This is a genomic window from Gaetbulibacter aquiaggeris (genome assembly GCF_044003965.1).
Taxonomy (GTDB): Bacteria; Bacteroidota; Bacteroidia; order Flavobacteriales; family Flavobacteriaceae; genus Yeosuana; species Yeosuana aquiaggeris.
In genome coordinates, this window is the sequence record NZ_JBAWKC010000006.1 from 57,672 (window position 1) to 173,014 (window position 115,343).

General features: G+C 32.1%; 110 protein-coding genes and 1 pseudogene (2 of these 111 cut by a window edge). 58 read left to right on the top strand and 53 right to left on the bottom strand.

Annotation, left to right across the window (positions count from 1 at the left end; translation table 11 throughout):
- The 6 genes from clpB to V8G56_RS15225 form a co-directional block, all read left to right on the top strand.
- A protein-coding gene (gene clpB, locus V8G56_RS15200) for an ATP-dependent chaperone ClpB (protein ID WP_395439317.1) crosses the window boundary here: on the top strand, positions 1 to 1,027 show its 3' portion. Its footprint begins 1,583 nt before the window's first position; only the last 1,027 of its 2,610 coding nucleotides appear in the window; the start codon falls outside the window, past its left edge; the stop codon is at positions 1,025 to 1,027.
- A gap of 277 nt (positions 1,028 to 1,304) precedes the next feature.
- Complete coding sequence (gene deoC, locus V8G56_RS15205) at positions 1,305 to 1,985, top strand: deoxyribose-phosphate aldolase (RefSeq protein WP_395439318.1); 681 nt, start codon at positions 1,305 to 1,307, stop codon at positions 1,983 to 1,985.
- A gap of 105 nt (positions 1,986 to 2,090) precedes the next feature.
- The gene (deoC, locus tag V8G56_RS15210; protein WP_395439319.1) at positions 2,091 to 2,753 is read left to right on the top strand and encodes a deoxyribose-phosphate aldolase; all 663 of its coding nucleotides are present in this window, start codon (positions 2,091 to 2,093) and stop codon (positions 2,751 to 2,753) included.
- A 25-nt stretch (positions 2,754 to 2,778) separates the two neighbouring features.
- Positions 2,779 to 3,477 carry a purine-nucleoside phosphorylase gene (gene deoD, locus V8G56_RS15215; RefSeq protein WP_395439320.1) on the top strand — a complete coding sequence of 233 codons (699 nt, stop codon included), beginning with the start codon at positions 2,779 to 2,781 and terminating at the stop codon, positions 3,475 to 3,477.
- A 5-nt stretch (positions 3,478 to 3,482) separates the two neighbouring features.
- Complete coding sequence (locus V8G56_RS15220) at positions 3,483 to 4,025, top strand: GNAT family N-acetyltransferase (RefSeq protein WP_395439321.1); 543 nt, start codon at positions 3,483 to 3,485, stop codon at positions 4,023 to 4,025.
- Between the two features lie 55 nt (positions 4,026 to 4,080).
- A complete protein-coding gene (locus tag V8G56_RS15225; RefSeq protein WP_395439322.1) occupies positions 4,081 to 4,608 on the top strand; it encodes a SixA phosphatase family protein in 528 nt (175 codons plus the stop codon).
- Here V8G56_RS15225 and V8G56_RS15230 read toward each other — a convergent pair whose 3' ends face one another.
- Genes V8G56_RS15230 through V8G56_RS15255 form a run of 6 tightly spaced genes read right to left on the bottom strand, consistent with a single transcriptional unit; the run spans position 4,609 to position 10,869 of the window.
- Positions 4,609 to 5,466: a 5-oxoprolinase subunit C family protein gene (locus tag V8G56_RS15230; protein WP_395439432.1), complete on the bottom strand. Its 858-nt coding sequence runs from the start codon at positions 5,464 to 5,466 to the stop codon at positions 4,609 to 4,611.
- On the bottom strand, positions 5,459 to 6,190 hold the full coding sequence (gene pxpB / locus V8G56_RS15235) for a 5-oxoprolinase subunit PxpB (protein ID WP_395439323.1): 732 nt from the start codon (positions 6,188 to 6,190) through the stop codon (positions 5,459 to 5,461). Before pxpB ends, V8G56_RS15230 begins: the two co-directional genes overlap by 8 nt.
- A 3-nt stretch (positions 6,191 to 6,193) precedes the next feature.
- Positions 6,194 to 6,934, bottom strand: coding sequence for a 5-oxoprolinase subunit PxpA (gene pxpA, locus V8G56_RS15240; RefSeq protein WP_395439324.1), 741 nt, complete (start codon positions 6,932 to 6,934; stop codon positions 6,194 to 6,196).
- Complete coding sequence (locus V8G56_RS15245) at positions 6,934 to 8,157, bottom strand: Nramp family divalent metal transporter (protein ID WP_395439325.1); 1,224 nt, start codon at positions 8,155 to 8,157, stop codon at positions 6,934 to 6,936. The genes pxpA and V8G56_RS15245 overlap by 1 nt, the downstream gene beginning before the upstream one ends.
- A 43-nt stretch (positions 8,158 to 8,200) precedes the next feature.
- Positions 8,201 to 9,313 carry a DUF2891 domain-containing protein gene (locus V8G56_RS15250; RefSeq protein ID WP_395439326.1) on the bottom strand — a complete coding sequence of 371 codons (1,113 nt, stop codon included), beginning with the start codon at positions 9,311 to 9,313 and terminating at the stop codon, positions 8,201 to 8,203.
- A gap of 20 nt (positions 9,314 to 9,333) precedes the next feature.
- Positions 9,334 to 10,869, bottom strand: coding sequence for a YifB family Mg chelatase-like AAA ATPase (locus tag V8G56_RS15255; protein ID WP_395439327.1), 1,536 nt, complete (start codon positions 10,867 to 10,869; stop codon positions 9,334 to 9,336).
- Between the two features lie 131 nt (positions 10,870 to 11,000).
- Between V8G56_RS15255 and V8G56_RS15260 the strand changes: the two genes are divergently transcribed.
- On the top strand, positions 11,001 to 13,136 hold the full coding sequence (locus tag V8G56_RS15260) for a S9 family peptidase (protein ID WP_395439328.1): 2,136 nt from the start codon (positions 11,001 to 11,003) through the stop codon (positions 13,134 to 13,136).
- A gap of 55 nt (positions 13,137 to 13,191) precedes the next feature.
- Here the strand turns inward: V8G56_RS15260 and V8G56_RS15265 are convergent, their stop codons facing one another.
- The 7 genes from V8G56_RS15265 to tilS form a co-directional block, all read right to left on the bottom strand.
- Positions 13,192 to 13,788: a nucleotidyltransferase family protein gene (locus tag V8G56_RS15265; protein WP_395439329.1), complete on the bottom strand. Its 597-nt coding sequence runs from the start codon at positions 13,786 to 13,788 to the stop codon at positions 13,192 to 13,194.
- A 14-nt stretch (positions 13,789 to 13,802) separates the two neighbouring features.
- The gene (locus V8G56_RS15270; RefSeq protein ID WP_395439330.1) at positions 13,803 to 14,813 is read right to left on the bottom strand and encodes an XdhC family protein; all 1,011 of its coding nucleotides are present in this window, start codon (positions 14,811 to 14,813) and stop codon (positions 13,803 to 13,805) included.
- Between the two features lie 23 nt (positions 14,814 to 14,836).
- Positions 14,837 to 17,038, bottom strand: a complete 2,202-nt coding sequence (locus V8G56_RS15275; protein ID WP_395439331.1) for a xanthine dehydrogenase family protein molybdopterin-binding subunit — start codon at positions 17,036 to 17,038, stop codon at positions 14,837 to 14,839.
- Positions 17,039 to 17,049: 11 nt separating this feature from the next.
- Positions 17,050 to 17,505 (bottom strand): (2Fe-2S)-binding protein, encoded by a 456-nt coding sequence (locus V8G56_RS15280; RefSeq protein ID WP_395439332.1) that lies wholly within the window; start codon positions 17,503 to 17,505, stop codon positions 17,050 to 17,052.
- A 97-nt stretch (positions 17,506 to 17,602) separates the two neighbouring features.
- Complete coding sequence (locus V8G56_RS15285; RefSeq protein ID WP_395439333.1) at positions 17,603 to 18,565, bottom strand: YheT family hydrolase; 963 nt, start codon at positions 18,563 to 18,565, stop codon at positions 17,603 to 17,605.
- A gap of 4 nt (positions 18,566 to 18,569) precedes the next feature.
- Positions 18,570 to 20,189 carry an adenine deaminase gene (gene ade, locus V8G56_RS15290; RefSeq protein ID WP_395439334.1) on the bottom strand — a complete coding sequence of 540 codons (1,620 nt, stop codon included), beginning with the start codon at positions 20,187 to 20,189 and terminating at the stop codon, positions 18,570 to 18,572.
- Complete coding sequence (tilS, locus tag V8G56_RS15295) at positions 20,190 to 21,503, bottom strand: tRNA lysidine(34) synthetase TilS (protein ID WP_395439335.1); 1,314 nt, start codon at positions 21,501 to 21,503, stop codon at positions 20,190 to 20,192.
- 124 nt (positions 21,504 to 21,627) lie between these two features.
- Here tilS and V8G56_RS15300 point away from each other — a divergent pair, with 124 nt between their 5' ends.
- Positions 21,628 to 22,320 carry a hypothetical protein gene (locus tag V8G56_RS15300; protein ID WP_395439336.1) on the top strand — a complete coding sequence of 231 codons (693 nt, stop codon included), beginning with the start codon at positions 21,628 to 21,630 and terminating at the stop codon, positions 22,318 to 22,320.
- Here the strand turns inward: V8G56_RS15300 and V8G56_RS15305 are convergent.
- On the bottom strand, positions 22,317 to 23,609 hold the full coding sequence (locus V8G56_RS15305; protein ID WP_395439337.1) for an anthranilate synthase component I family protein: 1,293 nt from the start codon (positions 23,607 to 23,609) through the stop codon (positions 22,317 to 22,319). The genes V8G56_RS15300 and V8G56_RS15305 overlap by 4 nt on opposite strands.
- Positions 23,610 to 23,689: 80 nt before the next feature.
- Between V8G56_RS15305 and V8G56_RS15310 the strand changes: the two genes are divergently transcribed.
- From V8G56_RS15310 to V8G56_RS15330, 5 genes are all read left to right on the top strand, one after another.
- The gene (locus V8G56_RS15310) at positions 23,690 to 24,580 is read left to right on the top strand and encodes an aldose 1-epimerase family protein (protein ID WP_395439338.1); all 891 of its coding nucleotides are present in this window, start codon (positions 23,690 to 23,692) and stop codon (positions 24,578 to 24,580) included.
- 41 nt (positions 24,581 to 24,621) lie between these two features.
- Positions 24,622 to 25,968 carry a DEAD/DEAH box helicase gene (locus V8G56_RS15315; protein ID WP_395439339.1) on the top strand — a complete coding sequence of 449 codons (1,347 nt, stop codon included), beginning with the start codon at positions 24,622 to 24,624 and terminating at the stop codon, positions 25,966 to 25,968.
- Positions 25,969 to 26,146: 178 nt separating this feature from the next.
- Positions 26,147 to 26,914 (top strand): threonine/serine exporter family protein, encoded by a 768-nt coding sequence (locus tag V8G56_RS15320; protein WP_395439340.1) that lies wholly within the window; start codon positions 26,147 to 26,149, stop codon positions 26,912 to 26,914.
- Position 26,915: 1 nt separating this feature from the next.
- The gene (locus V8G56_RS15325) at positions 26,916 to 27,404 is read left to right on the top strand and encodes a threonine/serine exporter family protein (RefSeq protein ID WP_395439341.1); all 489 of its coding nucleotides are present in this window, start codon (positions 26,916 to 26,918) and stop codon (positions 27,402 to 27,404) included.
- Between the two features lie 42 nt (positions 27,405 to 27,446).
- Positions 27,447 to 28,226 carry a S1/P1 nuclease gene (locus V8G56_RS15330; protein WP_395439342.1) on the top strand — a complete coding sequence of 260 codons (780 nt, stop codon included), beginning with the start codon at positions 27,447 to 27,449 and terminating at the stop codon, positions 28,224 to 28,226.
- A gap of 47 nt (positions 28,227 to 28,273) precedes the next feature.
- On the opposite strand, the gene lpdA is transcribed toward V8G56_RS15330, so the two are convergent.
- Complete coding sequence (lpdA, locus tag V8G56_RS15335) at positions 28,274 to 29,674, bottom strand: dihydrolipoyl dehydrogenase (RefSeq protein ID WP_395439343.1); 1,401 nt, start codon at positions 29,672 to 29,674, stop codon at positions 28,274 to 28,276.
- A 170-nt stretch (positions 29,675 to 29,844) separates the two neighbouring features.
- Between lpdA and smpB the strand changes: the two genes are divergently transcribed.
- Positions 29,845 to 30,303, top strand: a complete 459-nt coding sequence (gene smpB, locus V8G56_RS15340; RefSeq protein ID WP_395439344.1) for an SsrA-binding protein SmpB — start codon at positions 29,845 to 29,847, stop codon at positions 30,301 to 30,303.
- Between the two features lie 27 nt (positions 30,304 to 30,330).
- A complete protein-coding gene (locus V8G56_RS15345; protein WP_395439345.1) occupies positions 30,331 to 30,885 on the top strand; it encodes a hypothetical protein in 555 nt (184 codons plus the stop codon).
- A gap of 27 nt (positions 30,886 to 30,912) precedes the next feature.
- On the opposite strand, the gene V8G56_RS15350 is transcribed toward V8G56_RS15345, so the two are convergent.
- Positions 30,913 to 31,554: a protein-L-isoaspartate(D-aspartate) O-methyltransferase gene (locus tag V8G56_RS15350; protein WP_395439346.1), complete on the bottom strand. Its 642-nt coding sequence runs from the start codon at positions 31,552 to 31,554 to the stop codon at positions 30,913 to 30,915.
- A gap of 156 nt (positions 31,555 to 31,710) precedes the next feature.
- On the opposite strand from V8G56_RS15350, the gene V8G56_RS15355 reads away from it, so the two are divergent.
- From V8G56_RS15355 to V8G56_RS15410, 12 genes are all read left to right on the top strand, one after another.
- Positions 31,711 to 32,673: a Gfo/Idh/MocA family protein gene (locus tag V8G56_RS15355; RefSeq protein ID WP_395439347.1), complete on the top strand. Its 963-nt coding sequence runs from the start codon at positions 31,711 to 31,713 to the stop codon at positions 32,671 to 32,673.
- A 10-nt stretch (positions 32,674 to 32,683) separates the two neighbouring features.
- Entirely contained in the window at positions 32,684 to 33,571 is an 888-nt protein-coding gene (locus V8G56_RS15360) for a 3-hydroxyacyl-CoA dehydrogenase family protein (protein ID WP_395439348.1), read from the top strand.
- Between the two features lie 66 nt (positions 33,572 to 33,637).
- Positions 33,638 to 34,876, top strand: coding sequence for a DUF1015 domain-containing protein (locus tag V8G56_RS15365; protein WP_395439349.1), 1,239 nt, complete (start codon positions 33,638 to 33,640; stop codon positions 34,874 to 34,876).
- A gap of 60 nt (positions 34,877 to 34,936) precedes the next feature.
- On the top strand, positions 34,937 to 35,608 hold the full coding sequence (locus V8G56_RS15370; RefSeq protein WP_395439350.1) for a YggS family pyridoxal phosphate-dependent enzyme: 672 nt from the start codon (positions 34,937 to 34,939) through the stop codon (positions 35,606 to 35,608).
- Between the two features lie 20 nt (positions 35,609 to 35,628).
- Complete coding sequence (locus V8G56_RS15375) at positions 35,629 to 37,002, top strand: 3'-5' exonuclease family protein (RefSeq protein ID WP_395439351.1); 1,374 nt, start codon at positions 35,629 to 35,631, stop codon at positions 37,000 to 37,002.
- 27 nt (positions 37,003 to 37,029) lie between these two features.
- Positions 37,030 to 37,875, top strand: coding sequence for an ion transporter (locus V8G56_RS15380; protein WP_395439352.1), 846 nt, complete (start codon positions 37,030 to 37,032; stop codon positions 37,873 to 37,875).
- A complete protein-coding gene (miaA, locus tag V8G56_RS15385; RefSeq protein WP_395439353.1) occupies positions 37,868 to 38,779 on the top strand; it encodes a tRNA (adenosine(37)-N6)-dimethylallyltransferase MiaA in 912 nt (303 codons plus the stop codon). Before V8G56_RS15380 ends, miaA begins: the two co-directional genes overlap by 8 nt.
- 70 nt (positions 38,780 to 38,849) lie before the next feature.
- The gene (locus tag V8G56_RS15390; RefSeq protein WP_395439354.1) at positions 38,850 to 39,641 is read left to right on the top strand and encodes a TerC family protein; all 792 of its coding nucleotides are present in this window, start codon (positions 38,850 to 38,852) and stop codon (positions 39,639 to 39,641) included.
- Positions 39,642 to 40,128: 487 nt separating this feature from the next.
- Complete coding sequence (locus V8G56_RS15395; RefSeq protein ID WP_395439355.1) at positions 40,129 to 40,257, top strand: hypothetical protein; 129 nt, start codon at positions 40,129 to 40,131, stop codon at positions 40,255 to 40,257.
- 94 nt (positions 40,258 to 40,351) lie between these two features.
- Positions 40,352 to 41,614, top strand: coding sequence for an efflux RND transporter periplasmic adaptor subunit (locus tag V8G56_RS15400; RefSeq protein ID WP_395439356.1), 1,263 nt, complete (start codon positions 40,352 to 40,354; stop codon positions 41,612 to 41,614).
- Between the two features lie 12 nt (positions 41,615 to 41,626).
- Positions 41,627 to 42,322: an ABC transporter ATP-binding protein gene (locus tag V8G56_RS15405; protein WP_395439357.1), complete on the top strand. Its 696-nt coding sequence runs from the start codon at positions 41,627 to 41,629 to the stop codon at positions 42,320 to 42,322.
- Between the two features lie 17 nt (positions 42,323 to 42,339).
- Complete coding sequence (locus tag V8G56_RS15410) at positions 42,340 to 44,745, top strand: ABC transporter permease (protein ID WP_395439358.1); 2,406 nt, start codon at positions 42,340 to 42,342, stop codon at positions 44,743 to 44,745.
- 165 nt (positions 44,746 to 44,910) lie between these two features.
- Here the strand turns inward: V8G56_RS15410 and V8G56_RS15415 are convergent, their stop codons facing one another.
- The 4 genes from V8G56_RS15415 to ychF form a co-directional block, all read right to left on the bottom strand.
- Entirely contained in the window at positions 44,911 to 47,559 is a 2,649-nt protein-coding gene (locus tag V8G56_RS15415; RefSeq protein WP_395439359.1) for a DNA gyrase/topoisomerase IV subunit A, read from the bottom strand.
- A gap of 61 nt (positions 47,560 to 47,620) precedes the next feature.
- Positions 47,621 to 49,480, bottom strand: a complete 1,860-nt coding sequence (locus tag V8G56_RS15420; protein WP_395439360.1) for a DNA topoisomerase IV subunit B — start codon at positions 49,478 to 49,480, stop codon at positions 47,621 to 47,623.
- A 143-nt stretch (positions 49,481 to 49,623) separates the two neighbouring features.
- Positions 49,624 to 50,523 (bottom strand): DMT family transporter, encoded by a 900-nt coding sequence (locus V8G56_RS15425; protein WP_395439361.1) that lies wholly within the window; start codon positions 50,521 to 50,523, stop codon positions 49,624 to 49,626.
- A 58-nt stretch (positions 50,524 to 50,581) separates the two neighbouring features.
- The gene (ychF, locus tag V8G56_RS15430; RefSeq protein ID WP_395439362.1) at positions 50,582 to 51,676 is read right to left on the bottom strand and encodes a redox-regulated ATPase YchF; all 1,095 of its coding nucleotides are present in this window, start codon (positions 51,674 to 51,676) and stop codon (positions 50,582 to 50,584) included.
- 133 nt (positions 51,677 to 51,809) lie between these two features.
- On the opposite strand from ychF, the gene V8G56_RS15435 reads away from it, so the two are divergent.
- Positions 51,810 to 53,282, top strand: a complete 1,473-nt coding sequence (locus V8G56_RS15435) for a carboxypeptidase-like regulatory domain-containing protein (protein ID WP_395439363.1) — start codon at positions 51,810 to 51,812, stop codon at positions 53,280 to 53,282.
- A gap of 183 nt (positions 53,283 to 53,465) precedes the next feature.
- Entirely contained in the window at positions 53,466 to 56,189 is a 2,724-nt protein-coding gene (locus V8G56_RS15440) for a TonB-dependent receptor (protein ID WP_395439364.1), read from the top strand.
- A 114-nt stretch (positions 56,190 to 56,303) separates the two neighbouring features.
- Here V8G56_RS15440 and V8G56_RS15445 read toward each other — a convergent pair whose 3' ends face one another.
- Positions 56,304 to 57,260, bottom strand: coding sequence for an L-threonylcarbamoyladenylate synthase (locus tag V8G56_RS15445; protein WP_395439365.1), 957 nt, complete (start codon positions 57,258 to 57,260; stop codon positions 56,304 to 56,306).
- Positions 57,261 to 57,328: 68 nt separating this feature from the next.
- Entirely contained in the window at positions 57,329 to 57,682 is a 354-nt protein-coding gene (locus tag V8G56_RS15450) for a 4Fe-4S dicluster domain-containing protein (protein WP_395439366.1), read from the bottom strand.
- A gap of 67 nt (positions 57,683 to 57,749) precedes the next feature.
- On the opposite strand from V8G56_RS15450, the gene V8G56_RS15455 reads away from it, so the two are divergent.
- The 7 genes from V8G56_RS15455 (at position 57,750) to V8G56_RS15485 (ending at position 65,200) form a co-directional block, all read left to right on the top strand.
- Positions 57,750 to 58,808 carry an acyl-CoA reductase gene (locus tag V8G56_RS15455; protein ID WP_395439433.1) on the top strand — a complete coding sequence of 353 codons (1,059 nt, stop codon included), beginning with the start codon at positions 57,750 to 57,752 and terminating at the stop codon, positions 58,806 to 58,808.
- Between the two features lie 75 nt (positions 58,809 to 58,883).
- The gene (serC, locus tag V8G56_RS15460; protein ID WP_395439367.1) at positions 58,884 to 59,948 is read left to right on the top strand and encodes a 3-phosphoserine/phosphohydroxythreonine transaminase; all 1,065 of its coding nucleotides are present in this window, start codon (positions 58,884 to 58,886) and stop codon (positions 59,946 to 59,948) included.
- A gap of 78 nt (positions 59,949 to 60,026) precedes the next feature.
- On the top strand, positions 60,027 to 60,977 hold the full coding sequence (locus V8G56_RS15465) for a D-2-hydroxyacid dehydrogenase (RefSeq protein WP_395439368.1): 951 nt from the start codon (positions 60,027 to 60,029) through the stop codon (positions 60,975 to 60,977).
- 227 nt (positions 60,978 to 61,204) lie between these two features.
- Entirely contained in the window at positions 61,205 to 61,276 is a 72-nt protein-coding gene (locus V8G56_RS15470) for a hypothetical protein (protein ID WP_395439434.1), read from the top strand.
- Between the two features lie 289 nt (positions 61,277 to 61,565).
- Complete coding sequence (locus V8G56_RS15475; protein WP_395439369.1) at positions 61,566 to 62,000, top strand: DUF6146 family protein; 435 nt, start codon at positions 61,566 to 61,568, stop codon at positions 61,998 to 62,000.
- 36 nt (positions 62,001 to 62,036) lie between these two features.
- Complete coding sequence (locus V8G56_RS15480) at positions 62,037 to 62,531, top strand: DUF6787 family protein (RefSeq protein WP_395439370.1); 495 nt, start codon at positions 62,037 to 62,039, stop codon at positions 62,529 to 62,531.
- A gap of 455 nt (positions 62,532 to 62,986) precedes the next feature.
- Complete coding sequence (locus tag V8G56_RS15485; protein WP_395439371.1) at positions 62,987 to 65,200, top strand: TonB-dependent receptor; 2,214 nt, start codon at positions 62,987 to 62,989, stop codon at positions 65,198 to 65,200.
- 40 nt (positions 65,201 to 65,240) lie between these two features.
- Here the strand turns inward: V8G56_RS15485 and V8G56_RS15490 are convergent, their stop codons facing one another.
- From V8G56_RS15490 to msrA, 3 genes are read right to left on the bottom strand one after another with little or no spacing between them, the layout of a single operon-like run.
- Complete coding sequence (locus tag V8G56_RS15490) at positions 65,241 to 65,504, bottom strand: hypothetical protein (RefSeq protein ID WP_395439372.1); 264 nt, start codon at positions 65,502 to 65,504, stop codon at positions 65,241 to 65,243.
- Positions 65,505 to 65,549: 45 nt separating this feature from the next.
- Positions 65,550 to 66,137 carry a GTP cyclohydrolase I FolE gene (gene folE / locus V8G56_RS15495; RefSeq protein ID WP_395439373.1) on the bottom strand — a complete coding sequence of 196 codons (588 nt, stop codon included), beginning with the start codon at positions 66,135 to 66,137 and terminating at the stop codon, positions 65,550 to 65,552.
- 9 nt (positions 66,138 to 66,146) lie between these two features.
- Positions 66,147 to 66,689 (bottom strand): peptide-methionine (S)-S-oxide reductase MsrA, encoded by a 543-nt coding sequence (msrA, locus tag V8G56_RS15500; protein ID WP_395439374.1) that lies wholly within the window; start codon positions 66,687 to 66,689, stop codon positions 66,147 to 66,149.
- 162 nt (positions 66,690 to 66,851) lie between these two features.
- On the opposite strand from msrA, the gene V8G56_RS15505 reads away from it, so the two are divergent.
- Entirely contained in the window at positions 66,852 to 69,287 is a 2,436-nt protein-coding gene (locus V8G56_RS15505; RefSeq protein ID WP_395439375.1) for a DUF5916 domain-containing protein, read from the top strand.
- Positions 69,288 to 69,337: 50 nt separating this feature from the next.
- Positions 69,338 to 70,006, top strand: coding sequence for an ABC transporter ATP-binding protein (locus V8G56_RS15510; protein WP_395439376.1), 669 nt, complete (start codon positions 69,338 to 69,340; stop codon positions 70,004 to 70,006).
- Between the two features lie 104 nt (positions 70,007 to 70,110).
- Here the strand turns inward: V8G56_RS15510 and V8G56_RS15515 are convergent, their stop codons facing one another.
- Positions 70,111 to 70,914 (bottom strand): hypothetical protein, encoded by an 804-nt coding sequence (locus V8G56_RS15515; RefSeq protein WP_395439377.1) that lies wholly within the window; start codon positions 70,912 to 70,914, stop codon positions 70,111 to 70,113.
- Between the two features lie 211 nt (positions 70,915 to 71,125).
- Between V8G56_RS15515 and V8G56_RS15520 the strand changes: the two genes are divergently transcribed.
- The 4 genes from V8G56_RS15520 (at position 71,126) to V8G56_RS15535 (ending at position 74,971) form a co-directional block, all read left to right on the top strand.
- The gene (locus V8G56_RS15520; RefSeq protein ID WP_395439435.1) at positions 71,126 to 71,890 is read left to right on the top strand and encodes a TIGR02757 family protein; all 765 of its coding nucleotides are present in this window, start codon (positions 71,126 to 71,128) and stop codon (positions 71,888 to 71,890) included.
- 289 nt (positions 71,891 to 72,179) lie between these two features.
- Complete coding sequence (locus tag V8G56_RS15525; protein ID WP_395439378.1) at positions 72,180 to 72,419, top strand: hypothetical protein; 240 nt, start codon at positions 72,180 to 72,182, stop codon at positions 72,417 to 72,419.
- Positions 72,420 to 72,423: 4 nt separating this feature from the next.
- Positions 72,424 to 72,810 carry a hypothetical protein gene (locus tag V8G56_RS15530; RefSeq protein WP_395439379.1) on the top strand — a complete coding sequence of 129 codons (387 nt, stop codon included), beginning with the start codon at positions 72,424 to 72,426 and terminating at the stop codon, positions 72,808 to 72,810.
- A gap of 169 nt (positions 72,811 to 72,979) precedes the next feature.
- A complete protein-coding gene (locus tag V8G56_RS15535; RefSeq protein ID WP_395439380.1) occupies positions 72,980 to 74,971 on the top strand; it encodes a S9 family peptidase in 1,992 nt (663 codons plus the stop codon).
- A 142-nt stretch (positions 74,972 to 75,113) separates the two neighbouring features.
- On the opposite strand, the gene V8G56_RS15540 is transcribed toward V8G56_RS15535, so the two are convergent.
- Positions 75,114 to 76,181 carry a fatty acid desaturase family protein gene (locus tag V8G56_RS15540; RefSeq protein WP_395439381.1) on the bottom strand — a complete coding sequence of 356 codons (1,068 nt, stop codon included), beginning with the start codon at positions 76,179 to 76,181 and terminating at the stop codon, positions 75,114 to 75,116.
- A gap of 354 nt (positions 76,182 to 76,535) precedes the next feature.
- Between V8G56_RS15540 and V8G56_RS15545 the strand changes: the two genes are divergently transcribed.
- The 3 genes and pseudogenes from V8G56_RS15545 (at position 76,536) to V8G56_RS15555 (ending at position 79,005) form a co-directional block, all read left to right on the top strand.
- Positions 76,536 to 76,922 carry a hypothetical protein gene (locus V8G56_RS15545; RefSeq protein ID WP_395439382.1) on the top strand — a complete coding sequence of 129 codons (387 nt, stop codon included), beginning with the start codon at positions 76,536 to 76,538 and terminating at the stop codon, positions 76,920 to 76,922.
- 279 nt (positions 76,923 to 77,201) lie between these two features.
- Positions 77,202 to 77,465, top strand: a pseudogene (locus V8G56_RS15550) (DUF2400 family protein); the annotation flags it as partial.
- Positions 77,466 to 77,520: 55 nt separating this feature from the next.
- Complete coding sequence (locus tag V8G56_RS15555; protein ID WP_395439383.1) at positions 77,521 to 79,005, top strand: S10 family peptidase; 1,485 nt, start codon at positions 77,521 to 77,523, stop codon at positions 79,003 to 79,005.
- A gap of 62 nt (positions 79,006 to 79,067) precedes the next feature.
- Here V8G56_RS15555 and V8G56_RS15560 read toward each other — a convergent pair whose 3' ends face one another.
- Entirely contained in the window at positions 79,068 to 80,960 is a 1,893-nt protein-coding gene (locus tag V8G56_RS15560) for a M61 family metallopeptidase (protein WP_395439384.1), read from the bottom strand.
- A 277-nt stretch (positions 80,961 to 81,237) separates the two neighbouring features.
- Between V8G56_RS15560 and V8G56_RS15565 the strand changes: the two genes are divergently transcribed.
- The 5 genes from V8G56_RS15565 to V8G56_RS15585 all read left to right on the top strand — a co-directional run bounded on the left by V8G56_RS15565 (position 81,238) and on the right by V8G56_RS15585 (position 85,946).
- Positions 81,238 to 83,160 carry a vWA domain-containing protein gene (locus V8G56_RS15565; RefSeq protein ID WP_395439385.1) on the top strand — a complete coding sequence of 641 codons (1,923 nt, stop codon included), beginning with the start codon at positions 81,238 to 81,240 and terminating at the stop codon, positions 83,158 to 83,160.
- A complete protein-coding gene (locus V8G56_RS15570) occupies positions 83,157 to 84,410 on the top strand; it encodes a dihydroorotase (RefSeq protein ID WP_395439386.1) in 1,254 nt (417 codons plus the stop codon). The genes V8G56_RS15565 and V8G56_RS15570 overlap by 4 nt, the downstream gene beginning before the upstream one ends.
- Positions 84,411 to 84,415: 5 nt before the next feature.
- Positions 84,416 to 84,748 carry a hypothetical protein gene (locus V8G56_RS15575; RefSeq protein WP_395439387.1) on the top strand — a complete coding sequence of 111 codons (333 nt, stop codon included), beginning with the start codon at positions 84,416 to 84,418 and terminating at the stop codon, positions 84,746 to 84,748.
- On the top strand, positions 84,749 to 85,405 hold the full coding sequence (locus V8G56_RS15580) for an alpha/beta hydrolase (RefSeq protein ID WP_395439388.1): 657 nt from the start codon (positions 84,749 to 84,751) through the stop codon (positions 85,403 to 85,405).
- A 379-nt stretch (positions 85,406 to 85,784) separates the two neighbouring features.
- A complete protein-coding gene (locus V8G56_RS15585; RefSeq protein ID WP_395439389.1) occupies positions 85,785 to 85,946 on the top strand; it encodes a hypothetical protein in 162 nt (53 codons plus the stop codon).
- Between the two features lie 136 nt (positions 85,947 to 86,082).
- Here V8G56_RS15585 and V8G56_RS15590 read toward each other — a convergent pair whose 3' ends face one another.
- From V8G56_RS15590 to V8G56_RS15655, 14 genes are all read right to left on the bottom strand, one after another.
- The gene (locus tag V8G56_RS15590; RefSeq protein ID WP_395439390.1) at positions 86,083 to 86,787 is read right to left on the bottom strand and encodes a response regulator transcription factor; all 705 of its coding nucleotides are present in this window, start codon (positions 86,785 to 86,787) and stop codon (positions 86,083 to 86,085) included.
- A 2-nt stretch (positions 86,788 to 86,789) separates the two neighbouring features.
- Entirely contained in the window at positions 86,790 to 88,361 is a 1,572-nt protein-coding gene (locus V8G56_RS15595; RefSeq protein ID WP_395439391.1) for a sensor histidine kinase, read from the bottom strand.
- 80 nt (positions 88,362 to 88,441) lie between these two features.
- Positions 88,442 to 89,026 carry a dephospho-CoA kinase gene (coaE, locus tag V8G56_RS15600; RefSeq protein WP_395439392.1) on the bottom strand — a complete coding sequence of 195 codons (585 nt, stop codon included), beginning with the start codon at positions 89,024 to 89,026 and terminating at the stop codon, positions 88,442 to 88,444.
- Positions 89,023 to 89,988: a CdaR family protein gene (locus V8G56_RS15605; protein ID WP_395439393.1), complete on the bottom strand. Its 966-nt coding sequence runs from the start codon at positions 89,986 to 89,988 to the stop codon at positions 89,023 to 89,025. Before V8G56_RS15605 ends, coaE begins: the two co-directional genes overlap by 4 nt.
- A complete protein-coding gene (locus V8G56_RS15610) occupies positions 89,985 to 90,989 on the bottom strand; it encodes a glycosyltransferase (RefSeq protein WP_395439394.1) in 1,005 nt (334 codons plus the stop codon). Before V8G56_RS15610 ends, V8G56_RS15605 begins: the two co-directional genes overlap by 4 nt.
- Positions 90,990 to 91,063: 74 nt before the next feature.
- Positions 91,064 to 91,879, bottom strand: coding sequence for an enoyl-ACP reductase FabI (locus V8G56_RS15615; protein WP_395439395.1), 816 nt, complete (start codon positions 91,877 to 91,879; stop codon positions 91,064 to 91,066).
- A gap of 61 nt (positions 91,880 to 91,940) precedes the next feature.
- Positions 91,941 to 93,593, bottom strand: a complete 1,653-nt coding sequence (gene recN / locus V8G56_RS15620; RefSeq protein ID WP_395439396.1) for a DNA repair protein RecN — start codon at positions 93,591 to 93,593, stop codon at positions 91,941 to 91,943.
- A 61-nt stretch (positions 93,594 to 93,654) separates the two neighbouring features.
- Positions 93,655 to 94,542, bottom strand: a complete 888-nt coding sequence (gene porD / locus V8G56_RS15625; RefSeq protein WP_395439397.1) for a type IX secretion system protein PorD — start codon at positions 94,540 to 94,542, stop codon at positions 93,655 to 93,657.
- On the bottom strand, positions 94,535 to 95,746 hold the full coding sequence (gene coaBC, locus V8G56_RS15630) for a bifunctional phosphopantothenoylcysteine decarboxylase/phosphopantothenate--cysteine ligase CoaBC (protein WP_395439398.1): 1,212 nt from the start codon (positions 95,744 to 95,746) through the stop codon (positions 94,535 to 94,537). The genes porD and coaBC overlap by 8 nt, the downstream gene beginning before the upstream one ends.
- A gap of 8 nt (positions 95,747 to 95,754) precedes the next feature.
- Positions 95,755 to 96,084, bottom strand: a complete 330-nt coding sequence (locus V8G56_RS15635; RefSeq protein WP_331633863.1) for a DNA-directed RNA polymerase subunit omega — start codon at positions 96,082 to 96,084, stop codon at positions 95,755 to 95,757.
- A 5-nt stretch (positions 96,085 to 96,089) separates the two neighbouring features.
- Complete coding sequence (locus V8G56_RS15640) at positions 96,090 to 96,896, bottom strand: outer membrane protein assembly factor BamD (protein WP_395439399.1); 807 nt, start codon at positions 96,894 to 96,896, stop codon at positions 96,090 to 96,092.
- Between the two features lie 109 nt (positions 96,897 to 97,005).
- Complete coding sequence (locus tag V8G56_RS15645) at positions 97,006 to 97,929, bottom strand: ion channel (RefSeq protein ID WP_395439400.1); 924 nt, start codon at positions 97,927 to 97,929, stop codon at positions 97,006 to 97,008.
- Position 97,930: 1 nt separating this feature from the next.
- Positions 97,931 to 98,809 (bottom strand): 4-hydroxy-tetrahydrodipicolinate synthase, encoded by an 879-nt coding sequence (gene dapA / locus V8G56_RS15650; RefSeq protein WP_395439401.1) that lies wholly within the window; start codon positions 98,807 to 98,809, stop codon positions 97,931 to 97,933.
- Positions 98,802 to 99,329: a DUF6913 domain-containing protein gene (locus tag V8G56_RS15655; RefSeq protein ID WP_395439402.1), complete on the bottom strand. Its 528-nt coding sequence runs from the start codon at positions 99,327 to 99,329 to the stop codon at positions 98,802 to 98,804. The genes dapA and V8G56_RS15655 overlap by 8 nt, the downstream gene beginning before the upstream one ends.
- A 71-nt stretch (positions 99,330 to 99,400) precedes the next feature.
- On the opposite strand from V8G56_RS15655, the gene V8G56_RS15660 reads away from it, so the two are divergent.
- Both V8G56_RS15660 and V8G56_RS15665 read left to right on the top strand, forming a co-directional pair.
- Positions 99,401 to 100,159, top strand: a complete 759-nt coding sequence (locus V8G56_RS15660) for a 5'-nucleotidase C-terminal domain-containing protein (protein ID WP_395439403.1) — start codon at positions 99,401 to 99,403, stop codon at positions 100,157 to 100,159.
- A gap of 11 nt (positions 100,160 to 100,170) precedes the next feature.
- On the top strand, positions 100,171 to 101,088 hold the full coding sequence (locus tag V8G56_RS15665) for a bifunctional metallophosphatase/5'-nucleotidase (RefSeq protein WP_395439404.1): 918 nt from the start codon (positions 100,171 to 100,173) through the stop codon (positions 101,086 to 101,088).
- Here the strand turns inward: V8G56_RS15665 and V8G56_RS15670 are convergent.
- From V8G56_RS15670 to V8G56_RS15690, 5 genes are all read right to left on the bottom strand, one after another.
- A complete protein-coding gene (locus V8G56_RS15670) occupies positions 101,085 to 101,834 on the bottom strand; it encodes a hypothetical protein (protein WP_395439405.1) in 750 nt (249 codons plus the stop codon). The genes V8G56_RS15665 and V8G56_RS15670 overlap by 4 nt on opposite strands.
- 230 nt (positions 101,835 to 102,064) lie before the next feature.
- The gene (locus V8G56_RS15675; RefSeq protein WP_395439406.1) at positions 102,065 to 102,769 is read right to left on the bottom strand and encodes a hypothetical protein; all 705 of its coding nucleotides are present in this window, start codon (positions 102,767 to 102,769) and stop codon (positions 102,065 to 102,067) included.
- Between the two features lie 88 nt (positions 102,770 to 102,857).
- Entirely contained in the window at positions 102,858 to 104,852 is a 1,995-nt protein-coding gene (gene ligA / locus V8G56_RS15680; protein ID WP_395439407.1) for an NAD-dependent DNA ligase LigA, read from the bottom strand.
- On the bottom strand, positions 104,849 to 105,724 hold the full coding sequence (gene prmC / locus V8G56_RS15685) for a peptide chain release factor N(5)-glutamine methyltransferase (protein ID WP_395439408.1): 876 nt from the start codon (positions 105,722 to 105,724) through the stop codon (positions 104,849 to 104,851). Before prmC ends, ligA begins: the two co-directional genes overlap by 4 nt.
- On the bottom strand, positions 105,721 to 106,215 hold the full coding sequence (locus V8G56_RS15690) for a GNAT family N-acetyltransferase (protein ID WP_395439409.1): 495 nt from the start codon (positions 106,213 to 106,215) through the stop codon (positions 105,721 to 105,723). The genes prmC and V8G56_RS15690 overlap by 4 nt, the downstream gene beginning before the upstream one ends.
- Before the next feature lie 22 nt (positions 106,216 to 106,237).
- On the opposite strand from V8G56_RS15690, the gene ribD reads away from it, so the two are divergent.
- From ribD to V8G56_RS15705, 3 genes are read left to right on the top strand one after another with little or no spacing between them, the layout of a single operon-like run.
- Positions 106,238 to 107,245 (top strand): bifunctional diaminohydroxyphosphoribosylaminopyrimidine deaminase/5-amino-6-(5-phosphoribosylamino)uracil reductase RibD, encoded by a 1,008-nt coding sequence (ribD, locus tag V8G56_RS15695; protein ID WP_395439410.1) that lies wholly within the window; start codon positions 106,238 to 106,240, stop codon positions 107,243 to 107,245.
- The gene (locus V8G56_RS15700; RefSeq protein ID WP_395439411.1) at positions 107,238 to 107,849 is read left to right on the top strand and encodes an HAD family hydrolase; all 612 of its coding nucleotides are present in this window, start codon (positions 107,238 to 107,240) and stop codon (positions 107,847 to 107,849) included. The genes ribD and V8G56_RS15700 overlap by 8 nt, the downstream gene beginning before the upstream one ends.
- 3 nt (positions 107,850 to 107,852) lie before the next feature.
- Positions 107,853 to 108,461, top strand: coding sequence for an IMPACT family protein (locus tag V8G56_RS15705; protein ID WP_395439412.1), 609 nt, complete (start codon positions 107,853 to 107,855; stop codon positions 108,459 to 108,461).
- A 1-nt stretch (position 108,462) separates the two neighbouring features.
- On the opposite strand, the gene V8G56_RS15710 is transcribed toward V8G56_RS15705, so the two are convergent.
- On the bottom strand, positions 108,463 to 108,873 hold the full coding sequence (locus tag V8G56_RS15710) for an acyl-CoA thioesterase (protein WP_395439413.1): 411 nt from the start codon (positions 108,871 to 108,873) through the stop codon (positions 108,463 to 108,465).
- Between the two features lie 196 nt (positions 108,874 to 109,069).
- On the opposite strand from V8G56_RS15710, the gene dnaA reads away from it, so the two are divergent.
- The 3 genes from dnaA to V8G56_RS15725 are packed head-to-tail and all read left to right on the top strand — an operon-like array spanning position 109,070 to position 111,739.
- Positions 109,070 to 110,497 carry a chromosomal replication initiator protein DnaA gene (gene dnaA / locus V8G56_RS15715; protein ID WP_331633953.1) on the top strand — a complete coding sequence of 476 codons (1,428 nt, stop codon included), beginning with the start codon at positions 109,070 to 109,072 and terminating at the stop codon, positions 110,495 to 110,497.
- A gap of 12 nt (positions 110,498 to 110,509) precedes the next feature.
- Complete coding sequence (locus V8G56_RS15720; protein ID WP_395439414.1) at positions 110,510 to 110,962, top strand: low molecular weight protein-tyrosine-phosphatase; 453 nt, start codon at positions 110,510 to 110,512, stop codon at positions 110,960 to 110,962.
- Positions 110,963 to 111,022: 60 nt separating this feature from the next.
- Complete coding sequence (locus tag V8G56_RS15725) at positions 111,023 to 111,739, top strand: SAM-dependent methyltransferase (RefSeq protein WP_395439415.1); 717 nt, start codon at positions 111,023 to 111,025, stop codon at positions 111,737 to 111,739.
- 11 nt (positions 111,740 to 111,750) lie between these two features.
- Here V8G56_RS15725 and V8G56_RS15730 read toward each other — a convergent pair whose 3' ends face one another.
- From V8G56_RS15730 to dapF, 5 genes are all read right to left on the bottom strand, one after another.
- Complete coding sequence (locus V8G56_RS15730) at positions 111,751 to 112,416, bottom strand: peptidoglycan-binding protein LysM (RefSeq protein ID WP_395439416.1); 666 nt, start codon at positions 112,414 to 112,416, stop codon at positions 111,751 to 111,753.
- Between the two features lie 111 nt (positions 112,417 to 112,527).
- A complete protein-coding gene (locus V8G56_RS15735) occupies positions 112,528 to 113,436 on the bottom strand; it encodes a DUF2279 domain-containing protein (protein WP_395439417.1) in 909 nt (302 codons plus the stop codon).
- A gap of 2 nt (positions 113,437 to 113,438) precedes the next feature.
- Entirely contained in the window at positions 113,439 to 114,482 is a 1,044-nt protein-coding gene (mltG, locus tag V8G56_RS15740) for an endolytic transglycosylase MltG (RefSeq protein WP_395439418.1), read from the bottom strand.
- Entirely contained in the window at positions 114,483 to 115,007 is a 525-nt protein-coding gene (locus tag V8G56_RS15745; RefSeq protein WP_395439419.1) for a GNAT family N-acetyltransferase, read from the bottom strand.
- Positions 115,004 to 115,343, bottom strand: the final stretch of a protein-coding gene (gene dapF / locus V8G56_RS15750; protein ID WP_395439420.1) for a diaminopimelate epimerase. Its footprint extends 434 nt past the window's final position; the window shows 340 of its 774 coding nt (coding positions 435-774); its start codon lies beyond the right edge, outside the window — the gene reads right to left on this strand; it ends in the stop codon at positions 115,004 to 115,006. Before dapF ends, V8G56_RS15745 begins: the two co-directional genes overlap by 4 nt.

Genomic DNA, 115,343 nt, shown 5'->3' on the forward strand with positions numbered 1-115,343 from the left:
AGTTACCTATGATGATATTGCAGAAGTAGTTGCTAAATGGACCGGTATTCCTGTAGTCAAAATGCTTCAAAGTGAACGAGAAAAATTATTAAAGCTTGAAGACGAATTACATAAACGTGTCATTGGCCAGGATGAAGCCATCATAGCTGTTAGTGATGCGGTAAGAAGAAGCAGGGCTGGCTTACAAAACCCTCAAAAACCAATAGGAACCTTCCTGTTTTTGGGAACTACAGGCGTTGGTAAAACGGAGTTAGCAAAAGCATTAGCCGAGTATTTGTTTGACGATGAAAATGCCATGACCAGAATTGATATGAGTGAATATCAAGAACGTCATGCGGTAAGCAGATTAGTAGGTGCGCCTCCAGGATATATTGGATATGAAGAAGGTGGTCAATTAACAGAAGCCGTTAGAAGAAAACCATATTCCGTTATTCTATTGGATGAAATTGAAAAAGCACACCCTGATACGTTTAATATTTTATTGCAGGTTTTAGATGAAGGCAGATTAACAGATAACAAAGGAAGAGTCGCTGATTTTAAAAACACTATCATTATTATGACCTCCAATTTAGGAAGTCATTTGATACAGGAACGATTTGAATCTACGAAAAATCTGGATTCCGCTATTGAAGCTGCAAAAATTGATGTTTTAGGTTTATTGAAACAAACCGTAAGACCTGAGTTTTTAAATAGAATAGATGATACCATTATGTTTACTCCTCTAACAAAAGAAAACATTGTTGAAATTGTAGGCTTACAGATAAAAGGCATTACAAAAATGATTGCAAAGCAAGGCATTACATTTGATGCCACACCTGAAGCTATTAAATATTTAGCAACTAAGGGATACAATCCGGAGTATGGTGCACGACCTGTAAAACGTGTTATTCAAAAAGAAGTTTTGAATGCCTTGAGTAAAGAAATTTTATCAGGAAAAGTAACTACAGATAGTATCATACTATTAGATGCCTTTGATGATAATTTAGTTTTTAGAAATCAAGGAAACCTTGTTACCGAAGAATTCTAAAAATTGTAACAAAAGCGGTAATTAACCGTCTTTATATTGGTTGGTTAGTTAAAAAGCAATGTGAATCGATTCTTTAGTAAAATTTAAAGAGATGAACATTGCTTTTTTTAATTTATATTTTTTAAGGAAATAAATAAAAAAACATTTTTTTCAAGCTCTATATCGATTATTTTATTAAATTTGTTTTGTCGATTAAATCGCCCCTTTCATCGAATAATTAATTTGACAAATCCCTCTTAAATTTTATCGTTTTTATTAAATTTTAAAAAACCTACTTATGACGGATATCAATGCATTCCTTGATTTTACACAATTAAATTCATTTACAACTCATCATGATATTGTAAACTTGTGCAATGAAGCACTTCAAAATAATTATCATGCTATTTGTGTTAACAGTTGTTATGTGCCGCTAGCCAAACAATTATTAAATAAAACCTCTGTAAAAATCTGTTCAACGGTTAGTTTCCCATTAGGAGCCATGTCAACACAAGCCAAAGCTTTTGAAGCTAGGAAAGCAATAGAACAAGGTGCCGACGAAATTGAAATGGTTTTAAATATTGGTTCATTAAAAAGCAAAAGTTATTTATCACTTTTGAAGGACATTATTGATGTGAAATTGGCCATAAATGGAAAAACTTTAAAAGTTATCATTGAAATTAGCCAACTCAATAAGAATGAAATTATTAAAGCCTGCGAAATTTGTATGGATGCAAAAGTTGATTATATCAAAACTTCAACTGGATTTTCAAATAGCGGAGCCACATTCACAGCTGTAAAAATCATTAAAAAAACAGTGAAAGATCATGTGAAGATTGTTGCATCTGGTGGTATACAAGATTATGAAACGGCTTTAAAATATCTGCAAATAGGTGCTGACAGAATTGGCGCATCACAAGAAATTAAAATGACCAAAGCCCAGTTTTCTGCAGATCTTTATTCAAAAATGGAACGCTAGACCAGAAAATTCTTTTGTAATAAAATAATTCCTCGTTCAAATTATTAATTTAAGCTATTGTTGTATCTTTATAGCCCTGTTTTATATATAAAAACACCAAGCTAAATGCATCTTAATAACTATATTGACCATACACTTCTTAAACCAACCGCCAGCAAAAATGAGATTATAAAACTTTGTGATGAGGCCATTGCGTATGAGTTCTTTTCTGTTTGTGTTAATAGTTGTTATGTCTCTTTAGCAAAGCAACATTTAAAAAATACCAAGGTAAAGGTTTGCAGTGTCATTGGTTTTCCATTAGGTGCCATGTCCACTCAAGCTAAAGTAAATGAAGCAAAAAAAGCTTTAGATGACGGTGCTGATGAAATTGACATGGTGATGAATCTTGGTTATTTTAAAAGTCAAGATTTTGACAATGTCTGGAAAGATATAGAAGCCGTTAAGCATATCATGCCTAATAATATTTTAAAAGTTATTTTAGAAACTTGTTATCTTGAAGAAGATGAAGTTTTGAAAGCTAGTGAACTCGCTATAAAAGGTGGAGCTGATTTTATAAAAACATCTACTGGTTTTGGAACCAGAGGCGCCTCATTTGAGGACATTAAACTCATGAAGCGTGTTGCTAAAGATGTAACAAAAATAAAAGCTTCTGGCGGCATTAAAGATGCCAAAACAGCCATAGACTATATCAATTTAGGAGTTCAAAGACTAGGAACTTCTTCTGGAATTGCTATCCTTAAAGGCAGCATTTCTAAGTCAAATTATTAATCAAATAAAATTTTATAATAATCTAATGAGTGTACATATAGAGGCTAAAAAAGGCGAGATAGCTGAAACCATTTTACTTCCTGGTGATCCGTTAAGAGCTAAATGGATTGCTGAAACATTTTTGGAAAATCCTGTTTGTTTTAATAAAATCAGAGGCATGTTGGGCTATACAGGAACTTACAATGATAAACGTGTTTCTGTCATGGGTACAGGCATGGGCGTGCCGAGCATTTCAATTTATGCCCATGAACTGATTACAGAATATGGGGTCAAAAACTTAATTCGTGTAGGAAGTGCCGGCTCTTATCAAGCACATGTAAAAATAAGAGATATTGTATTAGCTATGGCTGCTTCATCAAATTCAGGTATTAACGAACTTAGATTTGGAGGCGCTGACTTTGCACCAACGGCAGACTTTGAGTTGTTTGAAAAAGCGATTCATGCAGCTAAAGCAAAAAATATTCAAATTAAAGCCGGTAATATTTTTACTTCTGATGAATTTTATGCTGATGATTTTGAGTCCTATAAAAAATGGTCCAAATTTGGGGTTCTTTGTGTAGAAATGGAAAGTGCTGGTTTATATACCGTTGCGGCTAAACATAATGTGCGTGCTTTAAGTATTTTAACCATTTCAGATTCTTTGGTAACAGGAGAACGCACTTCCAGTAGTGATAGGGAGACCACTTTTAAAGATATGATTAAAATTGCCCTGGAATTGGCCTAATTTTAATGATTGCCATTTCAGAGAATATTCAGCTAGTTGAAATAACCATTAATGATCATAAAAAATTAATGGCTCTTGCCTGTAAAATATACCCTCCAGAATACCTACATCTTTGGGATAATAATGATTGCAACTGGTATTTAAACAGATCTTATGGTCTTGAAAATTTTAAAGAAGAACTTTCTGAAGTGCATTCCAATTACTATTTCGTACTATATAATTTAAAAACTGAAGGACTTATCAGGTTTGTTTACAATAAACCTCTTAATCAGTTTTCAGATACATCTGGAACTTATTTACATAGACTTTATTTAAATCAAGAATCTCAAGGAAAGGGTATTGCTCAACAATTATTGCGTTGGATTGAGCAAAAATCCAAAGAAAATGGAATGGGATATATTTGGCTTGAAGCCATGGATACTAAAGAAAAGGCCATTCAGTTTTACAAAAAAACGGGATTTAAAACTTTATCAACGAGACGGTTGAATTTTGAATTAATGCTTCACCAATATAGAGGAATGTATATTATGCATAAAAATATATCATAATTTTCCTTACATTCATATCATAAACCAAACTGTATTTAAATAATCATCTATTTTTATGAAATATCTTTCTATAATTATTCTTTCGACGATCATCCTTGCCTCTTGTGAAAATAAAGAAAAGCCAACTGAAAGTAATGTAAGTAAAAAGGTCTCAACTTATTATTTTATTAGGCATGCAGAAAAAGACAGAAGTGATCCTACAAATGAAAATCCACACCTTACAGACATTGGAAATCAAAGAGCTCAACATTGGAATGAGGTATTTAAAAATATTAATTTTGATGTGGTATATTCAACTAATTATAACAGAACAAAAGAAACAGCACAGCCTACTGCTTCAAAAAACAACCTCGACCTTGTATTATATGACCCAAAAACCATTGATATTTCAAAATTTTTAAAAGTTACTGAAGGAAAAACCATTTTAGTGGTTGGTCACAGTAATACGACTCCTGATCTTGTAAATAGAATTTTAGGAAACAAAAAATATGATGATATTGATGATTCAAACAATTCCAATTTATACGTAGTAACTGTTTCTGGAGACCATATTTCAGATAATCTTTTATATATCAACCCATAATTATTTTAAGGTTATTAATTGGAACTTTATTTTCTGTCCCAAATATTTTTGAGCTAATATATTTATAGATTTTTCTTCAAGTTGAAATATTCTCGGGTAACCACCGGTAGTTTGACAATCTCTCATAAGAATAATAAGATTTCCGTCGGGTGTTAGTTGAACAGTTCCCGGCATTACTAAAGAGGTTAGAATGGGTTCTAATTTATTTTCAACTTTTTCTTCCAGTTGATAAGCCATTCTGTTATTGTTTTTTGAAACAGTCAAATCACTTGAAAACAGTTGCTCTATTTGAGTGTCAAAAAGTTGATCAAACTCAGGTCCTTCAAAAACATTTATTATTTTAGTTTTGAAAAAAGTATCGTCCCATTTAATTGAAGCATGTTTCTGAATAAATTCTAGCGAGGGCTCAGCAACAATATCCAATTTATCATTCTTATGTATTTTAAACTGCTTTGTAATCCTTTGATACATACTTCTGCTATGCATTACACTTTCAGTCTTAAAGCCTCCTAAAACGGACAAATAACTCCTTAAGCCATACTTAAGTTTTCCAAAAGCTAAAGTATCTCCTTTAACAATTTTTTGAACAACATTTATTTTAACCGGAGTTCCATTTAAACTTGGCGATATATCTGCACCGGTAATACAAATAGCGGTATTACAATGAAACTTCAGTATTGGTCCTGTCATAGTAATTTCCATAACAGCATCATTAAAATCATTTCCCAATAAATTATTAGCTTTTAAAGCAGAGAAAACATCCATAACACCAGAAGTCGGGACGCCATATTGCTGATAACCCACACGCCCTAAATCTTGAATAGAATCATAAAAACCGACTTTTAAAACTTCAAGCATCAATCACCTCACTTTCCATTTGATAAACACCCGTATCTACAAGTATTTTGATGTTTTCATGGTCTTTTAGTGTTATAGGATAAAAAATAATTTGATCACCAGGCTTCGAGAAACAAGGTGTTTTTTTAGAAACATCAAAAAAAGAAACAGGAGAGTTGCCTATAATATTCCATCCACCTGGACTTTCATTTGGATAGACCCCAGTCTGATTTCCGCCTATAGCAACAGAACCCTGTTCCACTTTTAATCGAGGTGTTGCTTTTCTAGGAACAAATAAGCTTTTGTTTAAGCCGCCTAAATATAAAAACCCAGGTAAAAATCCTATAAAATAAACAGTGTAAGTTGATTGAGAATGACGCTTAATTATTTCATCAATAGAAAGTTCTTTCTCCATTGAAATAGCTTCCAAATCAATCCCAAAAACAGCATCATAACAAACAGGAATTTTCCATAGTTTTGACACAATGTCATGTCGTAAATCTAACGATTCATACAACTTTTTTAATAATTTCACCTCATTTTCAAAATTCCTACAAATAGAATCATAAATAATTAATAACGAGTTATATGCTAATTTTAATTCAACTATTTGTTTAATCTTTTTTTTATAAATTTGATCTTTGAAATGAATAATATCCTTTAGAATATTTTTATCTATTATGGCGGGCCATTCTATTAAAATAGCACGTTCTCCAAACCGTTTATAAGAAAGATTATAAGCCATGAATTACTTTATTTGGATACCCTTTTCTAGCAGCCTTTTAATTAAATCTTGTATCAAATCGATCGCTTTTGGATTATCTCCATGAATACAAAATGTATCAGCTAGAATTTTAATTTCTGAACCAATAATTGTTTTAACTTTTTGAGAACTAATCATTCTATAAACATGGTTGAACATTTGCTCAGACTCATGTATCAAAGCATTGTTTTCATTTCTTGAAACCAAACTGCCATCCTCATTATAATTTCTATCAGCAAAGGCTTCATACCTTATTGGAATATTATTTTCAATAGCCATTTTTTCAATGACTGAATTAAAAGGCACAAATAGTTTCACAGGTAAGATGAAATTTTTCATAACCTCTATTATAACAAAGGCCTTTTTATGATCTATTGCAGCCATATTATATAAAGCCCCATGTGGTTTCACATGATTCAACCTAGTATTTTCCTCTTTCAAAATAATCATTAAATCATCTATCTGCGCTTTTATAGAGGTGTATAAAGCGGCACAAGAGATATCCATTGGTTTACGTCCAAAATTTGCTTTATCCGGAAAAGAGGGGTGTGCTCCTATTTTAACATTATTCGCTGCAGCAAGTTTCACAACCTTTCGCATCGTTTCTGTATCACCTGCATGTCCGCCACAAGCAATATTGCATGAAGAAATTATAGGCATTAAAATGGATTCATTTCCTATACCTTCCCCAACATCCACATTAATATCGATAAATCCAGTTCCCATTATAATAAATTAAATACACCCAAAATACTTTTAGCCCCTAAAAATAAAGTAACCGCAAGAATTAATAAACCTATAATATTTTTAATTTTAGTGTTTTTATTAAGGCCAAGAATAGAAGAATTATTCATGATCCAAATTAAAATCCCGGCTATTAAAGGTAATAAAAGTCCGTTAGCAATCTGGGCAAACTTAATAATTTCAATGGATTTAAAGCCAATAGAAGAAAACAAAACACCTAAGCCTAAAATAAATATCCACACAAATCTAAACTTATACGAACGCAACCCAGTATTCCATCCCAAACATCCATTGGCAACATAAGCCGCGGCTAAAGGTGCTGTAATGGCACTTGTAATACCTGCAGCGAACAAACCTATCCCTAAAAAATATTTTGAGTAAGTTCCAAATAAAGGCTCAAGAGCCTGTGCTAAATCTAAAGCACTATTAATTTCCTTTGATTGTATGGCTGCCGCAGAAATAATTATGCTCATTGAAACAATACCGCCCAAAACAACAGCAATATAGGTATCCCTGACTGCAAATTTTAAATCCGCTTTTTCCTGCCACTTTTCTTTAACTAAGTAAGAATGCAGGAATAAATTATAAGGCACAACTGTAGTCCCAATTAATCCAATAATAGTTAATAAACTTCCTTTTGGTGCTTCAAAATTAAACAGACCTTTTAACACCGCCATGACATCTGGTTTAGTAACGATTGCCGTAATCAAAAATGAAAAACTCATAATGATCACCAAGCCAACAAGTGTTTTTTCAAGTACCTTGTAATTTCCAATGTATAGTAAAACAAAGGCAATGAAACCAATTATCAGACTATAACTATTTATAAAAAAATTACCTAGTTTTAACTTTGGGCTTCCAAAAACAGTTTCCAAACCTAATACGCCTCCACTAATATTGCCAGCTTCATAGGCAGCATTACCTACTACTATTGCAGACAAGATTAATATAACAATAAGACTTTTTAAAAAGGGATTTTTTATTTCTTCCCTAATGGTTTCTGCAAGCCCTTTTTGAGTAATGATTCCTAATCGAGCCGACATTTCTTGCAATACAATAGTTGCAATTATGGAAAATAACATGGCCCACAATAAAGTAAAGCCAAAACCTGCACCTGCGAGTGCGCACACAGTCACAGTTCCTGGTCCAATAAATGCCGCAGCAACTAATGGCCCCGGGCCGATATTTTTAAACCATGATATCACCTAGTTTTTATAGTTGTTTTAATAAGGTTAAAAGTATAGCCTATTAATTATCAATAGAGCTTAATGCATAAATAGCAAAACTTCCTAACCAATGCCCCCCTTCATAACTATCTCCAACAATACTTGGTAATGAGTAATTAATATGCTGATTCGCGATATTTTTCAAATGATGATATTCCGGAAGTCCATCAGCAATTTTATTCAAGCTCCATGCCCTTGAAAAATTAACCCCATCAAGATGCACCAATTGTCCATCTGTTCTATCTGAAACCAGACCGACCTCTAATTTATAATTAGTGTTTTTTAATTCTGGTAAAAAAATATTCAACCAAGATTTGAATTCTTCCATTGGCAATAGACGCTTCATTAAAGCGGCTTCCTCTAAACAAGGTGATAAAAAATCACTTCCACTAGGCTCCCAGGACATGGGACAATCTTTGTCATTTATAAAGAAATATTTGGCTCGTTCTATTATAACATTTTTAAGCACTTCATTATTAACCGTTTGTGCATAATCGTAAGCAAATGACAATCCAAATGCGGTATTAGGATGTGTTCCAACCCGCAATGGATAGTTTAATTTTGGTAAAAATTCAATGTATTTTTCAATTATAAAGTTGGTTAATGGTTGCAAATTATTTTCCAGTTCCCTAGCGATTGGAGAATCCCAATTATGCAATTCCTCTGCTAATTTCAATAACCAGGCCCAACCATAAGTGCGCTCAAAAGTCTTATTATGTTCGCCTTGAAAAAAAGTCATTTCAGTAAGTATATTTTCTTTAGAAATACTTTCGAGAAGTTTTTCTTCTAAAGATTGCGCATTTTCCAGTTCTGGAAACATCTTTAATAAACGCACCAAACTCCAATGCCCATGTACTGATGAATGCCAGTCAAAACAACCATAAAAGGCCGGATGCAAGGTTTTAGGAGATTTTAAGTCGGCATGACTTCCTAAGGTTTGACCTAATTTGTTGGGGTATTCTGTATCCAAGCAATGCAAGGGCAATAGTGCCAATCGGTTAGCTTGTTCTATATTTAAGACTGGTTTTTCAACAATTTCGGGTTCAGGTAAGTCCACAACTTCTTTTTTTTCTTCTTTGGATTGATTACAACTCATCACTAAAACAACTAATACTATTAAATAATACCTCATCATAAATTCTGTTTACTATTTTTTTATCCTAACCAACCTTCTCTATCTAAACTTCTATATTGAATCGCTTCACTAATATGTGAACCATTTACTTCTGCTGTACCTTCTAAATCAGCAATGGTGCGTGAAACTTTTAAAATACGGTCATACGCTCTGGCTGAAAGATTTAAACGTTCCATGGCAGTTTTCAACAATTGCTTTGACGCCTCATCCAAAACACAATATTTACGGATTTGCTTAGTATTCATTTGAGCATTATAGTGGACAGCATCAGAGGCTTCAAATCTTTTGGTTTGAATTTCTCTGGCTTTAGTGACTCTCTTTCTTATGTCAACGGATGACTCACTTTTTCTTTCTTCTGATAATTTTTCAAACGGTACAGGAGTTACTTCAATATGAATATCTATTCTATCTAAAAGTGGACCTGAAATTTTACTTAAATAGCGTTGCATTTCCGCAGGACTTGAAGTTACTGGCGCCCCTGGATCATTGAAATAGCCACCAGGACTTGGGTTCATGCTGGCAACCAACATAAAACTGCTGGGGTAGGTTACCGTAAACTTTGCTCTAGAAATAGTCACTTCTCTGTCTTCTAATGGTTGCCTGAGTACTTCCAAAACACTGCGTTTAAATTCTGGTAATTCATCTAAAAACAAAACACCATTATGTGATAAGGAGATTTCTCCAGGTTGCGGAAAGGTGCCTCCACCAACTAAGGCGACATCACTAATAGTATGATGCGGGCTTCTGAATGGTCGCTGTGATATAAGTCCCATGTCTTTTACTTTACCAACAACAGAATGTATTTTAGTAGTCTCTAGAGCTTCATGCAAGGTCATAGGTGGTAAAATACTTGGTAATCGTTTTGCCAACATAGTTTTCCCAGCGCCTGGCGGACCAATTAAGATAATATTATGTCCTCCGGCAGCAGCAATTTCCATACACCTTTTAATACTCTCCTGGCCTTTTACGTCGCTAAAATCAAACTCAGGAAAATCCAAATTTTTATAAAATTCTTCTCGTGTATTAATAATGGTTTGCTGCAATGCTACACCTTTATCAAAATAATCAATAACCTGTTTGATATTATCAACTCCATAAACTTCTAAGTTATCAACTATAGCTGCCTCTTTCGCATTTTGACTGGGTAATATAAATTTTTTAAATCCTTCTTCTCGCGCTTTCACCGCTATTGGTAAAGCGCCTTTTATGGGTTGTAAACTTCCATCGAGAGATAGTTCTCCCATAATAATATACTGTTCTAAATCTTCTGATTGAATTTGTTTTGAGGCCGCTAAAATGCCTACAGCCAAAGTTAAATCATAGGCACTTCCCTCCTTGCGCAAATCTGCTGGTGCCATGTTAATAGTGATTTTTTTTCCTGGAATTTTATAACCATTATTTTGTAGAGCAGCAGCAATACGATAATTACTTTCTTTGATAGCATTATCAGGTAATCCAACCAAATGATATCCTATGCCACTATCAACATTAACTTCTACAGTAATGGTAGTTGCTTCTACTCCAAAAACCGCACTTCCAAAAACTTTTTTAAGCATACATTTTCTTTAATATTTAAAAATAAGAAAAGTATTATAATTCATATCTTAAAATTATCTAATAAACTAATACTTTATAAACTGAAACGTATTTAATTCATTAAATTTGAGTATCGATTTAAAAGCTCTTTATGAAAAAATTAGTTACTGCAGTTTTATTTTTGTTTGCCACTTTAATTACTGCTCAAGAATCAAAGCACCTTACTTTAGAAAGTGCTGTTTTAGATGGTTACAAACTACTTCCTGAACAAAAGCCTATGCAATGGATTCAAGACTCTGATAACTTTGCTTATAACGAAAATAGCAGTTTATTTGTTGAGTCCGCTTCTGTTTCGGGTAAAATAATAAAAACACCGGCTCTTCAATTAGAAGACCTTCAAAATGTCTTACCAGATTTAAAAAGACTTCCAAACACTTTTTCAAAAATCACCAAGCAAGATGTTACATTTACCAATGGTCACTCCATTATAACTTATAACTACAAAATAAAAACCATTTCAGAAACCATTACTTATCCAAATGAATCTGAAAATATGGATTATAGCAACAAAGCTAATGCAGTTGCATATACCATTGAAAACAACTTGTTTGTGGCGAATTCCAGCAACCCGAAAATTGTAGTTACAAATTATGATAATAAAAATATTGTTTCGGGGCAAGCCATTGCACGCTCAGAATTTGGCATTACGAAAGGCACCTTTTGGAGTCCGAATGGAACATCGCTAGCATTTTATCAAAAAGATGAAACCAAGGTAACTGACTATCCTTTGGTTGACATTAACACTACACCGGCTGTGTTAAATAATATTAAATACCCAATGAATGGTATGAACAGCGAAATTGCTAAAGTTGGTATTTATAATTTAAGTACTAACTATGTTACCTATCTTGATATTGACACGTCAGACGAACATTACTTAACTAATTTATCATGGTCACCTGATGAAGCTTTTGTGTTTTTAGCTGAATTGAATCGCGATCAAAACCATATGTGGTTTAACATGTATGATGTTACTACTGGGAAAAAAGTTAAAACTTTATTTGAAGAAAAAAACGATAAATGGGTAGAACCCGAACATGATGCTGTTTTTATACCTAATAGCATTTCAAAATTTTTATGGTTGAGCGAGCATGATGGTTTTATGAATTTATATCTCTATGATATCAACAAAGGTTTAGAAAAACAACTCACAAACTATAAATGGGTTATTAAAAATATTATTGGTTTTGACAGTGCTAACAAAAATGTTATTATTTCTGGAACAGGAAATGACGCTCGTGACAATAAAGTATTTAAAGTTTCACTTAAAAATGGTAAAACTGAAGTCCTAACACCTGAAAGTGGTGTGCATCAAGTTAGTTTAAGTTCAGATGGGAATTACCTGATTGACTCTTATTCAAGTCTTTATATTCCTAGGATTACAAAGATAAAAGCAGTAAACAATTCTAAAGAGCGTAACGTTCATGCAGCAGACAATCCTTTGAATGATTACCAATTGGGTACTACCGAGTTTATTACTTTAAAGGATAAGAACGGAACTGATTTATATGGAAGAATTATTAAGCCTGCAAATTTTGATACCTCAAGAAAATATCCTGTTTTAATATATGTCTACGGTGGACCACATGCTCAAATGATTACAAATTCATGGCTAGGTGGCTCTAACTTATGGATGCAGTGGATGGCGGCTGAAAAGGATTATATACTGTTTACCTTAGATAATCATGGTTCTGAATCTCGTGGATTTGATTTTGAAAGTATTATTCATAGGCGCTTAGGTGACAAGGAAATGGAAGACCAATTAATTGGTGTAGAGTATTTAAAATCGTTACCTTTTGTGGATGGTAATAGATTGGCTATCCACGGTTGGAGCTATGGCGGATTTATGACAAATTCACTTATGCTTCGTCATCCAGGTGTTTTTACAACTGCCGTTGCTGGTGGACCTGTAACTGATTGGAAATTTTATGAAATTATGTATGGAGAACGTTACATGGACCGATGGCAAGAAAATGAAGCAGGCTTCAAATCCTCACAATTACAAAATTATGTAAATAACCTTGACGGTAAACTCCTGGAAATTATTGGAAGTATAGACCCTGTTGTGGTTCCACAACATACCATGACCTTACTGGATGCCTTTATTAAAAACAATAAACAAGTTGATCTTTTTATCTATCCTATGCACCCGCACAATGTTAGAGGTTTAGATAGAGCACACTTGATGCGGAAAATTTTAGATTATGTTGTTGAAAACAATAAATAATTTTTTACCATTATTATTATTTATCAAGACATCTAATTTAGTTACGTATTGAAGGCTAATGATGCTCTCTATAGAGTATTTCATAGTCTTCAATCGTATCTATATCTGAAATTAAATTTTCTCCATCAACAGATAGTATCCTATCAGAATACTTTTGTAATATATTTTTTGCGCCCATATCGTTATTTAGTTGCAGTAATTCTTCAAAAAATGAGTTATTAAAAATAGCCGGAACCCCTAATTTTTCATTTTGATATAAAGTACAAATTATTTTATTCTGATAAAGCTTTTGAGTTTCTATCATTTGATTTAAAAAGTCGGCATTAATAAGTGGTTGGTCCGCTAACATTATTAGAACATTATCAATATGTGGTAGAGAATTATTAATGTAATTGATTCCAAATGAGATAGTGCTTCCTAGCCCTTTTTGCCAATTTTTATTACATAAAATATGCGTATTTTTATCTTCAATTTGAGATCTAATTTTTGAATAGTTAGCTCCTAGTACCACAATATTTTCTGAATTGACTTCATTAACCGTATTAATAGTATGTTGCAACAGATTAGTGTATTTCCATTTAAGTAATTGCTTCGAAACACCCATTCTTGAGGAATTACCTGCTGCAAGTATTAAGACGGCTAATTTTGACAATGAAAATTTTTTATTTATATGTGAATTCTACCCGATTTCTCTCTTAAAGACATTGGCACTTGACTTCTAACCACCGATAAAATCTCTGAAATAATAGATATAGCTATTTCCTGCGGAGTCTCAGCTCCAATGTTTAATCCAGCAGGTCCGTGAATATTTTCAATAAAATATTCCTCTGTATCCGGGCAATATTCTAAAAATTGAGATAATAATTTTTCCCTGCGTTTTGATGGCCCTAACATACCTAAATATGCAGGTTTGGTTTTTCTTAATTCCAATAAATATTTTAAGTCATTTGAGAAATTATGCGACATCAAAACAATCGCAGTTTGATCATCAATTGACTGAAGCTCCAAGTCATCAGGAGACACAGAATAAAACCCAGTGGCACCAGGAAAATCATTAATTGTTTTAGATTCTAAAGGTCCAGAAATGACGGTCACTTCCCAACCGTTATAATGTGCCAATTTACATAATTGAACGGCATCATGTTCTGCTCCAAAAATCATTAACTTAAAACTCGGTTTTAAGGATTCTTTAAAAATCGATACACTCTGATTCTCTTCTAACTTTTTTGATATGGGATAAACCTCTTTGTCAAAATAAACCATAGAACCTATATCATTAGATTCTCCTGTCTCTTTTGTAAAATAAGACTTAATAAGAAATGATTTTCTATTCTTTAACACTTCTTGAAAATGAGCTAAAAATATTGAATCTGGAAGAAAGGGTTCTATTAATATATAAAGTACGCCTTCACAACCTAATCGATATCTACCATCGTAAGTCATCATTTTAGGCGTTCCTGATTTAAAAACTGTATCGGATTGCCGAAGAATATCTTTTTCAACACAACCTCCGCTTACGGCACCAATCATTTTCCGATTCTCCAGAATTAACATGCGCACGCCCGGTTTTCTATAAGAAGAACCTTCCAAATGAACCACCGTGGCTAAAACAGCTTTGAGTCCTTGTTTTTTAGCTAACAGATAATTTTCAACAATCCTTTTGAATTCGTGTGTCATGTAATGAAGCTTTTTACTAAAAATTAGCCCACTAACTTTTTAACTTTAATATGATTTACAAAAGGTAGCTCAGTTAATCGCTGTCCCGTAGCTTTATAAAGAGCATTTGCAAGTGCCCCAACTACAGGTGGTAAACCAGGCTCACCTAAACCAGTTGGTGCAATCTCATTTTTAACAAAGAAAACCTCAATTTCTTCTGGCGCCTGTGAATGACGCATCAATTGATATCTATCAAAATTTGTTTCATTAGGAGCCCCATTTTCAAATGTTAACTGACTGTACATCGCGTGACCTATTCCATCTATCACACCTCCTTGAACCATGTTTATAGCGGCATCAGTATTTACTACAATACCACAGTCAACAGCACACCAAACTTTTTTGACTTTTGGCTGCCCATTTTCTATGGATAAATCAACAACTTCTGCCACATAAGAAGAATGACAAAAGTAAGCGGAAACACCCCTATAAATACCTGGTTTTGATTCTCCCCAATTAGATTTTTCTTTAACCAGTTTCAAAACTCCCGCATAGCGTTCAGCTTCATATTCATGTTTTTCACCTACTGGATTATTAATGGCACGATCAAACAATTCTAAACGAAAATCAATAGGATCTTTTCCTGCTAATTCAGCTACTTCATCAAGAAATGATTGCTCAGCACCTGCCGTAAAATGAGATCTGGGTGCGCGCCATGCTCCGGTCGTTATATTTGTTTTTCCACTAACTCTTTCCGCAGAATAATGATCAACGGCTCCGGCCGGAAAACGATCTGGAAATATTGGACTTTCAGGTAAACCTGCGCCCTTAACTGTAAAAGCAATTAAATTATTGTTTTCATCAAGACCTGCTTTGTATTTAGCCTGATAGGCTGGCCTGTAAGTCCCTTGACTCATGTCATCTTCTCTGGTATAAACAAGTTTTACCGGTTTACCTATTTTTTTTGAAATAGCGGCTGCTTCAACACCGAAATGCACATAGAGTCTTCTACCAAAACCGCCACCCATTCGTGTCATATTAACGGTAATATTCTCTATTGGCATGTTCAGTAATTTAGAAACCGATTTTTCAAGTGCTTCAGGTGTTTGAGTTGGACCTATCAGCTCTGCTGAATTTTCAGTAACATGGGCGAAGAAATTCATCGGCTCCATGGTGTTATGTGGAAGAAACGGTGACGTATACGTTTTTTCAATCACCTTGACTGCCTTTTTAAATGCATCCTCGGGATCGCCATCTACTCTACTTTCTTGAACCTCTCCAGTTTCCATTGCTTCCTCAAGCTTCTGCACGTGCATGCGAGAATTTTCCAATTCACTTACCATTTCCCAATTGGCTTTAAGCGCCTTTTTTGCCTTCATCAATTGCCAGGTAGAATCTCCCACAATAGCAATAAGTTGCAGAAAACCTTTTTCATCAGACCAGTCTGGACTTTCAACAGTCGTATCAATCATAAAACAATCTGTTACACCAGTCATGCTTTTTATCTCTTCTTCATTAAAGCCTTTAAGTTTCATGCCAAAAGCCGGCGGATGCTGAATCATAGCCAATTGCATGCCTTCTCGGTTAAAATCTAATCCAAATAAAGGTTTACCTGTTACAATTTTCTTGCCGTCTACATTTTTTTTACTAGTACCTATTAGTTTAAAGTCTTTCAAATCTTTAAGTTCAACTTCTTCAGGAATTTCAATTCCAACAGCCTTAGAAGCTATCTCACCATAAGTAATCGTTCTTGTACCATTTTTTTCTTTTATAATTCCTTGTGATGTGCTTAAATCTGAAACTGGAACGCTCCATTCTTTTGCGGTGGCCTCCAATAACATTCTTCTTCCTGTTGCGCCTGCCATTCTTAGGGCATCCCAACTCAATCGAATAGAAAGGCTACCTCCAGCAAATTGATTTTGATAAAATCCTGTATTTAGAGGGGCTTGTTCAACTACCACATGTTCCCAATTGACATCTAGCTCTTCAGCTACAATCATGGGCATGGAAGTCTTTACATTTTGGCCAATTTCAGGATTTGGTGAATAGATAGTAATCATGCCTGTATCACCAATTTTAATATAGCCATTAATGTCGAACCACTCATTTGGGATCTCAACAGTTTCTGTTTTCGAATCTGAAATACAACCTGTTAACCAACTAAAACCTATAAGCATTCCGCCTCCAGCGGCTGCTGAAATTTTTATAAAGGAGCGACGATTGAATTGTGTTTTTATTTTTGTCATAATTTCAGATTTTAAAGCTTAGAAGCCGTTTTAATAGCTTCTTTAATTCTTACATACGTACCACATCTACAAATATTCCCGTTCATGGCTGCATCTATTTCCCTATCTGAAGGATTGGGATTGTTCTTCAATAACGCTGCAGCAGTCATAATCTGTCCACTTTGGCAATATCCACATTGAGGCACATCATGTTCCAGCCAAGCTTTTTGTACAGGATGATCACCTTCGGCAGAAAGACCTTCAATGGTTGTAATGTTCATCCCTACTACTTGTGATACTTGAAGCATGCAACTGCGCACGGCATTACCTTCTACATGAACCGTACATGAACCGCATTGGCCAATACCGCATCCGTATTTTGTCCCAACAAGATTTATATGATCTCGCAGAACCCAAAGTAATGGTGTATCAGAATCAACTTCAACTGTATGTGTCTGATTATTAATTGTTAAATTGTAAGTTGGCATGATAAAAAAAATTAATTAGAAAATAAATGATAGAGAAAAAAGCGCTTACTTTTTTTTAAATATAAGAAAAATTTTAATACGCCTTTTTTATAAATAATTAAAAAATATTTAAAACAAATTCAAGCGCTCTTCTTTCATTATAATAAATGTTCTTCTTATCAACAAAGCCAGCATGTCCCCCATGCTTTGGCATTTCTAAAAACAGATTTGAATTTTGCTTTGCTTCCTTTACCGGATAGCAATCTGAAGACAGAAAAGAATCATTTAAAGCATTGATTATAAGTGCTGGTATTTTAATATTTGGCAAAAATTGCAGACAACTGCATTGTTTATAGTAATCTGCTCCATCTTTAAAACCATGTGCTTTTGCAGTATAAACATTATCAAAATCATAAAGGGTCTTTATAGAATTTAAATCCTTTAAACTCAACATATCTGAGAAACGTTGTTGCTTTATTTTTAACCTGTTCACTAAATGCTTTTTAAACCGGTCATGATACAATTTATTCTCAAAGGTATGTAATTGTTTGGCTGAACCTCCTAAAGAACAAGGGACAGAAATGGCTATAACTGCTTTTAGTTGCTTAGGAACCTCGGCACGTTCACCTAAATATTTCAACACCATATTCCCCCCCAGACTAATACCTTTAATGTAAATTTCTTTATACTCCTTATTATTAATCAGGTGCTCAATGACGGCTTCCAAATCTTCAGTCGCACCAGAATGATAGGACCTGAATTTTAAATTATCATGACCACTACAACCCCTAAAATTAACGCATACCACATCAAAGTTGTTGTTGTTGAATAGTTTTGCTGTACCCGTCATATAGGGTCTTTGGGCATCACCTTCCAACCCATGTAACATGATTAGAAGCTTTTCTGTTTTCTCTTGGGAAAAACTCCAGTCTAAATCAAGAAAATCACCATCTGGTAAGGTGATGCGTTCACGGGTTTGCAATACGCCTTTAACCGTTCTTATTAATCCAGAAAACGCAGTAGAAATATGACCATTTCTAAAAAAATAAGGTGTTTTATAATGACTATCTAAAACTGGCATATAACTAAACTTCTAATGAGGTAAACTTAAAGGTAGAGCCATTAAATAAACCTTTATCACTTAACTTTAAAGAAGGAATCACTAAAAGGGCCATAAAAGATAAGGTCATATAAGGTGCATTTAACGAACTGCCCAGTTGCTTTGCCATTTTATCTAATTGGGCATATTTTACACCAACGGTCTCGCCATCATCGTCACTCATAATTCCTGCCACTGATAAAGGAATTATTTTTTTCTCAGTATTGGATACCGCACAAATACCGCCTTTATTTTCAATGATTAAATTGACGGCCTCACAGATAGCTTCATCTGAAACACCTACTGCTATAATATTATGAGAATCGTGGCCTACTGAGGATGCAATTGCCCCTTCCTTTAGTCCAAAATTCTTTATAAAGGCAATGGCTGGTTTTTGATTCTGATACCGATTAACCACCGTCATTTTTAAAATGTCCTGTTTAATATTTGAAACCAAGTTGTTATTTTCAATCAAACTATCGGCCAGAATTTCATTAGTTACTAACTGTCCTTCCAGAGCTTCAATCACCCTTATTTGCTTTGCATTAGATTCAAATCTAAAATCTGAAACTTGTTTTTTATCCGTTTTAAAATTATTGAGAGCCTTAAATGACACAGGCTTTATATGTGAAATGCCTTGATCAAAAACCAAGGCTCCATTTATATACGTCTGAAGTGTTTTAAAATCAATTAAATCTTCAACGATAATAAAATCCGCAAAATCACCTTCATTAAGTAAACCTACATCCAAATTATAATGCTTCACCGGATTGATACAGGCCACCTGTAAAACTTTAAAAATATCGATGTTTTTCGCAACCGCTCTTGCACATAATGCATTAATATGATTTAACAATAAATCATCGGGATGCTTATCATCACTGCAAAACATCATATTTTCAAAATATGTTGGCAATAAATCAATGAGCGCTTCAAAGTTTTTAGCGGCACTACCTTCTCTTATCAAAACCTTCATGCCTTTTTGAAGTTTTTCCAAACCTTCTTCAAAAGTGAAACATTCATGATCAGTTGATATGCCAGCATGGATATATTTAGTAAGATCATCGCCTCTTAATCCTGGCGCATGACCATCCACAGGTTTGTTATAATTTTTAGCCCAGGCTATTTTTTTCATGACCTCATCATCATCAAACAAAACACCTGGATAATTCATCATTTCGGTTAAGTATTTAATATCCGCATTTTGAAGCAACTTTTTAACAGCTTCTGAATCTATGATGGCTCCTGCTGATTCAAAACTAGTTGCAGGTACGCATGACGGTGCACCAAAATTGAATTTAAAAGGTACTTTTTTACCATTTTCAATCATGAATTCCACCCCTTCAACCCCGAGCACATTTGCAATTTCATGCGGATCTGACACGGTTGCTACGGTTCCATGTTTAACAGCCAAACGTGCAAATTCACTGGGCACCAACATGGAACTTTCTATATGAATATGAGCATCCACAAAACCAGGAAGTATATAATGGCTCACATTATGGTTTTTCTCTACTATTTCAGCAATCCTTCCATCTAAAATTGTGATTTCACCCTTATAAATACGCTTATTAATTATATCAACTATTTGCCCTTGCAGCTTCATTTATTTTATTTCAAATTTTAAAATCTGTTTTGTGTTTTCTGTCACTTTAAACCTATCATCAGCACGTTTTCCAATTACCCAAATAATGGAGTCTTCTGAACATAGCAACCATGTATTTTCTTTATCAATTAAAGACAACTTTTCATCTTTAAAGTATTTACTCAATTTCTTTTTACCCTTCATTCCTAACGGGAAAAAATAATCTCCTTCTTGCCATTTTCTAACCGAAAGCGGAAATTTTATTTGACTTTCATCAACATAAATAATATTTGAATGTGTGTTTTCTATTTTAGAAACCTCTTCAAAACACAAAGCACCTATCGGCAGCGACATTTTTGCATCCTTTTTTGATATTAAAAAGAACAGGTTATCGTCTTCTGAAATTAATTCGCTTAAAATTATAATATCTCTATCCTTTACTAATCTGTAAGAAGATGAAAATACTTGCTTGCCTGATTGCGCATCTAGTAAATTGAGTACATCATGCCATTCCGAAAACCCATAATCTTTTAAAAATTCATGGAGATAGGCTCTAGGGTTGTTGAGTTTTTTAAATTCCGCAATTTTAAATCGAATTTCTGAATTATCAATGGATATAATGGCTCTTTTTAAAACCGCATTAAGGCTTTCTTCCACAATATCTGCGGTATCATTCAAATTATCTAGCGTGGTTTGAAAATTTTGAAGCAAATTTTTATTGATGTCTTTTAAAACGGGAATGACATCATGACGTAATTTATTTCGCAAGTATTTGGTTGACGCATTACTGCTATCGTCCCGCCATTTTAATTCATTGGCTATAGCATATGCTTCCATAGTTTGTCTTGAAAACGTCAATAAAGGTCGTACTATATTATCATTAATTTCTGGAATTCCTGTTAGTCCGTCAAGACCTGTCCCCCGTGTTAAATTGATTAAAAAGGTTTCTAAATTATCATCCGCATGATGCGCTGTTACTATATATTCAAAATGAAGTTGCTCTGAAAGTTCCTGGAACCAATTGTAACGCAATTCACGCGCTGCCATTTGGATTGATTGTTTATGTTCATAAGCATAAACCGTTGTGTCAAAACTTTCAACAAAAACTTCCAAATCTAATGTCTCAGCAAGTTGCAAAACAAACTCTTCATCTGCGTCACTTTCACTGCCCCTTAAATTAAAATTGCAATGTGCTAAAGCAAAATTCAAATTTAACTGATGGCATAAATTTGCAAGTACCACACTATCCATTCCACCAGAAATAGCCACTAGAACTCTACTGGTCTCTAAAAAAGAAAACTTGTTTTGTATGTGATTTTGAAATAGCTCAAGCATATTTCAAATATACAACTTTGATTAAAGAAATAAACACCAAGTTCTTTTTATAAAATGATTTTAATCATGTATTATCTTTTAAAAAAGAAGTACCTTAAAAAGGTGAATTTTAAATACAATTACCATGTGTTCAATAGAGAATATTAACGATAAAGCCACAAAACTAGCATTTGATAAACGAGTAATTTCTGCAACACAACAGATACATCCCTACGTAAAGCACAGACTTTATATAGCGGAATCCATGGGTATTATTCCTAGAAATATGTATTCTTCAAATGGTGTTATCGATGAAAGTATTGCCCAATTTTATGAAAATGGATTTAATATTGACAGTGACGTCTCTACAATAAGAATTAAACTCTTTAAAATTGTTAGTTCTTACTTGGATTCCATTTTTAAAAAAGAAGCATTTCATAAAAATACTATAAGTACAAGGGATATTTTAGAAGAAGAACTTGATGATCTAGAAGAACATTACACAATAGATGCCGACTTGGATTTTATTATGAATGAAGAATTAAATGACATTTCTTATAAACAAGACCACAAGCATAAGCACTTGTTTTTATATGATGATCATGAAAATTCAGTATTAAACGCCTTTGAATTGGACGAAATAAATTCCAACAAGTCTAGTCAGCTTTTAGGTAGCTTGTACAGTTGGTTACCTTTAAATGTGTCTAACATTATAGACTTACTTATTTTTGGAAAATTAAGTTTTGAAGAGATTTCAAAAGTTAAAAATATTGAATTAAAACGCGTAGAACATATTTATGAAGAAGTAAAAAATAAGTTTAAAGATCATTTAGACTAATTTTCCAAAACCTCGCGCATAGCTTTGGCTTTAACCAAGCATTCTTCGTATTCTTTAAGCGGATCACTTTTGGCAGTAATGGCACCGCCAACAGAATAAGAGACGTATCTATTAGTTTCATTATATAAAATACTGCGGATTACGACATTGAAATCAAAATCACCTTCTGGAGTAAAATAGCCAACGGCTCCTGAATATAAACCCCGTTTTGTTTCTTCAAGTTCTTCAATGATTTTCATTGCAGAAATTTTTGGCGCTCCCGTCATACTCCCCATAGGAAAGGTACTTTTAACCACGTCAACCGGATGCACATTTTTATCTACTTGAGAGGTGACTGTAGATATCATTTGATGCACTTGATTAAAGGTGTAAACCTTACATAATTCTTCAACACGCACACTCCCTTTAATGGCTGTTTTAGATAAATCATTACGCATCAAATCCAAAATCATTATATTCTCACTTCTTTCCTTTTCATCATTAAATAAGGCCGATTTTAGAGATTCATCTTCTTCTAAATCTAAAGATCGTCTTGATGTTCCTTTGATAGGTTGAGCTATAATATTTAAATCGTACTTCTTCAGATAGCGCTCGGGTGAGGCTGACAATAAAAATAAATCGTTCAATTTCAAAAAACAGGCAAAAGGCGGTCGGGAAATGGCATTCAGTTTAAAATATGTTTCTAAAGGGTTGATAACGGTATTTACTGCATAAAATTCCTGACAAAAATTTGTCTCATAAATATCACCTCTATGGATATGTTCCAAAATGTTATTCACTTTTTTAAAATAATCATCCTTGTGAATTCGCAATTTAATTTTAATAGCTTCTTCAGATTGGGCAAGAGGTTTTAAAGTGAGTTGTTCTATCGTTTCAATATCATTTTTAATATCCTCTTTATAAGCCTTTAAATATAACAGTGCAACTTCATTGCCTCTGAATAAAAATATTTTTTTTGGTTGAAAAAAATAGAGTTCAGGAAACTGTAAGCCATCAAAATTATTGGATTCTAAACTTTCAACATCATTTTTTAAATCATATGATAAATAGCCAAAAATCCAATCCTTACAATTGGATTGGTAATGCTTAAGCGTATTAAAAGCTTTATGATAATCCGTTTGAATACTATTGACTCCATCAACAGCAAGAACAGCATCAAAACTGGAATAATTTTGTTGGTAATTATTTGAATCTAAAAAGATTACTTCATTAAATTGTTGACTCCAAAGCAGCAATTTTTGTTTGAATAGTTCTGGATCATCGACGGTATGGAGATACTTTGTTCTCAATCATAGAAATTATAGGGTAAAGTTAGTTAGATTCCTTAAAAAATTACAAATTTTGTACATTACTTTGAATATTAAAATCTATGTATACATTAGAAAACAACAAGCTTAAAATTGGAATTAAAAAAATTGGTGCTGAATTATCTCAGATATCCTCAGTTAAAAATATAAATGAATTTATGTGGGATGCCAACCCGGCTATTTGGGCCAATCATGCCCCGAATTTATTTCCAATCATTGGCGCTTTAAAAGAGAATTCTTATTGTTTTAAAAATAAAAAGTATGTAATGAGAAAGCACGGCTTCATTCGAAATAATAAAGACATTGCTTTACATGAAAAAACCAATGATAGTCTCACATTTAAATTAAGTCACAATGAAACTACACTAAAATCATATCCTTTTAAATTTAAATTTTTCATCACCTATAAATTAACCGACAACAAAATTGAAGTCATTCACACCATTAAAAATTACGATCAACAACCCCTGTATTTTTCATTAGGCGGCCATCCTGCTTTTAAATGTCCGGTTTACGAAAATGAAAACTATGAAGATTATGTTTTAGAATTTGAACATGAAGAAAATTCAGTTAGACATCTTATTAATATGGCAACAGGTCTCATTTCTTACAAAACCAAACCGGTTTTCAATAACTCCAATAAAATACAATTAACGCATGATTTATTTAATGAAGACGCACTTATTTTTAAGGATTTAAAATCAAGAAAAGTAATTTTAAAAAGTGACACTTACGGAGCCATTCTTTCTGTAAGTTATAAGGATTTTCCTTATTTAGGTATTTGGGCTAAGCCTAATGGAAATTACGTCTGTATTGAACCGTGGCTGGGAATTGCTGATCATGAAGACACGAATCAGGAATTAAAAACAAAAGAAGGCATCTTATCATTAGAAGCAAACAAATCCTTCACGGCGAGCTATACTATTGAAATTCACAACAATCATCTGGTTTAAATACGAATAATAGCCTTAACTTTGCCAGCTAAATAAATGCTGTGACTTTTCAAGATTTAAATTTAAATACCCCATTATATAATGCCCTAGATGATTTAGGCTTTACTGTACCTACTCCTATTCAGGCTGAGGCTTTTAATGTTGTAAGCTCGGGTAAAGATATGGTTGGCATCGCTCAAACAGGTACAGGTAAAACTTTTGCCTACATGCTGCCAATCTTAAAAAATCTAAAGTTTTCAACACAAGAAACCCCGCGAATTCTAATTTTAGTGCCTACTCGTGAATTAGTGGTGCAAGTTGTTGAAGAAATTGAAAAGCTTGCAAAATATATTAATGTGCGGGTATTAGGCGTTTATGGCGGTACCAATATTAATACACAAAAACAAGCCATTGCTGATGGATTGGATATTATGGTAGCAACTCCAGGCCGTTTTTATGATTTAGCTTTAAGCCGTGTTTTACAGCTTAAAAACATTCAACGTTTAGTGATTGATGAAGTAGACGTCATGCTGGATCTAGGTTTCAGACACCAATTGATTAATATTTTTGACATTTTACCTGAGCGTAGACAAAACATCATGTTTTCCGCAACCATGACCCATGATGTAGATGAGATGATTTCAGAATTTTTCAAGAGTCCTGAACGCGTCTCTATTGCTGTTTCCGGGACCCCTTTAGAAAATATTTTACAAAGTCGTTATAATGTTCCTAATTTTTACACTAAAGTTAATTTACTGAGTCATTTATTAAAAGACACCGATACTTTTAATAAAGTATTGATTTTTATAGGCTATAAAAAACTGGCTGATTTACTTTTTGAAAACTTAGAAAAGCATTTTCATGATGAATGTTGTGTGATTCACTCTAATAAAACACAGAATTACCGACTTAGAAGTATTGAGCAATTCAGAAATGGGGATAATCGTGTTTTAGTGGCAACCGATGTCATGGCCCGTGGTTTAGATATTGATAATATTAGTCACGTTATTAATTTTGACACACCCGATTATCCTGAAAACTACATGCACAGAATTGGTAGAACTGGCCGGGCGGAACGCGAAGGATCTTCTATTTTGTTTTCAACAGATAAAGAGTTAGAATCTTTAGAAAAGATTGAAAACTTAATGAATATGACCATTCCAGTCATTCCATTTCCTGAAGATGTTAATATCTCAGATGAATTAATAGAAGAAGAACGCCTAGTTATAAAAGAACGCAATAATCCCATAAAAAAGGATGAAACAATTGGTCCAGCCTATCATGAAAAGAAAGACAAAAACAAAAAAGAAAATTTAGGAGGTTCTTATAAGTTTAAAATTGCCGAAAAATACAAGAAACCAAAAACACGTGGTGATAAAAATTATAATAAACGCAATAAAAAGAAGTAGTTCCTTATTTGTAATTCCTTTAAAAATTTGTTTTTATCAACAAAGTAAAATCAATTAACATTTTAATTGATTTTTTCATAAAAATAGTCCCTAAAATTTACAAATTATAACCCCGTTTTCATGGGTTATAAATGAATGAAAGTCTTAAATTTGCACTTTCATATGTATTTATTTTATTATGAATGATTCTTCAAAATTAATAAAAACAGCTAATTTATTATTAGATATTTCATCTCTTTTAATGGTTTCAGGTGCCAATACCAATAGAGCCAATTTAAGTATTGATAGATTTGCATCTGTTATGAATTGTAAAGCTTACAGTCTTATCAGTCATAAAACTATTATCATGACTTTAACCGACGAAGAAACCGATCAAAGTTGCACCAGAGTTCAAAATATCCCACCATATATTATTAATTTCATGATCATTTCAGCTATTAGTAAAGCCAGTTGGAATGCTATCAGTGAAAATTGGACCTTGGAGCAAATTGAAGTTGAAATTGAGCGGATAAAATCATTAAATCGGTATCCGCGCCTTCTGGTTCTTTTTGCAGTAAGTTTAGCAGGAGCAGGATTTTGCAATATTTTTAATGGAGATTATTTGAACATGATGGTTGCCTTTGTTAGTACTTTTATGGGGCTATTTATTTTCCAGCAAACACATAAATTAAAATACAATTTATATTTGAGACTATTTTTGGGCTCCTTTATTGCCTCGGTTACGGCATTCGTAGGTATCTATTTTAATATTGGGGCAAATCCTCAAACCGCATTGGCAACCTCAATTTTATTTTTAGTTCCTGGAGTTGCTTTAATAAACTCATTTACAGATTTACTTGATAATAATATTTTAAATGGGATGGTAAGATTTACAACCGGCTTGATGACGGTTTTGGCCATGGCCATTGGATTATTTGTTGCTATGTACCTGTTTCAATTAAATTAATATGTTAGAAATTATTTTAAAATTATTGGAAGTTTCCTTGTGGTCCGGAATCGCAGCCGTTGGATTTGGTATTTTATTCAACGTACCTAAAAGTGCCGTTATTACTATTTTTGTCTTGGGTTTTGGGGCCGGCTTTATAAAATTTTTACTTATGTATTTGAATGTTCATGTGGTACTTGGCAGCTTTTTAGCAGCATTTTTTGTTGGTATCATTAGCCTTCCAATGGCGCATAAAATTCATCAGCCACCCGTAGTGTTTTCTATTCCACCTGTTATACCCATGATACCAGGCTATTTCGCTTATGAGACGATTCTTTCAATAATGAATTTTATTTTTACAGAAGGTGATGCCAGTAAAAGAATTTCGTTAATTGATGCCATTTTTACCAATGGCTTTACCATGTTTTTTGTGTTAATTTCTCTTACAGTTGGTGTATCTTTACCCATGCTGCTGCTTAAAAAAAGTACTGTTAAAAAATTAGACTCATAAACCTATTTTAAAAAACTAAATCTACCCCTATATCTTTTTAAGATGAAACAATTAATAACATTAATTCTTGCACTAACATTTCTAACTTCCTTTCAATTATATGCTAGTGATGATTGGAGCGCCACTGGGCACCGTGTTGTTGGAAAAATTGCCAATCAGTATTTAACATCAAAAACGAAAAGAAAAATTAAAAAATTACTTAACAATCATTCATTAGATTTTGTTTCAACTTTTGCTGACGATATAAAATCTGATAAGCGTTTTAATGAATTTTATACTTGGCATTATATTAATATGCCTTTAGATCAAAATTATGAGGATTCTAAAAAAAGTAGCAGTGGCGATTTAGTTTCGGGCATTAATTATTGCATCAAAGTAATTAAGGATGATCATTCAAGTCATGAGGACAAAGCCTTTTATCTTAAACTATTGATTCACTTTATTGGTGATTTACATCAGCCAATGCATGTGGGGCTTGTTGAAGATAAAGGGGGCAATGATTTTAAACTACAATGGTTTTATAAAGATTCTAATTTACATTCGGTCTGGGATAGAGAAATGATAGATAGTTATGGGATGAGTTATTCTGAAATGGCTGATAATGCAGATGTTATAAGCAATTCTCGAGTAAAAGATATTCAGGAAGGCACCCTTGTTGATTGGGTAAATGACACTCATAAATTAACAAGACAGGTATACGCTAACGTAAAGCCTAATGACAATCTACGATACAGCTATTCTTATGATAATTTTGAAACGGTGAGGTCACAACTTCAAAAAGGAGGCATAAGGCTCGCTAAAGTGTTGAATGATTTATTCTAATAAAAAAGGTTGACGAAATGTCAACCTTTTTTTATAGTCATATCAAATTAAATATGTAAAGCTCTATCTTCTGTTGCTGCCAAAGCCGCTTCTTTAATAGCTTCTGTAAAAGTAGGATGTGCATGAGACATTCTTGAAATATCTTCAGCACTTGCTCTAAATTCCATAGCTACCACAGCCTCAGCTATCATATCGGCAGCACGCGCACCAATCATATGAACGCCTAATACCTCATCCGTTTTTTTGTCTGCAAGAATTTTAACAAAACCATCAATATCCATACTTGCCCTACTTCGTCCTAAAGCGCGCATTGGAAACTGACCCACTTTATAATCAACACCAGCCTCTTTTAATTGTTCTTCTGTTTTACCAACACTAGCCACTTCTGGCCAAGTATACACAACACCCGGAATTAAATTATAGTCAATATGTGGTTTCTGACCTGCAATCGTTTCAGCTACAAAAACACCTTCTTCTTCGGCTTTATGAGCCAACATTGCCCCTTTAACTACGTCCCCAATCGCATAAATATTACCAGCTGTTGTTTGTAAATGATTATTTACTTCAATTTGACCTCTATCTGTTATCTTTACTCCTGCTGCTTCAGCATTTAAACCATCCGTATACGGTCTTCTACCAACCGAAACCAAACAATAATCTCCTTTAAAAGTAACTTCCTCTCCCTTTTTATTGTCTGCTTTTACAATCACTTCATTTCCTTTTCTCTCTACAGATTTTACTTTGTGGGACACTTCAATTGAAAATTTAGCCTTTTTGAAAACTTTGTTTAATTCTTTAGATAAACCAGAATCCATGGTTGGAATGATTCTGTCCATGTATTCTATAACTGTCACTTCTGAGCCAAGACGTCTGTATACCTGACCCAATTCTAAACCAATAACTCCACCCCCAATAACCATTAAATGCTTTGGGATTTCAGTTAATTTTAAAGCCTCAGTTGAAGTAATGACGCGTTCTTTATCAATAGATATAAATGGCAAACTTGAAGGCTTACTTCCCGTAGCAATAATGGTGTTTTTAGCTTCAATTTCAATTGTTTCTTTACCTGAAATTAAAATATGAGTCGCGTCTTTAAAACTACCCAAACCTTGATATACATCAATTTTATTCTTTTTCATTAAGAAATCAATGCCGCCAGTAGTTTGATCAACCACCGCTTGTTTGCGGCCGATCATCTGTTTTAAATTCACCTTGATTTCTCCAGGAATATCAATCCCATGTTCTTCAAAATGCTTGATGGCATCTTCATAATGATGTGATGAATCTAAAAGTGCTTTACTTGGGATGCAGCCCACATTTAAACAAGTGCCACCAAGCGTGGCGTACTTTTCAATAATGGCTGTTTTCATTCCCAACTGAGCGCAACGAATGGCAGCTACATATCCTCCAGGTCCTGAACCAATTACGGCTACGTCATATGAATTCATAAGATAATTTTAATATTTGTTATTAAAAAATTGAACACAAAAGTACAAATGTTTTAGGTTACAACAATAGAAAACAACTTTTTATAGAATTCAGAATTAGCTTAATAAAGTCAATAAAAACTCATCCATTAGAAAAGGTTCACAACCTAAAATTATGTAGTTTTGTCTTTATGCAAAAGAACATCAACATACAAAACAAAAAAGCACGCTTTCTCTATGAAATATTAGATAAGTATACTGCTGGTATTGTATTGACTGGCACAGAAATTAAATCTATTAGAAATAGTAAAGCCTCTATAGCCGAAAGTTTTTGTGAGTTTAATGAACAAGGGGAACTTTTTGTAATCAACATGACCATTGAAGAATATTTATACGGCACATATTATAATCATAAACCAAAAGCAGAAAGAAAACTACTATTAAATAAAAAAGAACTTAAAAAGTTACTTAAGGAAGTTCAGAATACAGGCCTTACCATTATTCCATTAAAGCTGTTTATTAATGACAAAGGATATGCAAAACTTGATATCGCTTTGGCCAAAGGAAAAAAATTATATGACAAACGTGAAACTATTAAAGATCGTGATAATAAGCGAGATCTTGATCGCGTTAAAAAGACATATAAATAATAATTTATAACCTCCCTTATTTGTATTATGAAGAAAATAGTTTCCATAATGATTATCGTTTTTATATCATTAAACCTTAACGCCCAAGAAAAGACCATTGACAAAGATTCTATTAAAAAAAGCAGTATAGACAGCTCAAAAGTTAAAACACTGGATAGCACCATTAAAACTTTATATGCCGTTATTTCAGCTGAAAAAGAAGTTGAAAGAAACTGGGATCTATTTAAATTTTTATTTAAACCAGGTGCCAAATTGATTCCTTCTGGAAAAGATAATGATGGCGTTTATAAAGTGCGCTATATGAGTCCTGAAGAATATATTAAAAGTTCAGGGGACTGGTTATTTGAAAATGGTTTTTTTGAAAAGGAAATTAGCCGAACAGTCAATACTTATGGAAATATAACGCAAGTCTTTAGTAGTTATGAATCTTTTAAAAGTGAATCTGATGACCAACCCTTTATGCGTGGCATTAATAGCATTCAACTATTATATGACGGTGAACGCTGGTGGATTATCAATATCTTCTGGACTCAGGAAACCAGCGACAATCCTATTCCAAAAAAGTACTTAGGTAAAAACTAAATGATTTGCTTTAATAAATAATCCTGTTTAGTTTTTATCCTCAAGCAAAGGTACAAAACGAAATTCGCCAAATTCGTGTTGTTCAAATTCCTTGGCATCATTTCTAATAAATAAAGTCATAATTTGAATATTGTCGCCTACAGGAATGACCAACCTGCCTCCTATTTTCAATTGATTCAATAATGGTTTAGGCACAAAAGGCGCACCCGCTGTTACAATGATACTATCAAATGGTGCCTCTTCTTTTAAACCTTTATACCCATCTCCAAAAATGAGTTTTTTTGCACGATAGCCAAGCTTAGGTAAAAAAATACTCGTTTTTTTAAATAATTCTAATTGTCTTTCAATACTAAAAACTTTGGCACCCAATTCACATAAAACGGCTGTTTGGTAACCACTTCCAGTACCAATTTCAAGAATTTTATCCCCTTTTTTTACCTGTAATAATTCTGTTTGAAAAGCAACGGTATAGGGTTGAGAAATGGTTTGATCCGCAGCAATAGGAAATGCTTTATCTTGATAGGCATGATCTAAAAATCCGGAATCCATAAATAAATGCCGCGGGACATTCCCGATAGCTTTTAAAACTTGTTCATCTGTTATTCCCTTGGTTTTTATAACATTAACCAATTGTTGTCTTAATCCTTTATGTTTAAATGTATCTTTCAATTTTCGTCCTCTTTTCAAGGCTAAAATTAGTTAAACATTTTAGCTAAAAGCAATTTATTTTCGATTAATTTTTGCTACTTAAAAGAGAAAAATTTAGAGAATTATTATGAAAATCATGCTTTAAATGTCCTATTTTTGTTGAAAACATAAATAAAAATGCTAAACGCTGGTGTTCTTGGTGCTGGTCACCTTGGGAAAATTCATTTAAGACTTCTCAAACAATCTGAAAAATATAACCTTATTGGTTTTTATGATGCTGATATTGAAAACGGCAAAAAAGTAGAAGCCGAATTTGGCTATAAATTTTTCAATACCATCGAAGATTTAATAAATGCCGTAGATGTTGTAGATATTGTAACACCAACTTTATCTCATTATGAATGTGCATTGCAAGCCATTGCTAAAGGCAAACATATATTTATTGAAAAGCCCATCACCAATACGGTTGAAGAAGCTGAAGAAATCAGAGCCATTTTAGCCGAGCATCACGTAAAAGGTCAGGTTGGCCATGTAGAAAGATTTAATCCAGCTTTTTTAGCTGTAAAAAATGAAATTCATGAGCCTATGTTTATTGAGACACACCGGCTAGCTGAATTTAATCCTCGTGGTACAGATGTGCCGGTAGTATTAGATTTAATGATTCATGATATTGATATCATTTTAAGTGTCGTTAAATCAAAAGTGAAACATATTTCAGCAAGTGGTGTATCTGTTATAAGTGATACTCCAGATATTGCCAATGCACGTATAGAGTTTGAAAATGGATGTGTAGCCAATTTAACGGCTAGTAGAATTTCTTTAAAAAATATGCGCAAAACACGTTTCTTTCAAAAGGACGCTTATATTTCTGTGGATTTTCTAGAAAAGAAATGTGAAGTCGTTAAAATGAAAGATGCACCTGAACAACCCGGAGATTTTGATATGGTGCTTCAAAATGCTGAAGGCGTAAGAAAGCAAATCTATTTTGACAATCCGAATGTTTCTAATAACAATGCTATTCTCGATGAATTGGAAACTTTTGCGGATGCTATAAACAACAATACAAAACCTATTGTAACACTTCATGATGGCACCGAAGCCTTACGTGTTGCAACGCAAATAATAAATTGTTTTAAATAAAATTTTGATAATGAAAAATGTTGCCGTTATTGGTGCTGGAACCATGGGAAATGGTATTGCGCATACATTTGCACAAAGTGGATTTAGAGTTCAACTTATTGATGTTAGTGAAAATGCTTTAAAAAAAGGTATAGAAACTATCACTAAAAATTTAGATCGAATGGTAAGTAAAGAAACCATTACTGAAGCTCAAAAAAAAGAAACCTTATCGAATATCACCACGTTTAACAATATCACGGAAGGAGTTGAGTATGCCAGTTTAGTGGTAGAAGCAGCTACTGAAAATATAGATTTAAAACTAAAAATTTTTAAACAGTTAGATGAAGCTTGTCCAGAAGGAATCATTCTTGCTACTAATACCTCTTCAATTTCCATCACGCAAATAGCTTCAGTAACTTCTAGACCAGATCATGTTATTGGTATGCATTTTATGAATCCCGTGCCAATTATGAAATTGGTTGAGATAATAAGAGGTTACAATACCAGTGATGAAGTCACTAATACTATAATGGATTTATCTAAAACTCTCGGTAAAATTCCAGTAGAAGTCAATGATTATCCAGGTTTTGTAGCTAATAGAATCCTAATGCCAATGCTTAATGAATCTATTGAAACGCTTTACAATGGCGTAGCCGGTGTTCATGAAATAGATACGGTTATGAAACTGGGTATGGCCCATCCTATGGGACCATTACAGTTAGCAGATTTTATAGGATTAGATGTCTGCTTGTCTATTTTAAATGTGATGTATGAAGGCTTTAAAAATCCTAAATACGCACCTTGTCCCTTATTAGTAAATATGGTTCGTGCAGGAAAATTAGGCATCAAGTCTGGTGAAGGTTTTTATGATTATTCAGAAAGCAGAAAGGCAGAAAAAATCGCAAAACAATTTCAATAGATTTTAGTTTAATTTGTAAACAACACAAAACCTAACTGGTCAATTCTACCTTGAACAATTTAAAAAATGGCAAAAGTTTTACCGTTTAAAGCAGTACGTCCTACGCGGGATAAGGTAAGCTTAGTGGCGTCGCGCTCTTACCAGAGTTACACCCAGGCAGAACTGGAGGCCAGATTAGATTATAATCCGTTTTCCTTTTTACAGGTGGTTAACCCGGGCTATCGCTATCATAAAACCATTTCCGGTAAAGAACGCTACCATTTGGTTAAAAACAGGTATCTAGAATTTAAAGAAGATTCTGTTTTTATACAAGATAACAACCCCAGTTATTATGTCTATAAAATAGTAAACAGAGAAGGCAACACTTTCTCAGGAATTATAGCAGCTACTAGTACAGAAGATTATGAATTGGATGTTATTAAAAAACATGAAGACACTATTGAATTTCGTGAAAACATTTTTAAAGACTATTTAAAAACGGTTGGATTTAACGCTGAGCCTGTTCTACTAACCTATCCGGATAACCCCATTATTGATTCCGTTATTTTAGAAACTCAAAAAGAAAGAGCTGAATTTGAATTTACTACCACCTACAGAGACACCCATTATTTATGGATTTTAAATGATAAAAAAATAATTGATATGGTAAAAAGAACTTTTGAAGCCATAGACACTATTTATATTGCCGATGGTCACCATCGTTCGGCTTCTTCTTGTTTACTGTCAAAAGAATTAAAATCTCAGAATAAAACACATTCTGGCAAGGAAGCTTATAATTATTTTATGAGCTATCTCATTCCTGAATCTCATTTAAAAATATATGAGTTTAACAGACTCATTAAAGATTTGAATGGCTTGACCAAAGAGGCCTTTTTAATAGAGCTGGACACTATGTTTCGGATAGAAAATAGAGGCATTGAGTTATATAAACCCAATAAAAAGCATCACTTTAGCATGTATCTTGCCGGTGAATTTTATTCACTTTATTTAAGAAAAAGCAATTATACATTTAACAACTCTTTAGATGCGCTAGATACACAAATTTTATACAAAACCATTTTGGAACCTTTACTAGGCATTTCTGATTTACGTAATGATACCAGAATTGACTATTCTTATGGAAAGAATGATTTGGTCAATATAAAAAGTAAAGTTGATAGAGGTGAATTTATTGTAGGTTTTGGTTTAGTCCCCATTACTGTAAACGAAATAAAAGCCATTGCTGATGATGGCTTAACGATGCCGCCTAAAAGCACCTATATAGAACCTAAACTACGCAGTGGGGTTACTATTTATGAATTTTAAAAAAAGTTAATTTATTTTTCAATTAGGTTCTTTTACATTTGAATCAAAAAGCTTAAAATCATGTCAATAAAAGATAATCTTAAAAATATAAAATCAACTTTACCCAAACAGGTTACTTTAGTGGCAGTTTCAAAAACAAAACCCATTTCTGATGTATTGGAAGCTTATAATGCCGGCCAACGTATTTTTGGGGAAAATAAAATTCAGGAAATGGCTGCTAAATATGAAGCCTTACCAAAAGATATATCCTGGCATATGATAGGTCATGTTCAAAAAAATAAAGTAAAATATATGGCCTCCTTTGTTTCTTTAATTCATGGCGTTGAGAATTTAAAACTTTTGGAAGAAATTAATAAACAAGCTTTAAAACACGATAGAATTATTGATTGTTTACTACAAATTAAAATAGCTTCAGAAGACTCAAAATTTGGAATGACGCCTGAGGATGCTTCTTTTTTATTACAATCAAAACCCTTTTCAGAATTAAAAAACATAAGAGTTATAGGGCTTATGGGGATGGCAACATTTACTGAAGACGAAAACAAAATCAAAGAAGAATTCCAATTGTTAAAACATACTTTTGACAGCTTAAAACCATTGGAATCCTTTAACTTTAAACCCGAAATTATTTCAATGGGAATGAGTGGAGATTATCAATTAGCTATGGCTTGCGGAAGTACTATGATACGTGTTGGAAGCAGTATCTTTGGAGAGCGAAATTATTCAATTTAATTTAAGTAATAAACCATTTTTTGTACGCAATATTAGACATAGAAACCACCGGTGGGAAATATAATGAAGAAGGCATTACTGAAATTGCAATCTACAAATATGATGGCCACCAAATTGTGGATCAGTTTATAAGCTTAATCAATCCAGAGCGGGAGATTCAACCCTTTGTGGTTAATCTCACAGGCATTAATAGCGGCATGTTGCGCAATGCGCCTAAGTTTTATGAAGTTGCCAAACGCATTGTAGAGATTACAGAAGATTGCATATTGGTTGCGCACAATGCACAATTTGATTACCGCATTTTAGTAACTGAATTTAAGCGTTTAGGATTTGATTTTGTAAAAGAAACCCTTTGCACGGTTGAATTGGCAAAAAATTTAATTCCTAATCAAGCATCTTATAGTCTAGGCAAACTGGTGCGTTCACTGGGTATACCCGTAACTGACAGGCATCGCGCCTCAGGAGACGCTATTGCCACAGTGAAATTATTTAAAATGTTGCTTGATAAAGATTCTTCGAAAAAAATTATTCAGGAGTCCATTCGATTAAGCCCAAAATTACAATTAGAGCCCCGACATATAGATATTATTGAACAACTTCCAACGGCAACAGGCGTCTATTATATTCATAGATCAGATGGTGAAATCATATACATTGGAAAAAGTAATAATATCAAAAAACGCATCAATCAACATTTCACCAATTCCAATCAGAAATCAAAAAAAATTCAACTTCACGCAGCAGCAGTCACCTATGAGGCTACAGGTAGTGAATTAGTAGCTTTGCTAAAAGAAAGTGAGGAAATAAAACGTAATAAACCTATTTACAATAGGGCATTAAGGCGCACCATATTTACGCATGCACTCTATAGTTTTGTTGATGAACAAAATTATATCAATTTTAAGATTGATAAAGTTGACGGCAGGAAAAAACCAATTACCACTTTTAGCAACAGAGATAGTGCTAAAAGCTTTATTCTAAAAGCTATTGAAGACTATCAATTATGTCAAAAACTTACCGGAATATATAAAACCAAAAGTAGCTGTTTTAAATATGATATTAAAGAATGTAACGGGGCTTGTATTGGTAAAGAATCATTTGAGGATTATAATAAGCGTGCTGAAGATTTGATTAAAAAAAACAGCTACAAAAATAAAAATATGGTGATTATTGATAAAGGACGGGATATTGATGAACGCAGCGCTATCTACATTGAAAATGGTGTATTTAAAGGGATTGGTTTCTTTAATTTAAATTATCAGATTAACAATATTGACGTTTTAGAATCTTTTATAACACCAATGGAAAACAACAGAGATACACAACATATCATTCAAAGTTATATAAGGAGAAACAAACGGCTAAAAGTAATACAACTGAATAGTAAGCAATAGTTTTTAAATTTTCTTATTTTTGATTACATGAGCAATAATTCGAATAGAAACTGGAAAACAACACTGCATGAAATAATTTATGAAGCAGATACACCTGCTGGTAAATTATTTGATATTGTCCTGCTTATTACTATTATTGCCAGTATCGTTTTAGTCATGTTAGAAAGTGTTAAACATATTGACTCAAACTATCATGATGTCTTAAATATAAGTGAATGGATTATAACCATTCTTTTCAGTCTTGAATACATAGCCAGAATTATAACTGTTAAAAAACCTTTTAAATATATTTTTAGCTTTTATGGAATTATTGATTTACTTTCAACCATTCCAAAATACATTTCATTAATAGTTGGTGGTGTTCATGCCTTAGCTGCTTTAAGGGCTTTACGCTTATTAAGAGTATTTAGAATTTTAAAACTGGGTCGTTATTTAGGAGCCTCTAACAGTTTAATAGCCGCTTTAAAAGCGAGTCGCGCTAAAATATCAGTATTTTTATTTGCCGTTGTAATTGTCGCGATTATATTAGGAACCATTATGTATATGGTGGAAGGTGAAGAAAATGGTTTCACCAATATTCCCAAAAGTGTCTATTGGTGTATTGTCACTTTAACTACTGTAGGTTTTGGTGATATTGCGCCTCAAACGCCGTTAGGACAATTTATTGCTTCTTTAGTCATGATTTTAGGTTACGGAATTATTGCTGTTCCTACGGGAATTGTTTCCGCTGAATATGCGCAACATAACAAACCCAAAACTAAAGAGGAAGACATACATTTAAACACACAATCATGTCCTAACTGTTCAGCTAGTAAACATAAAGATCATGCGGGATTTTGTTACAATTGTGGTTATAAATTAAACAATGAGTAAATACCTCATTTCTGTTGTTGGGCCCACTGCCATCGGAAAAACTGCTTTGAGTATCAAACTGGCTCAGCATTTTAAAACGGACATACTTTCAGCAGATTCCAGACAATTTTATAAAGAAATGTCAATAGGTACCGCTGCACCAACTAAAGAAGAATTAAATACCGTTAAGCATCACTTTATTCATCATAAATCAATACAGGAGGATTACAATGTTGGCGCATTTGAAAAAGACGCATTAAAAACCATAAATGAACTCTTTAAGAGTCATAATATCGTTATTATGGTGGGTGGTTCTGGTCTTTATCTTAATGCTATAACAAAAGGATTAGATGATTTTCCTGAAGTTGAAAGCCACATTAGAAAGCAGTTAAATGAGGATTTTAAAATAAAGGGCATTTCATACTTGCAAGAAAAACTCAAGTCTTTAGATCTAAAAAGTTATAATACTGTTGCCATTGATAATCCACAACGAGTAATCAGAGCATTGGAGATTTGCCTAGGAACAGGAAAACCTTATTCTTCCTTCTTAAATAAAAGCAAAGTAGATCGTCCTTTTAAAACCATTACTATTGGCTTAACGGCTGAAAGAGACATCATCTATAATCGAATTAACCAACGCGTAGATATGATGATTCAAGATGGATTATTAGAGGAAGCAACGGGTTTATACCCTTATAAAACTTTAAATGCTCTGAATACAGTAGGATATAAAGAATTGTTTCATTTTTTTGATGGTTCATGGACACTAGATTTTGCCATTTCAGAAATAAAAAAGAATTCAAGAAGATTTGCAAAACGCCAATTAACATGGTTTAGAAAAGACCGGAATATTTTATGGTTTGATTATTTAACTGAAGTTCATCAAATTATTTCTGAATTAAATAAAATAATAATTAATAATTAAATTCCTTACATCTAATTATTTTACTGAAGCAATTTTAATTAATTTTGATGTGTAATTTTTTAAGATTTCTATGTTAGATTTTTTATTCACCAGTGATGCCATAATGGCTCTTTTAACACTTACCTTTTTAGAAATTATTCTAGGTATTGATAACATTGTCTTTATTTCAATTGCTGCGAATAAGTTACCACATAATCAAAGAGCCAAAGCCACTAATATTGGATTGTTACTGGCTATGTTACAACGGATTATTTTGCTATTTTTTGTATCCTTTCTGGTCGGTTTAAAACATCCCTTTTACACTATTGATTTGGAATGGTTACACATTGCCGTGAGTTGGCAATCCATCATACTATTTAGTGGTGGCCTATTTTTGATTTATAAAAGTACCTCAGAAATTCGTGAAAAAGTAGAGTCTCCAATGCATGATGAAAATTCATTAACCAGAAAAAAAATCAAATCTTTGTCACAAGCAATTATTCAAATTATTATGATAGATTTTATTTTTTCTATTGATTCCATATTAACAGCCGTTGGAATGACCAATGGTTTACATGCAAACCATAATTACAATTTGGTTTTAATGATTATTGCAGTTGTTATATCTATTGGAATTATGATTGGATTTGCAAACCCAATTAGGAAATTTATTGATGCGCATCCAAGTATACAATTATTAGGTCTGGCCTTTTTGATTTTGATTGGTTTTATGTTAATAACTGAGGCTGGTTATTTATCAAACACACAAATATTTGGAAGTTCAGTTGGCGCAATTCCCAAAGGTTACCTATACTTTGCCATCACATTCTCCTTATTTGTTGAATTTTTAAGTTTTAGGATAGCTAAAAAAACTAAAGCATAGTATAAAAAATCATGATCAGTTTTTAAAACCAAAATCCTATGATAATGGTTTCTTAAGCACTTCTTTGATTTACAACACTCCTTGCTCTATCCATTTTTTTTGTTTAGCATTTTCGACAAAGTTCAACAATCTTTAATTGCGCTTCGCTCAGAGAGCATCAGTGAGTAGCGAACAAATTCTAATCATATTACTGTAAAATTCATTAAAAAAGGTTCTCTTTTTTTGATAGAAATCTTATCAATACTAATATCTCATAACCTTAAAATTTAATTATTAATTAATATGTTATACATAGTACTGTAACAATTTTAAATACTCGTCGTCTATAAAGTAAATAAAAGCATTAAACTACATATATCATGAAAACATTTAACAACTATCAATCACAAGAGTCTTTTAATAATTCAAAAAGCAATTATTGGAATACAAAAAGACGATACAAATAATACACATTAAAAAACCCATCAACAATCAAAAAACGAACATCATGAATACAATTATTGTAAATAATTCAAAAGAAAGCAGAAAATATAGATACTCCATTTATTTAGAGTTTAGCAAAAGAGTTCAGCACGCCAATTATAATAAACTTCAAACTAATTTTCATACGGTATGATATCCATAATCACAGCTCTAATAGATTTTATAATTAGTATTATTCAAGTTATTTTATTTTAAAATAACCTAACCAAAATCAAAACTAAGATATCATGGACCAAACAGGAATGGATAGAAAAATTGAAAAGAAAATTTGGAGTCAGAAAAGAATTTTAACACTGGTTGGCATTGTACTTGTCCTCATTCTCTCTTCTTTTGGCTTACAGGTATTTAATAAAAAAATATATAAGGTTAATGCTTCAAAAATTTCTGTAAAAAAAGCTTTTGAAGGCGATTTTCAAGATGTCATACTCATTGATGGAGATGTTGAACCCATCAATTTAGTGTTAGTTAACACACTTGAAGGCGGTACTGTTGAAGAGATATTTATTGAAAACGGCGTTTATGTGGAAAAAGGAACTCCCCTATTGCGTTTAAGCAATCCTTCAGCTACGCTTGGATATATGAACCAGGAAACTGCTATTGTAGAACAAATAAATAATCTTAGAAGTTTAAAACTCTCGCTTGAAAAAGATCAGCGCGATTTAAAGGAATCTTTAATTGATAGCGAAAACAATCTTGCAGAAGTTGAACGTAATTATAAATTAGACTCTGTTTTATATTCCAAAGACATCATTGCACGGAATGATTTTATTGAAAGGCAAGAATCTTTTAAATACCTTAAAAACAAACGTGACTTTATGAATCAAAACGTGATTAAAAGTTCTCAAGATAATTTATTGCAAATCAATCAGATTAATACCTCTATAGCATTGATGCAACGCAATTTAGAATTAATTCGTGAAAATATTGAAAAACTACTTGTAAGAGCTCCTATTTCTGGCATGTTATCTAGTTTTGATCCCGATATTGGGGAATCCTATAATAAAAATCAAACAGTAGCTAAAATTGATGTTCAAACAGGATTCAAGGTTAAAGGACTTGTTGACGAATATTATTTAAGTACTGTAAAACCCGGACAATTAGCTAATTTTTCCTTTAATGGTGACCTTATAAATTTACAAGTAAAAAAAGTGTTTCCTGAAGTAAAAAGTAGAAAATTTGAAATTGAGTTAGTTTTTGTAAACGACATCCCTAAAAATATTACCATAGGGCAATCACTCCAAATACGCTTAGAACTTTCGAAGTCTAAAAAATCCGTTATGATTCCAAGAGGAAATTACTTTCAGGCATCTGGCGGACAATATGTATTTGTACTTGATGGAAAAGGTGAAGCACACAAACGTTATATAAAATTAGGAAACCAAAATCCAAGTTATTATCAAGTTTTAGAAGGACTTAATGCCAACGAAGAATTTATCTCTTCGTCCTATGACGACTTTAAAAATTATGAATCAATTAAAATTAATCAATAAAAAAACGAACACATGATCAAACTAACTAATCTTACTAAAGTTTACAGAACTGACGAACTGGAATCAACCGCTTTAAACCAAGTATCTTTTGAAATAATGGAAGGTGAGTTCGTATCTATAATGGGCCCTTCTGGTTGTGGAAAATCAACACTATTGAATATTTTAGGGATGCTAGATAAACCTGAAAGCGGTAGTTATGAATTTCAAAACAAAGAAATTGCTAAGTATAATGAAAAACAACGTTCTGAAATACGCAAAAGGAATATTGGATTTATCTTTCAAAATTTTAACCTTATTGACGAATTAACTGTTTTTGAAAACATAGAATTACCACTTATCTATAATGATATTAGTGCTTCAGAACGTAAAAAAAGAGTTGATGAAATTATTGGTAAAATTGGAATCACTCATCGTTCAAATCATTATCCTCAACAATTATCCGGAGGACAGCAACAGCGTGTTGCCGTAGCCAGAGCATTAATTACAAAACCCGCATTAATATTAGCTGACGAACCAACAGGAAATTTAGATAGTTCCCATGGTAATGAGGTTATGGATCTGTTATGTAAGCTTAATGAGTCAGGAACAACAATTGTAATGGTAACGCATTCCGCACACGATGCCAGTTACTCAAACAGAACTATTAATTTATTAGACGGCCAAATTGTGCCCGAAAAGAAAATCATGTTGAATAAAGCTGCTGTATAAATTAAAAATTAAAAACGATGTTTAAAAATTATTTAAAAGTAGCTATAAGAAGCCTCAATAAAAATAGAATTTATGCCTTTATCAATATTCTTGGATTGGCTTTAGGGTTAGCGGTAACCATTCTCGTTTTTTTATTTATAAAGGATGAAACCAGCTATGAAAAGCATTGGGAGGGATATGAACGCATATATAGAACAGGCATAAAAGCTGATATGATGGGACAAAAAATGGATGCGCCTGTTTCCTGCAGCCCAATGGCAAATACCTTAAGAACAGAATTTACCGATGTAGAATCAGCTACAAGGATACAGTCTGGAAGGCAGGAAATATTGATGCGTCATGATCAAACAAGGGTGTACATAGAGCATATTGCTCAAGCAGATAGTTCATTCTTTAAGGTATTCAATTATGAATTTATTCATGGAGACCCAAATACAGCACTAAAAGAAACAAATTCAATTGTTTTAACTGAAGAAACTAAACAAAAACTCTTTGGAGATAAAAGTGCTATGGGAGAAGTGGTTAATTATGATAATAGACGGGACCTGATCGTTACCGCAATTGTAAAAGAACCAAAAGGACATGCTCATTTTAATTTTGAGTTATTCGTATCCGATAATGAGATTAGGAATATTTGGATAAATAATGGTTGGAACACATATGTAAAACTAAAAAAGGGAGCTGATTTTAATTCATTTGAAACACAAATGAAAACTAACTTTATGAAAAAAATTGAACCAGATGTTGAACAATTTTTAAAAGTTAGTGTAGATGAATTCTTGAAACAGGGAAACGCTTTTGAATATCAGCTTATGCCCATAAAAGATATTCATTTATATTCTCATAAAGATTTCGAGATTCAGCAAAACGGGAATATCATGTACATCTATGTGTTTTTAGGTATTGCCATTTTGGTACTTATAATAGCTGGTATCAATTTTATGAACTTATCAACAGCCCGCTCAGGTAAACGCGCTAAAGAGGTAGGCGTAAGAAAAGTATCTGGAGCTTCCAGAAGCATGTTGATCATTCAATTTTTAGTTGAATCAGTCATTCAAAGTGCCATCGCTTTATGCCTGGCTTACATACTTGTTATCTTATTATTGCCAGGATTTAATAATGTTTTAGAAACAAGCATTAGTCTGTCAAATGAGTATTTTTCTCAAACATTATTTTTTTCAATTATTATTACATTGATTTATGGATTGTTTGCAGGAAGTTATCCAGCATTTCTCTTATCATCATTTAAACCAATTTCTGTTTTAAAAGGAGATTTTACCAAATCCAAAAATGGCGCATTTTTAAGAAAATCGCTTGTAGTAACCCAATTTACTGCTTCAACCATTTTAATTATTGGGATGATTATTATTTTTAAACAAATCGCTTTTTTACATAATAAAGATATTGGATTTAAAGGAGACCAAGTTATTATAGTTCCTATACAAACAGATCAAATGGCTAATAACTTTAGAGGCTACAAAAGCATCTTTTTAAAAAACAGTCATGTTCAAAGTATTTCAAGAGCCTCGTTTTTTCCTGGTGACCTTCCTAATCAAAGTATGTATGCATTAGAAGGTAACCAAGAGAAATTACCATTATGGAATATGAACGTGGACTATGATTTTTTTAAAACCATGAGCATTAAATTGGCTGAAGGGAGATTGTTTAACAGAGAACAAGATTCAGATTCCATTCCAACCTTCATACTAAACGAAACTGCTGTAAATAATTTGAATATTAAAAATCCATTAGGCAAACGACTTGGCACCTTTATAAATCTCAATGGAGATTTGAAATACGGAAATATTGTTGGCGTTGTGAAAGATTTCCATATTGAAGGATTTAACCAACCTATTCGTCCTATGGTATTACAAATTAGCAACCAAACCTGGTTTACCGCTTTTAAAATTTCACCTGAAAACGCAAGCTCCACTATAAGTTTTATAGAAGACGAATGGAATAAATTAGAGCCTACACATCCTTTTAGGTACACTTATTTGGATAAGAAATTTGGAGCGTTATTAAGACAACAAGAAAATTTTGGAACGATGTTTTTATTTTTAACTATTCTTGCAATCATTATATCTGCCATGGGTTTATATGGGTTAGCATCTTATACCGCCGAACAAAGAACAAAGGAAATTGGCATACGAAAAGTCTTGGGAGCTTCGGTTTCTCAAATTATGACAATGTTAACCAAAGACTTTATTAAACTGGTACTCATTGCAAATATTTTTGCATGGCCTATTACGTTTTTATTAGCAAAAAATTGGTTATCAAACTTTTCATATCAAATTGATATGCCTATTTTACCCTATGTATTTGCAACAGTATTGGCCTTAATAATTGCCATACTAACCGTTAGTACTCAAGCCTATATCGCTGCGAATTCAAATCCTGTTAATTCATTAAAGTATGAATAAATAAAGATGAGATATATAGACCATTATTAAAAACCCTTATATAAGGGTTTTTATTTTTAGCCTAAAATAAAGTGATTTCCCTTACTGGTCCAAATTACATTCAGACTATTTAGAAACTTTGACAAAATGGATGTCTTTCGTTACTAAATAGATGAATAAATTAAACTAAAACAGGGTGATCTGTCCCTTTCCATCTAATTCAGAATCATCTGAATCCTTTTCACTTGAAGTGGGCTTGTCAATCTTTTCTTCAGATTCAACTGTTTCTTCATCAACAACTTCAATTTCATCAGCATGAATTTCTTCCGGAGCTTCATAAGGTAAGGGATCCAGTAAATTGATTTGTTTTATCTTATCCGAAGTCAATTGATTACCAAGCGCTTTAATACCTTTAATAGCTATAAATTCTTCAAGATTAACTTCTATATTTTCCTTTTGATCTTTACCACGCTCTTTGGCAAAAATCACTTCTGCCCGTGGAATCCAATCTGTTGATACAATTTCTAACTGAGATTTTTGATGTTCAGAAATAAAAAATTCCTCTTTATTTTCGTTTTCAATTAAGAAGCGCTTCACATAATATCGCTCCTTTTCTCCATCGTAATAAATTACAGATATAGGTTTTTTTGGAAGCCATTTTTCAAGAACAATCATATCTTCATCAAAATGTGTAGTCAATTCTGGTAAAATAGTCTTGACTGTTGCTGACTGTGTTATAATGAGCAATTTATCTTCACCCCTAAATTCACCTATCAACTCACCTCTTCCGTCTACATTTAACCTTTGAACGGTATCATCAAACCAAATTTTTCTAGGTTTTAAAGTTGAAATACCCTTTTCTTTAAGTTCAATCTTTTTAATTGAATGTTTAGTAACTAAATTTCCTTTTGAATTTCTTCCTTTTATTAAAATATCAGCAAAATCCAAATCCCATTTTAGTTTTTTAATGCTACCTACTTGTCTAAGAATAACGCTAATAACTTCGGCTTCACCATTTGGATTAGCAGAAAAATAAAGAATAGTTGATCCTTTGGTTCCATTGGTTAAATCATATTCTTTGTCTCTTGTGATGCTTGTAACCGCAAAACGCTTGATATATGATGGGCCTTTTGTACCATCTCTATAAATCAAATTATAAATGGTGCGGTTATCCTTTTTATCAAAAACCTCAACATGTATAACATCTTTACCTACAAAAGTTTTAGAATCAACTTTCGTAATCATCATTTTACCTTCTTTGGTAAAAACAATGATGTCATCTATATCGCTGCAATCACAAACATATTCATCTTTCTTCAATGAGGTACCAACAAAACCTTCTTCTTTATTGACATAAAGTTTCGTGTTCCTAATAACAACTTTAGTGACGTCTACATCGTCAAATGCTCTTATTTCTGTCTTCCGTTCACGTCCGGCTGCGTAATCTTTTTTTAATCTAGTGAAATAGGCAATCGCATAATCTATTAAATTCTCAAGGTGATGTTTTACCTGAGCAATTTGATCTTCTAAAGCTTCAATTTTTTGTTGTGCTTTATCAATATCGAATTTCGAAATTCTTTTAATCCTAATTTCAGTTAACCGCTCAATATCTTCTTGAGTTATGGCGCGTTTAAGATGTTTAATATGCGGCAAAAGCCCTTTATCTATTGCTTGAATGACACCTTCCCAAGTTTCTTCTTCTTCAATATCACGATAAATTCTGTTTTCAATAAAAATACGTTCCAATGAGGCAAAATGCCATTGTTCTTCAAATTCATCAAGTTTTACCTCAAGATCACTTTTTAATAATTGTACCGTATTATCTGTTGAACGTTTCAACATTTCGGTCACGCCTATAAAAAGTGGCTTATTATCTTCAATGACACATCCTAAAGGGGAAATAGAACTTTCACAACTGGTAAAGGCATACAGCGCATCAATGGTTTTATCAGGTGAAATACCTGAAGGTAAATGCACTAAAATTTCAACATCAGCAGCCGTATTATCCTCAATCTTCTTTATTTTTATTTTGCCTTTATCATTGGCCTTTAAAATAGAATCAATCAGTGAAGTTGTATTGGTTCCAAAAGGTATTTCGGTAATTACTAAAGTACTTTTATCTAATTGAGACACTTTGGCTCTGACTCGAATTTTGCCACCACGCAAACCATCTTTATAATCGCTGACATCTATAATACCTGCCGTTGGAAAGTCTGGAAATAGGGTAAACCCCTTACCTTTTAAATGTTTTATTGAAGCCTCAATTAACTCAATAAAATTATGTGGTAAAATCTTAGTTGATAATCCGACTGCGATACCTTCTCCACCCTGCGCAAGAAGCAATGGAAACATCACTGGAAGGTTTACTGGTTCTTTTCTTCTGCCATCATATGAAGCCTGCCATTCTGTGATCTTAGGATTATAAACAACATCAAGTGCGAATTTTGATAATCTTGCTTCAATATACCGAGAAGCAGCTGCGCTATCTCCAGTTAAAATATTACCCCAGTTACCTTGGGTATCAATAAGTAAATCCTTCTGACCAATTTGCACCATGGCATCGGCTATACTCGCATCGCCATGAGGATGATACTGCATAGTATGACCAACGATATTTGCCACTTTATTATAACGACCATCATCTAAATCTTTCATAGAATGCATAATACGCCTTTGAACTGGTTTAAAACCATCTTCAATTGCCGGTACTGCGCGCTCTAAAATAACATACGAGGCATAATCCAGAAACCAGTCTTTATACATGCCGGAAATCCGGGTAATGGTTTCTTGATTTTCACCTTGCGGATTAATCAAATCTTCGTTTTCTTCAATCATTAACTGTTATACTATCTCTTATTTCAACAATGAAATTTTACTTTTTGTTAAATTTTTTTTATCATGCCGTTTCTTCTACGATATCCAATTCAACTTTTAGATTATTAATAATAAACTCTTGTCTATCAGGCGTGTTTTTTCCCATATAAAATTCCAATAATTCTTCGATTGATAAATCCTTATCCAACATGATAGGATCTAAACGAATGCTTTCTCCAATAAAGTTTCTGAATTCATCTGGCGAAATTTCTCCCAAACCTTTAAATCGCGTAATTTCTGGTTTTGGTTTTAGTTTCTCAATAGCATCTCTTCGTTCCTGTTCTGAATAGCAGTAAATCGTCTCTTTTTTATTGCGAACTCTAAAAAGTGGTGTTTGTAAAATATAAAGATGTCCTTCTTTAATTAACTCCGGAAAAAACTGCAAGAAAAAAGTAATGAGTAATAATCTAATATGCATCCCATCTACATCAGCATCAGTGGCTATGACTATATTATTATACCGAAGATCTTCAATAGACTCTTCAATATTTAAAGCCGCCTGAAGTAAATTAAATTCTTCATTTTCATAAACGATCTTTTTACTTAATCCATAGGAGTTTAAAGGCTTCCCTTTTAAACTAAAAACTGCCTGTGTATTCACATCGCGAGATTTTGTGATACTTCCAGATGCAGAATCTCCTTCTGTTATAAATAGAGTAGATTCCAAGTTACGTTCATTCTTAGTGTCACCAAAATGCACTCTGCAATCTCTTAATTTCTTATTATGAAGGCTTGCCTTTTTAGCACGATCTTTAGCCAATTTTCTAATTCCTGACAATTCTTTACGTTCATGTTCCGCCTGCATAATTTTTCGCTGAATTTTTTCAGCAGTCTCAGGATTTTTGTGTAAATAATTATCAAGATAGGTTTTTACAAAGTCATTGATATAGGTTCTTACAGTTGGCAATCCACCACCCATATCTGTTGAACCTAATTTAGTTTTAGTCTGACTCTCAAAAACAGGTTCCATTACTTTAATGGAAACCGCAGAAACTACCGACTTTCTAACATCAGAAGCATCATAGTTTTTTCCGTAAAACTCTCTAATAGTCTTTACTAAAGCTTCTCTGTAGGCTGCCAGGTGTGTTCCACCTTGCGTTGTGTTTTGCCCATTTACAAAAGAATGATATTCTTCACTATACTGTGTTTTACTATGAGTTAAGGCAACTTCTATATCATTTCCTTTTAAATGAATAATAGGATATAACATATCTGATTCACTAATATTTTCAGATAACAAATCTTTTAACCCGTTCTCACTAAAATATTTTTCGCCATTAAAAATGATGGTTAAACCTGTATTGAGATATACATAGTTTTTAAGCATTTTAATGACATATTCATTTCTATATTTATAGTGTTTAAATATAGTCTCGTCGGGTATGAAAGATACTTTTGTTCCCTTTCTTCTGGAGGTATCATCTAATAAATCTTGACTGGTAAGATTTCCTTGTTCAAATTCTGCCGATGCTGACTTGTTATCTCTGGTTGACTCCACTCTAAAAAAGGAGGACAATGCATTTACTGCTTTAGTCCCTACGCCATTTAAACCAACAGATTTTTTAAACGCCTTAGAATCATATTTTCCACCAGTATTCATTTTAGAAACTACATCAACTACTTTCCCAAGAGGAATGCCTCTGCCATAATCACGAACAGATACTTTTGTTCCCTGAATCGCTACATCAATAGTTTTTCCTGCGCCCATGACATACTCATCAATGGAATTGTCTAAAACTTCTTTTAAAAGTATATAAATACCATCATCAGGAGAAGAACCATCACCCAATTTACCAATATACATTCCTGGACGCATACGGATATGTTCCTTCCAGTCAAGGGAACGTATATTATCTTCAGTATAATTGGATTGTTCAGCCATAGATTTGAGTGAAATTTATTGATAGGACGCTAATATAATATATCAAAATAAAAAATAAAACTGCCTTTACACAAAGTAATTAACAATACTCAATTAATGTTGTTGAGAACATAAAATTTTGACTTAAATTAAAATAAAAGCACTTATTTTATTTTCTTTAAAGATACTAAGGATATTCCTATTATAACAGCAAATGCTCCTAATAATTGTAACAATGTTAATTGCTCATTTAAAAAAATGGCGGCTAAAATAATAGTAGAAATTGGACCCACAGCCGCAATAACTGCAAAGTTTGAAGAACTGATTAATTCGATAGACCACGAGACCAAAAAAGAAGGAATAACTGTAGCAAAAATGGCGATTAAAAACCCTAAAACATACACTTCCCTGGGATAATTGAATATGTCTATTTTATTTGTGATGCCATAATGAATGAATACACAAAGACAAGAGACCACCATAACATAGGCTGTAAATTTAATGACACCAAATTTTGGAATTAACCAGCCACTACCTGATAAATAGGCCGCATATGTAATGGCGCATAGTAATATAAAAAAACCGCCTAAATACGCTTCATGACCCGAAATGGTGACTTCATGACCAAAAGCGATGACAATACCAACATAGGTTAATATGATGGCAAAAACCTGATCTTTTGAAACGCTTTGTTTTAAAAATAACTTATTAAATAATATAACAATGGTAGGATAAATGAATAAAATGATACGCTCTAAACTTGCCTTGATATAAATAAGTCCAACAAAATCAAAATAGCTGGATAAATAATAGCCCACGATTCCAAAAAAAACCAGCCATATATAATCCTTTCTTACTAATTCAACCCCATTATTTTTATTGCGATATAAAATGGCAATTACCAGATAGAATGGGAATGAAAATAGCATTCTGAACATTAAAACACTTACCGCATCGACATGATATTGATACGCAAGTTTGACCATAACTGCTTTTGAAGAAAACAGAATGATCCCAATTAATCCAAGAATAATACCTAAAATAAAAGACTTGGTTGATTTCATAAAACTAATATAGATTAAATTGAGAAATCTAACTTCGTTTTATGTCAAAAGGCACTTATTATACATTAAACAAAAAGTGCATCACGTCACCGTCTTTAACAATGTAGTTTTTTCCTTCCACACGCATTTTACCAGCTTCTTTTACCTTTGCTTCACTGCCATAAGATTCAAAATCATTATAAGCTATGACTTCTGCTCTAATAAACCCTTTCTCAAAATCGGTATGAATAACACCCGCTGCTTGAGGAGCAGTCGCTCCTATATCTATAGTCCAGGCTCTTACTTCTTTTACACCAGCAGTAAAATAAGTTTGTTGTTTTAATAATTTATAAGCAGCACGAATCAACTTAGCTGAACCTGCTTCGTCTAATCCTATATCCTGAAGAAACATTTGGCGCTCTTCATAATCATCCAACTCATTAATATCGGCCTCTGTAGCTACCGCCAAGAATAAGACCTCAGCATTTTCATCTTTCACGGCTTCTTTAACTAAGTCAACATAACTGTTGCCTGTCACTGCAGAAGCTTCATCTACATTGCATATATACATCACCGGTTTATCGGTAATAAATTGCGCTGGTTTTACAAAATCAATATAATCATCTGCATCAAATTCAAGCGTTCTTACCGAAATTCCGGCTTCAAGACTTGACTTTATTTTTAACAAAACGGCCTCTTCTTTTTGCGCCTCTTTATTACCTGTTTTAGCTGCGCGCTTAACCTTCTCCAATTTTTTATCTACAGTCTCTAAATCTTTTAACTGCAACTCCATATCAATGGTCTCCTTATCTCTAATAGGATTCACCTTTCCATCAACATGCACAATATTATCATTATCAAAACAACGTAAAACATGCAAAATAGCATCCGTTTCTCTAATATTAGCTAAAAACTGATTTCCCAACCCTTCACCTTTGCTAGCTCCTTTAACCAATCCTGCAATATCAACTATTTCAACGGTTGCTGGTTGTACTCTTACTGGTTTCACTAATTCCTCAAGTTTTTCCAGACGTTTATCCGGCACATTTACAACCCCTATATTTGGCTCTATAGTACAGAATGGGAAATTGGCACTTTGCGCTTTGGCATTTGACAAACAATTGAATAAGGTTGACTTTCCTACATTTGGTAATCCTACAATTCCAGCTTTCATAATTAAGATAATTTTTGCGAGTGCAAATGTAATTAATTCCTCATTTATTTAAAGTAAAACCTTATGATATCTAATATTTTATATTTGTAACAATTTTGAAACCTGTTCGTCTTTTCAATGAAGCCCATCAATTATGAAACATTTTATTGCCTATTTAATAATTTTATTGAGTCATACTGCTATTTTTTCACAAAATATTACCGCCAGATTAATAGACAAAAATACACAAAACCCCATTCCATTTGCAGCCATAAAAACAGCTGAATTTGACGGTGTTATCTCAAATGAAGAAGGTTATTTCACTTTAATTGAAGACAAAGACCAAAATGATATAACCATTTCGTGTTTAGGTTATAAGAATAAAACCCTGACTATTCAGGAAATTAAATCTTTAAATTTTTTAATTACTCTTGAAGAATCTATAAATGAACTCAACACCGTCTATGTTAGTAACAAAAGACCAAATGCCGATTCTATAATAGCCAGAGTCAGGCAAAATATTTCTAAGAATTATGACACAAAATTATATAAGCATGAGATTTTTTCAAGAGAAACTGCTTATATGGATTTTGATAAATTAGATTTTGAAATTGAAAAAGCCTCTCATGTTAAAAAGAAAAATCTAGAATCTGCCAATAAGAGTCTGGATTCTCTTTCAAAAGCAGTTGTACAAAGCAAAACAAAACATTTTAAAGATTTCAAGGCTGATTTATTTGTTAATGATTCCTCTAATTCAAAAATAAAGGTTTATAAGGCTGCGGAACTTGTCGACCAAAAAAATAATCTTTCAATAGAAGAAGTTCAAAGCAGAGCACAACATGTTATCCTAAAATATCTAGATACCACTTTAACTTATAAGCTTAAAACAGGCTTATTTAAAATTGAAGATTCTTTATCACTTAAAGATGAGGACAGGAAAGAACACAATAAAAACGAATATGAAGTTAAAGAGTTGAATGGTCAAGCAAATAACTTATTAAAACGCTCTCAGTTTAATGAAAATTCTATGCTTTCAAAAATTGTAGATGCCGATTTGTATGAATACAGTTTTGTAGATGTCTCATATTTTAACAATGAACTTATTTACATCATTAATTACAAACCAAAAAGGTCGAAATCAAAATACACTGGTAAACTTTTTATTGCAGATAACACTTATGCAATAACAAAAGTAGATTTTGAATTCGCCGATGGCAAACGCGGTAACAAGTTTAATTTAAAATTAATTTTAGGTGTTAAGTACATAGAAAATATGCGAAAAGGAACAGTAATTTACCGAAAAGATACCTTAAACAAATATCAACCACAATATATAAAATTTGAAGAAGGACGTTATTTTTATGTAAGCAGACCTTTAAAATTTATTGAAAACAGCCTCGAGAAAAACAAAACCAGTTTTGATTTCACTATTGAAGGCAACATTATCACCAAGCAAGAATTATTACTTAATTCTAGCACAAAAATCAACCTAGATTTATTTAACAAACTAACTGAAGAAAAATCGGTTCCTTATGTTAAGTTAAATAAATATGATTCTGCTATCTGGGGACAAGACAAAACCATTGAACCATTAACTGAGATGAAGGAGTTTAAAGTTGAGGATTAAAAAAGTAAAGTCTTTCAGTTCATTTTTTACTTTATTGAAATTTTAAATATCATTTCAATATAAAATAGTTTTGATGAGAATGCATCAATTACTATTCTATTCTCACAATTCTTCAGCAATTTTTATTTTTTAGTTTATTATTATATTATATTTAACATTAACTAATTCAAAAATATAATTTACATGAAACACATTTACTTTATAATGCTCGTCTTATTTGGCATTAATTTTTCGATTGCACAAAATGTAACAGGAACCATTTCTGATGATTCTGGTGCACCAATTGCTGGGGTAAACGTTATAGAAAAAGGCACCGCAACAGGCGTTGTATCTGATTTTGACGGAAAATATTCCATAGCTGTCGGACCAACAGCAACGCTTATCTTTAGTTATGTTGGATATAATTCAATAACTGTTGACGTAAATAATCAAACAACCATAAATGTCACCATGCAAGAAGGTGTCAGTTTAGACGAAGTTGTATTGGTAGGTTCAAGAAGCCCCAAACGAACTGCTTTAGATACAGCCGTTGCTATTGACGTGATCGATGTAGCTCAAGTTACAACTCAGGTTGGTAAAGTTGAAATCAATGAAATGCTTCAATATGCAGCACCTTCTTTTAATGCTAACAAACAAACGGGTTCAGATGGAGCTGATCACGTAGACCCTGCTTCATTAAGAGGTATGGGACCAGATCAGACTTTAGTATTAATCAATGGGAAACGCAGACATCAGTCCTCATTGATAAACATTTTTGGAACGAGAGGTAGAGGAAACACGGGCACCGATTTAAATGCCATTCCTGCAACTTCAATTAAAAGAATAGAGATATTAAGAGATGGTGCTTCTGCACAATACGGCTCTGATGCCATTGCCGGTGTTATTAATATTGTATTAAAAGATAATGTTGATAATTTAACAGGAAGCGTCAGTTATGGAGCCTATAGTACCAATGCCCAAGGTGATTTTGGCACTGATCCATATGGTTTATGGAATACAGATGGGTACCGACTGGATACTAAAAAAGATGGTAATGCTATTGGAAAAGACAAAAACTTTGACGGAGGTTCTGTTAAGGTTGCAGCCAATTATGGATTTGAAATAGGCAAAGGCGGATATGCCAACTTTACCACAGAATTTTTAAATAAAAACAAAACACTACGTCCTGGTTTTGAATTCAGAAAAGGTTTTGGTGAAGCGGCTATTGAAGGCTTTAATTTCTTTGGTAATTTGGCGGTTCCGGTTTCCGATAAAACAGAGATATATGCTTTTGGAGGAAGAAATTACAGAGATACTGATGCTTATGCGTTCACCAGAAATAATCCAACAGCAAGAAATGTGGTGAGTATTTATCCTGACGGTTTTACTCCGAGAATCACTTCTATCATTGTAGATAAGTCTTTCTCAGCAGGAGTAAGAACGGAAACAGCCAGTGGATGGAAAATTGATATCAGTAATACTTATGGAATAAACGATTTCCATTATTATATAAAAGGCACGCTTAATGCCTCTTTAGAAGAGACTTCACCAACTGATTTTGATGCCGGTGGCCATAGTCTGGCTCAAAACACGGTTAATTTTGATTTTTCAAAATACTATGATGATGTTTTAAGTGGCATGAATTTAGCCTTTGGTGCAGAATACAGAACCGAGCAGTTTATGATTTATGCTGGTGAAGAAGGTTCATATGCAACATATGATGAAAACCGAATCCCAATAACGGATCCGGATAATCAGTCCGCACCACTTACTGATAATCCTGATTTCGATCCTGACGAACCTGTATCTGAGGATAATCCTTTATTCGTACCACGTCCAGGGGGCTCTCAAGGATTTCCGGGTTATGGTCCTGCTAATGAAGTTAACAGAAGCAGAAGTAACTTATCTTTATATGCCGATGCGGAATTTGATTTATCCGAGACTTTCTTAGTAAGTGCGGCGGTTCGTTTTGAAAACTTTAGTGATTTTGGAAGTACCATTAACGGAAAATTAGCGGCACGTATAAAAGCTTCTGATAATTTTAACATTAGAGGATCTGTAAGTTCAGGATTCAGAGCGCCCTCATTAGCTCAAATTTACTACAATTTAAAATTTACAAACTTTGTAGGCGGACAAGCTTTAGAATCATTATTATCTCCTAATAACAGTCCCGTAACGGCGTCATTTGGTATTGGGCCTTTAAAAGAAGAAAAAGCTTTTAACGCTGCCTTAGGATTTACTAGTTCTTTTGGTGATTTTACAGCAACGATTGATGGTTACTATATCGCGGTTCAAGACAGAATTGTATTAACAGGGAATTTTGATGCACCACAGATACCAAATGTAGAGGCGGCTCAATTTTTTGCTAATGGCGCTGATACCAAAACTACTGGTGTAGATATTATATTAGCCTATAAAACCAAACTGGATGGGGACAGTTCTTTTGGAGCCACTTTTTTAGGAAACTTTAATGATATGAAAATTGATAAAGTTTTAAACGGAAACCTTGATGAACAAACCTTTTTTGGAGAAAGAGATAAGGCCTTTTTATTAACTTCAGCGCCAAAAAGTAAATTAAGTTTAAACTTGAATTATAACAGAGGTTGGTTTGATACTGGTTTAACTTTTACGCGATTTAGTGATGTAGAATTATTAGATTATCAGATGTATGAAGACACCGCTGATTATGGCAGTTTAGCTCAACAAGTTGCAGCGGCAACCGATGCCTATGGAGCTAAAATCGTGACAGACTTAAATTTAGGATTTAAACTTTCAAATAGTTTAAAACTGAATGTAGGAAGCAATAATTTATTCAACGTTTATCCAGATCAACAAGATGATTGGACAGAAGCTGGCGGTTATTGGGATTCTGTTCAAATGGGTTTTAGTGGTGCTTACTACTACGCAAGACTTAATTACAACTTCTAATTTAGAAATATTTAAATAATAAAAAAGCCGGGCTGATTAGCCCGGTTTTTTATTGTAACATTTTTATAGACAATCTTTTTGGCTTGACCTATTATTTGGCTTTTACTAATATTTCTATTTTGTAGCTCTTAATAACCTGTCATTAATAGATTTACCTAGCCCATAATCCGGAAATACCTCAGCTACGATCATATCTAAATTCAAGGCATCTAATTTGTGAAGTGTACTATATAATTTTGAGGCTGCTTCATTTAAATCACCCGATTTTGACAGAACTTCTAAGGTTTCGATATTTGATAAATTCATTGTTTCAGAGAATCGTATGACTCCTATCTTTTTATTTCTAAAGTCTTGAATAAAGGACTCTATATTTTCCACCAAATACGTTTTTGTTTTTGGTGCGTAATGTCTCTCTAACATCCCCGGAGCTTCTGGCGCTATTTCTTTCTTATTTTTAATTTTAACCTCCCCAATTACATCACAAATGTCTTCTATTGAAATAGAACCTAGTCTGAAAAGTACAGGCTCATTATTTTCAAATCCGATTATCGTAGACTCTATGCCTTTTTTACAGTCTCCACCTTCAAGAACCATTGATAGGCTATTCTTAAAATAACCTTCTACATGTGAGGCCTTAGTAGGGCTTATGAAACCAAATGGATTGGCGCTTGGCGCTGCCAAAGGAAAAGGCAATTCTTTTAACAAACTTAAAGTAACTGGATGATTAGGTATGCGAATAGCAACAGTATCTTTTCCGGCAGTTATTATATCTGGGATATTAGCCTTTTTTTTTAAAACTAAAGTTAAAGCCCCTGGCCAAAAAGCCTTAGCTAATTTTTTTGCCTTTAAAGGAAATTCACTAACCAGTTCTTCTGCTTTTTCCAAAGAGTGCACATGAACAATTAAAGGATTAAAAAACGGGCGTTGTTTAATCTCAAAAATTTTACGAATAGCCCTTTCACTGTAAATATTACCTGCTAAACCATAAACGGTCTCTGTTGGTATGGCAACAACATCATCGTTATTTAATATTTGAACTGCTTTGGTAATATCTTTAGAAACGATTGTCATATTTTTTTTGCTGAAACAAAAAACCCCGAGCAAAACACTCAGGATTAATTATTAATCTAAATTTTATATTAATCTTCTGGGTGCATAAAACGTTGTTTTGCTAACAATTGCTCTTCAGTTTCTACATGAGATTCATCAGGAACACAACAATCAACAGGACAAACAGCCGCACACTGTGGCTCATCATGAAAACCTTTACATTCTGTACATTTATCTGGTACAATGTAGTAAACCTCATCACTTATTGGTTCTTGCGCTTCATCTGCATCAACCTCAGTACCATTTGTTAAAACTACTTTTCCTTTCAAACTGGTGCCATCATTATAACGCCAGTCATCAGAAGCTTCATATATCGCAGTATTTGGGCATTCTGGTTCACAAGCACCACAATTTATACATTCATCTGTTATTATAATTGCCATAGCATTTTCTTTTTCTAAATTTGCAATGGCTAAAATAAAACCAAAACCATTCATAACCAAATACAGAATGCATTTACAACAAAGAATTAACGCTTTTGTAAAATTAGGAGATTTTTTAAGTCAATTTTCTAATGAAGTAATTCAAAAAAAGAATACTATTGAACACAATGAGTTATTTTTTGAAGGATTTAAGCATCAATTAAAACTGGCTGAAGAAAACAATGGATGGTTTTCGAGAGAAAATATGGCATTTGCCATTAGTGGCTGGGCAAGTTCTTTAACTTTTGAAAATCTGAACAAATGGCTAACTCCTTATAACATCTCAACAAACAAACCGAAAATGGTAGCCATTATTATGGCAGGTAATATTCCATTGGTAGGATTCCATGATTTTTTATCAGTTTTAATAAGTGGCCATCATGCTTTAATTAAGCAATCATCAAATGATAAGTATCTCCTTCCCTATTTGGCTAAATATTTAGAATATGCAGAGCCAGAATTTAAAGGAACTATCCATTTTACAGAAAAGAAACTTGAAAATTTTGAGGCCGTTATTGCCACAGGTAGCAACAATACTGCTCGTTATTTTGAATATTACTTTCAAGGCAAACCTTCTATCATAAGGAATAACAGAAATTCTGTTGCTGTTTTAAACGGCCAAGAAACTTTAGAAGACATGCAAGCACTTTCTGAAGATATCTTTAGATATTATGGCTTAGGCTGCAGAAATGTTTCAAAGTTATATGTGCCTAAAAACTATAATTTTGATTTATTCTTTCAAGGAATTTATCATTGGCATCCAATCATTGAAAAGGCTAAATATGCTAATAATTATGATTACAATAAAGCCGTTTATTTGATGAGTGAATTTGATATGCTTGAAAATGGCTTTTTAATGATAAAAGAAGATACAAGCGCTGTTTCACCAATAGCAACGGTTTTTTATGAATATTATGACAATTATTCACAATTGAAGTCGAAATTAGAACAAGAAAAAGCGTCAATTCAGTGTATTGTTTCCAATGGATTTATTAAAAATGAAATCGCATTTGGCGTGACTCAAAAACCTCAACTTTGGGATTATGCGGATGATGTCGATTCTATTGAATTTTTGTTAGGAATTTGACCAAAAAATTATGGAATTTATAACATATAATCCTCATTTTATTTGGAACTTTGCATCTTAAATTTCTTATAAAAAATGAAAAAACATAACTTTAGTGCAGGACCAAGTATTTTACCTCAGGAAGTTTTACTTAAGGCCTCTCATGCTGTCATAGATTTTAATAATGAAGGCTTATCTTTATTAGAAATATCACACAGAAGTAAATCATTTGTTGATGTGATGGAAAAAGCAAGATCCTTAGCTTTAGAACTTTTAGGATTAGAAGGCAAAGGCTATAAAGCATTGTTTTTACAAGGTGGGGCAAGCACTCAGTTTTTAATGGTTGCTATGAATCTTTTAGAAAAAAGAGCAGGTTATTTAAATACGGGGACCTGGAGCTCAAAAGCTATTAAAGAAGCACAAATTTTAGATGACATTTATGAAGTAGCCTCTTCTAAAGAAGCTAACTATAATTATATACCAAAAGGTTATGATATCCCTGAAGATTATGATTATTTCCATTGTACTTCAAATAACACCATTTTTGGAACTCAAATAAAATCATTTCCAAACTCACCAATTCCTATGGTTTGTGATATGAGTAGTGATATTTTTTCTCGTGTTTTAGATTTTTCAAAGTTTGATTTAATTTATGCAGGGGCTCAAAAAAATATGGGACCAGCTGGAACTACTCTAGTTGTTATTAAAGAGGATATTTTAGGAAAAGTATCTCGTAAAATCCCTTCTATAATGGATTATAAATTACATATTGCTAATGGCAGTATGTATAACACGCCGCCGGTTTTTGCAGTATACACCTCCATGTTAACATTAGAATGGATCAAGAATTTAGGTGGTATTGCTAAAATTGAAGAGATGAATGAGAAAAAGGCAAGAGTCATGTATTCTGAAATTGATTTAAACCCATTATTCAATGGTTTTGCGACTAAAGAAGATCGCTCATTTATGAATGCTACTTTTACCCTTCAAAATGAAAACTTAAAAGAAACGTTTGAAACCATGCTGAAAGAAGCTGGAATAAGCGGATTAAATGGACACAGAAGTGTTGGTGGTTACAGAGCATCTATGTATAATGCGCTACCTCTGGACAGTGTAAAAGCTCTTGTAGAAGTCATGAGTGAATTGGAAAGTAAAGCGTAAAAATATCTAGTATGGTTGTTTTTGATCAAAGCACCACTACAAAAAAATAAAATTAATTCAAAAGTTTAAACTTATAGAATGAAAGTATTAGCAAACGATGGTATTTCCCAAACTGGAAAAGAAGCTCTGGAAAAAGGAGGGTATGAAGTTATTACCACTACTGTAGCGCAAGAGCAATTAATAAAATATATTAACGACAACGAAATTAGCGTTTTATTGGTAAGAAGTGCTACAACCGTTAGAAAGGATCTTATAGATGCATGTCCGAGTATTAAAATTATTGGTCGTGGTGGTGTTGGCATGGATAATATTGATGTGGACTATGCAAAAAGCAAAGGTATTCATGTAATTAATACACCAGCATCTTCTTCGCATTCTGTTGCTGAATTAGTTTTTGCACATTTTTACGGACTAGCCAGATTTTTACATAACTCAAACAGAGACATGCCACTTGAGGGTGATGCCAATTTTAATAAACTAAAAAAGGCTTATGCTAAGGGTATAGAACTTAAAGGTAAAACTCTAGGCGTTTTAGGATTTGGCCGTATTGGTCAGGCAACTGCTAAAGTTGCTTTAGGGGCAGGAATGAAAGTCATTGCATTTGATCCCTATTTAGAGAAGGCCAACTTAGAATTAGAGTTTTTTGACGGTCAAAAAGTGAATTTTGAAATTAAAACCATTTCAAAACAAGAAGTTTTAAAACAAGCCGATTTTATCACCTTACATGTGCCAGCTCAAAAAGAGTATGTCATTGGGAAAGATGAATTCAAAATAATGAAAGACGGTGTCATTATAGCAAATGCAGCACGTGGTGGTGTAATCGATGAAATAGCTCTTGTTAAGGCTATTGAAAGCGGAAAAGTTGCCGGTGCCGCTCTAGATGTATTTGAAAAAGAACCCAAACCGGAAATCCAGTTGTTAATGAACGCTTCACTTTCACTTACACCGCATACTGGTGCAGCTACGAATGAAGCCCAAGATAGAATTGGAACAGAATTAGCTGAACAAATTATAAATATTCTTGGTTAAAATTTGTAATCATATTAATAATTCAAGTCCTATATTTAATGTATAGGACTTTTTTTATACGTTACAAATCAATTTTATAAACCATATTAATTAAGAATTATAATGCCTGGAATATTAGATTTGTTAGAAATTGATCAAGGAAAATCCATTATTAGTGGAGTCTCCTATCAAACCAATCAGCCATAAACATAACCCAGGATGTTTTAACAATGGCACTGCCTGTTTTAATGACTGCAATGAAACAAAATGTGTCAACCCCACAAGGGGCTCAAAGTTTATTAAGCGGGAATTCTGCATAACATGAACAAAACTTTTTAGAATCTATACTTGATGCTGATGGAGAAGGAAGTATTATGATATTGCAGGTATGGTTATAGGTGATTTAAAAATAAAGATGGCCTTATTGGTTTACCAAGTGGGCTTTTTGGTATAAAATAAAATTTTTTTGCTTAAATATAAAAAACGCAACGCTTTTTTGTGTAGCGCTTTTTTGTGTTAAAATATTATAAAATATTTATTTTCAACGTCCTTTTTTGTAATTTAAAGGAAACATAAATAACATGAATTGCTTTTGTTAAATATATACTGATGAAATCCTTTTTATTTTTTCTATTAATACTTAGCTTCTCAATAGGATGCAGAACAACTAAAGTTGCTAGTTCAAAAGATAATACATTAGACAATATTACATCAAACGACACCGTTAGAATTGCTAATGATGATTTAGAATATGAGATTATTATTTTTGAACCAGGTTTTCAAGCTTGGTTAGCCTCCACAGCAAGACCTGAAGGTTATTATTCTCAATCCTATTTAGAAAACAGAAATATTATCTATGTTAACGAATGGAATAATAGAGTTTTACAACCTCAACGTTTCAATCCAAATTTATATGAAATGCAAATTGATTATCAACAAGGCATTGATTATGGATATGAGGTTAATTATAAACTCTATAATTATTTCATTTACTTCCAATTAAGATACAAACAGCAATTAGCAGGATTTGTCCCTAGAATTTGATTTGAAAAATGGTATTTTCGTGGCATGACACCATTCATGAAAAAATTCAAAGAGCACTGGAACATTAAACAAAATTGGCAACTCCTTTTTCCTTTTTTAGGCCTTCTCGTTTTAACATATTCTTCCTATAAATTAGCAAATGCATTAATTAATAACTCCAATATTTCATGGGTTATTCTATTTGCTATTGTTATTTTCTTTGTGCTTTTAAAGTTTACTTTGTTTTTATTCAAAAAACTTGAGAGTAAATGGGATTTACAGTATAAATGGGAATTTATAAGTATATTCTTGGTGTTTGCCGTAACCGGTACTTCATCAATTTTTATAGCAAGACCCATTATAAAATTAATCGGAATTACTAAAGAAAACTTAAACCTCTTTGCTTATTGGTTTTTATACATTATTATTGGGTTTATTTTCTACCAAATATTGCTAGTTTTAATTGGGTGGCTATTTGGACAATTTAAATTTTTCTGGAAATTTGAAAAAAAAATGTTATGTAGATTAGGGTTAAAACGCTTTTTAGATTAGTGCACATTTTAAAGGAACATATTATTTTTAAGATTCTATCATTCACATTGGCTCTAGTGCTTCTTTTACCTAGTGCTATAAAACTGTCTCATGCTTTTAATCATTATAAACATGAAGTTTGTTTGGGTGAAAAAACAACTCACTTTCATAAAACCGACCTTAATTGCAAATTTTATGATTTCAAGTTAACAAAGAATTACATGTTAAGTGAATTCAATTTTAAAGCTTCCAACGTAAAATCACCCTCTTTAAAAATAGTTTCACAATACATTTTTTTAAGTACTTATCAAAACCTTCATTTCTCACTTCGTGGTCCACCATCAATAGTTTAATTTTTACAAAAAAAATCATTAAACGATTTTAAAAAATTAAATTAACCAAGACTTTTAAATCAATTATTTAATAGCATATCATGATAACGAATGCGCCATAATTGTAGTCAAAAAAATATTTAGATGAAACAAATAATTACTGTTATGTTGCTTTTAGCAACCACTATTACATTTTCACAAAACACATTAGAGGGTATCGTCATTGATAGTGACACGAAAGAAGGGTTGGATTATGTAAATGTGTATTTACCAAATCTCGAAAAAGGAACCATTACAAAGGAAAACGGATCTTTTAAAATTACCAACTTGCCTTCTGGAAACTATAAAGTTATATTCTCAATGATTGGCTATGGAACTTTATCATTAAATGTGACTTTACCATTAAAAGAACCTCTTAATATTGCTATCCTTGTTTCAGCTATTGAGATGGAAGACGTCATCATTTCAACACCCTTTCATAAATTACAAAGTGAGAATGTAATGAAAGTGGAACAAGAGAAAATTAGCGATTTAAAAGCTAATGGTGCCGTAAGCTTAGCCGATGGAATAACAAACATTGCAGGTGTTGAAAGTATTTCTACAGGGTTGGGTATTGGAAAACCAGTTATTCGAGGTTTAAGTTCCAACCGCGTATTAGTCTATACACAAGGGGTGAGATTAGAAAATCAACAGTTTGGTGATGAGCATGGATTAGGTCTTAGCGATAGTGGTATTGAAAGTGTGGAGGTTATTAAAGGTCCTGCGTCATTACTTTACGGAAGTGATGCCTTAGGTGGTGTTCTCTATTTAAATCCAGAAAAATTCGCACAAGCCAATACCGCACAAGGAGACCTTAATTATAATTATTTCAGCAATACGCAAGGATTTAATACAGGTGCTGGCATAAAGTCATCTGGTGATACTTTTAAATTTATTTTCAGGGGAAATCTAACCGAACATTCGGACTATAACACGAAAGAGTATCGTGTTACCAATAGCCGATTTAGAGAACAAGATTTTAAAGCGGGTATCGGATACCAAGCAACTCAGTTTAAAACCGAATTCAGATATAATGTAAACAATGCCAAACTTGGCATACCTGAAGGTATTGGTGAACAAACCACATTAAAAACACCCCTATTACCTTATCAAAATGTCACGAACCATGTTCTAAGTTCAAAATCGACCTTATTTTTTAACAACTCAAGTTTAGATATTAATTTAGGTTATATCTATAATGACAGAAAAGAATTTGAAGAACATCATGACCATGATACGGATCCAGAGGAAATACACGAAGAAGCAGATGCATTAGAAGCTGCTTTACATATGAAACTTAAAACGGCTAATTATGATTTAAAATATAATTTGCCCAAATTGAAAAAGTTTGAAACGATTGTCGGTATTCAGGGAATGAATCAAATAAATACAAATTACGGAGAAGAAACCTTAATACCAGACGCTACTACAAATGATTTTGGGATTTTTGCAACATCTCATATTCATTTTAATAAAGCCGATGTGCAGATTGGCGCACGTTATGACAACCGCAGGGTTGATGTAAGCTCTGGAATTTCAAAAAACTTCAATAGCTTTAATGGCGCGGCTGGGGTTAAAACAGATATTTTTACTAACCTAACCGTGCGATTAAATTTAGCTTCGGGCTTTAGAGCCCCCAATTTATCAGAACTTACTTCCGATGGTACACATGAAGGCACCAACCGTTATGAAATTGGCAACAGTCAGTTACAGAGTGAACAAAATTTTCAAACGGATTTATCGCTGGAATATAAAAATGATCATTTTGAATTTTTTGTTAATGGCTTTTACAACAAAATCAATAATTACATCTTCTTATCGCCAAATGGTGAGGTTATTGACAATGACCCCGTATTTGTGTATCTTCAAGACAACGCAAAGCTCTATGGCGGTGAAATTGGCTTTCACTTTCATCCACATCCTTTAGATTGGCTGCATTTTGAATCAAGTTTAGAAACCGTAACAGGTAAGCAGGATAACAATAGTTTTTTGCCTCTTATACCTGCCAATTCATTAAGTAATATGATTAGGGCAGAATTTGATACCAAATCCATTGCAAAAGGTTATGCCTTTATTAAACTGCGTTCTACATTTAATCAAAATAATATAAGCTCTTTTGAAACATCTACCAATGGATACAACTTGCTAAGCGCAGGTTTGGGGGGAACGATTAAAGTTTTAAAGAATGACATGACTGTTACCGTTTCTGGAAATAATTTAATGAATACTACCTATATCCATCATTTATCTCGATTAAAAACAGATAATATTTTTAATATGGGAAGAAATATTAGTTTAGGGTTTACGTATTACCTTTAAAGTATAAAACCTCTTTAAACCATTTTAAAGAGGTTTTATCTTACTTTTTACTATGAAAAACGTAGGTATACAACCACATAAGTGTAAAGGTAGGAATTGCATCAAAACCGGGTAAGGCTTCTTCAACAAAGTTCACAACCGCAGCCACTTTTCCTGGTCTTCCTTTATATAGTTTCGTCATGATCCATGCCGATAATGGTGCCCAAATAATATCTGAGAACTCACCTAGACCTGGAAAAATATAAGATACGTAACCAAGGACATCTAAAAAAATCCCTAAAGCCAGCTTTTTGTATTTATTCATTTATTAAAAATTAACAACCCCCTGATTACAAGAAACATACCAAAACTATTTTCCTATAAGTTTTAAAAATTCGTTTCTGGTTTCAATTTTTTCAAACTGCCCTCTAAACCCAGAGGTAGTAGTTGTAGAATTTTGCTTTTGCACACCTCTCATCATCATACACATATGAGCTGCTTCAATGACTACAGCAACCCCTTGAGGTTTTAGGGTATCATTAATACAATCAAGAATTTGCTCGTTTAAACGCTCTTGAACTTGAAGTCTGCGCGAAAAAACATCAACAATACGAGGAAGTTTACTTAATCCAACAATATATCCGTTGGGAATATAGGCTATATGGGCTTTACCAAAAAAAGGTAAAATATGATGCTCACAAAGTGAATACAGCTCAATATCTTTCACAATAACCATTTCATTATAAGATTCCTTAAACATGGCACTTTTAAGGATTTTAACCGGATCTTGATGATAGCCTTGTGTTAAAAATTGCATGGCTTTAGCCGCACGTTCAGGCGTTTTTTCTAAACCATCTCGTGAGATATCTTCACCTAGATCAGTAATGATATTTTTATATCTATTTTTAACATCGTCTGTCACTTTAATGTTATATTCTTCAAAGCTTTTGTATGGCATTTGTTCTATTTATTTTTTTAACTTATTTGAAAAATTTTCTTTTAGCTTTTTAATCTTGGGATTAATGACATACTGACAATAAGGTTGCTCCTCATTTAAATTATAATAATCTTGATGATTGTCTTCCGCATGATAAAATACGCCCAGTTCTACTATTTCTGTGGTAATTGCTTTATTAAAAATATTTTCCTTTTCAAGATAGGAAATAAAATCTGTAGCTTTCTCCTTTTGGTTATCATTACTATAAAAAATTGAAGAACGATATTGAGTTCCTACATCATTTCCTTGACGATTTAATGTAGTGGGATCATGAGTTGCAAAAAATATTTCTAATAATTCTTTATAACTAATAATACTTTCATCATACATTATCTGAATGGCTTCAGCATGTCCGGTTCTTCCAGTGCATATTTCTCTGTAAGCAGGATTTTTAATATGTCCACCTGTGTAACCAGAAACAACACGTTCAACACCTTTAAATCTATTAAATACAGCTTCTGTACACCAAAAGCAACCACCGGCAAATGTGGCCAATTGTAAATTATCATTCATAGCTTTAAAGTTATATAAATATTAGTTCTATACATTATTAAAAACTTACAATAGTAAACTTTTTAACTTTAAATTATGACAAATAAAATCTAACCACCCTACTTTTGTATAGTATTAATCTTTTACACTTTGTAGTGTTTTTTTTGAGTTAAATCAATATTTATGAGATTTTTTCTTTTTATCTCAGTATTATTCGCCTTTAATATTTTGGGCTATGCACAGGAGAAAAAAAAATATCACATACAACGAGCCTCTGTATCCCCAAAAATTGATGGTATTTTAGATGAGACTATTTGGAAAAATTCTGAAGAAGCCAAAGACTTTACACAATTTAAACCTGAAATGGGTTTAAAAGACTCCACTGAAATTAAAACCATTGTAAAAGTTACGTATGATGACAAGGCTATCTATTTTGGTGCTTACCTCCACGACGATCCGCTAAAAATTATGAAGCAGCTAACCACAAGAGATGATTTTGGACAAGCTGATTATTTCACTATAGTACTCAATCCAAATAATGATGCTCAAAATGACACACAATTTATTATATTTAGTTCCGGCACACAGGCAGATGCCATTGCCAACCCAAGTATAGGTGAGGATTACGGCTGGAATGCTGTTTGGGAAAGCAAAGTAAACCTAGTTGAAGATGGCTGGATTGTTGAAGTAAAAATTCCCTATAGAGCACTTAGGTTTTCTAATGCCGATGTGCAAACTTGGGGCATGCAGTTTCATAGGCAATTCAGAAGAAATCGTTCACAATACTCTTGGAATCCTATAGATGTCACTAAAGGAAATATTGGTTTATATCATGGAGTACTTACACCACTCGAACATATTAAACCCCCTACCCGGTTGAGTTTTTATCCGTATACTTCAGCATTACTAAATAATTACGATGGCGAAACCAAAACAGATTTAAATTTTGGTTTAGATATTAAATATGGTATTACAGAAAACTTTACGTTAGATGCCACTTTAGTGCCAGACTTTAGTCAAGCAGGTTTTGATAATTTAGAATTAAATTTAGGGCCATTTGAACAAACCTTTTCAGAGCAACGTCAATTTTTTACAGAGGGTGTTGATCTTTTTAATAAAGGTGATTTGTTTTTTTCTAGACGTGTTGGTAGCGGTCCAACAGGTGAAGTGGTGCTGAATGACAATGAAGAACTAAAAAATTACCCGAATTCTGTAAATGTATTAAATGCCTTAAAAGTATCTGGAAGAACAAAAAATGGTTTAGGTATTGGTGTGTTTAATGCCATAACTGAAAAAACTAATGCCATCATAAGAGATACTATTTCTGGTGAAATAAGAGAAGAAATAGTGGAGTCAGTTGCAAATTATAATGTTTTTGTAATTGACCAACAATTCAACAAAAACTCATCCGTTAGTTTAATAAACACAAATGTCACCAGAGATGGTGCATTTAGAGATGCCAATGTTTCTGGTTTAATATTCGATATTTCAAATAAGAGAAACACTTATAAAATTTACGGTGAAGCTAAAATGAGTCATCTCCATTTAATTGATGGAAATTCCAACGGATACAGTTCGTTTTTTCGGGCTGGAAAAACACACGGAAATTTTAGATATAATTTTGATCATAGTTTTGCTGATACAAAATATGATATCAATGATTTGGGCTTATTGTTCAGAAATAATTTTAATAATTTTGGTATTGATGCCTCCTACAGAATTTTTGAGCCAACACAAAAGCTTAACAGCTATTCTATAAGTACTTATTTAAACTATAAAAGATTAGCCAATCCAAGTACATATACTGGAAATAATATGGGCTTTAATTATGGCGCACAAACAAAATCCTTAAATTACTATAGAGCAAATCTAAGATTGGAACTAGGTAAGCAATTTGATTATTTTGAACCGCGAACGGAGGGTCGATTTTTCATATATGAAAACAGAGTGAATTTAAGCTTTCGGTATTCTTCAAATTACAATAATACATTTGCATTTGATATCGACTTTGGTGGTACTACTTTTTTTGAAAAAAATAGAGACACAAATGAATATGAGTTTGAGCTAAGCCCAAGAATTAGATTAAATGAAAAATTTCTACTTACGTACACCTTTGAATATAATAAAGAATCAAATGGTAGAGGTTATGTTACCACCTTAGATCAAGATATCATTTTTGGAGAAAGGGATAGAAAAACTTTTGTTCATAGTATTAGAGCCAATTACATCTTCAATTCCTTTCATGGAATTTCACTAACCTTCAGAAACTATTGGTCAACAGTTACTTACAACAACAATTTATATATCTTAGAGCAAAACGGACGGTTAAATCAAGATTCCGGATATCAGGCTGATAATTTAGAAAACAATCCCAATATTAACTATAATAACTGGAATTTAGATTTAAGCTATTCTTGGCAATTTGCGCCGGGCAGTTTTATCACAGCTCTCTATAGAAATCAGTTATTTAATTATGATAATGCTTCAACGGATTCTTATGGAAGTAGTCTAAAAACGCTATTCAATCAACCTTTTCAAAACACATTTTCTCTCCGCATTCAATATTTTATTGATTATTCAAGTATTAGAAACGTATTTAAAAAGAAAAGTGTTTCATAATTGTTCAGAAAACATTAAAGTAGTAAATTCACCATTCCTATTTTCTATAGATGATTCAAGCAAAAAATATACATAAATATTATAACGATTTACATGTCTTAAAAGGTGTAGATATTCATGTAAAAAAAAGTGAGATAATTTCAATTGTTGGCGCCTCTGGAGCTGGTAAAACAACTTTATTGCAAATATTGGGAACTCTTGATAAAGCGTCTAAAAAAGAAGAGTCTCAACTCATTATTAATAATATCAATATTAATGAGTTGAATGAAAAAGGCTTGGCTAAATTTAGAAATGAACATATAGGTTTTATATTCCAGTTTCATCAACTTTTACCAGAATTTACGGCCTTAGAAAACGTTTGTATTCCGGCTTTTATTAAAGGCACAAAAAAATCAGAAGCCGAAAAGCGTGCCATGGAGCTACTTGATTTTTTAGGCTTATCACATCGCTCACACCATAAACCCAATGAATTATCTGGTGGTGAACAACAGCGTGTAGCAGTAGCTCGTGCCTTAGTTAACAACCCAGATTTAATATTTGCTGATGAACCTTCAGGAAATTTAGATAGTGAATCAGCCGAAAATTTACATAGCCTGTTTTTTAAACTACGTGATCAATTTGGCCAGACATTTGTCATCGTTACGCACAACGAAGAACTTGCTAATTTAGCTGACAGAAAGTTAACAATGGTTGATGGGAAGATTATTAATAACTATTAGTTATTTCTAAATTACAAGATGTCTTAAAGTGCTTACTGAACCTAAATTATTAAGATTCAATAAACCCTTTATTATTACAAAAATATGCTATTCTATTTTTAAGACTAATAAAAAGGATAAGTAACCCCTAAAATAGTTATTGTGGAATTAGTAAAATTTAATTTTATATCATTTACATTTCCAAAATCGAAATTAAGAATACCCGATTTAATATTTCTTGGTAATAATACAAAATGCAAGGACTCTTCTATAGTTAACATATATTCAACGCCTTCAGAACTTATTCCAGATTGTGTACCATCCAGCAGATATTCATCATCCCAGATATTTAATGGCGTACTAGAGCCTGCTATCCAAGTTCTTAGTGAATTTTCAGTATAACTTATGGTTTTTCCTGTATTCGCGGTAATTTTTCCATTTTCAACAATCATACTATATTCCAACTTATCATCTAGATTTCTTCCTAAATTTTTCACATAATGTGTTCCTTCAACTTTATAATCATTATGATAATAGTTGTTAAAGGTTGTGGTATGTTCACTTCCTTCATTACCATACCAATCCGTTGATACTATGCTAATAATTCCTTTACGTGTGATACCATCTTCACATAATACACCTGTTTGAAAATCAATGGTAATTGTTTTAGGAAATGATGTATAATCAAATGGCTCAATAGTTATAACAGGACCTACAGATATGGTTTTGGTTGATTTCCCTGTCGTTGAATTTTCAGCATTTAAAAGAGCATCTCCGCCATTATTACCAACATCCTGAAAAATTTGCTGAACTAATACATATTCATTTAAGGTTTCAATAGCAGCTGTAGGTTCCAAATTTTGTTTTAAATCATCAGTTTGACAACTCATCAATAGAATTGCAATAATTGGGGCTATAATTTTTTTCATAAAACATTATTTAATCATTAAATAACGTTATAAATTTTATTTTTAGTGCAATTTTATGATGAAATTTTTCCTTTTGGCCTGTATTTTTACTGTTTATCGATTTATTTATTAATAATTTTAGTCTTCTTTAGGTCCCTTTTATTGTATTTAAACCATACAAATTATGTATTAAGTAGTACTTTTGAAAAAACAATTTTACATCTTCTCATCATTGAACCGAACAGAATTAAAAGAATTTCTTGACTCAAAAGTTGAACAGTACAATAATCCAAAATTTATTAAAACTGACCCCATTCAAATCCCACATCAATTTGCACAAAAAGAAGATATTGAAATTGCTGGTTTTTTAACAGCTACAATTTCCTGGGGAAACAGAAAAAGTATTATCAAGAATTCAAAATATATGATGGAATTATTAGAACTTTCGCCATATGATTTTGTAATGAATCATCAAGAAACTGATTTAGAAAAACTGCTGCCTTTTGTTCATAGAACTTTTAATGGTGAAGATCTGATTCAGTTTTTAAAATCTCTTAAACATATCTATAAAAACCATAGCGGATTAGAATCCATATTTTCGAAATACGTTAAAAAAGATTCTTTGCAATTCTCTATTCATGAGTTTAAAAAACATTTTTTTGAAGTTTCGCATCTACCAAGAACTCAGAAACATATCAGTGACCCTTTAAAAAATTCAGCAGCCAAGAGAATTAATATGTATTTAAGATGGATGATCAGGAATGATAAAACTGGTGTTGATTTTGGCATTTGGAAAAGCCTCTCACCTTCTCTACTATCGTGTCCACTAGACGTTCATTCTGGAAACGTAGCAAGGAAATTAGGCCTATTAAAGCGTAAACAAAATGATGCCAAAGCATTAATGGAGTTGGATACATCTTTACGAAAACTCGATAAACATGACCCTGTAAAATATGATTTTGCCTTATTTGGTTTAGGAGTGTTTGAAAATTTTTAATCAATAGTCATTTTTACAACGAATAAAATAAAACAATAATTATAGTTTAGTTATTAATATATACGTAAATATTTAAGAATTAATAAGAAGTTAATGAATTTGGATAAAACTTGTATGGAAAGTGATTGATACCACCAGCCAGTGCTTTATCTCTAATTGTATGATGTTTATAAAAATTTCTTAGTCCCATTATAATTTTTATGTATTTGAGAGAAATAAATATAATGGAAATAAACACAATTGCGCTTATTCATTAGCTACCCAGCATTTGACCAAAAAACCGTAGAAATTGAAATTTAAAATTGGACTTTCATTATTTTTTGTTTTCGGATTTTTCTTTTTTAGAATAATCGGACCAATAATTATTGGAAAACTTAAAGATTTCCATATCAGAAATAATACAGGGTTAGTTGAAAAAGCACCAGGGATTTTTAAATTCTTTAATTTATTTTTCAAGGCATTTGCAATATTTTGTTTGGTTTATGTTATTATGATTTGGACTGGATTTGTGACCTTACCAAATGAATAATCGATTGAAAAAACTAAACTACAAACAGATTTCAATGCTTCTTTATGGAATTGCATTATTTACGCCAATGTTTTTCGGCAATTGGACAATTGGTGTTTTCGGACTGATTATGGGATGGTTAGGAATTTTTGCTTTAGAACCATTTGTTGCGATTCCTTGGATTGCAAATTTTCTATATTTTGGGAATTTGATTTTTAACAAGCTTAATCTGAAAACGAAAATCGGATTATCGATTTTGACTATAATTTGTGCACTATTTGTAATCGGACTTCGGGAACTACCAGAAAATGAAGGTGGCCGGAATTCGGATATCGTTGTTGGAATCGGATTTATAATTTGGCTTTCGAGTTTTGTAATTTTATTAATCGGACAATTAAGAGAAAAAAAATAAAAACGTTAGGTAACACCGTATAAAAAAAATTGCTAGTTTTAGCTAAACCAAAGTTAGTTGCTCGTTTGCTAGCTTCTGATTTTCCTTCGGAAAATCCTCGCTCACAAACACGCAACTTTCCTTATACATAAACGTTAGTGACCATTGTCAAATGCTAAATCATCTTAATATGAAAAACTTAAAACTTTCGCTCCTGCTAATATTTTTTACTTTAATTATTTCTCTCCTTCCAAACTTCAATCAAATTTTAGCCCAGTCATCAAACCTTACACTCGAACATTTAGACACGTTAGTCGGTTTGAGTGACCCAAAAATTAGTCCCGATGGATTGAAGATAATACTTATAAATAAAAAAGCTGACTTTGAAAAAAATAAGTATGTCAATTCGTTATGGTTGGTTAATAAAGACACAAAAGAAGCCAGGCCACTCACTAATGATAGACCTGGTATAACATCACCAGAATGGACCCCCGACGGCCAATACATCACCTTCATAGATGTAGGTAATAACAAGAAGCGACAGATTTTCAAACTACCTGTTCAGGGTGGAGAGGCTGAACAAATTACAAGTAGTAAAATGGGGGTCAATACGTACAAATGGAGTCCAGATGGTCAATTTCTTGCTTACGTTGAAAAGGATTCTATAGAAGAAAAAAAAGGAATTGTAAAGCACAACAAATCCTTTGAAGTTAGCTACGATTGGTATCTGGCAAATGAGGCAGCAGTAGCATCTCACATTTGGATAAGTACCGGTGAAGGTAAAAATGCCTATAAGTTGACGAAAGAAGACGAAAAACAGAATAGTATATCCGGAGACTTTAACTGGTCTTTTGATAGTAAAAAAATTGTTTACGCAGTTAATCCGAGGCCCCATACAAGTGAGTTTTTAAACAGGTCATTACAACTTATTGATCTAGACACCAAACAAATAACTATCCTTGACAAAGGATCTAGAGTACCCAGAAATCCATCTTTTTCCAAAGATGGATCGATCATTTTATATAATAAATCTACTGGAATAGAACCTTTTTTTAATCCTGATGGAATATTTTCTGTTGACCAAAGTGGTGTCAAAAGTGAAGATGTAATACTTAATATTGATCGTAATTTTTCAGCGCTTAACTGGTTTTCTGACGGTAGTTTCCTTGTAGGAGCTCCCGATAAAACTATGATAAGTTTATGGCGAGGTCAATTAGATGGCACTTATGAAATACTGAACACAAATGAGATAAATCCTTCACTTGGCAGCATAGATGTCGGCAAATCTGATGAAGTTGTATTCATCGGTTCCAAGTCAAGCAAAGCACCTGAATTGTATTACATGAAAGATTATCATAGCAATCCGGAAAAGTTATCTGCTTTTAATGACGCTATTTCTGAATTAAACTTAGGTAAGGTAGGTCCGATAAATTGGACAACTGAAGATGGCTTTTATGCAGACGGAGTCATCACCTATCCTCCTGATTTTTCAGAGAGTAAGAAATATCCTTTAGTATTGTACATCCACGGTGGCCCAATGGGATCATCAATAGAAAACTTTGATTTCTTTGCCCAAGCAATGGCTGCAAAAGGGTGGATTGTTTTCGAGCCAAATTATAGAGGTAGTAACAATTTAGGTAAAACATATCAAAGCGCAGTAATTAACGATGCAGGTGAAGGGCCAGGAAAAGATGTTATGGCGGGCATTGAAGCAGTTAAAGCATTGGGTTACATCGATGAAAGTAAAATTGCTGTGTCGGGTTGGTCTTATGGTGGTTTTATGACAGTATGGCTGACGTCGCATTATCAAATTTGGAAAGCAGCAGTTGCTGGTGCGGCCGTGACAGATTGGTTTGACTGGTATAATTTGGCAGACATGAATATATGGTCAGGTTATGGTCTGGGAGGCTCACCATGGCTTAATGAAAACGCTGAAAATTATCGCAGGCAATCACCTATAACCTATGCACACCAAATAAAAACGCCTACCCTGATTCTTTCAAATACATTGGATCAGAGAGTAACCGTTACTCAGTCCTTTAAACTATTTCACAACTTAAAGGACAATGGCGTAGAAACTAAATTCATCGCATATCCTATTCCAGGTCATTTTCCACAAGATCCAGTGCATAGAAAAGATGTTTACAAGCGATGGATATCATGGATTGAGGATCATTTTTGAAAAATTGAATATTTATAAAAATCATAGAAAAACAGTCACTAACACAAAATAAACGCCATTAAAACAGGCGTTTATTCAAACCGTTGGCAATAATTATATGAAAGAACAAAAGAAACTATTTCAATTATTTTATCAGCTTAAACTACCTCTTCCCCATTTCTTTTAAATGCTTTAAATGTGAAATCATCATATTACTCAATGTTTTATTGTGATATACAATATTAAATTCTTGAGTCGTGTCCTCAATAATAGGGTTTATTTTTTTATAATAAGTATGACAAACATTTGGAAAAAGGTGATGAGCAGCATGACAATTAGCTCCACCACTAATAAACCTTGCCCACTTTTTATCAGCATTCCAATCACAACTAGTCATTAATTGATGAACAGCCCAAGTGTGTTCAATTTCACCCTCATTTGATTCTGGATATGCGGCTTCAATAAAAAAATGCGTTCCAACTAACATAATAATAAATAATAACGCAGCTATTCCGCCAGTTGTAAGATAAGCCATAATTACAAATTGCCAAGAAAAATTAGAGAATGCTATTGGCAAAACAATAACTAAGGAGAAATAAAGAATTTTAAAAATTATAAATCTTATGTACAGTTCCTGTTTAGAAATTCCTTTTCTCATCCAATCATAATCTTTTGAGAATAAGTAAATCCAATCACCCATAAAAACAGAATGTATTAATGCTAGCATATAAACAAATGGAGCGTAAATATGTTGATATTTGTGTTTATTTTTCCATGGATGGACTGGGCTTAACCTTAAAAAAGGGTTTTTATCAATATCTATATCACTTCCTTCTACATTTGCATATAAATGATGGGACCTTATATGTCTTAAACCCCATAACAAAGGGTCAATACCTATAGTAAGAAAACTAAAGAAATGTAGAATCGCATTTGCCCTTTTGCTTTTGAATGCTGTATTATGGGAAGCATCATGTCCCAAACTAAATCCAATTAGTAAACCTGCCAATTGAAATATTAAAAACAAAAACCAGAAAACTAATTTATTTATACTATCACTAAATAAAAAAGCGTAAGCTGTATAGCTAACAATACTCCAAAATATCCCTTTTTTCCAAAAATCAGCATTTCCATAAAAATTCCTACCATTAAGTTCTTTGAATACCTTATCTTTTAATTGATTATAAAACTCTTGTTCTTTTGGGTTGTTTTTAAATTTGATTGTATCCATCGCACTTATTTAATATATATAATGTTGAAATATATGACTTTCAAATTAAATGATAAATATGTTGTCATTAAAAAGATTGTCATCAAATGTAAATCTCTATAGCAATTACTTCAGAAAAGTAAATGCAATATTCATTAATGAAAAAACTATTGCCAACAAAGAACTGAGTTAAAAAACAAGTCTTTTTAGACTACTTCTGAAAATTATAACCCACAACATATTACATAATGTCATAAATTGTGTGATGTTTCATAAATAAAGAATTAAACCTTAATAATAATTTGGATTAAAGACTGCAAAAATCATATTAATAAATAAGTGTATATTACAATAAATTAACCAACCAAATAATTTATGAAAACATTTAAAATTTATTCAAAAGCAATCGCTTTATTTTGTACAATGCTAATTTTTTTCCAAAGTTGTACAGTCTATAAATCTAAACCTATATCAATCGAAAGTGCAGTTCAAAACGAAAATAAAGTAAAAGTTAAAACCAAAAGTGGAGAAACATTCAGATTTAGCAGAATTGGCATTGAAGATGATAATTATTATGGTGTATCGAAAAATAAGGGAACAGTAGTTAAAACTGCTTTAAATGAAAAATCTATTAATTCAATTAAAGAAAAGGATAAGACATTGTCAACTGTTTTAACCATTGGATTACCAATAGTCTATTTTGTATTACTAGTTTCTGCATTAGTTTCTGGTATTAGTGGAAGGGGGCTTTCTGGAAAATAAATAGTATATTTTGAGTAGCTAAATAACCAAAAATACAATAAATACCTGGACAGCTTAGATGACTATATTTTTGATTATCAACCTTATATTGTTCTTTAGATAATCATGCCTTTTTGAAATATATTATATCTATCAAAGATAAAAATGAAAGTACAAAACATTGTATAATTAATTTCTAACAAGCTTACTTAATAAAATTCATGCCTCCACAACAAATTATATAACATAAGATTTAGTATATTTTGGTAAATTTTTATGCAGTCCTATTTATACGTAAAAAATATGTATTTAAGATGGATGATCAGGAATGATAAAACTGGTGTTGATTATGGCATTTGGAAAAGCCTCTCACCTTCTTTACTATCGTGTCCACTAGACGTTCATTCTGGAAAAGTAGCAAGGAAATTAGGCCTATTAAAGCGTAAACAAAATAATGCCAAAGCCCTTAGCGAACTAGACACATCTTTAAGACAATTTGATGTGCATGATCCTGTTAAATATGATTTTGCTCTTTTTGGATTAGGTGTTTTTGAGGGATTTTAAACTAAGTTTTCTTTATATTTAACTAAAATTAATTAAAAATAATTAAAAATAAAATATGAAAAAGTATTTATCTATTTTTCTAATCATTTCAGTTTGTCCAATTTTTTCACAAAACATTAAAATTCCAACTGACACCACTGTTGTTACATTACATACGTTATCCATTAAAAACCAAGTTATTTCATATCAAGCAACTACAGGAACTCAACCAGTTTGGAACGAAAAAGGAGCACCGATAGCAACTTTATTTTACACCTATTACGAACGGACAAAAACAGATAAAAAAAAACGGCCCCTTATTTTTTCCTTTAATGGTGGACCAGGTTCAGCCTCTGTTTGGATGCATATTGCTTATACCGGACCGAAAGTTTTAAACATTGATGAGGAAGGGTATCCTATTCAACCTTATGGAGTTAAGGATAATCCAAATTCAATTCTAGATGTAGCAGATATTGTGTATATCAATCCTGTAAATACAGGATACTCTAGAATGATAGCTGATAAAGAGGGTAAACTACCAGAAAGAGAGAAATTTTTCGGTATCAATGCAGATATTAAATATTTAGCTGAATGGATGAACACCTTTTTAACCAGAATTAATAGATGGGAATCTCCCAAATATATTATTGGTGAAAGCTATGGCGGCACGCGTGTGATGGGATTGGCTAACGAGTTACAAAACAAACAATGGATGTATTTAAATGGCGTCATTATGGTTTCTCCAGCTGATTATAAACTTTATAACACTAGCCAACCCATTTATTCCTCTTTAAATCTACCTTATTTTACCGCTGCTGCATGGTATCATAACATGTTGCCTTCAGATTTACAAAAGAAGGATTTATTAGATATTTTGCCTGAAGTTGAAGATTATGCCATTAACAAATTGATGCCAGCACTGGCTAAAGGTGGTTTTATTTCTTATGAGGAAAAACAATCCGTAGCTAAAAAAATGTCTTATTATTCAGGCTTAACTGAAACTTCAATATTGCAAAATAATTTAGATGTTTCAACTAGTTTTTTCTGGAAAGATTTGTTAAGAAATAAAACGGGACAAACTATAGGACGATTAGATTCCAGATATTTAGGTTTGGACAAAACTGAGGCTGGTAATAGCCCCGATTTTAATCCTGAATTAACCTCTTGGCTTCATTCGTTCACACCAGCTATAAATTACTATATCCATGAGTATCTAAACTTTAAAACAGATATAAAATATAATATGTTTGGTGATGTTCACCCATGGGACAACAGAAATGACAATACTAGAGAAGGATTAAGAAAAGCCATGGCACAAAATCCTTATTTAAAAGTACTCATACAGTCCGGATATTATGACGGTGCCACCACCTATTTTGGAGCTAAATATACCATGCATCAAGTGGATCCAAGTGGGAAAATGAAAGACCGCTTTACTTTTAAAGGGTATAGAAGTGGCCACATGATGTATTTAAGAAAAGACGATTTAAAAAAAGCAAATGATGATTTAAGAGAATTCATAGTTGCCTCATCATCTAATGGTCAAGCAGCCAAATACTAAATAATAAAAAAGCCTAACAGATTTGTTAGGCTTTTTTTAAATAATAATAAGATTCTAAATTATTATCCTTTTAACCAGGCCTCACGAATTTTTATTTGTGATTCAGTCGCATCCTCTTTTGACTTCAATCCTTGCCCGTTTGTATAGGATTGTGTGGTTTTGGTATTAATAATGATTTCCTCGCCATTTCTATCTAATTTCATTTCAATATCTTGCCCGGGTTTCCACATAAAAACATCTTGAAAAATTTGATTAGCTGTTTGTAAAGTCACCACTACTCCATCAACTTCTTTAATCACATCATTAGGCAGAACCCCTTGATCAGCCCAGAAACTATTGTCTAAAACTAAATCGTTAAAAAAGACGGTGCCTTTTTGTCCATCTCCACCAACTATTAAGGCTCCTGCATTAAGAATATAACCAGTCTCAACTTTACTTACTGCTAATTCCAAACCTACTTTATCAAAAAATTCGTTATAATTAATTGGAATTTTCCCTATAACATGTGTATCAAAAAATGCTCGTAATGACGGATAGGTCATAGTTACAATTTCATCAATTAATTTATCATCCTCAAAAGGTTTGTTTTTACCATATTTATTAGATAACTCTTTCATAAGTGATAAAATACCTCTCTGACCATTACTTTCTTCTCGCATTAAAATATCAACACACATCCCTATTAAAGCGCCCTTTTGATAAACATTATAATATTGTTTAGCGTAAGGATCATCTAATACATTCTCACTCATTTCAGTAAAACTCATGCTGTCATTCATTTGCATAGATGTTTGAATTTTAGCCATCATTTTATTGTAAAACTCATCTTCTGAAATAAGTCCTTGGTTTACCTGAAATAAATTAGCAAAATATTCAGTAACACCTTCATACATCCATAAATGTTTTGAAAATGTTGGATTATTATAATCAAAATAGTGAACATCTTCCGAATGCACCGATAAGGGACTTACTATATGAAAAAATTCGTGAGAAACCGTTTCAATAAGACTTTCTTCTAGGGCCTCGTTTGGTATAGATTCCGGCATTACTACTACTGTTGATGTATGATGTTCTAATGCTCCAAAACCCTTTGGAGAATCTTCTTTTGCTTCTGATAAATATAAAAAGATGTCGTATCTGGGAGTACTATTAATATCTTCTAAAAATGCCTTTTGTGCCTTCATCATTTTATACATAGCATCTTTTAATGATGTAGCAGAATGCATTTTATTTGGAGAATATACACTTAACACTACTTTAATGCCGCCTACTTCAAACTCTTCAACACTAAATTTCCCATACATCATTGGGTTATCTGTAATATCAAAATATCTGGATGCCAAATAAGTAGTAGTCATATTTTTCCCATCAGCACTCGTTGTTGATCCCGCATTTTGCAATGCCGAAGAACGCACAAAATCCAAGGGAGCAGTCACTTCTAATTTATACTGATTATTCCTTAAAGAATCAAAATAACCAATAAATCCATGTAAATTTAACACATAATTATCAGGCTCAATGTTAGTTCCTGCCGGCGAAAAAGGGGTGTCTCCACCAATGCCTCCAGTGACTTCTATATCAAAGGTGTCATTTACCTCATACCTTAAATAATCTAAATTAACTGCATTATTGATGACCCAGGTATTGGTATCAGTCTTCTTAAAACTTAACTCATTTCCATCATAATCATAAGCTTTAAAGTTGTCTACATATTTTCCAAAATCACTCACAGAATAGGTTCCTTGAACCACTTTTGGTAAGTGATAGGTGACCGTTTCTGAAGTAAATCTCCCAGGATTAATAACTACAGGTACTTTGTCATTAACAACTTCTGTTAAATTTATTTGTGTGCTAATAGGCACACTAACAGCTAAATCATTTCCTGATTTTTTTGTTGCGCTACAACTGGCAAGCATCATTGCCAAAAACAAAGCGGATATTATTCTAATTTTCATTTTATGTTTTTTATGATCGCATTTAAGACGTTAAAAATAAAGTTATGTTACATTATTCGCTCTTAATGTTATGTTAATAGTTTACCAAATTAAGTATCTTAATCAACATGGTTCTTTTTTATAACATTTAGATTTCTGTATACTTAAAAAATGAAAAAAAATATGTACGTTTGAAAGGGGAAAAGCGATCATATCTATTATGAATAGTGGCTCCTAATGAAATGCATCTGACAGCTAAAAAACAATAAAAGTCATCAGATGAAAAATCTAATAAGAAATGCAGTTTAAACATCCAGAACTTCTTTACGCTTTATTTTTGCTGCTAATTCCTATTATAATTCATTTATTCCAATTTAGAAAATTCCAAAAAGAAGCCTTTACTAATGTTGCTTTTTTAAAAGAAGTATCTATTCAAACAAGAAAAAGTTCACAATTAAAAAAATGGCTCACATTAGTCACAAGATTATTACTTCTGGCTGCCATTATTTTTGCGTTTGCGCAACCATTTACTTCAAAAAATAATTTATTAAACACTCCGAGCGAAATAGTTATTTATTTGGATAATTCGTTCAGTATGCAATCTAAAGGCAATCAAGGAGAATTATTAAAACGGGCCGTTCAAGATATTATTAGCAATGTTCCTGAAGATGAAACTATTTCATTGATCACTAATGAATCCACTTTTAAAAACACAACAATAAAAGCAATAAAAAACGACTTATTAAACCTTGATTATACATCAAAATCATTGTCATTTGATGCTGCCTTGTTAAAAGCTAAAAAGCTTTTTAAACCGTCATTATCTGCAAAAAATATTCTGTTTATATCAGATTTTCGAAGAAATAAGGCCGAATTCAACCCAGAAAATGACTCCTTATTCAAAATTCACGCCGTCCAGCTTAAGCCTGTCAATATGAATAACATTTCAATTGATTCAGCTTACATTTCAGCATCCTCAAACAATTCGATTGAATTAAAAATAATTTTAAAAAATTCAGGTGAATCTGTGACTAATTTACCGGTTTCATTATTTAACAATGATCAATTAATTGCTAAAACTTCTGTAAATTTTGATAAGGAAACGGTAACCTCCTTTTCGTTGCCAGAAAATGAAATTATTAATGGTAAAATTATTATTGAAGATCCTGATTTACAATATGACAACAGTTTGTTTTTTAACATTAACAAAACACCCAAAATTAATATTCTCTCAATAAACAATGCTGATGATTCTTTTTTAAAACGCATCTATAATGAGAAAGAATTTAACTTTGCTTCTACTCCATTAAACCAACTTGATTACAATCTCATTAATGAACAAAACTTGATCGTATTAAATGAATTAAAAAGTATTCCTAGTAGTTTGACGAGTGTTTTAAAATTGTTTTCAGAACAAGGCGGATATCTTATGGTTATTCCTTCAGAAGAAATTGATATTGATACTTATAATTCATTCTTATCAAATTATAGCACGTCTCTTAATCCTATTTCAAAATCAGCAAAACAAATAACCACGATAAACTACGCCCACCCATTATATGCTAATGGGGTTTTTGAAAAAAGAATTACAAATTTTCAGTATCCAAAGGTAAACAGTTTTTATAATGTCTCAAAAATCGCAAACTCACCAATCCTTGAATATGAAGACCTTAACCCTTTTTTACTTGAGAACAATAATGCCTATATATTTTCTGCACCACTCAATACTTCTAATTCAAATTTCCAAAATTCACCACTAATTGTTCCAACGTTTTATAACATAGGAAAGTTTAGTCTAAAAAATCCTAACTTGTATTATACCATTGGAAATGAAAACTCTTTTGACCTTTCTGTAAATTTGCATCAAGATGATATTTTATCGCTTGTTTTTGGTGATGTGGTGTTAATACCCAAACAGCAGTATTATAATAATAAAATTGTAATAACAACGAATGAAGAGCCTTCTATTGCAAATATTTATTCTGTGAAGGACAAAGCTGAAAGCATTAAAAATGTAAGTTATAATTATAATAGAGAGGAAAGTCATTTAATTTATCAAGACCTTTCCATACTGGAACAAATAACTTTAAGTAATTCTGTCACTGATATTTTTAATACATTAAAAAGTGAAACAAAAGTTAATGAGCTATGGAAATGGTTTGTTATTTTTGCATTAGCGTTCTTGATTATTGAAATGCTCATATTAAAATATTTTAAATGAACATACTTATAAAATCTGCTAAAATAATAGATCCGAAAAGTGAATTTCACAACACGACACAAGATCTTTTGATTGAAAAAGGCATTATTTCTCAAATTGGTCAGAATTTAAAAAATCCTAAAAAATATCAAGAAATCACTTTTGAAAACTTACATATCTCTCAAGGTTGGTTTGATAGTAGTGTTTGTTTTGGCGAACCAGGATTTGAAGAACGGGAAACTATAAAAAACGGACTAAAAACGGCGGCATCATCAGGTTTCACTACGGTGGCTATGAACGCCAATACCAATCCTGTGATTGATTGTAATGCCGACATCACTTTTATTACTTCTAAAGGAGCACACCATGCCGTAAAACTTTTACCGATTGGGGCTTTAACTAAAGATGGAAACGGTGAAGATTTAGCTGAATTATTCGATATGAAAAGTGCAGGAGCTGTGGCCTTTTATGATTATAAAAAGCCTATTAAAAATCCAAATCTTATGAAATTAGCCCTGCAATATGCCAGTAATTTTAATGGGTTGGTTTGTTCCTTTCCACAGGATAATAACATTACCGGATTAGGTGTTATGAATGAAAACATAACAAGCACTTCTCTAGGTTTAAAAGGCAATCCTAACTTATCAGAAGATTTACAAGTGTCTCGTGATTTATTTTTATTAGAATACACGAACGGTAAACTTCATATTCCAACAATTTCAACTGCCGGTTCAGTGGCTTTAATTAGGGAGGCTAAAAAGAAGAAGTTAAATATAAGTTGCAGTGTTGCTATTCATAATCTATTCTTTACAGATGATATCCTATCAGATTTTAATACGGCATATAAGGTCTTACCACCTTTACGAACCAAGCATGATGTGGAAGCTTTACTAGAAGGCATTAAAGATGGCACTATTGATATGGTTACCACTGATCATAATCCAATTGATATAGAACACAAAAAAATTGAGTTTGACCATGCTGCAAATGGAACCATAGGCTTGGAAAGTGCCTTTGGAGCCTTACAATCATTGTTGACATTAAAGAAAACCGTTGAGCTTTTAACAAAAGGAAAAACAAGATTTGGAATTGAACCAATGCCAATAAATATTGGTAATAAAATAAATATCACGCTCTTTAATCCTGATACTAAATACAGATTTTCGGCAAAGAACATTTTGTCAAAATCTAAAAACGCTATATTTGAAAATCAAGATTTAAAAGGAAAAGTCTATGGCATTATTTCAAATAACCAAATTTCTCTAAATTAATCATTATGGAAAATCAAGATATTGCAGATGGCAAAAATATTGCAGTAATAAGCTATCTCACCATATTCGGAACTATTATTGCCTTTTTTTTAAATAATGACAAAAAAAATAAATTTGCCTCATTTCATATAAGACAAGCCCTAGGCTTATGGCTTACTTTTTTTGTTTTAGGCTATGTGATTAGTGCTTTTGATAGTTGGTTAATCACTTTTTGTTTTTGGATGTTTTTTGGGGTCCTTTTTATTTATGGATTTATAAATGCAGTAGCAGGCAAACCACAAACTGTTCCATTATTAGGTGATTTCATTCAAAAATTATTCGCTAGCATTGGAAACTAAATGATCAATAATAATCTATCCTTACATCATAAAATTAGAACCTCTTCTTTAGCACAAAATGCCCCGTTATTAATTATGCTGCATGGTTATGGTAGTGATGAAAATGATTTATTTTCATTTGCCAGTGAACTACCTGAAGAACTGTTTATTATTTCTGTGCGTGCCCCGTATACCATGCAACCCTTTGGAAATGCCTGGTACGCCATCAATTTTGATGCTGTTCAGGGGAAATGGAGTGATAATGAACAAGCCAAAATATCTCGAGATCTTATTGCTAAATTTATTGATGAGGCAACCAAGACTTATCCTGTTAATAAAAACAAGGTGACCCTTTTAGGTTTTAGTCAAGGTACCATATTAAGTTATGCCGTTGCTTTAACCTACCCTGAAAAAGTAAAAAACATTATTGCCTTAAGTGGATACATTAACAAAGATATTTTGCCTCAAGACATTGAAAATAAAGAATATTCAAAGCTGGATTTCTATTGTTCTCATGGAAGTGTTGATCAGGTAATTCCTGTAGATTGGGCCAGAATAACGCCAGGTTTTTTAAATAGCTTACATATTAAGCATCAGTACTCAGAATTTCCTGTGGGGCATGGTGTGGCACCACAAAATTTTTATGAATTGAGAGATTGGTTAATACAACGGATTTAGTAAATAAGGCATTATCTTCTTAATATTATCATGGGTTTGAAAAAGTTTGTCTTTTGCCTTTTTTAGAAAAATAATATAACGTCGTTTAACTGCTGATATAACCTATTAAAACATTCCAGATCATCGCATGGTACTTAATTATAGACCAGAGGTTCAGATTAACAAAGCTAAAATACTTAATCACTGATTCTGGTAGAGAAGGATTTAAAAACACATACATGCTATTGAAAAATTATTAAAATAAAAAAAAATTATGGACAAAAATAAAAGACTAATTATAATCCTACTCACTGTACCCTTACTGTTACTTATTCCATTAATTGGGATGTTATTTTCTTCCGAAATAAATTGGTCATTATTAGACTTCATTATAATGGGAATGCTATTACTTGGCCTTGGATTTATGTTAGAGGTTGTATTAAGGAAAGTCCAAAAGAAGAAGAATCGCATTGTACTCATAGCCATTATACTCATAATGTTCGTACTCATTTGGGCTGAACTGGCAGTTGGATTATTCGGAACTCCATTTGCAGGGTCTTAAGAAAGCAAATAACTCCGCACAAAAGCTGGCATATTTGATCTCTAGATCAAGCCTAATCAGAAAATACAGCTATACCTAGACTATCACAAAAAAAACCAGCCCTAAAGCTGGTTTTTAATTCATTGTTTTTGAAAAATTAGCTGTTAACGACTAATCTAAAACCTTCACCATGAATGTTTAGTATTTCTACTTTTTCATCTAATTTTAGATACTTACGTAATTTTGCAATATAGACGTCCATACTCCTTGAAGTAAAGTAATTATCATCTCTCCATATTTTGGTAAGTGCTAATGCTCTTGGCATTAAATCATTTTCATGTAATGCTAATAAACGTAATAATTCATTTTCTTTTGGTGATAATTTTACTGGATTACCGCCTTTATACTTTAAAAAACGCAATTTAGAATTCAATTCAAAGTCGCCTATTTTAAATTCAAATTGTTTACTATCTGAAATGGTTTCAGTAGCTTTGCGTTGCATAATGGCTTTTATCTTCATAAGCAAAACTTCACTATCAAATGGTTTATTTAAATAATCATCAGCTCCAACTTTATAGCCTTTCAGCACGTCTTCTTTCATCGTTTTAGCCGTTAAGAAAACGATAGGCACTTCTTTGTTTTTTTCACGGATTTCTTTAGCTAATGTAAAACCATCTTTATATGGCATCATAACATCTAAAATACATAAGTCATAATCATCCTTTTTGAATTTTTCAAAACCTTCCATACCATTTTTGGCATGAACCACGTCATAATCATTCATCATTAAATAATCTTTTAGAATCGTTCCAAAATTAGGATCGTCTTCTACTAATAAAATTTTCTTGTTTTGTTCTTCCATAATTATGTTATTAGAGGAAGTTTGATGGTAAATGTGCTTCCTTTATCTTTTTCACTTTCAACTTTTATATGACCTTGATGGTCTTCTACTATTCGTTTAACATACGCAAGACCCAGACCATGACCTTTTACGTTATGTATATTTCCAGTGTATTCTCTATAAAATTTTTCGAATACACGCTTTTGAGCGGCTTTACTCATGCCACTTCCGTGGTCCTTTATTTTTAATAAAATGTTAGTTCCAACATTTTCTGTATAAACTTCAATTTCAGGCGCTTCCGGAGAATACTTAATAGCATTATCTAATATATTGACTATAACGTTTGTAAAATGTGTTTCATTGGCTAAAATAGAAGATTTATCCGCTTCAAGAAATGTTTTAATATATCCTTTCCTATCTTCTACAATCAGCTCCACATGTGTTATAGCATCAATAATTAAGTCGTGCAACTTAACTCTATCCTTACTAATATTAAGCTCGTGTTTTTCTAGTTTAGATATTCTTAATACGTTCTCAACCTGAGCATGCATCCTTTTGTTTTCTTCCTTAATCATATTAAGATAACGAATAACTTTCTCTTTATCATCAATAATCTTGGGATTTTTTATGGCATCAAGCGCTAGGTTTATAGTTGCAATAGGCGTTTTAAACTCATGGGTCATGTTGTTTATAAAATCTGTTTTTATTTGCGAAATTTTACGCTGTTTCACTAATTGATACAAAGCACTTGAATAGGCAATTATAATAACGGATGTAAAAATGACTGATAATAAAATCATGCCTATAATGGATGATAAAATAAATTTTCTGTCATCTGGAAAACTCACCAACAGCTTATAATTACTTTGATTGTTCTCATCATAAAAAATTGGCACACTATAAGTGGACTCTAAATTTTTTTCAAAACCATCACTATGCACCTTGGTTGCCAGATCATTACCATAAATGGCAAACTCATAGTCAATATTTATATTATCCTCTTTAAGTTTTTTAGTTAAAAGACTAGCTATCTGCTCTTTAGTTACACGCTGATATACCGGAATTGTTTTTGTGTAGGCCTTAAAATTTTTTTCAAAAAAGTTTCTTTCTGCCGGAAGTAAACGTCCGCTATTTATAATATTTACAATGGGCGATTTACTCAAATCCTTTTCAGAAATATCTTCATTTTTATAGACTTCAAGATTTGAACTTCCAATGATGTTTTTGATGTTAATACTATCTAAACCAATGTCAAAGAGCGACGAAGATAATTTATAGTTCTCTTCTAAAACTCCACTTTTATAAATCAGTGTTTCTTTTGTATTGCTATTCTGTTGATAAATAAATAATTGAGATACCGCTACAGAATCAACTTTTTTATCATTTATTAATTTTTGATACTTTTCAAAATAGGTGTCTAATTCATTATCCTCAATAGCATTAGACACATAACTTAAGGCTTTTTTTACATTAAAAGTAAACCTTTCTCTTTCATTTTTTACCGAATCCTTTATATAGTAAGCCTGAACAAATATGATTCCAATAAGAGACATACTCATTAACAGAACCAACAGGACAAAAACTCTCTTGCTCATTATTCAAAATTAACATTTTAACATTTAGCGGTCTTATGATTTAACCTTACATTAACAAAAATGTTAAAATTTAAGATTTATTAAAGTTTATCTATTATTTCTTCATGGATTTTAATAACCTGTTTTCTGGTATTTTCTAACTTGGTATTAACAATGACATAATCTGATAATTTGATTTTTTTCTCATCATTCCATTGATTATTCATAATAGCCTCAATCTTTTCTAAAGTCATATTATCTCTACTCAATAAACGCTTTATTTTTAATTCTTTTGGGGCCGTTACTGTAATAATTATATCGCATTGTTTGTAACCTTCATTTTCAAATAAAATAGCTGCTTCTTTAATAACATAAGGTGATTTTTGTTTTAATAGCCATTTTTTAAAATGACTGGCCACTCGTGGATGTATAATGGCATTCATTTTTTCCAATAACACTCTATTTTTAAAAATAGTATTAGCAATATAGGGTTTATTTAATGCATCATTAACATAGGCCTCTTCACCAAATAACACAATCAGTTTTCTTTTAATAATTTTTGAGGAAGCCATTAGTTTTTTAGCCTCTTCATCTGCAATGTATATGGAGATTCCCAGGGCACGAAACATATTTGCGACCGTTGTTTTGCCACTTCCTATTCCACCAGTAAGACCTACTATCTTCATTCCGTAATAATAAAATCTATATGTTGCTGATTAATTTTAGCACTTTTTACATTTTGAGTTATTTTATCCAGCTCAGGCAATAAAAATGTTTGGTTATTGCTCACTTTACTATAATCACAAACCACTTTAAAGTCTTTAACAGAAATTTCATTGAATTTATTTAAACTTGTGTAGTAAATAACATTAATAGATTTAGGGAAATATTTTATTTTTAAACCTTCCGGAACATTGATTAAAATAATTGGAATTTTTAAACTGCCTTCAGTAAATTTTTCAACTTCTGCGGTAAGATTAACTTCGTCCGAAGAAAATATTAAATCTTTATTATTTTTAGGTAGTTTTAATTTAATTGTTTTATCAATATCACTTTTGATATTTTCTAATACCATTTTTTCAGTTTGGATACTTTTAATATTTTCAACTAATAAATTTGGACCTACCACTTGAATAGAATCTGGTGAAATTTTATACGAATTAAATGAATCATAACCAGCCATATAATTAATATTAGCATTCACAACCACCGGCACTTTTTTAATTAAATTAACGTCATATCTGAAATATAGATTATCCGGACTCACATTTAATAACTCCACCTGACTGCCGAATTCTAATTCACTATTCAAAAATACTCTGGACTTATTGAAAACGAATAAAGAGTCGACTTTTGTAACATCCCCTTTGAAATCAACAGTAATTTCCGGTTTTGAAAAATAATATTTAAGCCAATTAAATCCGTGAGTTTTGAAAACAATATTCAGTTTATTATTGGAATCATTTAAAATAACATATTCCTTGGGTACATTGGTTTTATGGATATTAAAGACCCTTGTATTGGTATATTCCTTAGATAATTTTGAGAAAATCAAAATTAAAAATGACAGTAGCAGAAATAGAAAAAAGACATTTATTTTTCTATTCTTAATACCCGTAATAATATTTGATCTTAATTTTTTTATCATTTTAATTTAAAAAATAATTCGGGGAAAATAGTTTCAGGTTTCTTTTTAGAATATAACATTACTGTTGATTTAATAAAGCCGTATCCATAACCATAAAATTGAACTACAATAGCCATTAATGAAAGTAATGACACTTTTACACTTTTTGTTGAAAGCCAAGCCACAAAAAAAGCACTTATAAAGTACAACATATAAACAAAGATTCCCAATTTAATATGAAGCAAAAACAAACCAAATGAGACCAATAAACCTAAACTAAATAAAGTAGGAAACCAATAGGTGATTTTCTTTGAACTGGGATGCCAACGATTTAAAATGGGCCTTACCATACCAAATTTGTAGACCTGTTTATAAAATTTTTTCCAAGAAATTCGTCGTTTATGAAAAACATAAGCATCAGGAATTAACTTCGTTTTATAACCTAACTCCCAAAGCCTAATGGATAAATCGGGGTCTTCACCGGGATGAATGCTTCCAAATCCATTTGAAGCTTCAAATGCCTCTTTAGAGAGCCCCATATTAAAGCTTCGAGGTTGAAAGGTATCAATACTTTTTTTATGACCTCTTATACCTCCAGTGGTAATAAAAGAGGTCATTGAAAAATTAATGGCTTTTTGTAAACTGGTAAAAGATTCATGCGCTGCGTCCGGGCCACCAAAACAATCCACATAATGTTTATTTAAACTTTTTGAAACTTCCTTTAAATAATTTGGTGGTAAAATACAATCAGAATCTAAAATAATAAAGTAATTGCCTTTGGCGTGCTTCATTCCGTAATTCCTTGAATCACCAGGCCCCGTATTCTTTTTAAAAAAATAAGAAATATTGAGTTTAGTTTTAAATGTTTCAATAATTTCTTTGGAAGATATGGTAGACCCATCTTCAACAATTACAATTTCATAATCGTTATGAAATTCCAACTCAGTAAAACTTTGTAAAAGTTCCTGTGTTTCGTCAGGCCTGTTATAAACTGGAATAATAAATGAAAACTGTAATTGCATAACACAAATGTAACTAAACCAATCAAAAAAGCCACCGTTTAATTGGTGGCTAGTTTTCTAAATTTATTTAAAATTTATTCTTTCATAAAAGTTTCCATAACAGCATCACTTACACCCATATTACTAAAACCTCCGTCATTATAAAGATTTTGCAAAGTCACACGTTTAGTAAGATCACTAAACAAAGAAATGGTATAATTAGCACAGTCTAAAGCCGTAGCATTACCTAGCGGAGACATTTTATCTGCATAAGCTATAAAACCATCAAAACCTTTTACACCACTACCAGCAGTTGTAGGTGTAGGTGATTGTGAAATAGTATTTACACGCACTTTTTTATCTCTTCCAAAGAAATACCCAAAACTGCGAGCAATACTTTCTAAATAGGCTTTATTGTCAGCCATATCATTATAATCAGGGAAAACACGTTGCGCCGCCATATAAGTTAAGGCTACAATACTTCCCCATTCATTCATTGCATCAGCCTTATACAAACATTGCATGACTTTATGAAATGACATAGCAGAAACATCTGTCCCTTTTTGAGTCCATTCATAATTTTGATCTGTATAGTGTTTTCCTTTACGAACATTAATAGACATACCAATAGAATGCAGAACAAAATCAATCTTACCGCCAAGAATTTCGGTTGATTTTGTTATTAAATTTTCTAAATCTTCTAAAGAAGTTGCATCCGCCGGAATGATTTGAGATCCTGTTTTTTCAGCCAATTCATTAATTTGTCCCATTCTCATTGCAACAGGTGCATTTGTTAATACAAATTGTCCTCCTTCTTCATGAACACGCTCAGCAGTTTTCCAAGCAATTGAATTAGAGTCTAAAGCTCCAAAAATGATTCCCTTCTTTCCTTTAAGTAAATTGTATGACATTTCTTTTTAGTTAGTTTATGATTGTATTCTATTTATTTTAATTTGGTTTCAAAGATACTAATTAATTAAGTAATTCTTTAGCATGCGCAATCGCTGAAGATGACATTTCTATACCACCCAGCATTTGCGCAATTTCAACAATACGTTCATCATGATTCAGCTTCATTAAGTTCGTTCTGGTCACCTCATTGACTTCTTCCTTAAAAACTTTAAAATGAGTATGCCCTTTGGCTGCTATTTGTGGTAAGTGCGTTATCGAAATAACTTGCATTGTTTTACTCATAAGTAACATAATATCTCCCATTTTATTCGAAATTTCACCTGAAACACCGGTATCAATCTCGTCAAAAATAATAGTTGGTAGTTTTATATATTTTGAAAGCACCGATTTAATTGCCAGCATAATTCTTGACAATTCACCACCAGAAGCGGCTTTTTTTAATTCATTAAATTGCCCCCCTTTATTGGCTGAAAATAAAATAGAAAGTTCATCCTTTCCGTTGAAATAAAAAGTATCGCCTAACTGGCAATCAATCTTAAATTGGGCATTGGGCATTCCTAAACTACCTAAAATAGATTGCAATTGCTCAATTAATACAGGAATCACGTCTGTTCTGTTATCATGAATTTGTTTTGCCTTGGTATCTAATTGACCCTTTTTTGTTTCAATTTCAGTCTTTTTATTTTGAATGGTGCCCTCTAAATTTTCAGTTACAGACACCTTATCCTCCAAATTGTTTTTGATGTCTATCAATTCTGGAATTTCACTAACTGAATGTTTTTGCATTAAATTATTAATACGTAACAATTTTGCATTCACTTCTTCTAAGCGCTTTGGATCTGCTTCTAATGATTCTTGCATTCCATCAATTTCATCAAAAACATCATCCATTTCAATCAAGCAACTCTCAACTCTATTATATAAATCTTCATATTTTGAAGAATAATCTTTTAATTTCTGAAAATTATTCTTTAAGTTTTTAAGTAATATTAAAATCCCTATTTGCTCATCATTTAAAAGTTGATAGGATTCTGATAATTTTTCCTTAATATCCTCCACATTACTCAAAGTTTCATTTTCTTCTTCCAGCAATTCAAGTTCTCCATCTTTAAGATTTGCTTCCGTCAATTCATTTAATAAAAATATATTATAATCATGCTCCTTAATAGCGTCTGCTTGAAAATTTTGCAATTCCTTAAGTTCCTTTTGTAAGGCATTATACTCCTTTAATTCAGATTTAAATTGTTCAAGTAAATTGTTATTATTTGCTATGACATCAATCACTTGAAATTGAAATTCATTACTAATCAACTGTAATGTTTGATGCTGTGAATGAATATCTATTAATTGTTCTCCAATGATTTGTAAACTATTCAAATTAACCGGAGAATCATTAACAAAAGCTCTGGATTTCCCAGAAGGTAAAATTTCTCTTCTTATGATTGTTATGTCTTCATAATCACAATCCTCAGATTCAAAAAGGGTTTTAAGATTATAATTTGACACATCAAATACGGCCTCAATAATGCATTTTTGGGAAGTGTCTTTTAAATTGCTTAAATCGGCACGTTTTCCCAGTATTAAAGACAAGCCACCAAGCAAAATTGATTTTCCTGCGCCGGTTTCACCCGTAATGATAGATAATCCATTATTAAAATCAACATGAAGATCATCAATTAAAGCATAATTCTGTATGGATAGCGATGTTAACAAGTGAATAAATAGATTAAAATTTATGAAATTAAAGATAGGTGAGTTTTAAATTCAAAACAACTTAAAACTTAATATTTCTCCATTTACTTGCATAAGTAGGAGCCACTTTCTGCAAAGTTTCTTGAACACTAGCCACATTCACGCCAGGACCATCAGTAAATATTTGCTCAATCTCATCTGACTTAGCATCAAAAAATGTCCTTAACAAAAATGAATTAGGTCTTCGTCTGTTCATTGTTTCAAAAAGTTTGATAGCTGCAGCAATTTTTTCCTTTCCCTCCTTTGCATTGTCACTCATGACATCCAAACCTTCTCTGTGATAGCTATACATCACGTCTCTGTATTCTTTAAATGTTGGCGACAAAATATTATCAATTAAAGCAAATCTACTTTGCAAACCATCTTCAAGTTTCCATCCTTTATAATTTTCTTGCTGAGAATAATTTACAATAGTTTGCGCTTGTTTCAAGTAAACATCACCCGCGTTTTTTGAAAATGAATCCGCATCCAATGCTAATGCCATATAAACATGAAAGGCAATAACAGATACCAGATTAGATTCAAATTGAGTAGGATTAAAAATAATATTTTGAAATTCTAAATACCTAAAGGTAAAATCTTTATCATTTATATTATAAAGAGGTGTACTATAAGAAGACCCGTAAACTGGTCTTGAAGATTGCATTTGAAGAGTACCCTGAAATGTTTCACCACTATAGTCATTAATAATAATAACCATACTACAATTTATTCTTTCTTGAGGTGCAAAGGTTTTGTTAGTCCATTTAGTATTATTAACGAATTCTGTTAATTGTTTCTCTAAATTCTTAAAAATTGTTTGATTATCATTGCCTGTTTGCTGTGCATTCACAACAACACTACAATTCAACTCTTGTGAGAAACTGACCAAACCTAACAACAAAAAAAGAAGAAATAGAATATTACGCATTGATTTGTTTTATGATTTCATTTATTAAATCTGCAGCTACATGAGCCTTAGATTTTAATTGAAATTCGTGAACATTTTCTTTATCATCAATAAAAGTCACTTTATTGGTCTCAGTTTTAAAACCAGCCCCTTTATCATTTAACGAATTTAAAACAATTAAGTTTAAATTCTTAGCTTTTAATTTGCCTTTTGCATTTTCTAGTTCATTATTAGTTTCTAAAGCAAAACCAACCAACAACTGATGCTTTTTTACAGCTCCTAAAGAGGCTAAAATATCTTTAGTGTTTTCTAATTCTATTGTTAACGTATTTTCTTTCTTTTTTATTTTTTGAGTTGCCACATGTTTTGGCTTAAAATCTGCTACAGCTGCTGAAAGAATGGCAATATCTGTTTTTGGATAATACTTATGAGCAGCGATATACATTTCTTCCGCTGAGACAACTGGTACAGTTGTAATCAAATTATGAGCAACAGTTTCATGTGTTGGACCAGAAATTAAAATAACCTCAGCACCAGCATTTGCCGATGCTTTTGCTATTTCATAACCCATTTTTCCACTGGAATGGTTTCCAATAAACCTGACTGGATCAATAGCCTCATAGGTTGGGCCAGCCGTAATGAGTACTTTCTTTCCTCTTAAAGGTAATTTAACTAAAATATCATTTTCAATAAATGTCACAATATCTTCTGGCTCAGCCATTCTTCCCTCTCCCACTAATCCACTCGCTAATTCACCGCTAGTTGCCGGAATCATAATATTTCCGTAATTTTTTAAAACCTTAAAAGAACCTAAGGTACTTGGATGTTTATACATATCCAAGTCCATTGTTGGCGCAAAATATACCGGACATTTTGCGGATAAATAAGTAGCTAAAAGCAAATTATCGCAAACACCGTTTGCCATTTTTGACAAGGTGTTTGCCGTTGCTGGTGCAATAAGCATTAAATCTGCCCAAAGGCCTATATCTACATGATTATTCCATACAGGGTTATCATCCTTATCTGAAGTGAATGAAGAATAAACAGGATTTTTTGAAAGTGTTGATAAGGTTAAAGGCGTTACAAAGTCTTTTGAAGCGGGTGTCATTACTACTTTAACGTTAGCCCCAACTTTCACAAATAACCTAACTAAAGATGCAGTTTTATAAGCGGCTATACCGGCACTAATGCCTAAAAGTATATTTTTGCCGCTTAATATTGACATAACAAGGTTTATTCCTGAGTATCTTCCTCAGTATTTCGGTAATATATTTTATCAGTTAACCATTCTTGAACGGCTAAGGCATGAGGTTTTGGTAATTTTTCATAAAATTTTGAAACCTCAATCTGCTCCTTATTTTCAAAAATTTCTTCAAGACTATCATTATAAGTAGCAAATTCTTCTAACTTATCAATTAATTCCTTTTTAATTTCAGAATTAATTTGCTCAGCACGTCTTGCAATTATAGATATAGACTCATAGATGTTTTCTGTAGCCTCATCAATTTGATTTCTGTCATACGTTACAGTATTAACAGGAGCATTGGTTTTTTTTAAATCTATTTTCATTATATATTATCTTTATTACCGTAATTTTTTAATTCTTCTTCAATTTTACTCGCCATGTCATTTACATCTTCAATGTATTTTGAACCAGGATAAGATTTTTTAAACATATCTGCGCTCGTTTTAGCATTATTCAACCGGAATTCCTTTTTCCGTTCCACACTATTAACTGCAAGCTTATATGAGGCATCTAATTTATAAAACAAAGCGTCTTCACGCAATATAGAGCCAGGAAATTCAAATATAAAATTATCAAATGACTTTATTGATGCCTCAAAATCAGATATATGATCATATTGCTTAGCAATACTAAAAGATTTCAATTCTAATTTATAATCTAATTCTTTAACTAACTTATTAGCCTCTACAACATATTCTGAATCTGGAAATAAATTTATAAATTCCTGAAGTTTTTCAATAGCCTGTTTTGTTTCTTTTTGATCTTTAGTATATGCCGGAGATAACATATAATTGCTTTTGGCACTTAAAAAAGAGGCCTCTTCTACCTTTTCACTTTTGGGATAGCTAGACGCAAAACGCTCAAACTGATAACCAGCTATATAGTAGTCTTTCATTTTATAAAATGACTGAGAATACAAATACATAAGTTTTTCTGCTTGTGGCTTCCCTCTATAACTCGGTACAATTTGTGCAAAAAGTTTATTCGCTTTGTCGTACTTACCTGCGTTATATAATTCTTCACCTAATTTGAACTTAGTAGCCGTATCTTCAGCTTTTAAGGCCTTTTGATACTCACTACAAGAGCTTAAAGTTACTAGCAATAAAAATATGTAAAGAATCTTATTCATAAATTAAAAAACAGGATGCAAAATTAAGGTTTTATAATGGAATTTAAAAATATAATTTTAATGCTAAAATAAACCTTGATTTATCGCACCCATTGAGTTTAAGTTATATTTAACTTTTAACTGATTCTATGGTATCAAAAAGCTTATAATCAAGAATCATTTGGCCATTATCATTGTAATAGTAAGCTTTTACAAATTTACAATCTAATTTTATTTCATTTAACACATAGCTATGCATTTGATGCACTTCTTGATTAAAGGACTCATCATAGTAACTTATCATCACTAATAACTCACCATGTTGTTTGATTAAATCCTCATTAGAAAATTCAAAAAAGGGACTTTCCTTATCTAATTCATGAACAATAGTCCATGTTGTTGGTAAATAATTAATGGTATCTCTTTCTAAATTAAGCGAATAAAAACTATTCTCATACTCACCTAAATTATTTTGTGTTGACAACGATAACGTTACAGCGATTTTAGGGTAAATCATGACAGTTTTCCTACTGTTAACAAGCCTAAACATAAGGGCTCTGGTATGATTAAAATCTCTTAAAATTAAATGTTTACTAAACCTTATAGCGGCCTTTGGTTTTGAAAAACGACCATATATTAAACCTGTCACAAAGGCGAACAACATTAACCCTAAAAAGGCTTCAAAAGATGACACAATGCCGCTGGCAATACCTAGTGGTGACATCAAACCATATCCCACCGTGGTAAAAGTTTGCATTGAAAAGAAGAAGGCATTCAAAAAATCGTTTAAAATATTGCCTGTAGATGGAACAATTTCTTCTATGCCTATACTTAAGTAAATTAGTGCGAAAAGGGCGTTAATTAAAAACCCGACTAAAAAAGTCAACATAAAAAAATGAAACCAACTGATGTTCACCAAATAATGATAAGCGTCAGATAATCTTCGAGGTTTATTTAAGTGTACTAAATTAAAAGACCCATCCGCATTCATCATACGCTTGGCATGTTGTGATGAGGCTTTTCCCAACCCAGGATCTTTTATCTTTTTTCCCAAATTAAAAGTTTGCTACAAATTTTCTAATCTTGTCTTTTAAATGATTTGAAGCCGGGACTAGTGGCAATCTAACAGAATCTCTACATAAACCAAGAACTTCAAATACTGCTTTAATTCCTGCAGGATTATTTTCTTCAAAAATATATCCAATAACATCCATCAACTTATAATGAATATTGTAAGCCTTTTTTGCGTCTCCGTTTAAACCCAGACGAATCATTTCAGAAAATTCTTTTGGAAATGCTTGACCAATAACAGAAATAACCCCGGCACCACCAGCTAAAACCACCCCTAATGCCAAATCATCATCGCCTGAGATCACTAAAAAATCATCTGGTTTGTTTTTAAGTAATTTTAAATATTGAGCCACATTATTACCGGCTTCTTTTACTCCAATGATATTTTTAAAATCATTCGCCAATCTTAAAGTGGTTTCTGGCTCCATATTTTTTGAAGTTCTCCCAGGTACATTATATAAAATAACATCAATAGGTGACGCTTCTGAAATAGCCTTAAAATGCTGATAGAGCCCTTCTTGAGTTGGCTTGCTATAGTAAGGTGACACTGATAAAATAGCATCAAAAACATTTAAATCTGTGTCTTTTATTTCTTCAATAACTTGAGCCGTATTATTTCCACCGATACCCAAAACCATAGGTATTCTGCCTTTATTAGCCTTTGAAATCGTATCAATTATTTCCCTTTTCTCTTGTTTAGTAATCGTAACGCTTTCTCCGGTTGTACCGCAAACTACTAAATAATCTGTACCATTATTCACATTGAAATTTACAATATGGGCCAATGCTTCATGATCAATACTTAAATCTGATTTAAAAGGGGTTACTAAAGCTACGCCGGTTCCAAGAAATTTACTACTCATTTTTAGTTTTATTTAATATTGTTAAATATTTAAAAAGTTCATTTTTAAACGCGTCGAATTGATTTAATTGAGTTTGAATAATTAAATCGTTTAAACGACTATCTGGTTGGAAAATTCCAATTTTAAATTGTGCTTTTGATTTTGCTGTCATTAATTTCAACTCTAATATATCTTCCTCATAATAACTAATTAAAACGTCAAAATCAGTATCTAAAAATGATTGTAATTCGACATTATGAATCGTTCCATTCCAACCAAAATCTTTTTCATTAAAACAAATATCCCAAGAATTTGGTTTTTCTGCACTTTCACTTGAATAAGCTATTATCTTTAAATTAAAGGGTTGAATATTTAACTTTTCAGCTAATTTTCTAAATAATTCAAAATCATCAATCTCATTAATATGCATTATAACTCCCAAACTTTTTATCTTACTATCGCTCACATTAACATCACGACTTGATAAAATTTTATCCAAGTGTCTTATATTAGATTTTTCTTTAAAAACCTTTAAAATCATTTATCTTTATGCTTTGGACAAAGGTAACAAAACTAGTTACAAAATATTTGTAAAATTTATTAGTTTAAATTATGAACTATAAGCAATTCATCTTATCTCTATTAGTCTTATCTGCCATTAGTTGTAAAGAGCAAAACAAACATCTTTACAAGATAGAAGGACGTCAAATTACTATTAATGATAGCCTTCCATCTAACACCGAAATTGAGGGTTTTATTAAACCTTATAGAGAGCATATCACGAAAGACTTAGATAGCATTTTAGCTTATGCTGTTGACACCTATACAAAAAGTGATGGCCGTTTTAATACTGCTATTGGAAATTTCATGGCTGATGCCATTTATGAGCAGGCAAATCCCGTTTTTAAATCAAGAACTGGAAAAGATATTGATCTGGTTATTTTAAATCACGGAGGCATTCGTTCTATAATTTCAAAAGGTAATATCACTGCTAAAACTGCTTTTGAACTTATGCCTTTTGAAAATAGTTTAGTTGTGGTATCACTGAAAGGGAGCCAAATAGATAGTTTAATTAACTATTTAATTCAAAATAAAGTAGCAAATCCTATATCTCAACTTAAATTATCTGTAGATAAAAATTTTAATGTTTTAAGCGCTACCATTAAGGGTAATAATATTGATACTAATAAAACCTATTATGTTGCAACCAATGATTATTTATATAACGGAGGAGGTAATATGACCTTTTTTAAACCTAATGAGGGATTATATAATTTAGATTATAAAATTAGAAATGTCCTTATTGATTATTTCAAAAAAGTGGATACCATTAATCCCGTAATTGATGACAGATTTATTCAAATTAAATAAAATGATTAACAATGAAGCGTAGAGATTTTATACAAAATGTGTCTGTTGGAACTGCCTTAATTTCGCTTGGAGGTATAGGTTTATCATCTTTTACATCCAGTACAGAATCAAAAAAAATAACAATCCTTCACACCAATGATGTACACAGTCATATTGACCCTTTTGGTCCTGAAGATGCCAGAAATGCCAATAAAGGTGGCGTTGCAAGAAGGGCTACTTTAATTGAATCCATAAGAGAGGAAAACCCAAATACCTTACTGCTTGATGCTGGTGATATTTTTCAAGGGACTCCTTATTTTAATTACTATGGCGGTGAGCTTGAATTTAAACTTATGAGTATGCTAAAATATGACGCTGCTACCATTGGAAATCATGACTTTGATAATGGTATCAATGGTCTGTACGCACAACTGCCACATGCTAAATTTGATTTTTTATCAGCCAATTATGATTTTTCAAATACTGAAATGAATACGCATGTTAAACCCTATAGGGTTTTTGAAAAAGACACGATTAAAATTGGTGTTTTTGGTATTGGAATTGAATTAAAAGGATTAGTTGACCCTTTTTTATATAAAGAAACTAAATATCTTGATCCTATTGAAATTACTCAAGACATCACAAGAAAATTAAAAAATGACGAGCAATGTGACTTAATCATTTGTCTGTCACACCTGGGGTATCATTATAAAAATGAAATTGATAAAATAAGTGATTTAAAACTTGCAGCAGCAACAAAGGATATTGATCTAATTATTGGCGGTCATACCCATACTTTTTTACAAAAACCTACCATTGTAAAAAACCTTGAAGGAAAAAACATCCTTGTAAATCAAGTTGGATGTTATGGAATAAACTTAGGTAAAATTGATTTTTATTTTGATTCTGATAAAAACAAAACGGCCAATGGTATTTCTATCATAGTTTAGACTAAGATATTTTTTGCGACAAATTTTTCTTCTTTAACAACCTGAATTTTAGGGATTTTATTGTATTCAATAATATAATTAAATAAGAAGTATAAACCAATCACGTGCAATATTCTGTCTAGCATTATAAAACTCCAGTGGTATACATAATATTGACTTACATAATTGAGAATATCACTAAATACAAAGCTTATCGCCATAATCAAAAACAATATAGATAATTTTGTTTCTGAATTTAAATAAACGCCGAAAGCAATAACAACTAATACTATCAAAGAAATACTCTTCATTCCAAATAAAAACACCTCTAAACTATCTGGAATAATTGATTTTAATATTTCGTAAACTGTATATAAAAAATACATATTAATCATAACGACTACTACCAAATAAAGAGTAATAACTTTATTAAACTCGACTAATTTAAATTTTCGTATCATAAAATGAAGCAAACACAAATAACTTAAAAAGTACATTACAGAAGAGGCTTTGATAAAAGTATCATTAGCAAAAAACATGGAGGCTGAATCTCCTAAAAAAGAATATAATAAGAATAAAATAAAAGGAACACTGATCGTTTTATCCTTTATCAAAAAGAATATTAAAAAAACAGGTACAAATAATGGTTTTGTAGAATTTAATAACAAGGCATTTTCACTAAATGTTCCAACAATGTTCAAAATGATTAAAAGAAACAAAGCGCTTAAAAAGACCTTATTGACACTAAATTTAAATAGGCTTTTCATAATTCAATCACATTAGCTAGGTTAATCAAATATAGTAAATTAATTATTTTAGTCGACGTAATTAATGTTTTTATCGTTGCAATACATTTTTTGTTAACATTTAATTAAAGTAAGTTATATAAAACAATTAAGAACAGCTATGGTCTATTATTCTGAATTGTCTTAGTTGTTTTTTGCCAACAGCAATAATTCAGCTAATTTTAAAAAATATTACTTGATAAAAAATACTATTAAGAAACCAACTGGTTGACTTCTTCATTACTTAATTTTGATTGTGTAAAATAAAAATAAAAAGCCAATAGAGTTAGGGTAGTCACTAAGAAATTTAAAAGATTTTGTTGGGCTACATACATATAAGCAACACCTATAACTTCTGAAAAAACAATCGCCATAGATCCCAAAAAGATTAATAAGGATTTTTTATCATCTCTGTAAAAATAATTTAACAAGGAAGCAGTTAGCACGAGAAGCATACTTACATTATAAGCAATTTCAACAAAATACTCATTAGTCATTCCAACATAAGGATTTACAATATTCTGCAAAACATAAGCTATATAAATATTTAATGCTGTTAAAACAAAAAGATGCAGTTTAAAATTTTTAAAGATATGCTGAAAAGAAAGTGATTTTACAATTTTTATAAATAGTGCCATGTAAGCAATTATATATAAACCATTGCCTACATAATAAAAGTAGGAATATGGAATAAAATCAAGAATAAAAACCATTAAGTCTGAAACAGAATAACAAATCAAAAACACAGAAAAATAGAAATTTGGTCTTTTGTTGCCTTGAAAGTAGGCTATGCTTATTAAGGGCAGGAGAATAGCATCAAAAGCATTAGCCCAATATTCATTGCTACTAAATTGAAAAACAACAAATCCTAAATAAACTAATAATACTAAACTAACCATGACTTTTAATTTATTCATGACTATTATTTTATGATTAAAGTTCAAATATAAAAATTTATTTACAATTAATCGTTAAAAAATTACATTTTATCGTTTTTATTTCACTTTATTTTATTTTTTGTAAGAATTCGTACTCATTTATTAAAGAAATATTTAATTGTTCAGCCTTTAGTTTTTTACTTGGGCCCATATTATCTCCAGCAACAATAAAACTGGTTTTTGAAGATATTGAACTACTCACTTTACCGCCATTATCTTCAATAAGTTTTTTTAATTCATCTCTTGAGATAGTTTCAAAGACTCCTGAAATAACAATTATTTCTCCTTTTAACTTATCACTTTGACCTTCTAACTGCTCTGCTGATATTTCTAATTGTAAGCCATAGTGTTTTAATCTATCAATTATTTCAATATTAGCTTCTGATTTAAAAAACTCTTGAACACTTTCCGCAATTTTCACTCCAATTTCATCTACATTAACTAAATCATCTTGAGACGCTTTTGACAATGCTTCAATACTCTTATAATGCTTGGCCAGTTTTTTAGCTACTGTTTCTCCAACATAACGTATCCCCAAAGCATATAATACACGTTCAAAAGGTATGCTTCGTGATTTATTAATGCCTTCTACCAAATTATCTGCACTTTTTTCAGCCATCCGCTCTAATGGGATTACTTGCTCCTTAGTTAATTCATACAAATCTGAATAATTATTAATAAGGCCTGCATTCACCAGTAAAGCCACAGTTTCACCACCAAGACCTTCAATATCCATGGCCTTTCTGGAAATAAAATGTTGAATACGACCTATGATTTGCGGTTTACACCCATTGTAATTAGGGCAATAATGCTGTGCTTCGCCTTCCTGCCTTACCAATTCAGTATGACACTCTGGACAATGTGTAATATAAACTGTGCGTTTTGAATCAGACTTCCTTTTACTTAAATCAACCGCAATAATTTTAGGAATAATTTCTCCGCCTTTCTCAACAAAAACCTCATCTCCTAATCTTACATCAAGCTTTTCTATTTGGTCAGCATTATGTAAAGAGGCGCGCTTTACTATAGTTCCTGCTAATTCAACAGGTTCTAAATTGGCTACCGGTGTAATAGCCCCAGTTCTTCCTACTTGATAAGAAATACTATTCAATTTGGTTGAAACTTGCTCCGCTTTAAATTTATAGGCCATTGCCCAACGTGGGGATTTCGCAGTATAACCTAATTCTTCCTGTTGTGCCAAACTATTAACCTTGATAACTACGCCATCGGTCTCATAAGGCAAATCGTGACGATGAACATCCCAATAATTAATAAACTCAAAAACCTCATCTAAGGAACTTAATAATTTTGCTGCCTTGGGCACTTTAAAACCCCACTGTCTGGCTTTTTCCAGACTTTCAAATTGCGTTTTCAGATTAAGGTTAGTTCCTATAATATGATATAGCAAACAATCCAAAGGTCTTTTGGCAACTTCAGCACTATCCTGTAGTTTTAAACTTCCCGAAGCCGTGTTTCTTGGATTCCTATAGGGCTCTTCACCAATTTCAATGCGTTCTTCATTCATTTTATTAAAACCTTCAAAAGGCAAAACAATCTCACCGCGAATATCAAATTTTTGAGGAAAGTCGCCTTTTAGTTTTAAAGGCACAGATTTTATGGTTTTTACATTGGCCGTTACATTATCTCCTTGAAATCCATCACCTCTGGTTAAGGCTCTCACTAAAAGTCCGTTTTCATAAGTTAAACTGATGGAGGCACCATCATATTTAAGTTCACAGGTGTATTGAATATCTCCATCAATTAACTTTTTTATTCTAGCCTCCCAATCATTTAAATCTTCCTTTGAATACGAGTTATCTAAAGAAAACATGCGAAACTCATGAGGAATAGTTTCAAAATTCTTGGTTATTTCACCTCCAACTCTTTGCGTTGGCGAATTAGCATCAAAAAATTCCGGATATTTAGCTTCTAAACTTTGAAGTTCTTTAAGCTTTATATCAAACTCATAATCTGAAATTGTAGGCTTATCTAGTACATAATAATTGTAATTATGCTCACTTAATTCTATTCTCAGTTTCTGTATTTGTTCTTTTATAGTCATTTATTCGTTATTCCTTTAATCATTCTGTCCTTTTTAAAAATATCCTGTTTTAATTCAATGGCATTAAAATTAAATGATTTTAATAATTGCGTCATTGGTTTTCCAAGATACTCATTGATTTCAAAAAACAAATAGCCCTTATCAGTTAAATTATCAACAGCATATTTTGTGATGGCTCTATAAAATATTAAGGGGTCCTCATTTTCTACAAATAATGCGACATGAGGTTCATTATTTACCACATTAGACTTCATTTGCGCTTTTTCCAATGCACGCACATAGGGCGGATTGGATACAATAATATCAAATTTCAAGTCTTTAAATGCAGTATTCCAGGTTTCTGGCTTTAAAATATTAGCCTCAATAAACTCAATAGAAACGTGATTCAATGTAGCATTTTTTTTTGCTGCTTCAAGAGCTTCATGACTGACATCTAAAGCATATACATGCGCATGATTTATGTTTTTGGCCAATGATATTGCAATGCATCCACTTCCAGTACCAATATCTAAAACGTGGAGTTTATTATTGTTTGAAAGTGTCTTTTGTGTATTAAGAATCCAATCTACTAACTCTTCAGTTTCAGGTCTTGGTATTAACACATTTGAATTCACTTTAAAGGGTAATCCAAAAAATTCTGTTTCACCAAGAATATATTGGATCGGAATTTCCCTTTTTAAATCTTCAAAGGCTTTAAAAATGGGCTCCATATCTTCTTCAGAACAAGAAAGCTCAGGTTTTAATGCTAAAGCAATACGTTTTAATCCTAAATAACGTTCAATAAGAATATAAAAGAAACTATCAATCTCTTCAACATCATATAAGCCTCCTAGTTCCTTTTTAAATAATTCTTTTAACTCTTTTAATTTCATAAATCTTTAATCATCCAAACGCCACATGAAAAATGACCTGTATTTCCTAATGCTCCGGTTAAATGCTTAAATCCAAAAGATTCATAAATATGAATAGCTGCCTTTAATTGAGGAGCTGACTCTAAATAACATTTTTTATAACCTAGTTCCTTGGCCTTTTGCATGCATTTATCAAACAAAAGTTTACCAAAACCATTTCCTCTGACTTTTGGTGAAAAATACATTTTTTGGATTTCACATACGTCAGTTGAATCATAGTCCTTGAGAGCTTTAACACCCCCACCTCCTAAAACTTCACCATCAACCTCTATTACAAAATAGGCTTCCTTTTCATTTTGATAAGATTCAAACATATTTGGCGTTTCTTTATCTTCATATGCGGTACCAACCAATGGTATTTTAAACTCATGAAAACATGCCCTTATAACACTTTCTATTTGCGCATTATCATTAGGCCGAATTTCTCTGATGATGAAATTGTTTAACCCCATTTTTTAATCTTATTTTTGCGGTGTGAATATACATGAAAAATACATAAAACGATGTATAGAAATTGCTAAAAATGGCTTAGGAACAACACGTCCTAATCCCATGGTTGGCAGTGTTATTGTTCATAAAGATAATATTATTGGCGAAGGTTTTACAAGTAAATATGGCGGTAATCATGCAGAAGTAAATGCTATAGATTCTGTTCAGGACAAATCAATATTAAATCAAGCTACACTTTACGTTACGCTCGAGCCTTGTAGCCATTACGGAAAAACGCCACCCTGCAGTGATTTAATAATTGCACATAAGATTCCTAAAGTTGTTATTGGATGTGTTGATGATAATAAAAAAGTAGCAGGTAAAGGAATTGAAAGGCTTAAGAATGCTGGTTGTGAGGTCATTGTAGGTGTTTTAGAGAACGCCTGCAAAGAACATCATAAACGCTTTTTTACGTTTCACAATAAAAAACGTCCTTATGTTATTTTGAAATGGGCTGAGACTAAAGATGGCTTTATTGCTCCTGCTACCAAAGATACATTAAAACCTGTATGGATTACTAACGAATATTCCAGACAATTAGTTCATAAATGGCGCGCTGAAGAACACGCTGTTTTAGTTGGAACCAAGACCGTTTTTGATGACAATCCAAGCTTAACAGTTAGAGACTGGACCGGAGAAAACCCAATTAGAATAGTTATTGACAAAAAAAACGAGTTAAGCAAAAAGTACAATATCTTAAATAATGAAGCCAAAACCATACTTATCAATAACAACCTAATTAATAAATCACAAAATAATACAGCTGAACAAATCCTTAATTTATTGTTTGAAAACGAAATTACATCGGTTATTATTGAAGGGGGAAGCAAAACCCTGCAAACCTTTATTGATACCAACTTATGGGATGAAGCACGGATTTTTGCTGGAGATGCTTTGTATAAACAAGGTATAAAAACACCCGTTTTTTCGGGTAAGTTAATTTCGGAGAGATTTATTAAAGAGGATATTTTAAAAATATATTTAAATGATTAAAAATTTAGTATTCGATTTTGGAAATATTTTCTTAAATCTTGATTTGGAAGGCGCCTTAAATAATAGCCTTAAGATATTAAAAATTAAAAAGATACCAGAAGAAGTCACTGCTGTCAATTCTTTATATGAACAAGGTTTAATTTCGACAGAAGAATTTATTGCGTTTTATACAGAAAATTTTACGCATTTAAGTTCAGAACAAATTATTGAAGCGTGGAACTTTATGTTGAAGGATTTTCCTTTAGACCGTTTAGAATTTTTAATCAACTTAAAAAAAACATCAAATTATAAACTCATCCTGTTAAGTAATACTAATGAACTTCATATTGATTGGGTTAAAAAACACATTTCTATTTATGATAGTTTCAAAGACTGCTTTGATACGTTTTACCTATCTCATGAGATTAATTTAAGAAAGCCTAATGCTGATATTTTTGAATTTGTTTTAAAAGAAAACAAAATTAAAGCTGAAAATACCTTATTCATAGATGATAACGCGGATAACATTAAAACAGCTGCCAAATTAGGTTATCATGTTTGGAATTTAAATCCCACTAACGAAGATATTACCACCCTTTTTAAAACAAAAAAGGAATTATTTTAACTATTGACTGAAAAAGACACATATAAAACCATTATAAAACAATCTAAAGAAGTCTTATTTAAAGATAAGAGCAGTAAGTTTTATGGATATGTTTTCCCTGTTTTAAATGAAGATGAAGTAAAAACTCATCTAGCAGAATTAAAAAAACAACATCATACAGCAAGACATTGGTGTTATGCCTATCAAATAGGAACTGAAACTGTAGTCTTTAGAGCAAATGATGACGGTGAGCCAAATAATTCCGCTGGCATGCCCATTTATGGACAAATTCAATCTTTTGAAGTAACCAATGTTTTAATAGTGGTTGTCAGATATTTTGGAGGTACAAAATTAGGTGTAGGTGGTTTAATTACCGCTTATAAAACTACGGCCCAACTAGCATTAGAATGTTCTGAGATCATTGAAAAAACAATAAATATCCATTTTCTATTAAGCTTTGATTATAAAAACATGAATAAAGTCATGAGAGTAATCAAGGAAAAAAACTTAGATATAACAAATCAGAAGTTAGAATTAAACTGCCAGATCATGTTATCCATTAGAAAAAAAGAAGCTCACAATGTTTTAGAAATATTTGAAAATTTATATGAAGTGACCATTCAACAGATTTAAATTAATCATTAAATAGGTCTAATATATATTGAGGCGCTCTCACAGGTCTATTCGTTTTCATATCAATAAAAGCCAAAACCACATTCGCTAAGGCAATTATCTGACCATTCTCACCAGTGATTTCATAGTCAAACTCAATCTTCGCTGTAGGCCTATTTTTGAGTTGCGTTTTCACATTAATTAGGTCATCATAACATGCTGATTTTTTAAAGTTTAGAGACATTGAAACCACTGGCAACATAATGCCATTTTCTTCCATTTTTTTATAAGATATCCCTAATTTTCGCAACCATTCAATTCGTCCCATTTCTAGATATAGTGCGTAATTCCCATGATAAACGACACCCATTTGATCAGTTTCTCCATAACGAACTCTTATTTGTATTTCATCGTATTTTAATTGATTTTTCATGACATAAAACAGGAATCGTTAAAATTTTTTTTTGTACTTTCGGCTAAACATTAAACATGAGGAAAAATTTCTTAATATTCAATAGTAAATGATTTTTTTTTTAAGAAATTTGTTCACATATTTGTCAAACTAAAAAGGGATTGAGAATAAGCTTCTCTGATTTATAATCTAACTAACAAACCATAAAGCAAAATTAATGAGTAAAACTGCGCAATCGGTATGGAATAACTGTCTTGAATTCATAAAAGATAATATTCAACCGCAAGCATACAAGACTTGGTTCGAACCAATTACGGCAGTTAAGCTAGCAGATAATGCTTTGAGTATTCAAGTACCTAGTAAATTCTTTTATGAATGGCTTGAAGAACATTATGTAAAGATCCTTAAAGTCTCCTTAACAAAAGAACTCGGTGAAAAGGCGAAACTTGTTTACATTATAAAAATGGAAAACACCTATGGTAACAAACAGCCATTTACTGAAAAAATCCCAAGTTCAAATAGATCAGCTGTAAGAGCTCAAGAAGTAGACATCCCTCTTAATAATAAGAATCCAGAATTACGTAACCCCTTCGTTATACCAGGTATACGTAATGTAAAAATAGAATCTCAGCTAAATCCTAATTATAGTTTTGAAAACTTCTTAGAAGGTGATTCGAACAGATTAGCGCGTAGTGCGGGGTTGGCTGTTGCCACCAAACCAGGAGGCACCTCATTTAACCCTTTGCTTATATTCGGAGGTGTTGGATTGGGTAAAACTCATTTAGCCCATGCTATTGGTGTTGATATAAAAGACAGATATCCAGAAAAAACGGTCTTATATATTTCAGCAGAAAAATTTACACAGCAATATATTGATTCAGTAAAGAAAAATAACAGGAATGATTTTATTCATTTTTATCAAATCATTGATGTTTTAATTATTGATGACGTACAGTTCCTTTCTGGCAAATCAGGTACTCAAGACGTATTCTTTCACATATTTAACCATTTACATCAAAATGGCAAGCAGGTTATTTTAACAAGTGATAAAGCCCCTGTTGATATGCAGGATATTGAACAACGCCTATTGTCGCGTTTTAAATGGGGGCTTTCGGCGGAATTACAAAATCCGGATTTTGAAACTCGCGTCTCAATTTTAAAAAATAAATTATATCGAGATGGTGTTGATATGCCAGATGATATTATTGAATTTGTTGCGAAGAACATCAAATCGAATGTCAGAGAATTAGAAGGTGCTATTATTTCTCTAATTGCGCAATCGTCATTCAATAAAAAAGAGATTACACTTGATTTAGCTAGACAAATTGTAGAAAAGTTTGTTAAAAACACGAAGCGTGAAGTTTCTATTGACTACATTCAAAAAATAGTTTCAGATTATTTTCAAATGGATGTTGATACATTACAATCTAAAACCAGAAAGCGTCACATTGTTCAAGCCAGACAATTAGCTATGTTTTTTGCTAAAAAATTCACAAAAGCCTCATTAGCAAGTATAGGGTCTCAAATAGGAAAAAGAGATCATGCAACCGTTCTTCATGCATGTAAAACAGTAGATAATTTATCTTCAACTGATAAACAATTCAGAAAATACGTTGAAGATATTAGTAAAAAACTATCCGTTTAACATTTCATTGTAATGACTAAAGTTTTAATGGTTTGCCTTGGGAATATTTGCCGTTCACCATTAGCTGAAGGTATTCTAAAATCAAAACTTCCAGAAAGCATATTTTTTATAGATTCTGCCGGAACCGCCAATTACCATGTTGGAAATCCACCAGACCCAAGATCCATTGCAGTGGGCAAAAAATATGGTATTGATATTTCAAAATTAAAAGGGCGTCAATTTAGCGTCAAAGACTTTGATACCTTTGATTTAATTTATGTAATGGACGAATCCAATTACAGAAATGTCATCTCAATTGCCAGAAATGAACAAGACACAAGCAAAGTTAAATTTATTTTAAACGAAATTTATCCTAATCAAAACTATGATGTTCCAGACCCATATTATGGAGGAGATCATGGTTTTGAAAATGTTTATAAAATGCTCGATGAAGCCTGTACTATTATTGCCAATTCATTGATTTAGTTATTTTTCCACTAAAATATTTAGTATTTTTAGTTTAGAACTTTTCAGAAATTTTTTATTATGACTATAATTAAAGGAAAACTTTACCTCATACCAACTACACTAGGAGACAATGAGCCATTAGAAGTATTACCTATTTCTGTTAAAAAAACTATTGAAGAGACTAACGTTTATATCGTAGAAAACGAAAAAACAGCCAGGAGATTTATAAAGAAAATTAATTCCGGGAAATCACAATCATCCTTAAAAATATTCATTCTCAACAAATATACAGACCCAAATTTAATTCCAGAATTTTTAGATCCCTGTGAAAAGGGTATCAATGTGGGACTCCTATCAGAAGCAGGTTGTCCTGGTATTGCAGACCCAGGAGCCGAGGTGGTTAAAATGGCTCATCAAAACAATATTAAGGTAGTTCCTTTAGTAGGACCTTCTTCCATTTTAATGGCTTTAATGAGTTCGGGAATGAATGGTCAAAGCTTCGCTTTTAATGGGTACTTACCTATTAATAAAGATGAAAGAAAAAAAGAAATAAAACGTTTGGAAAGAATATCATTTGAACACAATCAATCCCAAATTTTTATTGAAACACCCTACAGAAATAATAAGCTCCTTGAAGATCTTTGTAATACTCTCGAGCCAAACACCTCTATTTGTGTGGCTTGTGACATTACCTTACCTACAGAATTTATTAAAACACAAACTGCCAACGAATGGAAAAAAAATATTGTAGACCTTCATAAAAGACCTACAATATTTATAATTCATAAAAATTAATTATTTTTTCTCTAAGCGGAAGTTGCTTTAGCTTTTTTATTTGGCTTTAAATACGAGGTGTCATAACCAGAAAACCGTTTCATATAATACTCAATAGTTGTACCATAAGCATCGGCAAAATTATCAGTTCCATAACTTCTTAGATAATTTTTAACGCTTCCGGCACCTGCTAAATGAGCCGCAGCTAAAATACCCGACTCCGTAATTAAAATCCCATTTACTTTTTTACCAGCAAAATTTCTAATATCACGACGTAAAATCCATTTATTACGTTCAACATTGGCTATAAAAGCCTTTTCCTGAAGTTCAGGATCTTTTAAGAACTGGTCAGAGTTGTAAATACCAATTAATTTTAGAGTTTCCGTGCTGAATTGGTATTTGCCCAAATAACCAAAACTATTCACTGTAAAGTAATCCCCCCTAGACTCTTTAAAAGCCAAAGCTTCTTTAAATCCTACAAATGATTTTCCTAAATATGGAGAATAAGATTTATTTGCGGTCAATAATGCTAAGTCACTAGGTTTAGTTTCCGCATTCTGGCTTACTGTATAATTTAACACTAAACCTGCTGTTGAGTACTTGCTCGAATCAATCGCTTTATCAGATGAAAGCGAAACATACAATAAAACACATATTGTAAGTGATACTGTTAAATAACTTGCAATACTTTTTTTCATAAAATCTACATTTCTTCAGCAAATTATAATTATAAAATTGCTTGAAAATTTGAGCGTGCAAAATTACACAAATTTTTAATAATGTCAAAACTAATCGATTATGTGTATTTTTTAATAGTACAACAGATGAAATACACACCCGTTTTGGCTAAATTCTAGGGTAGGAAATGGGACTTTAATTGAATTAAAAATACTCAAAACAGTCTTCAAAAAATGAGAATTAGTCTTGATTTTTTCCAAATTTACATCAAAACTCAAGTAATACTGCCTGTACCTATTGGTATTTGTTAACAACTGATTGTCAATATCTTTCACACCACTAAGCATCCCTTCTGCCCCATATCCAAAGGCGATACTGAGCCAAGGCGGTAGTTTAGATTCTTTAAAAAATGACTTCAAATTGACACTTAACCAATACGTTTGTCCATTATAGTCCTTTAAAAGTTGCTCCTGAAATTCATTTCCTAGCTTCTCAGGGTTTTGAGAAGCGTATTTTGTTTGATGAAACGAGAACTTTAAAGAAATTCGTTGCTCATCCCATAATAATTCCTGCCCAACATATAACCCAGTACCAATGCCATTGGCCAACACATCTCTCCACGAAAAACCCCATTCTTTAGAGAAACCATCAAAAACTTCTACTGTTGTGAGAAAGACAAATCCTAATGTAGCACCATAGATCAATTGATTTTTTTCACTTACGCCACTCCAATTAAGGGCATCAGCACCAAATCTTCCTAATTGATAAGATGAAAATACATGTCCAAACTTATCCATTTGTAGCCATTCATTATTATCATTTATAGCATGCAATGGAGATTTTTCATAATCAGCATACCATAATTGATTCAATCCTATAAGTGCGATACTAGCCAAAGTAGCTTCAGAAATAGCAACGGCATTCCGCCGTGGCTTATTTAAGGTATCACTTGGAGTTAAAAACGTGTTGAATTTTGATTGAGAAAAAGAAAAATAGGATATTAACAGAAAGGGTAAAAAATATTTAAGTTTAACAAACAAAACTAATTCCTTATTCCTTGTGAAGACAAATACCTTTGATACTCTCTTGCATTAACATTATGCTGTGTCAATGTTTTTGCAAATTTATGATAGCCTAATCTATTAGCATCCGCAGCGAAATAATAATAACCGTGCTTTTCATAATTTAAAACGGCATCAATTGCTGATATATCTGGCATAGCTATGAGTCCTGGGGGTAACCCTGCATATTTATAAGTGTTATATGGTGAATCTATTTCTTTATGAACATTTAAAACACGTCTTATAACTTTCCCTTTGTTTTCTGGCTGTTGATAGGCGGCAAATTTTATGGTTGGATCCGCTTGCAGTGGCATGCCCACTTTTAACCTATTTAAATAGACACCCGCAATAATGGGTTGCTCATCCGCTTTTTTGGATTCTTCATAAACAATAGAGGCTAATGCAATGACCTGTGATGGATTAAGCCCTATTTCTTTGGCTTTATTAATACGAGTATCATTCCAAAAACGATTATATTCCTTAAGCATTCTATCTCTAAATTGTTCTGCAGAAGTATTCCAGAAAAATTCATAACTGTTAGGAATATACATACCCAAAGCGGTTGCATTATTAAAATTATTTTTACTTAAAAAGGTTTCATCTAACATCGCATTCAATAAAGACAAGCTATCCGCTTCAATCTGAATACTAATCCTGCCCGCGAGTTTTTTTAGGGTTTCTTGATTATTAAAGGACAATTTAATGGGTGAATTTTTGCTTCTTATAGAAATGATAATCTCATTGTTATTCATCCCTTTTTTTATAAGATATCTGCCAGCCTTAACATTGGTGACGTACTTTTTTTGTTTAGCGAGGGCATCAAACTTTTTAATATCTTTTAATAAGGGCTCCAGTTCTTCATGCACATAATCATAAGATGCATTGGTAGGAATATAAATATAGGCACTCTCATTATTAAATGCTGTGTTTGGTTTAAACATAGCACTATATACAAAATAAGCAAAATAGGCCGATACAACTAAACCTATGAGTGCAACAGAAAGAAGAATTTTTTTGAAGTACATTTATTTATTTAATAGTTGGAATATATATTCATTTTTGTAGGTTCCATCAACATAGTTCCAATCTTCTTTGAGCCCTATTTTATTAAATCCTTGACTTCTAAACAATTTGATACTGGCCTCATTTTCCTCAGAAATATTGCAATATAACTGGTGTAAACCTAAATGAGTAAAACTATAATTTATTAATAGTTGAAGTGCTTCTTTACCATAGCCCAATTGTCGGTCTTTGGTTTCCTTTACCAAAATACCAACACCTGCTCTACTGTTTTTAAAATCAAAATCAAATAAATCAATCATTCCTAATGCTATGTCGTCATGATTTGATATAACTAATCTTAACTGCTTTACTTCAAAAATATCCTTATGTGAATGTTCCAGATACTGTTTAATTAAAAATTTAGAATAGGGTGTTATAGTATTACTTAGCTCCCACAGCGATTCATCATTTTCAACAGTATGAATAAACTCTAAATCTTCAGGTTCTAGAGCACGCAAATAAATATGTTTTCCTTTTAATGTAATCATATTTCTCCCTTAAAAACAAAAGTTGCTGGACCAATAAGACACACGTTTTTATAGGTTTCTCCTTCTTTTTTAAATGACACTTGCAATTCGCCACCTTGTGTTTGCAGCTTCACAAGATTTTGGTTGGTCTCGCCTAAATAATTCATGGCCAATGCCACGGCTGTAACACCTGTACCACAAGATAAAGTTTCATCTTCTACGCCACGCTCATAAGTTCTTACTGCAAATGTAGCATCCTCTATTTTTTTAACAAAATTCACATTACTACCTTCCGCAAAATAGGGGCTTCCATATCTGATTTTTGAGCCTTTGGTTTTAATGTCAAAATCTTTAATA

What these genes read in the sequence shown, in the direction of transcription:
- deoC (WP_395439318.1), top strand. Translation starts at nt 1,305, where the DNA reads ATGACGGATATCAATGCATTCCTTGATTTTACACAATTAAATTCATTT.
- deoC (WP_395439319.1), top strand. Translation starts at nt 2,091, where the DNA reads ATGCATCTTAATAACTATATTGACCATACACTTCTTAAACCAACCGCC.
- deoD (WP_395439320.1), top strand. Translation starts at nt 2,779, where the DNA reads ATGAGTGTACATATAGAGGCTAAAAAAGGCGAGATAGCTGAAACCATT.
- V8G56_RS15220 (WP_395439321.1), top strand. Translation starts at nt 3,483, where the DNA reads ATGATTGCCATTTCAGAGAATATTCAGCTAGTTGAAATAACCATTAAT.
- V8G56_RS15225 (WP_395439322.1), top strand. Translation starts at nt 4,081, where the DNA reads ATGAAATATCTTTCTATAATTATTCTTTCGACGATCATCCTTGCCTCT.
- V8G56_RS15230 (WP_395439432.1), bottom strand. Translation starts at nt 5,466, where the DNA reads ATGCTTGAAGTTTTAAAAGTCGGTTTTTATGATTCTATTCAAGATTTA.
- pxpB (WP_395439323.1), bottom strand. Translation starts at nt 6,190, where the DNA reads ATGGCTTATAATCTTTCTTATAAACGGTTTGGAGAACGTGCTATTTTA.
- pxpA (WP_395439324.1), bottom strand. Translation starts at nt 6,934, where the DNA reads ATGGGAACTGGATTTATCGATATTAATGTGGATGTTGGGGAAGGTATA.
- V8G56_RS15250 (WP_395439326.1), bottom strand. Translation starts at nt 9,313, where the DNA reads ATGATGAGGTATTATTTAATAGTATTAGTTGTTTTAGTGATGAGTTGT.
- V8G56_RS15255 (WP_395439327.1), bottom strand. Translation starts at nt 10,869, where the DNA reads ATGCTTAAAAAAGTTTTTGGAAGTGCGGTTTTTGGAGTAGAAGCAACT.
- V8G56_RS15260 (WP_395439328.1), top strand. Translation starts at nt 11,001, where the DNA reads ATGAAAAAATTAGTTACTGCAGTTTTATTTTTGTTTGCCACTTTAATT.
- V8G56_RS15270 (WP_395439330.1), bottom strand. Translation starts at nt 14,813, where the DNA reads ATGACACACGAATTCAAAAGGATTGTTGAAAATTATCTGTTAGCTAAA.
- V8G56_RS15275 (WP_395439331.1), bottom strand. Translation starts at nt 17,038, where the DNA reads ATGACAAAAATAAAAACACAATTCAATCGTCGCTCCTTTATAAAAATT.
- V8G56_RS15280 (WP_395439332.1), bottom strand. Translation starts at nt 17,505, where the DNA reads ATGCCAACTTACAATTTAACAATTAATAATCAGACACATACAGTTGAA.
- V8G56_RS15285 (WP_395439333.1), bottom strand. Translation starts at nt 18,565, where the DNA reads ATGCCAGTTTTAGATAGTCATTATAAAACACCTTATTTTTTTAGAAAT.
- ade (WP_395439334.1), bottom strand. Translation starts at nt 20,189, where the DNA reads ATGAAGCTGCAAGGGCAAATAGTTGATATAATTAATAAGCGTATTTAT.
- tilS (WP_395439335.1), bottom strand. Translation starts at nt 21,503, where the DNA reads ATGCTTGAGCTATTTCAAAATCACATACAAAACAAGTTTTCTTTTTTA.
- V8G56_RS15300 (WP_395439336.1), top strand. Translation starts at nt 21,628, where the DNA reads ATGTGTTCAATAGAGAATATTAACGATAAAGCCACAAAACTAGCATTT.
- V8G56_RS15310 (WP_395439338.1), top strand. Translation starts at nt 23,690, where the DNA reads ATGTATACATTAGAAAACAACAAGCTTAAAATTGGAATTAAAAAAATT.
- V8G56_RS15320 (WP_395439340.1), top strand. Translation starts at nt 26,147, where the DNA reads ATGAATGATTCTTCAAAATTAATAAAAACAGCTAATTTATTATTAGAT.
- V8G56_RS15325 (WP_395439341.1), top strand. Translation starts at nt 26,916, where the DNA reads ATGTTAGAAATTATTTTAAAATTATTGGAAGTTTCCTTGTGGTCCGGA.
- V8G56_RS15330 (WP_395439342.1), top strand. Translation starts at nt 27,447, where the DNA reads ATGAAACAATTAATAACATTAATTCTTGCACTAACATTTCTAACTTCC.
- lpdA (WP_395439343.1), bottom strand. Translation starts at nt 29,674, where the DNA reads ATGAATTCATATGACGTAGCCGTAATTGGTTCAGGACCTGGAGGATAT.
- smpB (WP_395439344.1), top strand. Translation starts at nt 29,845, where the DNA reads ATGCAAAAGAACATCAACATACAAAACAAAAAAGCACGCTTTCTCTAT.
- V8G56_RS15345 (WP_395439345.1), top strand. Translation starts at nt 30,331, where the DNA reads ATGAAGAAAATAGTTTCCATAATGATTATCGTTTTTATATCATTAAAC.
- V8G56_RS15355 (WP_395439347.1), top strand. Translation starts at nt 31,711, where the DNA reads ATGCTAAACGCTGGTGTTCTTGGTGCTGGTCACCTTGGGAAAATTCAT.
- V8G56_RS15360 (WP_395439348.1), top strand. Translation starts at nt 32,684, where the DNA reads ATGAAAAATGTTGCCGTTATTGGTGCTGGAACCATGGGAAATGGTATT.
- V8G56_RS15365 (WP_395439349.1), top strand. Translation starts at nt 33,638, where the DNA reads ATGGCAAAAGTTTTACCGTTTAAAGCAGTACGTCCTACGCGGGATAAG.
- V8G56_RS15370 (WP_395439350.1), top strand. Translation starts at nt 34,937, where the DNA reads ATGTCAATAAAAGATAATCTTAAAAATATAAAATCAACTTTACCCAAA.
- V8G56_RS15380 (WP_395439352.1), top strand. Translation starts at nt 37,030, where the DNA reads ATGAGCAATAATTCGAATAGAAACTGGAAAACAACACTGCATGAAATA.
- miaA (WP_395439353.1), top strand. Translation starts at nt 37,868, where the DNA reads ATGAGTAAATACCTCATTTCTGTTGTTGGGCCCACTGCCATCGGAAAA.
- V8G56_RS15390 (WP_395439354.1), top strand. Translation starts at nt 38,850, where the DNA reads ATGTTAGATTTTTTATTCACCAGTGATGCCATAATGGCTCTTTTAACA.
- V8G56_RS15395 (WP_395439355.1), top strand. Translation starts at nt 40,129, where the DNA reads ATGAATACAATTATTGTAAATAATTCAAAAGAAAGCAGAAAATATAGA.
- V8G56_RS15400 (WP_395439356.1), top strand. Translation starts at nt 40,352, where the DNA reads ATGGACCAAACAGGAATGGATAGAAAAATTGAAAAGAAAATTTGGAGT.
- V8G56_RS15405 (WP_395439357.1), top strand. Translation starts at nt 41,627, where the DNA reads ATGATCAAACTAACTAATCTTACTAAAGTTTACAGAACTGACGAACTG.
- V8G56_RS15410 (WP_395439358.1), top strand. Translation starts at nt 42,340, where the DNA reads ATGTTTAAAAATTATTTAAAAGTAGCTATAAGAAGCCTCAATAAAAAT.
- V8G56_RS15415 (WP_395439359.1), bottom strand. Translation starts at nt 47,559, where the DNA reads ATGATTGAAGAAAACGAAGATTTGATTAATCCGCAAGGTGAAAATCAA.
- V8G56_RS15420 (WP_395439360.1), bottom strand. Translation starts at nt 49,480, where the DNA reads ATGGCTGAACAATCCAATTATACTGAAGATAATATACGTTCCCTTGAC.
- V8G56_RS15425 (WP_395439361.1), bottom strand. Translation starts at nt 50,523, where the DNA reads ATGAAATCAACCAAGTCTTTTATTTTAGGTATTATTCTTGGATTAATT.
- ychF (WP_395439362.1), bottom strand. Translation starts at nt 51,676, where the DNA reads ATGAAAGCTGGAATTGTAGGATTACCAAATGTAGGAAAGTCAACCTTA.
- V8G56_RS15435 (WP_395439363.1), top strand. Translation starts at nt 51,810, where the DNA reads ATGAAACATTTTATTGCCTATTTAATAATTTTATTGAGTCATACTGCT.
- V8G56_RS15440 (WP_395439364.1), top strand. Translation starts at nt 53,466, where the DNA reads ATGAAACACATTTACTTTATAATGCTCGTCTTATTTGGCATTAATTTT.
- V8G56_RS15445 (WP_395439365.1), bottom strand. Translation starts at nt 57,260, where the DNA reads ATGACAATCGTTTCTAAAGATATTACCAAAGCAGTTCAAATATTAAAT.
- V8G56_RS15450 (WP_395439366.1), bottom strand. Translation starts at nt 57,682, where the DNA reads ATGGCAATTATAATAACAGATGAATGTATAAATTGTGGTGCTTGTGAA.
- V8G56_RS15455 (WP_395439433.1), top strand. Translation starts at nt 57,750, where the DNA reads ATGCATTTACAACAAAGAATTAACGCTTTTGTAAAATTAGGAGATTTT.
- serC (WP_395439367.1), top strand. Translation starts at nt 58,884, where the DNA reads ATGAAAAAACATAACTTTAGTGCAGGACCAAGTATTTTACCTCAGGAA.
- V8G56_RS15465 (WP_395439368.1), top strand. Translation starts at nt 60,027, where the DNA reads ATGAAAGTATTAGCAAACGATGGTATTTCCCAAACTGGAAAAGAAGCT.
- V8G56_RS15475 (WP_395439369.1), top strand. Translation starts at nt 61,566, where the DNA reads ATGAAATCCTTTTTATTTTTTCTATTAATACTTAGCTTCTCAATAGGA.
- V8G56_RS15480 (WP_395439370.1), top strand. Translation starts at nt 62,037, where the DNA reads ATGAAAAAATTCAAAGAGCACTGGAACATTAAACAAAATTGGCAACTC.
- V8G56_RS15485 (WP_395439371.1), top strand. Translation starts at nt 62,987, where the DNA reads ATGAAACAAATAATTACTGTTATGTTGCTTTTAGCAACCACTATTACA.
- V8G56_RS15490 (WP_395439372.1), bottom strand. Translation starts at nt 65,504, where the DNA reads ATGAATAAATACAAAAAGCTGGCTTTAGGGATTTTTTTAGATGTCCTT.
- folE (WP_395439373.1), bottom strand. Translation starts at nt 66,137, where the DNA reads ATGCCATACAAAAGCTTTGAAGAATATAACATTAAAGTGACAGACGAT.
- msrA (WP_395439374.1), bottom strand. Translation starts at nt 66,689, where the DNA reads ATGAATGATAATTTACAATTGGCCACATTTGCCGGTGGTTGCTTTTGG.
- V8G56_RS15505 (WP_395439375.1), top strand. Translation starts at nt 66,852, where the DNA reads ATGAGATTTTTTCTTTTTATCTCAGTATTATTCGCCTTTAATATTTTG.
- V8G56_RS15510 (WP_395439376.1), top strand. Translation starts at nt 69,338, where the DNA reads ATGATTCAAGCAAAAAATATACATAAATATTATAACGATTTACATGTC.
- V8G56_RS15515 (WP_395439377.1), bottom strand. Translation starts at nt 70,914, where the DNA reads ATGAAAAAAATTATAGCCCCAATTATTGCAATTCTATTGATGAGTTGT.
- V8G56_RS15535 (WP_395439380.1), top strand. Translation starts at nt 72,980, where the DNA reads ATGAAAAACTTAAAACTTTCGCTCCTGCTAATATTTTTTACTTTAATT.
- V8G56_RS15540 (WP_395439381.1), bottom strand. Translation starts at nt 76,181, where the DNA reads ATGGATACAATCAAATTTAAAAACAACCCAAAAGAACAAGAGTTTTAT.
- V8G56_RS15545 (WP_395439382.1), top strand. Translation starts at nt 76,536, where the DNA reads ATGAAAACATTTAAAATTTATTCAAAAGCAATCGCTTTATTTTGTACA.
- V8G56_RS15555 (WP_395439383.1), top strand. Translation starts at nt 77,521, where the DNA reads ATGAAAAAGTATTTATCTATTTTTCTAATCATTTCAGTTTGTCCAATT.
- V8G56_RS15560 (WP_395439384.1), bottom strand. Translation starts at nt 80,960, where the DNA reads ATGAAAATTAGAATAATATCCGCTTTGTTTTTGGCAATGATGCTTGCC.
- V8G56_RS15565 (WP_395439385.1), top strand. Translation starts at nt 81,238, where the DNA reads ATGCAGTTTAAACATCCAGAACTTCTTTACGCTTTATTTTTGCTGCTA.
- V8G56_RS15570 (WP_395439386.1), top strand. Translation starts at nt 83,157, where the DNA reads ATGAACATACTTATAAAATCTGCTAAAATAATAGATCCGAAAAGTGAA.
- V8G56_RS15575 (WP_395439387.1), top strand. Translation starts at nt 84,416, where the DNA reads ATGGAAAATCAAGATATTGCAGATGGCAAAAATATTGCAGTAATAAGC.
- V8G56_RS15580 (WP_395439388.1), top strand. Translation starts at nt 84,749, where the DNA reads ATGATCAATAATAATCTATCCTTACATCATAAAATTAGAACCTCTTCT.
- V8G56_RS15585 (WP_395439389.1), top strand. Translation starts at nt 85,785, where the DNA reads ATGCTATTACTTGGCCTTGGATTTATGTTAGAGGTTGTATTAAGGAAA.
- V8G56_RS15590 (WP_395439390.1), bottom strand. Translation starts at nt 86,787, where the DNA reads ATGGAAGAACAAAACAAGAAAATTTTATTAGTAGAAGACGATCCTAAT.
- V8G56_RS15595 (WP_395439391.1), bottom strand. Translation starts at nt 88,361, where the DNA reads ATGAGCAAGAGAGTTTTTGTCCTGTTGGTTCTGTTAATGAGTATGTCT.
- coaE (WP_395439392.1), bottom strand. Translation starts at nt 89,026, where the DNA reads ATGAAGATAGTAGGTCTTACTGGTGGAATAGGAAGTGGCAAAACAACG.
- V8G56_RS15605 (WP_395439393.1), bottom strand. Translation starts at nt 89,988, where the DNA reads ATGATAAAAAAATTAAGATCAAATATTATTACGGGTATTAAGAATAGA.
- V8G56_RS15610 (WP_395439394.1), bottom strand. Translation starts at nt 90,989, where the DNA reads ATGCAATTACAGTTTTCATTTATTATTCCAGTTTATAACAGGCCTGAC.
- V8G56_RS15615 (WP_395439395.1), bottom strand. Translation starts at nt 91,879, where the DNA reads ATGTCATACAATTTACTTAAAGGAAAGAAGGGAATCATTTTTGGAGCT.
- porD (WP_395439397.1), bottom strand. Translation starts at nt 94,542, where the DNA reads ATGCGTAATATTCTATTTCTTCTTTTTTTGTTGTTAGGTTTGGTCAGT.
- coaBC (WP_395439398.1), bottom strand. Translation starts at nt 95,746, where the DNA reads ATGTCAATATTAAGCGGCAAAAATATACTTTTAGGCATTAGTGCCGGT.
- V8G56_RS15640 (WP_395439399.1), bottom strand. Translation starts at nt 96,896, where the DNA reads ATGAATAAGATTCTTTACATATTTTTATTGCTAGTAACTTTAAGCTCT.
- dapA (WP_395439401.1), bottom strand. Translation starts at nt 98,809, where the DNA reads ATGAGTAGTAAATTTCTTGGAACCGGCGTAGCTTTAGTAACCCCTTTT.
- V8G56_RS15655 (WP_395439402.1), bottom strand. Translation starts at nt 99,329, where the DNA reads ATGATTTTAAAGGTTTTTAAAGAAAAATCTAATATAAGACACTTGGAT.
- V8G56_RS15660 (WP_395439403.1), top strand. Translation starts at nt 99,401, where the DNA reads ATGAACTATAAGCAATTCATCTTATCTCTATTAGTCTTATCTGCCATT.
- V8G56_RS15665 (WP_395439404.1), top strand. Translation starts at nt 100,171, where the DNA reads ATGAAGCGTAGAGATTTTATACAAAATGTGTCTGTTGGAACTGCCTTA.
- V8G56_RS15670 (WP_395439405.1), bottom strand. Translation starts at nt 101,834, where the DNA reads ATGAAAAGCCTATTTAAATTTAGTGTCAATAAGGTCTTTTTAAGCGCT.
- V8G56_RS15675 (WP_395439406.1), bottom strand. Translation starts at nt 102,769, where the DNA reads ATGAATAAATTAAAAGTCATGGTTAGTTTAGTATTATTAGTTTATTTA.
- ligA (WP_395439407.1), bottom strand. Translation starts at nt 104,852, where the DNA reads ATGACTATAAAAGAACAAATACAGAAACTGAGAATAGAATTAAGTGAG.
- prmC (WP_395439408.1), bottom strand. Translation starts at nt 105,724, where the DNA reads ATGAAATTAAAAGAGTTAAAAGAATTATTTAAAAAGGAACTAGGAGGC.
- V8G56_RS15690 (WP_395439409.1), bottom strand. Translation starts at nt 106,215, where the DNA reads ATGGGGTTAAACAATTTCATCATCAGAGAAATTCGGCCTAATGATAAT.
- V8G56_RS15700 (WP_395439411.1), top strand. Translation starts at nt 107,238, where the DNA reads ATGATTAAAAATTTAGTATTCGATTTTGGAAATATTTTCTTAAATCTT.
- V8G56_RS15710 (WP_395439413.1), bottom strand. Translation starts at nt 108,873, where the DNA reads ATGAAAAATCAATTAAAATACGATGAAATACAAATAAGAGTTCGTTAT.
- dnaA (WP_331633953.1), top strand. Translation starts at nt 109,070, where the DNA reads ATGAGTAAAACTGCGCAATCGGTATGGAATAACTGTCTTGAATTCATA.
- V8G56_RS15720 (WP_395439414.1), top strand. Translation starts at nt 110,510, where the DNA reads ATGACTAAAGTTTTAATGGTTTGCCTTGGGAATATTTGCCGTTCACCA.
- V8G56_RS15725 (WP_395439415.1), top strand. Translation starts at nt 111,023, where the DNA reads ATGACTATAATTAAAGGAAAACTTTACCTCATACCAACTACACTAGGA.
- V8G56_RS15730 (WP_395439416.1), bottom strand. Translation starts at nt 112,416, where the DNA reads ATGAAAAAAAGTATTGCAAGTTATTTAACAGTATCACTTACAATATGT.
- mltG (WP_395439418.1), bottom strand. Translation starts at nt 114,482, where the DNA reads ATGTACTTCAAAAAAATTCTTCTTTCTGTTGCACTCATAGGTTTAGTT.
- V8G56_RS15745 (WP_395439419.1), bottom strand. Translation starts at nt 115,007, where the DNA reads ATGATTACATTAAAAGGAAAACATATTTATTTGCGTGCTCTAGAACCT.